The organism is Azospirillum sp. HJ39, from assembly GCF_041507355.1.
GTDB lineage: Bacteria > Pseudomonadota > Alphaproteobacteria > Azospirillales > Azospirillaceae > Azospirillum > Azospirillum thiophilum.
Window position 1 is genome coordinate 2,600,731 of record NZ_CP167911.1, and the last position, 112,250, is coordinate 2,712,980.

Annotated in this window: 100 protein-coding genes (2 of these 100 only partly in view); 44 read left to right on the forward strand and 56 right to left on the reverse strand. The window is 69.8% G+C overall.

Annotated elements, in window-relative coordinates:
• Window positions 1-775, reverse strand: partial view of a bifunctional [glutamine synthetase] adenylyltransferase/[glutamine synthetase]-adenylyl-L-tyrosine phosphorylase gene (locus tag ABMY26_RS25730; RefSeq protein WP_372397413.1) — the start only. It extends 2,270 nt beyond the left edge of the window; 775 of the gene's 3,045 nt are visible here — the first part of the coding sequence; its start codon is at window positions 773-775; the stop codon falls past the left edge of the window.
• 150 nt (window positions 776-925) lie between these two features.
• On the opposite strand from ABMY26_RS25730, the gene ABMY26_RS25735 reads away from it, so the two are divergent.
• Window positions 926-4,660: an AsmA-like C-terminal domain-containing protein gene (locus ABMY26_RS25735; RefSeq protein WP_372397414.1), complete on the forward strand. Its 3,735-nt coding sequence runs from the start codon at window positions 926-928 to the stop codon at window positions 4,658-4,660.
• A 203-nt stretch (window positions 4,661-4,863) separates the two neighbouring features.
• Here ABMY26_RS25735 and tyrS read toward each other — a convergent pair whose 3' ends face one another.
• Window positions 4,864-6,126 carry a tyrosine--tRNA ligase gene (gene tyrS, locus ABMY26_RS25740; RefSeq protein WP_372397415.1) on the reverse strand — a complete coding sequence of 421 codons (1,263 nt, stop codon included), beginning with the start codon at window positions 6,124-6,126 and terminating at the stop codon, window positions 4,864-4,866.
• Between the two features lie 410 nt (window positions 6,127-6,536).
• Between tyrS and bfr (ABMY26_RS25745) the strand changes: the two genes are divergently transcribed.
• Both bfr (ABMY26_RS25745) and bfr (ABMY26_RS25750) read left to right on the forward strand, forming a co-directional pair.
• Complete coding sequence (gene bfr / locus ABMY26_RS25745) at window positions 6,537-7,019, forward strand: bacterioferritin (protein WP_372397416.1); 483 nt, start codon at window positions 6,537-6,539, stop codon at window positions 7,017-7,019.
• A gap of 14 nt (window positions 7,020-7,033) precedes the next feature.
• Window positions 7,034-7,513, forward strand: coding sequence for a bacterioferritin (bfr, locus tag ABMY26_RS25750; protein ID WP_372397417.1), 480 nt, complete (start codon window positions 7,034-7,036; stop codon window positions 7,511-7,513).
• 193 nt (window positions 7,514-7,706) lie between these two features.
• Here bfr (ABMY26_RS25750) and parA read toward each other — a convergent pair whose 3' ends face one another.
• Window positions 7,707-8,351 carry a ParA family partition ATPase gene (parA, locus tag ABMY26_RS25755; protein ID WP_045582425.1) on the reverse strand — a complete coding sequence of 215 codons (645 nt, stop codon included), beginning with the start codon at window positions 8,349-8,351 and terminating at the stop codon, window positions 7,707-7,709.
• A 173-nt stretch (window positions 8,352-8,524) separates the two neighbouring features.
• Here parA and ABMY26_RS25760 point away from each other — a divergent pair, with 173 nt between their 5' ends.
• The 3 genes from ABMY26_RS25760 to leuC all read left to right on the forward strand — a co-directional run bounded on the left by ABMY26_RS25760 (window position 8,525) and on the right by leuC (window position 12,597).
• Window positions 8,525-9,520, forward strand: a complete 996-nt coding sequence (locus tag ABMY26_RS25760) for an L-threonylcarbamoyladenylate synthase (RefSeq protein ID WP_372397418.1) — start codon at window positions 8,525-8,527, stop codon at window positions 9,518-9,520.
• 113 nt (window positions 9,521-9,633) lie between these two features.
• The gene (locus ABMY26_RS25765) at window positions 9,634-11,052 is read left to right on the forward strand and encodes an FAD-binding oxidoreductase (protein ID WP_372397419.1); all 1,419 of its coding nucleotides are present in this window, start codon (window positions 9,634-9,636) and stop codon (window positions 11,050-11,052) included.
• 141 nt (window positions 11,053-11,193) lie between these two features.
• On the forward strand, window positions 11,194-12,597 hold the full coding sequence (leuC, locus tag ABMY26_RS25770) for a 3-isopropylmalate dehydratase large subunit (RefSeq protein ID WP_372397420.1): 1,404 nt from the start codon (window positions 11,194-11,196) through the stop codon (window positions 12,595-12,597).
• Window positions 12,598-12,744: 147 nt separating this feature from the next.
• Here the strand turns inward: leuC and ABMY26_RS25775 are convergent, their stop codons facing one another.
• Together ABMY26_RS25775 and ABMY26_RS25780 are read right to left on the reverse strand one after the other, a co-directional pair.
• A complete protein-coding gene (locus ABMY26_RS25775) occupies window positions 12,745-14,073 on the reverse strand; it encodes a branched-chain amino acid ABC transporter permease (RefSeq protein WP_372397421.1) in 1,329 nt (442 codons plus the stop codon).
• 110 nt (window positions 14,074-14,183) lie between these two features.
• The gene (locus ABMY26_RS25780; protein WP_372397422.1) at window positions 14,184-15,203 is read right to left on the reverse strand and encodes an aspartate-semialdehyde dehydrogenase; all 1,020 of its coding nucleotides are present in this window, start codon (window positions 15,201-15,203) and stop codon (window positions 14,184-14,186) included.
• A 474-nt stretch (window positions 15,204-15,677) separates the two neighbouring features.
• Between ABMY26_RS25780 and ABMY26_RS25785 the strand changes: the two genes are divergently transcribed.
• Window positions 15,678-17,321: an ABC transporter substrate-binding protein gene (locus ABMY26_RS25785; RefSeq protein ID WP_372397423.1), complete on the forward strand. Its 1,644-nt coding sequence runs from the start codon at window positions 15,678-15,680 to the stop codon at window positions 17,319-17,321.
• 9 nt (window positions 17,322-17,330) lie between these two features.
• Here ABMY26_RS25785 and ABMY26_RS25790 read toward each other — a convergent pair whose 3' ends face one another.
• Window positions 17,331-17,927, reverse strand: coding sequence for an isochorismatase family protein (locus tag ABMY26_RS25790; RefSeq protein ID WP_372397424.1), 597 nt, complete (start codon window positions 17,925-17,927; stop codon window positions 17,331-17,333).
• A gap of 82 nt (window positions 17,928-18,009) precedes the next feature.
• On the opposite strand from ABMY26_RS25790, the gene ABMY26_RS25795 reads away from it, so the two are divergent.
• Together ABMY26_RS25795 and ABMY26_RS25800 are read left to right on the forward strand one after the other, a co-directional pair.
• The gene (locus ABMY26_RS25795) at window positions 18,010-18,912 is read left to right on the forward strand and encodes a LysR family transcriptional regulator (RefSeq protein WP_372397425.1); all 903 of its coding nucleotides are present in this window, start codon (window positions 18,010-18,012) and stop codon (window positions 18,910-18,912) included.
• Between the two features lie 59 nt (window positions 18,913-18,971).
• The gene (locus ABMY26_RS25800) at window positions 18,972-19,937 is read left to right on the forward strand and encodes an alpha/beta hydrolase (RefSeq protein WP_372397426.1); all 966 of its coding nucleotides are present in this window, start codon (window positions 18,972-18,974) and stop codon (window positions 19,935-19,937) included.
• Window positions 19,938-19,943: 6 nt separating this feature from the next.
• Here the strand turns inward: ABMY26_RS25800 and truA are convergent, their stop codons facing one another.
• From truA to def, 3 genes are read right to left on the reverse strand one after another with little or no spacing between them, the layout of a single operon-like run.
• Complete coding sequence (gene truA / locus ABMY26_RS25805; protein WP_372397427.1) at window positions 19,944-20,681, reverse strand: tRNA pseudouridine(38-40) synthase TruA; 738 nt, start codon at window positions 20,679-20,681, stop codon at window positions 19,944-19,946.
• A 5-nt stretch (window positions 20,682-20,686) separates the two neighbouring features.
• Window positions 20,687-21,646, reverse strand: coding sequence for a methionyl-tRNA formyltransferase (gene fmt / locus ABMY26_RS25810; protein WP_372397428.1), 960 nt, complete (start codon window positions 21,644-21,646; stop codon window positions 20,687-20,689).
• 4 nt (window positions 21,647-21,650) lie between these two features.
• Window positions 21,651-22,163, reverse strand: a complete 513-nt coding sequence (def, locus tag ABMY26_RS25815) for a peptide deformylase (protein WP_372397429.1) — start codon at window positions 22,161-22,163, stop codon at window positions 21,651-21,653.
• Window positions 22,164-22,541: 378 nt separating this feature from the next.
• On the opposite strand from def, the gene cobS reads away from it, so the two are divergent.
• Genes cobS through ABMY26_RS25830 form a run of 3 tightly spaced genes read left to right on the forward strand, consistent with a single transcriptional unit; the run spans window position 22,542 to window position 24,710 of the window.
• A complete protein-coding gene (gene cobS / locus ABMY26_RS25820; protein ID WP_372397430.1) occupies window positions 22,542-23,399 on the forward strand; it encodes an adenosylcobinamide-GDP ribazoletransferase in 858 nt (285 codons plus the stop codon).
• Window positions 23,396-24,088: a histidine phosphatase family protein gene (locus ABMY26_RS25825; protein WP_372397431.1), complete on the forward strand. Its 693-nt coding sequence runs from the start codon at window positions 23,396-23,398 to the stop codon at window positions 24,086-24,088. The genes cobS and ABMY26_RS25825 overlap by 4 nt, the downstream gene beginning before the upstream one ends.
• Window positions 24,089-24,140: 52 nt before the next feature.
• Complete coding sequence (locus ABMY26_RS25830; protein WP_372397432.1) at window positions 24,141-24,710, forward strand: pyridoxamine 5'-phosphate oxidase family protein; 570 nt, start codon at window positions 24,141-24,143, stop codon at window positions 24,708-24,710.
• A gap of 117 nt (window positions 24,711-24,827) precedes the next feature.
• On the opposite strand, the gene ABMY26_RS25835 is transcribed toward ABMY26_RS25830, so the two are convergent.
• The 3 genes from ABMY26_RS25835 to mtgA form a co-directional block, all read right to left on the reverse strand.
• Complete coding sequence (locus tag ABMY26_RS25835) at window positions 24,828-26,216, reverse strand: DEAD/DEAH box helicase (RefSeq protein WP_372397433.1); 1,389 nt, start codon at window positions 26,214-26,216, stop codon at window positions 24,828-24,830.
• Window positions 26,217-26,495: 279 nt separating this feature from the next.
• Window positions 26,496-27,035 carry a flagellar basal body-associated FliL family protein gene (locus ABMY26_RS25840; RefSeq protein WP_372397434.1) on the reverse strand — a complete coding sequence of 180 codons (540 nt, stop codon included), beginning with the start codon at window positions 27,033-27,035 and terminating at the stop codon, window positions 26,496-26,498.
• Between the two features lie 93 nt (window positions 27,036-27,128).
• Window positions 27,129-27,803, reverse strand: coding sequence for a monofunctional biosynthetic peptidoglycan transglycosylase (gene mtgA, locus ABMY26_RS25845; protein WP_372397435.1), 675 nt, complete (start codon window positions 27,801-27,803; stop codon window positions 27,129-27,131).
• Window positions 27,804-27,916: 113 nt separating this feature from the next.
• Between mtgA and ABMY26_RS25850 the strand changes: the two genes are divergently transcribed.
• Entirely contained in the window at window positions 27,917-30,694 is a 2,778-nt protein-coding gene (locus tag ABMY26_RS25850) for an ATP-dependent DNA helicase (protein ID WP_372397436.1), read from the forward strand.
• Between the two features lie 71 nt (window positions 30,695-30,765).
• Here the strand turns inward: ABMY26_RS25850 and ABMY26_RS25855 are convergent, their stop codons facing one another.
• Complete coding sequence (locus ABMY26_RS25855) at window positions 30,766-32,505, reverse strand: methyl-accepting chemotaxis protein (RefSeq protein ID WP_372399068.1); 1,740 nt, start codon at window positions 32,503-32,505, stop codon at window positions 30,766-30,768.
• A gap of 312 nt (window positions 32,506-32,817) precedes the next feature.
• Between ABMY26_RS25855 and ABMY26_RS25860 the strand changes: the two genes are divergently transcribed.
• Together ABMY26_RS25860 and ABMY26_RS25865 are read left to right on the forward strand one after the other, a co-directional pair.
• Window positions 32,818-33,048 (forward strand): hypothetical protein, encoded by a 231-nt coding sequence (locus tag ABMY26_RS25860; RefSeq protein WP_372397437.1) that lies wholly within the window; start codon window positions 32,818-32,820, stop codon window positions 33,046-33,048.
• 303 nt (window positions 33,049-33,351) lie between these two features.
• Window positions 33,352-33,816, forward strand: coding sequence for a helix-turn-helix transcriptional regulator (locus tag ABMY26_RS25865; RefSeq protein ID WP_372397438.1), 465 nt, complete (start codon window positions 33,352-33,354; stop codon window positions 33,814-33,816).
• A gap of 92 nt (window positions 33,817-33,908) precedes the next feature.
• On the opposite strand, the gene ABMY26_RS25870 is transcribed toward ABMY26_RS25865, so the two are convergent.
• A complete protein-coding gene (locus ABMY26_RS25870) occupies window positions 33,909-34,856 on the reverse strand; it encodes an AEC family transporter (RefSeq protein WP_372397439.1) in 948 nt (315 codons plus the stop codon).
• Window positions 34,857-34,996: 140 nt separating this feature from the next.
• Between ABMY26_RS25870 and ABMY26_RS25875 the strand changes: the two genes are divergently transcribed.
• The 4 genes from ABMY26_RS25875 to ABMY26_RS25890 all read left to right on the forward strand — a co-directional run bounded on the left by ABMY26_RS25875 (window position 34,997) and on the right by ABMY26_RS25890 (window position 38,797).
• Window positions 34,997-35,422, forward strand: coding sequence for a tellurite resistance TerB family protein (locus tag ABMY26_RS25875; RefSeq protein WP_372397440.1), 426 nt, complete (start codon window positions 34,997-34,999; stop codon window positions 35,420-35,422).
• Window positions 35,423-35,478: 56 nt separating this feature from the next.
• On the forward strand, window positions 35,479-36,366 hold the full coding sequence (locus ABMY26_RS25880) for an NAD(P)-dependent oxidoreductase (RefSeq protein WP_372397441.1): 888 nt from the start codon (window positions 35,479-35,481) through the stop codon (window positions 36,364-36,366).
• 220 nt (window positions 36,367-36,586) lie between these two features.
• Window positions 36,587-38,188, forward strand: a complete 1,602-nt coding sequence (cimA, locus tag ABMY26_RS25885; RefSeq protein ID WP_372397442.1) for a citramalate synthase — start codon at window positions 36,587-36,589, stop codon at window positions 38,186-38,188.
• A gap of 141 nt (window positions 38,189-38,329) precedes the next feature.
• A complete protein-coding gene (locus ABMY26_RS25890; protein WP_045580958.1) occupies window positions 38,330-38,797 on the forward strand; it encodes a preQ0 transporter in 468 nt (155 codons plus the stop codon).
• A 73-nt stretch (window positions 38,798-38,870) separates the two neighbouring features.
• Here the strand turns inward: ABMY26_RS25890 and ABMY26_RS25895 are convergent, their stop codons facing one another.
• The 6 genes from ABMY26_RS25895 to ABMY26_RS25920 all read right to left on the reverse strand — a co-directional run bounded on the left by ABMY26_RS25895 (window position 38,871) and on the right by ABMY26_RS25920 (window position 48,431).
• Window positions 38,871-39,560: a ChrR family anti-sigma-E factor gene (locus ABMY26_RS25895; RefSeq protein ID WP_372397443.1), complete on the reverse strand. Its 690-nt coding sequence runs from the start codon at window positions 39,558-39,560 to the stop codon at window positions 38,871-38,873.
• Between the two features lie 25 nt (window positions 39,561-39,585).
• Complete coding sequence (locus ABMY26_RS25900; protein ID WP_372397444.1) at window positions 39,586-40,161, reverse strand: sigma-70 family RNA polymerase sigma factor; 576 nt, start codon at window positions 40,159-40,161, stop codon at window positions 39,586-39,588.
• A gap of 246 nt (window positions 40,162-40,407) precedes the next feature.
• Window positions 40,408-42,384 (reverse strand): molybdopterin biosynthesis protein, encoded by a 1,977-nt coding sequence (locus ABMY26_RS25905; protein WP_372397445.1) that lies wholly within the window; start codon window positions 42,382-42,384, stop codon window positions 40,408-40,410.
• Window positions 42,385-42,454: 70 nt separating this feature from the next.
• Window positions 42,455-43,630, reverse strand: a complete 1,176-nt coding sequence (locus ABMY26_RS25910) for a molybdopterin-binding protein (RefSeq protein WP_372397446.1) — start codon at window positions 43,628-43,630, stop codon at window positions 42,455-42,457.
• Window positions 43,627-44,544 carry a diguanylate cyclase domain-containing protein gene (locus ABMY26_RS25915; RefSeq protein WP_372397447.1) on the reverse strand — a complete coding sequence of 306 codons (918 nt, stop codon included), beginning with the start codon at window positions 44,542-44,544 and terminating at the stop codon, window positions 43,627-43,629. The genes ABMY26_RS25910 and ABMY26_RS25915 overlap by 4 nt, the downstream gene beginning before the upstream one ends.
• A gap of 8 nt (window positions 44,545-44,552) precedes the next feature.
• A complete protein-coding gene (locus ABMY26_RS25920) occupies window positions 44,553-48,431 on the reverse strand; it encodes a response regulator (protein WP_372397448.1) in 3,879 nt (1,292 codons plus the stop codon).
• 273 nt (window positions 48,432-48,704) lie between these two features.
• Between ABMY26_RS25920 and ABMY26_RS25925 the strand changes: the two genes are divergently transcribed.
• Window positions 48,705-50,117: a sorbosone dehydrogenase family protein gene (locus tag ABMY26_RS25925; protein WP_372397449.1), complete on the forward strand. Its 1,413-nt coding sequence runs from the start codon at window positions 48,705-48,707 to the stop codon at window positions 50,115-50,117.
• A 43-nt stretch (window positions 50,118-50,160) separates the two neighbouring features.
• On the opposite strand, the gene cowN is transcribed toward ABMY26_RS25925, so the two are convergent.
• Window positions 50,161-50,457 carry a N(2)-fixation sustaining protein CowN gene (gene cowN / locus ABMY26_RS25930; protein WP_372397450.1) on the reverse strand — a complete coding sequence of 99 codons (297 nt, stop codon included), beginning with the start codon at window positions 50,455-50,457 and terminating at the stop codon, window positions 50,161-50,163.
• Window positions 50,458-50,737: 280 nt separating this feature from the next.
• On the opposite strand from cowN, the gene ABMY26_RS25935 reads away from it, so the two are divergent.
• Window positions 50,738-52,141, forward strand: a complete 1,404-nt coding sequence (locus ABMY26_RS25935; RefSeq protein ID WP_372397451.1) for a tetratricopeptide repeat protein — start codon at window positions 50,738-50,740, stop codon at window positions 52,139-52,141.
• Window positions 52,142-52,150: 9 nt separating this feature from the next.
• Here the strand turns inward: ABMY26_RS25935 and ABMY26_RS25940 are convergent, their stop codons facing one another.
• From ABMY26_RS25940 to ABMY26_RS25960, 5 genes are all read right to left on the reverse strand, one after another.
• Window positions 52,151-52,900 carry a LytTR family transcriptional regulator DNA-binding domain-containing protein gene (locus ABMY26_RS25940; RefSeq protein WP_372397452.1) on the reverse strand — a complete coding sequence of 250 codons (750 nt, stop codon included), beginning with the start codon at window positions 52,898-52,900 and terminating at the stop codon, window positions 52,151-52,153.
• 28 nt (window positions 52,901-52,928) lie between these two features.
• Window positions 52,929-53,702, reverse strand: coding sequence for an RNA methyltransferase (locus ABMY26_RS25945; protein WP_372397453.1), 774 nt, complete (start codon window positions 53,700-53,702; stop codon window positions 52,929-52,931).
• A gap of 174 nt (window positions 53,703-53,876) precedes the next feature.
• Window positions 53,877-55,022: a UDP-3-O-(3-hydroxymyristoyl)glucosamine N-acyltransferase gene (gene lpxD / locus ABMY26_RS25950; RefSeq protein ID WP_372397454.1), complete on the reverse strand. Its 1,146-nt coding sequence runs from the start codon at window positions 55,020-55,022 to the stop codon at window positions 53,877-53,879.
• 113 nt (window positions 55,023-55,135) lie between these two features.
• A complete protein-coding gene (locus ABMY26_RS25955) occupies window positions 55,136-55,600 on the reverse strand; it encodes a cupin domain-containing protein (RefSeq protein WP_372397455.1) in 465 nt (154 codons plus the stop codon).
• Window positions 55,601-55,752: 152 nt separating this feature from the next.
• Window positions 55,753-56,337, reverse strand: a complete 585-nt coding sequence (locus ABMY26_RS25960; protein ID WP_372397456.1) for an OmpA family protein — start codon at window positions 56,335-56,337, stop codon at window positions 55,753-55,755.
• Window positions 56,338-56,501: 164 nt separating this feature from the next.
• On the opposite strand from ABMY26_RS25960, the gene ABMY26_RS25965 reads away from it, so the two are divergent.
• The 3 genes from ABMY26_RS25965 (at window position 56,502) to ABMY26_RS25975 (ending at window position 58,797) form a co-directional block, all read left to right on the forward strand.
• Window positions 56,502-57,539, forward strand: a complete 1,038-nt coding sequence (locus tag ABMY26_RS25965) for a DctP family TRAP transporter solute-binding subunit (RefSeq protein WP_372397457.1) — start codon at window positions 56,502-56,504, stop codon at window positions 57,537-57,539.
• A gap of 215 nt (window positions 57,540-57,754) precedes the next feature.
• Entirely contained in the window at window positions 57,755-58,306 is a 552-nt protein-coding gene (locus tag ABMY26_RS25970; RefSeq protein WP_372397458.1) for a hypothetical protein, read from the forward strand.
• Window positions 58,303-58,797, forward strand: a complete 495-nt coding sequence (locus ABMY26_RS25975; RefSeq protein ID WP_372397459.1) for a hypothetical protein — start codon at window positions 58,303-58,305, stop codon at window positions 58,795-58,797. The genes ABMY26_RS25970 and ABMY26_RS25975 overlap by 4 nt, the downstream gene beginning before the upstream one ends.
• A gap of 104 nt (window positions 58,798-58,901) precedes the next feature.
• Here the strand turns inward: ABMY26_RS25975 and ABMY26_RS25980 are convergent, their stop codons facing one another.
• Window positions 58,902-59,339, reverse strand: coding sequence for a GNAT family N-acetyltransferase (locus tag ABMY26_RS25980; RefSeq protein WP_372397460.1), 438 nt, complete (start codon window positions 59,337-59,339; stop codon window positions 58,902-58,904).
• A 203-nt stretch (window positions 59,340-59,542) separates the two neighbouring features.
• The gene (acs, locus tag ABMY26_RS25985; protein WP_372397461.1) at window positions 59,543-61,483 is read right to left on the reverse strand and encodes an acetate--CoA ligase; all 1,941 of its coding nucleotides are present in this window, start codon (window positions 61,481-61,483) and stop codon (window positions 59,543-59,545) included.
• A 377-nt stretch (window positions 61,484-61,860) separates the two neighbouring features.
• Here acs and ABMY26_RS25990 point away from each other — a divergent pair, with 377 nt between their 5' ends.
• Window positions 61,861-62,112, forward strand: a complete 252-nt coding sequence (locus tag ABMY26_RS25990) for a hypothetical protein (protein WP_372397462.1) — start codon at window positions 61,861-61,863, stop codon at window positions 62,110-62,112.
• A gap of 37 nt (window positions 62,113-62,149) precedes the next feature.
• Here the strand turns inward: ABMY26_RS25990 and acnA are convergent, their stop codons facing one another.
• Entirely contained in the window at window positions 62,150-64,840 is a 2,691-nt protein-coding gene (gene acnA / locus ABMY26_RS25995; RefSeq protein WP_372397463.1) for an aconitate hydratase AcnA, read from the reverse strand.
• Window positions 64,841-65,186: 346 nt separating this feature from the next.
• Entirely contained in the window at window positions 65,187-66,110 is a 924-nt protein-coding gene (locus tag ABMY26_RS26000) for a cyclopropane-fatty-acyl-phospholipid synthase family protein (protein ID WP_372397464.1), read from the reverse strand.
• Window positions 66,111-66,524: 414 nt separating this feature from the next.
• On the opposite strand from ABMY26_RS26000, the gene ABMY26_RS26005 reads away from it, so the two are divergent.
• The 4 genes from ABMY26_RS26005 (at window position 66,525) to ABMY26_RS26020 (ending at window position 68,723) form a co-directional block, all read left to right on the forward strand.
• The gene (locus ABMY26_RS26005; RefSeq protein ID WP_372397465.1) at window positions 66,525-67,127 is read left to right on the forward strand and encodes an NUDIX domain-containing protein; all 603 of its coding nucleotides are present in this window, start codon (window positions 66,525-66,527) and stop codon (window positions 67,125-67,127) included.
• 41 nt (window positions 67,128-67,168) lie between these two features.
• The gene (locus ABMY26_RS26010) at window positions 67,169-67,843 is read left to right on the forward strand and encodes a 3'-5' exonuclease (protein WP_372397466.1); all 675 of its coding nucleotides are present in this window, start codon (window positions 67,169-67,171) and stop codon (window positions 67,841-67,843) included.
• A 158-nt stretch (window positions 67,844-68,001) separates the two neighbouring features.
• Window positions 68,002-68,286 (forward strand): YciI family protein, encoded by a 285-nt coding sequence (locus tag ABMY26_RS26015; protein WP_372397467.1) that lies wholly within the window; start codon window positions 68,002-68,004, stop codon window positions 68,284-68,286.
• Between the two features lie 17 nt (window positions 68,287-68,303).
• Window positions 68,304-68,723 carry an EVE domain-containing protein gene (locus tag ABMY26_RS26020; protein ID WP_372397468.1) on the forward strand — a complete coding sequence of 140 codons (420 nt, stop codon included), beginning with the start codon at window positions 68,304-68,306 and terminating at the stop codon, window positions 68,721-68,723.
• 9 nt (window positions 68,724-68,732) lie between these two features.
• Here the strand turns inward: ABMY26_RS26020 and ABMY26_RS26025 are convergent, their stop codons facing one another.
• Window positions 68,733-71,831, reverse strand: coding sequence for a PAS domain-containing protein (locus ABMY26_RS26025; protein ID WP_372397469.1), 3,099 nt, complete (start codon window positions 71,829-71,831; stop codon window positions 68,733-68,735).
• A gap of 367 nt (window positions 71,832-72,198) precedes the next feature.
• Between ABMY26_RS26025 and ABMY26_RS26030 the strand changes: the two genes are divergently transcribed.
• Window positions 72,199-73,230: an amidoligase family protein gene (locus ABMY26_RS26030; RefSeq protein ID WP_372397470.1), complete on the forward strand. Its 1,032-nt coding sequence runs from the start codon at window positions 72,199-72,201 to the stop codon at window positions 73,228-73,230.
• An 11-nt stretch (window positions 73,231-73,241) separates the two neighbouring features.
• Entirely contained in the window at window positions 73,242-73,979 is a 738-nt protein-coding gene (locus ABMY26_RS26035) for a gamma-glutamyl-gamma-aminobutyrate hydrolase family protein (protein WP_372397471.1), read from the forward strand.
• Between the two features lie 142 nt (window positions 73,980-74,121).
• Here ABMY26_RS26035 and ABMY26_RS26040 read toward each other — a convergent pair whose 3' ends face one another.
• Window positions 74,122-74,511, reverse strand: a complete 390-nt coding sequence (locus tag ABMY26_RS26040) for a hypothetical protein (RefSeq protein ID WP_372397472.1) — start codon at window positions 74,509-74,511, stop codon at window positions 74,122-74,124.
• Window positions 74,512-74,935: 424 nt separating this feature from the next.
• Here ABMY26_RS26040 and ABMY26_RS26045 point away from each other — a divergent pair, with 424 nt between their 5' ends.
• The gene (locus ABMY26_RS26045; protein WP_372397473.1) at window positions 74,936-76,486 is read left to right on the forward strand and encodes a phospholipase D-like domain-containing protein; all 1,551 of its coding nucleotides are present in this window, start codon (window positions 74,936-74,938) and stop codon (window positions 76,484-76,486) included.
• 46 nt (window positions 76,487-76,532) lie between these two features.
• Here ABMY26_RS26045 and ABMY26_RS26050 read toward each other — a convergent pair whose 3' ends face one another.
• The 3 genes from ABMY26_RS26050 to ABMY26_RS26060 all read right to left on the reverse strand — a co-directional run bounded on the left by ABMY26_RS26050 (window position 76,533) and on the right by ABMY26_RS26060 (window position 78,659).
• Complete coding sequence (locus tag ABMY26_RS26050; protein WP_372397474.1) at window positions 76,533-77,303, reverse strand: OmpA family protein; 771 nt, start codon at window positions 77,301-77,303, stop codon at window positions 76,533-76,535.
• Window positions 77,300-77,905, reverse strand: a complete 606-nt coding sequence (locus ABMY26_RS26055) for a DUF4398 domain-containing protein (protein WP_372397475.1) — start codon at window positions 77,903-77,905, stop codon at window positions 77,300-77,302. Before ABMY26_RS26055 ends, ABMY26_RS26050 begins: the two co-directional genes overlap by 4 nt.
• 118 nt (window positions 77,906-78,023) lie before the next feature.
• Window positions 78,024-78,659, reverse strand: coding sequence for a DedA family protein (locus ABMY26_RS26060; RefSeq protein ID WP_372397476.1), 636 nt, complete (start codon window positions 78,657-78,659; stop codon window positions 78,024-78,026).
• A gap of 174 nt (window positions 78,660-78,833) precedes the next feature.
• On the opposite strand from ABMY26_RS26060, the gene ABMY26_RS26065 reads away from it, so the two are divergent.
• From ABMY26_RS26065 to ABMY26_RS26075, 3 genes are all read left to right on the forward strand, one after another.
• Window positions 78,834-79,505 (forward strand): NnrU family protein, encoded by a 672-nt coding sequence (locus ABMY26_RS26065; RefSeq protein WP_372397477.1) that lies wholly within the window; start codon window positions 78,834-78,836, stop codon window positions 79,503-79,505.
• A gap of 110 nt (window positions 79,506-79,615) precedes the next feature.
• A complete protein-coding gene (locus ABMY26_RS26070; protein ID WP_045580988.1) occupies window positions 79,616-80,062 on the forward strand; it encodes a CBS domain-containing protein in 447 nt (148 codons plus the stop codon).
• Between the two features lie 24 nt (window positions 80,063-80,086).
• Entirely contained in the window at window positions 80,087-80,353 is a 267-nt protein-coding gene (locus ABMY26_RS26075) for a DUF2934 domain-containing protein (protein ID WP_372397478.1), read from the forward strand.
• Between the two features lie 30 nt (window positions 80,354-80,383).
• Here the strand turns inward: ABMY26_RS26075 and ABMY26_RS26080 are convergent, their stop codons facing one another.
• From ABMY26_RS26080 to ABMY26_RS26090, 3 genes are all read right to left on the reverse strand, one after another.
• Window positions 80,384-81,136: a cold shock domain-containing protein gene (locus ABMY26_RS26080; RefSeq protein WP_372397479.1), complete on the reverse strand. Its 753-nt coding sequence runs from the start codon at window positions 81,134-81,136 to the stop codon at window positions 80,384-80,386.
• 158 nt (window positions 81,137-81,294) lie between these two features.
• Window positions 81,295-81,501 carry a hypothetical protein gene (locus ABMY26_RS26085; protein ID WP_045580990.1) on the reverse strand — a complete coding sequence of 69 codons (207 nt, stop codon included), beginning with the start codon at window positions 81,499-81,501 and terminating at the stop codon, window positions 81,295-81,297.
• Window positions 81,502-81,571: 70 nt separating this feature from the next.
• Entirely contained in the window at window positions 81,572-82,165 is a 594-nt protein-coding gene (locus tag ABMY26_RS26090) for a hypothetical protein (RefSeq protein ID WP_372397480.1), read from the reverse strand.
• A 249-nt stretch (window positions 82,166-82,414) separates the two neighbouring features.
• On the opposite strand from ABMY26_RS26090, the gene ABMY26_RS26095 reads away from it, so the two are divergent.
• The gene (locus ABMY26_RS26095; RefSeq protein WP_372397481.1) at window positions 82,415-83,323 is read left to right on the forward strand and encodes an EamA family transporter; all 909 of its coding nucleotides are present in this window, start codon (window positions 82,415-82,417) and stop codon (window positions 83,321-83,323) included.
• 43 nt (window positions 83,324-83,366) lie between these two features.
• Here the strand turns inward: ABMY26_RS26095 and ABMY26_RS26100 are convergent, their stop codons facing one another.
• The 7 genes from ABMY26_RS26100 to ABMY26_RS26130 form a co-directional block, all read right to left on the reverse strand.
• Window positions 83,367-85,982: a response regulator gene (locus ABMY26_RS26100; RefSeq protein WP_372397482.1), complete on the reverse strand. Its 2,616-nt coding sequence runs from the start codon at window positions 85,980-85,982 to the stop codon at window positions 83,367-83,369.
• A gap of 135 nt (window positions 85,983-86,117) precedes the next feature.
• Entirely contained in the window at window positions 86,118-86,768 is a 651-nt protein-coding gene (maiA, locus tag ABMY26_RS26105) for a maleylacetoacetate isomerase (RefSeq protein WP_372397483.1), read from the reverse strand.
• A gap of 220 nt (window positions 86,769-86,988) precedes the next feature.
• Complete coding sequence (locus tag ABMY26_RS26110; protein ID WP_372397484.1) at window positions 86,989-87,693, reverse strand: ABC transporter ATP-binding protein; 705 nt, start codon at window positions 87,691-87,693, stop codon at window positions 86,989-86,991.
• Window positions 87,694-87,706: 13 nt separating this feature from the next.
• The gene (locus tag ABMY26_RS26115) at window positions 87,707-88,531 is read right to left on the reverse strand and encodes an ABC transporter ATP-binding protein (protein ID WP_372397485.1); all 825 of its coding nucleotides are present in this window, start codon (window positions 88,529-88,531) and stop codon (window positions 87,707-87,709) included.
• A complete protein-coding gene (locus tag ABMY26_RS26120; protein WP_372397486.1) occupies window positions 88,528-89,475 on the reverse strand; it encodes a branched-chain amino acid ABC transporter permease in 948 nt (315 codons plus the stop codon). The genes ABMY26_RS26115 and ABMY26_RS26120 overlap by 4 nt, the downstream gene beginning before the upstream one ends.
• A 13-nt stretch (window positions 89,476-89,488) precedes the next feature.
• A complete protein-coding gene (locus ABMY26_RS26125) occupies window positions 89,489-90,364 on the reverse strand; it encodes a branched-chain amino acid ABC transporter permease (protein ID WP_372397487.1) in 876 nt (291 codons plus the stop codon).
• Window positions 90,365-90,524: 160 nt separating this feature from the next.
• Window positions 90,525-91,688, reverse strand: coding sequence for an ABC transporter substrate-binding protein (locus tag ABMY26_RS26130; protein WP_372397488.1), 1,164 nt, complete (start codon window positions 91,686-91,688; stop codon window positions 90,525-90,527).
• Window positions 91,689-92,138: 450 nt separating this feature from the next.
• On the opposite strand from ABMY26_RS26130, the gene paaX reads away from it, so the two are divergent.
• From paaX to ABMY26_RS26145, 3 genes are all read left to right on the forward strand, one after another.
• Window positions 92,139-93,083 (forward strand): phenylacetic acid degradation operon negative regulatory protein PaaX, encoded by a 945-nt coding sequence (gene paaX, locus ABMY26_RS26135; RefSeq protein ID WP_372397489.1) that lies wholly within the window; start codon window positions 92,139-92,141, stop codon window positions 93,081-93,083.
• A 259-nt stretch (window positions 93,084-93,342) separates the two neighbouring features.
• The gene (locus tag ABMY26_RS26140) at window positions 93,343-94,371 is read left to right on the forward strand and encodes a hypothetical protein (protein ID WP_372397490.1); all 1,029 of its coding nucleotides are present in this window, start codon (window positions 93,343-93,345) and stop codon (window positions 94,369-94,371) included.
• Window positions 94,372-94,558: 187 nt separating this feature from the next.
• Window positions 94,559-95,611, forward strand: coding sequence for a 2Fe-2S iron-sulfur cluster-binding protein (locus tag ABMY26_RS26145; RefSeq protein WP_372397491.1), 1,053 nt, complete (start codon window positions 94,559-94,561; stop codon window positions 95,609-95,611).
• A gap of 10 nt (window positions 95,612-95,621) precedes the next feature.
• Here the strand turns inward: ABMY26_RS26145 and ABMY26_RS26150 are convergent, their stop codons facing one another.
• The 3 genes from ABMY26_RS26150 to ABMY26_RS26160 all read right to left on the reverse strand — a co-directional run bounded on the left by ABMY26_RS26150 (window position 95,622) and on the right by ABMY26_RS26160 (window position 100,192).
• Window positions 95,622-97,703 (reverse strand): methyl-accepting chemotaxis protein, encoded by a 2,082-nt coding sequence (locus ABMY26_RS26150; protein WP_372397492.1) that lies wholly within the window; start codon window positions 97,701-97,703, stop codon window positions 95,622-95,624.
• Window positions 97,704-97,975: 272 nt separating this feature from the next.
• Entirely contained in the window at window positions 97,976-98,992 is a 1,017-nt protein-coding gene (locus ABMY26_RS26155) for a fumarylacetoacetate hydrolase family protein (RefSeq protein WP_372397493.1), read from the reverse strand.
• Window positions 98,993-99,055: 63 nt separating this feature from the next.
• On the reverse strand, window positions 99,056-100,192 hold the full coding sequence (locus ABMY26_RS26160; protein ID WP_372397494.1) for a homogentisate 1,2-dioxygenase: 1,137 nt from the start codon (window positions 100,190-100,192) through the stop codon (window positions 99,056-99,058).
• A gap of 157 nt (window positions 100,193-100,349) precedes the next feature.
• On the opposite strand from ABMY26_RS26160, the gene ABMY26_RS26165 reads away from it, so the two are divergent.
• A complete protein-coding gene (locus ABMY26_RS26165; RefSeq protein WP_372397495.1) occupies window positions 100,350-100,886 on the forward strand; it encodes a MarR family winged helix-turn-helix transcriptional regulator in 537 nt (178 codons plus the stop codon).
• 27 nt (window positions 100,887-100,913) lie between these two features.
• Here ABMY26_RS26165 and ABMY26_RS26170 read toward each other — a convergent pair whose 3' ends face one another.
• Entirely contained in the window at window positions 100,914-101,555 is a 642-nt protein-coding gene (locus ABMY26_RS26170) for a transferase hexapeptide repeat family protein (protein WP_372397496.1), read from the reverse strand.
• A gap of 248 nt (window positions 101,556-101,803) precedes the next feature.
• On the opposite strand from ABMY26_RS26170, the gene ABMY26_RS26175 reads away from it, so the two are divergent.
• The 3 genes from ABMY26_RS26175 to ABMY26_RS26185 all read left to right on the forward strand — a co-directional run bounded on the left by ABMY26_RS26175 (window position 101,804) and on the right by ABMY26_RS26185 (window position 105,166).
• Window positions 101,804-103,471, forward strand: a complete 1,668-nt coding sequence (locus ABMY26_RS26175) for an FAD-dependent oxidoreductase (protein ID WP_372397497.1) — start codon at window positions 101,804-101,806, stop codon at window positions 103,469-103,471.
• A 39-nt stretch (window positions 103,472-103,510) separates the two neighbouring features.
• Window positions 103,511-103,708 (forward strand): DUF2783 domain-containing protein, encoded by a 198-nt coding sequence (locus ABMY26_RS26180; protein ID WP_372397498.1) that lies wholly within the window; start codon window positions 103,511-103,513, stop codon window positions 103,706-103,708.
• Between the two features lie 90 nt (window positions 103,709-103,798).
• A complete protein-coding gene (locus ABMY26_RS26185) occupies window positions 103,799-105,166 on the forward strand; it encodes a CocE/NonD family hydrolase (protein ID WP_372397499.1) in 1,368 nt (455 codons plus the stop codon).
• A gap of 81 nt (window positions 105,167-105,247) precedes the next feature.
• Here ABMY26_RS26185 and infC read toward each other — a convergent pair whose 3' ends face one another.
• From infC to ABMY26_RS26210, 5 genes are all read right to left on the reverse strand, one after another.
• Window positions 105,248-105,811 (reverse strand): translation initiation factor IF-3, encoded by a 564-nt coding sequence (gene infC / locus ABMY26_RS26190; RefSeq protein WP_372397500.1) that lies wholly within the window; start codon window positions 105,809-105,811, stop codon window positions 105,248-105,250.
• Window positions 105,812-105,858: 47 nt separating this feature from the next.
• The gene (gene thrS / locus ABMY26_RS26195; RefSeq protein WP_372397501.1) at window positions 105,859-107,823 is read right to left on the reverse strand and encodes a threonine--tRNA ligase; all 1,965 of its coding nucleotides are present in this window, start codon (window positions 107,821-107,823) and stop codon (window positions 105,859-105,861) included.
• A gap of 281 nt (window positions 107,824-108,104) precedes the next feature.
• Window positions 108,105-109,409, reverse strand: coding sequence for an EAL domain-containing protein (locus ABMY26_RS26200; protein WP_372397502.1), 1,305 nt, complete (start codon window positions 109,407-109,409; stop codon window positions 108,105-108,107).
• Window positions 109,410-109,526: 117 nt separating this feature from the next.
• Window positions 109,527-110,600: a quinone-dependent dihydroorotate dehydrogenase gene (locus tag ABMY26_RS26205; protein WP_372397503.1), complete on the reverse strand. Its 1,074-nt coding sequence runs from the start codon at window positions 110,598-110,600 to the stop codon at window positions 109,527-109,529.
• Window positions 110,597-110,971, reverse strand: a complete 375-nt coding sequence (locus tag ABMY26_RS26210; protein ID WP_372397504.1) for a DUF952 domain-containing protein — start codon at window positions 110,969-110,971, stop codon at window positions 110,597-110,599. Before ABMY26_RS26210 ends, ABMY26_RS26205 begins: the two co-directional genes overlap by 4 nt.
• A 345-nt stretch (window positions 110,972-111,316) precedes the next feature.
• Between ABMY26_RS26210 and ABMY26_RS26215 the strand changes: the two genes are divergently transcribed.
• Window positions 111,317-111,535, forward strand: coding sequence for a hypothetical protein (locus ABMY26_RS26215; RefSeq protein ID WP_372397505.1), 219 nt, complete (start codon window positions 111,317-111,319; stop codon window positions 111,533-111,535).
• A gap of 29 nt (window positions 111,536-111,564) precedes the next feature.
• On the opposite strand, the gene ABMY26_RS26220 is transcribed toward ABMY26_RS26215, so the two are convergent.
• Both ABMY26_RS26220 and terL read right to left on the reverse strand, forming a co-directional pair.
• Window positions 111,565-111,885 (reverse strand): hypothetical protein, encoded by a 321-nt coding sequence (locus tag ABMY26_RS26220; RefSeq protein ID WP_372397506.1) that lies wholly within the window; start codon window positions 111,883-111,885, stop codon window positions 111,565-111,567.
• 31 nt (window positions 111,886-111,916) lie between these two features.
• Window positions 111,917-112,250 carry the final stretch of a phage terminase large subunit gene (terL, locus tag ABMY26_RS26225; RefSeq protein ID WP_372397507.1) on the reverse strand. 1,190 nt of this gene lie beyond the right edge of the window, so only the last 334 of its 1,524 coding nucleotides appear in the window; its start codon lies beyond the right edge, outside the window — the gene reads right to left on this strand; it ends in the stop codon at window positions 111,917-111,919.

A 112,250-nucleotide genomic window follows, 5' to 3' on the forward strand; every position in this document is an offset into this window, starting at 1 on the left:
CCAGCGGCGTGGCGCCCGGATCGGGCCTAAGACGAAGGTCGGTGCGGAAGACGTAGCCGTCCTTGGTGCGTTCATCCATAATGCGGACAAGATCGCGTGCGAGCCTGATGAAGGTCCGTGCGAGGTTGTCCGGCTGGGGCGTCTGCACAACGGCGTCGTCGTACAGGACGATCAGGTCGATGTCGCTGGAATAGTTGAGTTCGCGCCCGCCAAGCTTACCCATGCCCAACACGATCAGGCCCGAACCGACCCACGGTCGCTGCGGATCAGGCAGCGTCAGCGTGCCCGCCTCCCCGGCGCGGCGCAGCAGGAAATTCGCGGCCAGCCGGACCCCCGTCTCCGCCAGCTCCGACAGGGCGCCGGTGACGCGGAACAGCGGCCACACCCCGGCGATGTCGGCCAGCGCGATCAGCAGCGCCGCCCGCCGCTTGGCCACGCGCAGGCCGGCCATCAGCCGGTCCATCGACCGTTCCTCGTCATGCTCGGCATGGAGCGCCGCGATCAGCGCGGCGAAAGTCGCGTCGCACCCGTCCTCCATCGTCTTGCGGACGAAGGGCAACTCCCGCGTCAGCCCGTGGCCGAGATACGGGCTGTTGCCGCACACCGCCTCGACCAGCGCACGGCCGGGTTCGGACTCCGCGAAGGCCTCCGCCCAGGCCCGCGTCTCCGGCTCCGCCGCGGCGGCCTGCTGGCGCCAGCGCTCCAGGCCCAGCGCCGCCTGCGCGGCGTCGAAGGGCTTCGGCAAGGGTGCTGGGAAGGGCATGGGACTGGACATGACGGCATTCTTTCCTGCTCAAAACATGTGCAGAAAGCTGCACGCGTCGGGAGAGAAGGTCAATCGGGCCGATTCGCCCGCTTCCCCGCATCCCCCGTCCCTCCCCCGGCGGGAGAGGGGGCCGGGCGCGGCTTCCGAGGTCGGTGCCCCGTGATCAGGCGCACCGCGAGGATCCTCGTCCTGACCTTGAGCGGCGTGGCGGCGGTGGCGCTGGCGGCGGCCGGGCTGTTCGCCTGGCGGCTGTCGCAGGGGCCGATCGCGCTCGACCCGCTGATCCCCTATGTCGAACGGGCGCTGAGCGACCGCGACGGCCGGTTCCGCAGCGAGGTGGGCGAGCTGGTGCTGTCGCTGGAAACCGACGAGAGCCTCCAGGACGGCGGCGGCCGACGCCTCGACCTGCGTGCCCGCCGGGTGCGGGCGTTGAACGCCGACGGGGCGGAGCTGGCCGCGGTGCCGGAGATGGGCATCGGATTTTCCATCCCGGCGCTGCTGCGCGGCACGCTGGCGCCGACGCGCATCGATCTGGTCCGCCCGCGCCTGAGCGTGCTGCGCCGGGCCGACGGCAGCCTCGCCTTCGACGTGCGGGCCGACGCCGAATCGGCACGGAAGCCCGAGAGCGACGGTCCCGACCTGCTGGACGAGGCTCTGGACAGCCTGCGCCGCCCGCCCGACATCGACCGGCCGATGGGGCTGCTCCGCCGCCTGTCGGTGGCGGGCGCCGACCTGCGGGTCGAGAACCGCATGCTCGACCTGTCCTGGCACGCCACCCGCGCCGACATCGTGCTGACCCGCGATGCCGAGGGCGCGCAGGGCCGGGCGCGGGTGACGCTGGATCTCGGCGGCAGCGGTCCGGAGCAGGAACGGCGCGCGGTGACCGTCGCCGCCACCGGCCATTACAACATCGCCGACGCTTCCACCGACCTGAGCCTGTCCGTCGACGGGTTGGAGCCGGCGTCGCTGGCCGAGATCGGCCCCGCGCTGGCGCCGCTGGCGGCGGCGAAGCTGCCGCTGTCGGGCACGGTCACGGCACGGCTGGACCAGCGGTTCGAACCGGCCAGGGTCGACCTGACCCTGCGCGGCGGCGCCGGCTCCATCGAGCTGCCCGCCCTGCGGCCGGAACCGGTCGCGGTGCGCAGCCTGGACCTGCGCGGCAGCCTGGACGTGCCCGGCCGGCGGCTGCGGATCGACGGGCTGTCGCTGGCGGCCGACGCCACCGATGGCGGCCCGCCCCTGTCGCTGACCGCCCAGGGAGACCTGACGGAGGACGGCCAGGGCCGCAACGCCCGGGCCGTCCTGTCGCTGACCGCCGGCGGCCGTTCCGCCGGGCTGGAGCTGTCGGGGCGGCAGGCGCCCGACAAGAGCGGCCAGGCGACCGCGCGGCTGAGCGGCTTCACCCCGGCCGCGGTCGCCGGCCTCGCCCCGGCGCTGGCACCGCTGGCGGCGGCGGAGCTGCCGCTGTCGGGCACGCTGGAAGTCGCCTTCGACCCTTCGCTGCACCCCACCGCCGGCAAGGCCGACCTCAGCGCCGGCCACGGCCATCTGCACAGCCCGACGCTGTTCGCCGGTCCGGTGCCCGTCCAGTCGCTCCGCCTGCGCCTGCAGGGCGACCGCGAGCGCATCGACCTCGACGGGCTGAGCGCGGTGCTGGGCGAGGCCGGCGGGCCGCAGCCGCATCTGGAGGCGAGCGCCACGGCCCGGCGCCTGGGCGACCGCATGGCGGTGGAGGCGCAGGCGGGCGCGACCGGCATGGCGCTGGACGAGTTGCACCGCTATTGGCCGAAGATCGCCAGCCCCAACGCACGGGACTGGGTGACGAAGAACCTGTCCCACGGCACGGTGACGCAGGCGCGGGCCGAGGCGGCCCTGTCGCTGCCGCTTTCCTTGCTCAATTCCAAGTCGCCGGGCGGGACGGCGGAGCCGGAACTGACCCGCTTCCTCGCCACCATGGCCGGCGAGGACATCAACGTCCGCTATTTCCACGACCTGACGCCGGTGACCGGCGCCGGGATGGAGGCGACGACCGACGGCAAGACCTTTACAATCCAGACCAGGGGCGGCCGCATCGCCGACCCGAAGTCGGGCGACATCGAGATCGGCGAAGGCAAGGTGGTGATCGGCGGGCTGGACATCGGCAAGGAGACCATGGACATCCGCCTGCCGATCCAGGGGCCGGTGCGCTCCATCCTGACCCTGATCGACATGCCGCCGCTGGGCTACCCGACCAAGCTGGAGATGGACCCGAAGCGCACCCAGGGCACTGCCGAGGCCGAGCTGCATTTCGCCTTCCCGCTGCTGGCCGACCTGAAGGTCGAGCAGCTGAACCTCGACGTGACCGGCAAGCTGCACAAGGTCGGGGTGGAGAAGGTCGCGGCCGGGATGACCGCCACCGACGGCGAGCTGTCGCTGGCCCTCGACCTCAAGGCGATGCAGATCAAGGGCGCGACCAAGCTGGACGGCATCCCCGTCACCGTCGACTGGAACGAATCCTTCGACAGCGCCGCCAAGGGGCCGCGCACCCGCATCGCGGTGAAGGGCGACGCGACCGCCGACGACCTGCGCGCCCACGGCATCGACCTGGAGGACCGGGTGCAGGGCCCCTTCGGCGCCGACATCCTGTTCACGGTGGACCGCAAGCACAAGCTGGCGCTGACCGCCGCCCTGAACCTGGAAAAGACCCGGCTGTCGATCGAGGAGCTGGCCTGGGCCAAGCCGCCCGGCAAGCCCGGCACCGGCAAGCTGACCCTGGAATTCGACAAGGACCGCCCGACCCGCATCAGCAACCTGACCGTCGATGCCGGCGGGCTGAAGAGCGTCACCAACCTGGAGCTGGCCGATGGCGGCAAGCGGGTGGCGCGGGTGCAGACCCCCAGCTTCAAGCTCGGACTGACCGACCTGCGCGCCGACCTGACCGTGCTGCCGCCGGCCCGGCCCGGCGGCCCGGCCGGCGGCTATGCCGGAACCGTCACCGGCGCCAGCCTGGATGCCCGCGGCCTGACCGGCAAGACGCCGGCGGGCGAAGGGGCGACGGCGCCCGCGCCGAAGGGCCCGGCGGGCGACGGGCGCAAGACCCCGCTGGACGTCGCCATCAAGTTCGATTCGGTGGTGTTCGGCGACGGGCGCCGGCTGCGGCAGGTCGCCGGAACCATGCGGCGCGACGCCACCGCCTGGACCCTGCTGGACGTCGCCGGCCGCAGCGAGGGCGGCGGCGTCTCGCTGAAATGGCGGCCGGGACCGCAGGGCGTCTACGACCTTGCCATCTCCGCCGACGATCTGGGATCCACCCTCCAGGCGATGGACCTGAACGACCGCATGCGCGGCGGGCACCTGACCCTGACCGGCCGCTCGGTGGAGCCGCGGGCCGACGCCGCCATCGCCGGCAAGGCGGAAATCCGCGACTACACGCTGGTCGACGTGCCGGTGCTGGCCCGCATCCTCAACGCCATCTCGCCGTCCGGCTTCGCCGAATTGTTGGGTGGCGGCAAGGGCGTGAATTTCGGCCGCATGTCGGCGGAGTTCCGCAAGGAGGGCCGGCTGCTGACCCTGAAGGATCTCCGCACCTCCGGTTCGGCGCTGGGCATGACGCTGGAGGGACAGGTCGATCTGGAGACGGAGACCGCCAACCTGCGGGGCACCATCGTCCCGGTCTATGGGCTCAACCGGCTGATCGGCCAGATCCCGCTGCTGGGCGACATGCTGAGCGGCGGCGAGGGCCAGGGCATCTTCTCCGCCACCTGGCATGTCCAGGGGCCGCTGTCCGACCCCGACGTCTCGGTCAACCCGCTGGCGGTGCTGGCGCCGGGCTTCCTGCGCAACCTGTTCTTCCTGGGCGGCGACGGCTCGCCGACGCCCGACGCCAAGCCACCGCCGGAGTCGCATATGCGGTGAGACGTTATCCCCACCATAACCCTCCCCCGCTCTCGGCAGGCCTACGGTTCGCCTGCCGCGTCAGCACAAAGCGGAGCTTTGTGCGAGAGCCGGGCGCGGGAGGAGACAAGTGCTTGTGCGGGAGAGTGGCGGCACTCCCTCCCCCGCTGGGCGGGGGAGGTTAGGTGGGGGTCTAACGCCGCAAAACGCCTGCCCCCAGATACTCACCCCACCTTCACCAGCGCATGGCGCTTCTTGCCGGCGCTGAGCTTCACCACGCCGTCGGCATTCAGGTCGGCAGCGGTCGCCTTCACCGTCTCGTCGGCGATCGGCCCGTCGTTCAGCTTGGCGCCGCCACCCTTGATCAGGCGGCGTGCCTCGCCCTTCGACGCGGCGAGGCCGGCGGACACCAGCAGGTCGACCACCGGCACTCCGGCCTCCAGGTCGGCGCGGGCGACCTCGATGCTCGGCAGCCCCTCCGCGGCGGCACCCTCCTCGAAGGCGCGGCGCGCGGTCTCGGCGGCCTCCAGCGCGGCCTCCTCGCCATGGGCGAGCTTGGTCACCTCATTGGCGAGGATCTTCTTGGCCTCGTTGATCCCGGCGCCCTCAAGGCTTTCCAGCCGGGCGATCTCGTCCAGCGGCAGCTCGGTGTAGAGGCGCAGGAAGCGGCCGACGTCGGCATCCTCGGTGTTGCGCCAGTATTGCCAGAAATCGTAGCTGCTCAGCTTGTCGGCGGTCAGCCACACCGCGCCGGCCGCCGTCTTGCCCATCTTGGCGCCGGACGAGGTGGTCAGCAGCGGCGTGGTCAGGCCGAACAGCTCGGCGCCGTCGGTGCGGCGGCCCAGCTCGACGCCGTTGACGATGTTGCCCCACTGGTCCGACCCACCCATCTGCAGCGAGCAGCCGTGGCGGCGTTTCAGCTCCACGAAGTCATAGGCCTGGAGAATCATGTAGTTGAATTCGAGGAAGGTCAGCGGCTGTTCGCGGTCCAGCCGCAGCTTGACCGACTCGAAGCTCATCATGCGGTTGATGGTGAAATGGCGGCCGATGTCGCGCAGCAGCGGGATGTATTTCAGCTCGTCCAGCCAGTCGGCGTTGTTCGCCATCACCGCATCGGTCGGCCCGTCCCCGAAGGTCAGGTAGCGGCCGAAGATGCGCTTGATGCCCGCCATGTTGCCGGCGATGACCTCGTCGGTCAGCAGCTGGCGCGCCTCGTCCTTGCCCGACGGGTCGCCGATCTTGGTGGTGCCGCCGCCCATCAGCACGATGGGCTTGTGACCGGTCTTCTGCAGCCAGCGCAGCATCATGATCGGCAGCAGGCTGCCGACATGCAGGCTGTCGGCGGTGCAGTCGAAGCCGATATAGGCGACGATCGGCCCCTTCTGCGCACGCTCGTCCAGCGTGGCGAGATCGGTGCACTGGTGGATGAATCCGCGCTCCTGGAGGGTGCGCAGGAACTCCGAGGCGGGGGCGGAGGTCGTCGTCATGGCCGCAATCCGGCAGTCGTTGGAAAGAAGGGCGAGGCCCACTGGGTGGTGAGGGCGGAGAAATCCCGCGGTCTGTTAGCACGGAACGGCCCCTGCCTCAATGCGGCCCCGGAAGCCGTTGCCACAAGCAGACACGCGGTCGGGCGGGGTCCCGCGCCCAAGCATCGCCGCCGTGCAGCAAGTCGAGCCACACAACTTCACCCTGCGGAGTCCGGGGAAACCCTACTCCACCGCAATTGACTTTGATTCGCAACACAGGGGCCGCACGCAGCCTGTATTCCAGGCAGGCCGCACGCCTCCAAATTGATAGTGACTATCAAATACAGTTCGGTTTTTAGGCGAGTTTTTTATTGTGCGAGTCCTTTCTCTGTGCCAAGGTGCGACCAATTGTCTATTTAGGAGCATCCACCATGCAAGGTGATCAAGGGGTCCTCGACCGTCTGAACAAGCTGCTGACCGGCGAGCTGAGCGCGGCCGACCAGTATCTGGCCCATGCGCGGACGATGGAGGACATGGGCCTCAAGGCGCTGGCCGAACGCATCTCGCATGAGCGGACCGAAGAGCTGGAGCATGCCGACAAGCTGATCCGCCGCATCCTGTTCCTGGAAGGCACGCCGGACGTCGCCAGCCGCGACCCGCTGCGCATCGGCAAGACCGTGCCGGACATGCTGCGCAACGACCTGACCCTGGAATACGAGGTGGTGGCCGCCCTGAAGGACGTCATCGCCTATTGCGAACAGGTGAAGGATTACGACACCCGCCGCATCCTGCTGGAGCTGCTGGTCGACACCGAGGAAGACCATGCCCACTGGCTGGAGCAGCAGCTCCGCCTGATCGACATGCTCGGCCTGCAGAATTACCTGCAGTCGGGCATGGGCGGCATTTCGGGCTGAGGGGGGCGCGGACCATGAAGGGCAACAGCGACGTCATCGCCCAGCTTCAGATCGTCCTGAAGGACCAGCTGACGCAGATCAACCAGTATTTCCTGCACGCCCGCATGCTGAAGAACTGGGGCGTCAAGTCCCTGGGCAAGTGGGAATACCATGCCTCCATCGAGGTGATGAAGAGCGCGGACGAGATCATCGAACGCATCCTGTTCATCGAGGCGATCCCCAACCTCCAGGATCTCGGCAAGCTGCACATCGGCGAGGACGTGCCGGAAATCCTGTCGAGCGACCTCGCCGCCGAGCGTGAGGCCCGCGACCGCATCGCCGCCGCCATCGCCGTGTGCGAGGAGAAGGCCGACTACGTGTCGCGCGACGAGCTCTCCGAGCTGCTGGAAGAGTCGGAGGAGCGCATCGACTATCTGGAAACCCAGCTGAGCCTGATCGACGACATCGGCCTGCCCAACTACATCCAGTCGGCGATGGGCGAGATCAAGGACTGAGGACGTTCGGGGGGGGGAGCACCTCTGGCCCCCTCCCCATCCCTCCCCCGCGTTCCGCGGGAGAGGGGGTAGGACGTTTGTCGGCGTGATGTGACTGCCAAAGCGGCGGCAGTCCCCTCTCCCCCTCGGCGGACCGAAGGTCCGTCCGATAGAGGGGGAGGGTTAGGGAGGGGGCATCAGCAGCCCCTGCCCCTCAAACCCGCCCCAGAATCTCCTCGGCCAGCGCCTGCATCTCCAACGCGGCCTGCGTCTTTCGCGCCGCTTCCGTCACCGAGAAGCCGGTCATCAGCGTGCCGGCATAGGCGGTGCGGTTGCCGACCTGCGCCTCGGCGAGCTCGACCGCGGGCGGATCGGCCAGTTCCTGCACCCGGGCGATCAACTCGTCGGCGATGCGGGCGCGCGGCGGCACGCGGTTGAGCACCAGCAGCAGCCGGCGCTTCTCCTGCGCGGCGAGGTCGATGGTCGGGTGGACCGCCCACAAATCCATCGGGCTCGGCTGCACCGGGGCGATCACCAGCGAGGCGGCGCGGACGGCGATGCGCGCCTCGGTCTGGGCATGGGGCGGACTGTCGATCACCACGATGTCGTGGCTGCGCGCCAGCTTCTCGACCTCCGCCTGGGTGCGCCAGCCGTTGATCTGCACATGGCTGAAGCCGGGATTCCCCTGCGTCGCCTCATGGCGGACGGCGTGCCAGCGGGTCAGGCTGCCCTGCGGGTCGATGTCGACGGTGGCGACGCGGTATCCCGCTTGAGCCCAGGCGATGGCGAGATGGGCGGCCAGCGTGGTCTTGCCGGCGCCGCCCTTCTGCTGCGCCACGGTGAAGACCTTGCCCGTCATGCCCGCACCCATCATGTTGTCGTTGGCGATTTGCGCATCCCCCTCATAACCTTCGGCATGGCACCGGTGCAACCGCGCGAATTGACACTTGTTCCCCAGGCACTAGGGTTTGGCGGTCGGATTCACGCTTCAAATCGATTCCGATTTTCCGCGATCCGATCTGGAAAGACGCCGTGACCGACCATTCCGCACCCGATAGCGGCGAGAAGCGCCCGGCGCTGCTCCCGACCACCCCCACCGGCATCGCGCGTGCGGGCGAGCTGCTGCGCGCCGGCCGCCTGGTCGCCTTCCCGACCGAGACGGTCTATGGCCTGGGCGCCGACGCCACCGACGACCGCGCCGTGGCCGCCATCTTCGCCGCCAAGGGCCGGCCGCAGTTCAATCCGCTGATCGCCCATGTCCCGGACCTCGCCGCCGCCCGGTCCTGGGGCCTGTTCGACGAGCGCGCGACCGAACTGGCCCAGCAGTTCTGGCCCGGCCCGCTGACCATGGTGCTGCCGCGCCCGGCCAACTCCGCCCTGTCGCTGCTGGTCAGCGCCGGGCTGGACAGCATCGCCATCCGCGTGCCCGGCCACCCCGTCGCGCAAGCCATCCTGCGCGCCGCCGGCCGGCCGATCGCCGCCCCCAGCGCCAACCGCTCCGGCGCGGTCAGCCCGACGACGCCGCAGCATGTGCTGGAAAGCCTGGGCGACCGGGTCGACGCCATCGTCACCGGCGGCAAATGCATGGTCGGCGTCGAATCGACCGTCATCGACCTCACCGGTCCCGAGGCGGTGCTGCTACGCCCCGGCGCGGTGCTGGCCGACGAGATGGAGCGGCTGATCGGCCCGGTCCGCCTCTCCGCCGGCGACCCGACCGCGCCGAAATCGCCCGGCCAGCTGGAAAGCCACTACGCCCCCAACGCCGCCGTCCGCCTGAACGCGTCCTCGGCCGAAGCGGACGAGGCGTTCCTGACCTTCGGTCCCGACCGCTTCGTCTTCGGCGGCGCCGCCCGGCTGAACCTCAGCCTGGAAGGCGACCTGAACGAGGCGGCCGCCAACCTGTTCTCCCACCTGCGCAGCCTCGACCAGGGCGGGGCGGCGCGCATCGCGGTGATGCCGATCCCCGAGGTGGGCTTGGGCCTGGCGATCAACGACCGCCTGCGCCGGGCGGCGGCACCGCGGGGCTGAAACCCTCGCGTGGCGGCAGGTCTGCGCAACAGGCGCATGGAAATGGGGGCCGCGAGATTGTAGAAGTGTCGCGCTTCCAAGCGCCAACTTCCCTTCTGCCGGACCCAAGCGCCATGACCAGCATCGCCGCCGCCCTCGACCGGATCCGCGCCATCGTCGGCCCGTCGGGCATCTTCACCGACGCCGCCGACATGGCCCCCTACCTTTCGGAATGGCGCGGGCGCTTCAAGGGCAACAGCCCGGCGGTGGTCCGCCCGGCCAACACCGCAGAGGTGGCGGCCGTCGTCACGATCTGCGCCGAAGCCGGCATCCCCATCGTGCCCCAGGGCGGCAACACCAGCCTGGTCGGCGGCTCGATCCCCTACGAGGAGGGGCGCGAGATCGTGCTGAGCCTGTCGCGCATGAACCGCATCCGCGACATCGACACGCTGAACTACACCATGACGGTCGAGGCCGGCGTGGTGCTGACCAGCATCCAGGCCGCCGCGGCCGACGCCGACCGGCTGTTCCCGCTCAGCCTGGGGGCCGAGGGCACCGCGCAGATCGGCGGCCTGATCTCCACCAATGCCGGCGGCATCAACGTGCTGCGCTACGGCAACACCCGCGACCTCGTGCTCGGGCTCGAGGTGGTGCTGGCCGACGGCCGGGTCTGGGACGGCATGCGCCGGCTGCGCAAGAACAACACCGGCTACGACCTGAAGAACCTGTTCATCGGCGCGGAAGGCACGCTGGGCATCGTCACCGCGGCGGTGCTGAAGCTGTTCCCGCGCCCGCGCCAGTCGGTCACCGCCTTCATCGCCGTGCCCAGCCCGGCCGCCGCCATCGAGCTGCTGGCCCGGCTGCGCGCCGCCTCGGGCGACGCCGTGTCGGCCTTCGAGCTGATGTCGCGCCGCTGCCTGGACTTCGCCCTCCGCCATGTCGCCGGCACCATCGACCCCCTGTCGGAACCGTCGCCCTGGTATGTCCTGACCGAGCTGACCGCCGGCACCAAGTCCGACGCCTTCCAGGAGAGCGTGGAGACGGCGCTGGGCGAGGCGTTCGAGGCAGAGTTGGCGACCGACGCCACGCTGGCCCAGTCCGACGCCCAGGCCAAGCAGCTGTGGTTCATCCGCGAGGCCATCGTCGAGGCGCAGAAGTTCGAGGGCGGGTCGATCAAGAACGACGTCTCCATCCCGGTCTCCCGCGTCGCCGAGTTCATCGACCTGGCCGAGGCGGCGGTGGAGCGGGCCTGCCCCGGCATCCGCCCGACCCCCTTCGGCCATGTCGGCGACGGCAACATCCACTTCAACCTCAGCCAGCCCGAGGGCGCCGACACCAAGGCCTATCTCGACCGCTGGGACGAGATCTGCCACGTCGTCAACGAGGTGATCTTCAAGCTCGACGGCTCGATCTCCGCCGAGCATGGCGTCGGCCGCTTCAAGAAGGACGAGATGCCGGTCATCAAGGGGCCGGTCGAGTTCGATCTGTTGCGCGCCGTCAAGGCGACGCTCGATCCCAAGGGCCTGCTGAATCCGGGAAAGATGCTGCCGTAAGGGTTTGGCGGGTCATAAAGTTGCGGGGGACAGGCTTGCGGCGACAGACGTAGCGCGATGCTTGTCCCCGGCACGACACAAGGCTATGGTGCGGCCTCCGATTGTTCTGCGCCTTTCGTACCGCGAGAGAGAGTTTTTCCGATGTCCAAGCCGCGCACTCTGTTCGACAAGATCTGGGACAGCCACGTCGTGCACCGCCAGGATGACGGCACCTGCATCCTCTATATCGACCGCCATCTGGTCCATGAAGTGACCAGCCCGCAGGCGTTCGAAGGGTTGCGCGTCGCCGGCCGCAAGGTGCGCCGTCCGGAAGCCACTCTCGCCGTCCCCGATCACAACGTCCCCACCACCGACCGCTCCAAGGGCATCGCCGAGGAGGAGAGCCGGATCCAGGTGGAGACGCTGGACAAGAACGCCCGCGACTTCGGCGTCCGCTATTTCCCGATGGACGACATCCGCCAGGGCATCGTCCACATCGTCGGCCCGGAACAGGGCTTCACCCTGCCCGGCGCCACCATCGTCTGCGGCGACAGCCACACCGCCACCCATGGCGCCTTCGGCGCGCTGGCCTTCGGCATCGGCACGTCGGAGGTGGAGCATGTGCTGGCCACCCAGACCCTGCTGCAGAAGCCGGCCAAGAACATGCTGGTCCGCGTCGACGGCACGCTGAACCCGGGCGTCACCGCCAAGGACATCGTGCTGGCGATCATCGGCAAGATCGGCACCGCCGGCGGCACCGGCTACGTCATCGAGTTCGCGGGCGACGCCATCCGCGATCTCTCGATGGAAGGCCGCATGACCGTCTGCAACATGGCGATCGAAGGCGGCGCCCGCGCCGGCCTGATCGCCCCGGACGAGAAGACCTTCGCCTATGTCCAGGGCCGCGCGCTGGCGCCGAAGGCCGGCGCCTTCGAGCAGGCCGTCGCCTATTGGAAGACGCTGCCGTCGGACGAGGGCGCGGTCTATGACACCACCGTCGTGCTGAACGCCGCCGACATCGCGCCGCAGGTCACCTGGGGCACCAGCCCGGAAGACGTGCTGCCGATCACCGCGACCGTGCCGAACCCGGCCGAGATCGCCGATGCCGGCAAGCGCGCCGCCGTCGAGCGCTCGCTGGCCTACATGGGCCTGACCCCCGGCCAGCCGCTGACCGAGGTGAAGGTGGACACCGTGTTCATCGGCTCCTGCACCAACGGCCGCATCGAGGATCTGCGCGCCGCCGCCGATCTCGCCAAGGGCCGCAAGGTCGCCGAGGGCGTCCGCGCCCTGGTGGTCCCCGGTTCGGGGCTGGTCAAGGAGCAGGCCGAGGAAGAGGGTCTGGACAAGATCTTCGTCGAGGCCGGCTTCGAGTGGCGCGAGCCGGGCTGCTCCATGTGCCTGGCGATGAATGCCGACCGTCTGGCTCCCGGCGAGCGCAGCGCCTCGACCTCGAACCGCAACTTCGAGGGCCGTCAGGGCCGCGGCGGCCGCACCCACCTCGTCAGCCCGGCGATGGCCGTGGCGGCGGCGGTGACCGGCCATCTGGCCGACGTGCGGACGCTGTAAGCGCCGACTGCCCCCTCCCCAACCCTCCCCCGCCCTCGGCGGGAGAGGGAGCCAGTGTCGCCCCTGCGGATCAACCCTCTCCCGCCAGGGGCGGGGGAGGGAGGGGCCCGCGAAGCGGGAGGGAGGGGGCACCCGCGGTGAAGCACCCTAATCTCCTCGCCCCCGCGCCTGCCCCATCAGACCCTGCGGCCGGTAGATCAAGAACAGCGTCAGCAGCCCGAACGCCACGATGTCCTTGTAGGCGATGGCGAAATAGGCCGACCAGAGGGTCTCCACCAGCCCCAGCAGCGCGCCGCCCAGCATCGCGCCGGGCACCGAGCCGATGCCGCCGACCACCGCCGCGGCCAGCGCCTTGAAGCCGATCAGGTAGCCGGTGAAGAAGTTCACCCCGCCATAATAGAGCGCGATCACCGACCCCGCCGCCGCGGCCAGCCCGCCGCCGATGGCGAAGGTCACCGCTACCGTCCGGTTGACGTCCACCCCCACCAGTTCCGCCGCCGCCACGTCGTCGGTGCAGGCGCGGTGCGCCCGGCCGAAGGCGGTCCGCTGCATGATCCCCCACAGCAGGGCATAGAGTCCGCCGGTCAGCCCAAGGATCGCCAGCTGCGCGGTCAGCGCGGTGACGGTGAAGGCGCCGTCGCTCAGCAGATCGTGCCGGCCGGTCAGCACCGGGGCCGGCCACCAGTCGCGGGCGCCGTGCAGCAGCCGCACCCCCTCCTGATAGGCGATCGACAGACCGACCGCGACGATCAGCGGCGTGTGGCTCCGAACGCCGCGCAGGCGGCGGAAGACCAGCCGGTCCATCGTCCAGCCCTGCACCGCGGTGAAGCCCATCACCAGCACCAGCGCGCCCAGCAGCGCCGGCGGCCATGTCGCCCAGCCGGCCATGCCCAGCCCGGCCGCCGCGATGGCCGTCAGCATGGCGCCGAGCATCGTCAGCTCGCCCATCGCCAGATTGATCTGGCCGAGAATCGCATAGACCAGCGTGTAGCCCAGCGCCAGCAGCCCATAGACGCAGGCGACCGTCGCGGCGTTGATCACCTGTTGCGCCAGGAACAGCGCCGGCGTCCAGCGCGTCGGCGGCTGCCGTTCCCCCGGCTGCCGTGCCCCCGCCACCGCCACCGGACCGGCGGCATCGCGCGGCGGGCGGATGCGCAGCCATTGCTGCAGCATGGCGAAGCGCATCTCCGACAGCCATCCGGTGCGGTCGGTCGCCACCGCCACCAGGGTGCGCCGCCCCTCCTCCATGCCGGTGCCGGCGAAGCGGCAGGCGATCCAGTGCGGTTTTCCCGCAACGCTGTAGTCGATGCGCAGCACCCGCTTCTCCTCGGCATAGCCGCGGGTGGACAGGTCGGCGGCGGAGCCGCCATCGAAGGCGGGGATCAGCTTCCGGCACAGCGCATCCTGGTCGGCATCGACGCCGCACCCGGTGAGCATCAGCAGGAGGAGGCACAGCAGCGGCAGGATGCGGAGCACGGAACCGCCCGGTCAGGTGGGACGGTCCAGCCTACCGGCAATCGGGACGGGCTGGAAGCCGGTCGCGGGTGGCGAGCGCTTGAAGAGATCGGTTCAAGCGCTCGCGGTCCTCACTCGACCAGATAATCCCGCACCAGCAGTTCAGCGATCTGCACGGCGTTGAGCGCGGAGCCCTTGCGCAGATTGTCGGCGACGCACCACAGGGACAGGCCGTTCTCGACCGAGATGTCCTCGCGGATGCGGCTGATATAGACGGAGTCGTCGCCGGCGACCTCGACCGGGGTGATGTAGCCCTCGCCGCTCTGCTGGTCGATCACCGACAGGCCGGGGGAAGCGCGCAGGATGTTGCGGGCCTCCTCCGCCGTGACCGGCTCCTCGGTCTCGATGTTGATCGACAGGGCATGGCCGATGAAGGTCGGCACGCGGACGCAGGTGGCGGCGACCTTCATCTTGGGATCGAGGATCTTCTTGGTCTCCACCATCATCTTCCACTCTTCGCGGGTGGAGCCGTCCTCCATGAAGGTGTCGATGTGGGGGATGACGTTGAAGGCGATCTGCTTGGGAAAGACGCTCTTGGCGATGGGATCGTTGACGAAGATGGCGCGGGTCTGGGTGAACAGCTCGTCCATCGCCTCCTTGCCCGCCCCCGACACCGACTGGTAGGTCGACACCACGACGCGGCGGATCGTGAAGCGCTCGTGCAGCGGCTTCAGCGCCATCACCATCTGGATGGTGGCGCCGTTGGGGTTGGCGACGATGTTGCGCTTGCGGAAGCCGGCGAGCGCCTGCGGGTTCACCTCCGGCACCACCAGCGGCACGTCGGGGTCCATGCGGAAATGGGAGGTGTTGTCGATCACCACGCAGCCGGCGGCGACGGCACGCGGGACATGGACCGCCGAAACCTTGGCGCCGGGCGACGACAGCACGATGTCCACGCCGTTGAAGTCGAACTTGTTGAGATCCAGGACCTTGAGGATGTCGTCCTCGCCATAGGAAACCTCCTGGCCGATGGATTTGTCGGAGGCCAGGGCGATGACCTTGTCGGCCGGGAACTTCCGCTCGGCCAGCGTTTGCAGGATCTCGCGTCCGACATTGCCGGTGGCGCCGATGACCGCGACGGTATAGCCCATGACGAGGGGTGTCCTTCTGCCGAATCTGTACGAATGACTCTGTACGAATACAAGGATGGTGCCGGGGGGCGTTAGGAGCTAGGCACTTTCCCGGCGAATTGCAACCCGTCCGGCGACGATCCCGGCGGCCCCGGGCGGCATGCGCCATCCCCATCGCCGCAGGGCGGCGCTTTTCAACCTGCGCTTAAACGCCGCCCGTTGCCATGTTAGGAATATACACCGACATCGGACCACAGAAGGACGGGTTTGCGTGCAGAGGCTTTCCCGGGAAACGGCAGCGCCCGCTTTGTCCTCTCCCTCGCGGATGGAACATGGAACAGGCATGGATTCCTGTTTCATCCGGTTTCAAATGTTCCATTCGTCGCATTCCGCCGCCCCGGAGCTGCCGACCGGCCGGCTTGACAGGTCGCGGAACGCGGCGGGAAGATTCCCGTCTCAACAGTGCCCGAACGGGGCCCCAGGGAGATTTCACGGATGACCAGCTTCAAGCGCGGCCTGACCGGGCGGACGGTAATGGGACGGGCGGCGATCGGACGGGCGATCTTCGGAGCCGCCGCCCTGGCTTTCGCCGGCCTAGCCGCCGTCCCGGCATCGGCCGACACGCCGAAGGACGCGCTGGTGATGGCGTGGCAGTTCGACGACATCGTCAGCCTCGACCCGGCCGAGATCTTCGAACTGTCGGGGGCGGAGTACAGCGCCCAGGTCTATGACCGGCTGATCCATTTCGACGTCAACGACGTCAGCAGGATCGAGGGGGAGATCGCCGAAAGCTGGACCGTGTCGCCCGACGGCAAGACCTTCACCTTCAGGATCCGCGACGGCATCGCCTTCCATTCCGGCAACCCGCTGACCGCCGAAGATGTCGCCTGGTCCTTCTCCCGCGCGGTGAAGATGAACAAGGGGCCGGCCTTCATCCTGACCCAGTTCGGCCTGACCCCGGACAATGTCGACCGGATGGTCCGGGCGACCGATCCGCGCACGCTGGTCTTCACCACCGACAAGACCTATGCACCGACCTTCGTGCTCTATTGCCTGACCGCCGACGTGGCGTCGGTCGTCGATTCCAAGCTGGTGAAGGGCAAGGAGAAGGACGGCGATTTCGGTGCGGGCTGGCTGAAGACCAACTCAGCCGGCTCCGGCCCCTTCATCCTGAAGCAATGGAAGGCGAGCGAGCTTCTGGCCTTCGACGCCAACCCGAAATACTGGCGCGGCGCACCGAAGATGAAGCGCGTGCTGATCCGCCACATCCCGGAACCGGCGACCCAGCGCCTGCTGCTGGAGAAGGGCGACGTCGACGTCGCGCGCAACCTGAAGCCGGAGCAGTTCGAGCCGCTGAAGTCGAGCGATACCATCCGGCTGGTCCAGGCGCCGAAGGGCACCCTGTGGTATCTCAGCCTGAACCAGAAGAACGCCACCCTGGCCAAGCCCGAGGTGCGCGAGGCGTTCAAGTATCTGGTCGATTACGACGCCATGGCCGGCACGATCATGAACGGCATCGGCGCCGTCCATCAGGCCTTCCTGCCCAAGGGCTTCCTGGGCGCGGTGAACGACAACCCCTACAAGTACGATCCCGCCAAGGCGAAGGAACTGCTGGCCAAGGCCGGCTACCCCGACGGCTTCACCGTCAGCATGGACGTGCGCAACACCAACCCGACCCAGGACATGGCCCAGGCGATCCAGGCCAGCGCCGCCAAGGCCGGCGTGAAGATCGAGATCATCCCCGGCGACGGCAAGCAGGTGCTGACCAAGTACCGCGCCCGCAACCATGAGCTGATGATCCAGCAATGGGGTGCCGACTACCAGGATCCGAACTCCAACGCCGACACCTTCGCCTCCAACCCCGACAACGGTGACAACGCCAAGTCAAAGCCGCTGGCCTGGCGCAACGCCTGGGACATACCGGAACTGACGAAGAAGACCGCCGCCGCCGTCGAGGAGCGCGACAGCGCCAAGCGCGCCGCCCTGTACCAGGAGCTGCAGCGGACGGTCCTGGCCGAATCGCCCTTCGTCATCATGTTCCAGCAGACCGAGATGGTTGCCGAGCGCAAGACCGTCAGCGGCCTCGTCTGGGGACCGAGCTTCGACACCAACTATTACTGGAAGGCCGAAAAGAAGTAAGGATGTGGCTCACCGCCAAGCCCGCGCATCCTCCACCACCACCGCGAGGCTGTCGGACAGGCCGGTCAGTACCCCACGCTGGATGTCGGCCGCGGACACCACGCCGCCGCGGCCGTCAGGCAGGTCGCGGGTGGCGGTGGCCGCTGCCACGACCGTCACCCGCCAGCCATGGTCGACGGCCGAGCGCGCGGTGCTGCTGACGCAATTGTGGGTCATGAAGCCGGCGACGATCATCTCGCTGCGCCCGGTGCCGCGGGCGACCGCCTCCAGGTCGGTGCCGGCGAAGGCGTTGGCGAGGCGCTTGACCACCACCGGCTCGCCATCGCGCGGGGCGACCGCCGGGATGATTTCCGCCAGCGGCCCGGCCGGGTCGAACAGCGGGGCGCCCGGCGCGGTGTGATGGACGATGTGGATCACCGGCACGCCGTTGGCGCGGGCAAGCTCCAGCAGGGCGGCAGCCTGCCCGACCGCCGCGTCGACACCGGACAGGCGCAGGGCTCCATCCGTGTATTCGCGCTGGAGGTCGATCAGCACCAGCACCGCCCTGTCGAGCGGGGCGGGATGGCTGGGGGCGCCGACGATCTGGCGCAGGGTCTTCGATGTCATCGGTCGGTCACTCCGGTCGGCAGGTCGATGGCGGCGATGCTGCCCTGTTCATCGGCGGACGGCCATCCGCTATCCTCGCACCATGACTGTTCGGAATTTCACAGGCCCTCCCCCGCTCGACTGGGACGATCTGCGCGTTTTCCTGGAGTTGGCCCGCACCGGCAGCCTGTCGGCGGCGGCGCGCAGCCTGCGGCTGAGCCATGCCACGGTCGGCCGGCGGCTGGCGGCGTTGGAGGAGGCGCTGGGCCAGACGCTGGTGGAGCGGCGGCCCGACGGCTATGTCCTGACCGGAGAGGGCGAGAGCGTCCGTGCGCTGGCCGAGGCGATGGACGAGCGGGCACAGGCGATCCGACGCCGCGAGGGCAACGGCGAGGGGGGCGGCGAGGATGCCGGCGCCGGCCTGACCGGCACGGTGCGGCTGACCATGACCCAGGCGCTGGCCGACCGCTTCGTCATTCCGCGGCTGGGACCGTTGCGCGCCGCCCATCCGGGGCTGGATCTGGAGGTGATCGCCGACAACCGCACCCTCAGCCTCGCCCGGCGGGAGGCCGATCTGGCGATCCGGCTGGCCCGGCCGCAGCGCGGCGATCTGGTCGGCCGGCGGCTGGCGACGCTGGGCTATGGGCTCTACGCCGCGCCGGATGCGCCCGACGCCCTGATCGCCTACGACGAGTCGATGGCGGAGCTGCCGGAAGCGCTGTGGCTCGACCGCCATGGCGGCGGCCGTCGGGTGGCCTTCCGGTCGAACAGCGTCCAGGGGCAGCTGGCGGCGGCGGTCGCCGGCTTCGGCATCGCCTTCCTGCCCTGCCTTCTGGCGGACGGCGTGCCGGGGCTGGAGCGCCGTCCCCTGCCCGGCCCGCCGCTGACCCGCGAGGCATGGCTGCTGGTTCACCGCGACCGCCGCGACGTGCCGCGGGTGCGGGCGGTGATCGGGCATCTGGTGGCCGTCTTCAGCGCCGAGCACGCCCGGCTGGAAGGCCGTTGACGACGCCTTGCCGCCTCCACCACCCTCCGCCAGCCGTCACCGCAAAGGGCTTGTTCCCCATGTCGCTCCGCTCCCTGTGTCTGGCCGGCATCGCCGTCGCGGCAGCGCTCCCCGTCCACGCGCAATCCCGCCCCAATGACGAATCCTTCTCCAACGCGGTGGTTGCCGCCGGGAAAGCCATCACGCGCAGGCAATGTGCCGACCTGGAGGCGCGGGAAACCGCCAACTGGGTGGAGGTGGACGGCCACGGCGAATGCCTGCGCTATTACGCCGCCGGACTGAAGCCGGGCTCCAATCCGATCGTCGCGGCCTGGATGCACGGGGACATCATGGGCTCCAAGCCGCGGCAGATCGGGCATCAGGAGGGGCTGAGCGTCGCCGGCATGATCGAACAGGAACGGACATTGTCGGAGCGCTTCGGCGTGCCCTTCCTCTTCCTGGCCCGTCCGGGGGCCTACGGCAGTTCCGGCAAGTTCTGGACCCTGCGCCATACCCCACGCGAGGCGGCCTTGATGAACGCCCATCTCGATCTGCTCAAGGCACGCTACGGCATCGGGCAATGGTCGCTCGGCGGACACAGTGCGGGGGGCACGCTGACGGCCGAATTCCTGGCCCGCCGCACCGACCTGACATGCGCCGTCATCTCGTCGGGAGCGCCGGCTTACGAGGCTTATCTCAAGGCGCAAGACGCCAAGGCCCGGCTGGCAAAGCCCGAGACATGGTTCGATCCCTACCGCTCGCTCGGCTCGATCCCGAAGGATCCGGCCCGCCGCATCTTCGTCATCGGCGACCCGAGGGAAACGAACGTGCTGTTCCGGACCCAGCGCCTTTACTTCGACGGTCTGGCCGCACGCGGGCACAAGGCTTGGCTGGTCCCGCTCGAACGTGCCCGGCCGCCCCGCTTCCACGGTCTGGTGGATTTCGGCGAAACCGCGACCGGCCTCTGTGCCCAAGGCATTGACACGGAGAGGCTTCTGGAAAAGCTCCAAGCCATGCCCGAGCAGCCGGAGCGGATCAGCAACTGATCCGGTTCAGTAGCGCGCCGCCACGAAATACAGCCCGTCCGGCGGACAGGTCGGCCCGGCCTTGGCGCGGTCGCGGGCCTTCAGCGCGCGGCGGACATCGTCGGGGCTCCATTTGCCGGCACCGACCAGTTCCAGCGTGCCGACCATGTTGCGAACCTGATGGTGCAGGAAGGAGCGCGCGGCGGCATGGACGCGGATTTCCTCGCCCTGCCGCTCGACGTCGAGCCGGTCGAGCGTCTTCACCGGCGATTTGGCCTGGCACAGCGAGGCGCGGAAGCTGGAGAAATCATGCTGGCCGACCAGGACCTGCGCCGCCGCGTGCATCGCCCCGGCATCGAGCGGGCGGGTGACGTGCCAGGCCCGGCCGGAGTCGAGCGCCAGCGGCGCCCGGCGGTTGACGATGCGGTAGACATAGGCGCGGCCGGTCGAGGTCAGCCGGGCATGGAAGTCGTCCGCCGCCGCCTCCACCTCCAGCACCGCGATGGGGGCGGGCTTCAGGTGGAAGTTCAGGGCGTCGCGCAGCTTCAGCCCGGTGAAGGGCTTCTCCAGGTCGAAATGGCAGACCTGCCCCAGCGCATGCACGCCAGCATCCGTCCGGCCCGAGCCGTGGACGCGCACGGTCTCGCCCGACAGGCGCTGCACCGCCTCCTCCAGGCTCTGCTGCACCGAGGGGCCGTTGTCCTGCCGCTGCCAGCCGACGAAGGGACGGCCGTCATACTCGACGGTCAGTTTCCAGCGCTGCACGGCGGTCAGTCCGCTACGGCTTCGGCGGAAACCGGCTGCCCAACGGCGAGAGCGAAGCCACGCAGGAAGGCGGCGCCGTCCACCGGCGCCTTGCCCGGCCGCTGCACCCTGGTCAGCCGCACCGCCCAGTCGGCGCAAGCCACCGTGAGCCGGTCGTCCAGCAGCGTGCCGGCGGCACCGGCCATGTCCGGCGCCGGCTCTGCCGCCAGCACCTTGATGCGCTCGCCATTCGCCGCCCCATTGGCCGCATCGAACCAGCAGCCGGGCCAGGGGGTCAGGGCGCGGACCTGCCGCTCGACGTAAGCGGCGGGTCGGCTCCAGTCGAGCCGGCCGTCCTCGCGGGTCAGCTTGGCGGCGTAGGTGACGCCCTCTTCCGGCTGCGGCACAGCCGTGAGCGTGCCGGATGCCAGCCCCTCCAGCGCCGGGACGATCATGCGGGCGCCCAGCGCCGCCAGCTCGTCATGCAGGCTGCTGGCGGTGGTGGCGGGGGTGATGGCGACCGCCTCGCGGGACAGCATGGCGCCGGTGTCGAGCCCGACATCCATCTGCATGATGGTGATCCCGGTCTCGGCATCGCCAGCCAGGATGGAGCGCTGGATCGGCGCCGCCCCGCGCCAGCGCGGCAGCAGCGAGCCATGCACGTTGACGCAGCCGAGCCTCGGCGCATCGAGGACCGGCTGCGGCAGGATCAGGCCATAGGCGGCGACCACCGCGGCATCGGCGTCGAGGCCGGCGAACTCCGCCTGGGCCTCGGCGTTGCGCAGGCTCCTGGGCGTGCGCACGGGGATGCCATGCTCCTCGGCGAAGCGGTGGACGGGGGATTTCTGCACCTGCTGGCCGCGGCCGGCCGGGCGCGGCGGCTGGCTGTAGACGCAGACGACCCGATGCCCCGCATCGATCAGCGCGGCAAGGCTGGGCACGGCGAAATCCGGCGTGCCCATGAAGACGAGACGGAGCGGGGACATCGGGTCAGGCCGTCGCCTTCTGGAGCTTCTGCACCTTCTTCAGCAGGATGCCGCGCTTCAGCGTCGACAGGTAGTCGACGAACAGCACGCCGTTCAGATGGTCGATCTCGTGCTGCAGGCAGGTGGCGAGCATGCCGTCGGCCTCCAGCTCCTGCGGCTGGTTCCGTTCGTCCAGATAGCGGACGCGGATTCGTTGCGGACGCGTCACCTCGGCATACTGCTCGGGCACCGACAGGCATCCCTCCTCGCACACCGCCTTCTCGTCCGACGACCAGACGATCTCCGGGTTGGCGAGGCGGATCGGGTTGGGCTGCTCGCCCTTGTCGTGGACGTCGACCACGATGACGCGGTCGAGCACCCCGACCTGCGGCGCGGCCAGACCGATGCCGTTGGCGTCGTACATGGTCTCGACCATGTCGTCCATCAGCTTGGCGACGCGCGCATCCACTTCGGCGACGGGTTGCGCCTTGCGCTTCAGGACCGGATGCGGGGCGACGAGGATCGGAAGACGGGCCATGGGTGCTCGACGATGCTGATGGGGACAGTTCAAACGGACAAATTAGGTGGACCAAGTGTTTTGGTCAAGGAATCGGCCGCCCCGGCGGACGGCGAATGGAACATTTGAAACCGGATGGAACAGGAATCCATGCCTGTTCCATGTTCCATCCGCCGGGCCGGGCGGCAGGGTACCGGCGGAAGCGGGGGAGCGGAAGCGGCCGGGCGGCGGTGGAAAGACACGCGGAACCTCCAGTGTCGGCAACGGGCCGCTCCATCCTGCCACGGATGCCGGGCACGGATAAGGACGGGCTGAAAATCCCCATATTGGCCGGAGTGGCAGCGCTTCGCCAAGCAGGGTTGCGCCGGGCGCCGCTTGGGCGTAGGTCGATGCCCAATCATGCCCGATGCCATGCCCGACACCGCCCCGCCGCCACCGCCCCCATCGCCGGCCAAGCCCCGCTGGACCCAGGACGCAGCCCTTGCCCTGGTGTTCCTGACGCGCCTGCCGCTTCCTGCCATCGCCCCCCTGAACGGGCCCCTGGCGGAGGGTGCCGCGGCGCGGGCGATGGGGTGGTTCCCGCTGGTCGGCGCGCTGGTCGGGCTGGCCGGCGGCGCCGTTCTCGCGCTTGCCGCCGCGCTGAACCTGCCGCCGCTGGCCGGGGCGCTGCTGGCGCTGGCGGCGACGGTGCGGCTGACCGGCGGGCTGCACGAGGATGGGGCGGCAGACGTCGCCGACGGTTTCGGCGGCGGGCGCGACACCGCGCGCAAGCTTGAGATCATGCGCGACAGCCGGGTCGGCAGCTATGGCGTGCTGGCCCTGGTCTTTTCGGTGGCGATCCGCGCCGCGGCCCTGGCGGCGCTGCCGGTGCCGGCGGCGGTCGCGGCCCTGGCGGCGGCCGGGGCGCTGTCGCGCTGCGGGCTGGCGGGGCTGGCCCTGGCATTGCCGCCGGCGCGGCGCGACGGGCTGGGGGCGGCCCAGGGACGGCCGGCAGCGTCGACGGTCCTGCTGTCGCTCGCCCTCGGCCTCGCGGTGGCGGCGGCGGCGCTGTGGGGGATCGCCCGGCCGGGCGCGGATGCGGTCGCGCTTCCCCTCGCCGCGGTTTTCCTGGCATCCCTGGCGGCAGTCTGGGCGATGGCGGCCCTGGCCCGGCGGCAGATCGGCGGGCAGACCGGCGACGTGTTCGGCGCCGCCCAGCAAATGGCCGAGGCGGCGGTCCTGCTGACGCTCGCCGCCCTGGCCGGAGACATCCGATGAACGCGCTCAGCGTCACCCCCCTGACCGTCACCCGCTGGTGGCTGATCCGCCATGCGCCGGTCCACAATCCCGGCAACGTCATCTGCGGGGCGAGCGACCGGGAGGCCGATACCGCCGACCGCGCGGCGGCGGCTGCGCTGGCCGCCGCCCTGCCCGCCGATGCGCTGTGGCTGACCAGCCCGCTCCGCCGCAGCCGGCAGACCGCACAGGCGCTGTGGCAGCGGTCGCCGCGCCTCGCCGGCACCGCGGTGGTGGAGCCGGCATTGGCCGAGCAGGATTTCGGCGACTGGGAAGGCATCAGCCACGACACCGCGGCGACGCGCGATGCGGAGGCCGCCGCCCGCTTCTGGCGCAACCCGGCCCGCCACGCCCCGCCGGGCGGCGAGAGCTTCGCCACGGTGATGGAGCGGACGGCGGACGCGCTGCGGCGGCTGACCGCGCTGCATGCCGGACGCGACGTGGTCGCGGTCATCCATGCCGGCACCATCCGCGGCGCGCTGGCCGCGGCGCTGGAACTGACGCCGGAAGCGGCGCTGCGGCTGCGGATCGATCCGTGGTCGCTGACCCGGCTGGATCACTATGGCGCCGGTGCGGGCACCGGTGCGGGCGACGATGTGGAAACCGGGGCGGAAGCCGGGGCCGGTTCCTGGTCGGTCGGGGGAGTGAATGCGAGGCCCGGAACCTTTTGACCCCGGCCGGCGTTCTCCAATCTCACTTGGGTTACCGAGCGAGAGGCAGACCATGGTCCGCAGCACCACCGCCGACACCACCGGTTCTACCACCGGCTCCCCCAGCAGCACCCAGGGCCCCCACGGCCACAGCCGGGAGGATGTCGAGAAACTCTGGAGCCTGATCAAGGGGGTCCACGTCGCGATGATGACGACGCTGGACGACAATGGCCGGCTGAACTCCCGTCCGATGGCGACCCTGTCGCATGCGGGGTTCGAGGACGGCACCCTATGGTTCTTCACCCGCGCCGATTCGGGGAAGGTCTCGGAGATCGACCGCCACTGGCGCGTCAATCTCGCCTATGCCGCCCCGGACAAGCAGGATTACGTGTCGGTTTCCGGCATCGCAGAGGCGGTGCGCGACCGCGACAAGATCCGCTTCCTGTGGCGGGACATCATGTCGACCTGGTTCCCCAACGGCCCGGACGATCCCGAGGTCGCCCTGCTGAAGGTGTCGGTCGATCAGGCCGAATATTGGGACAGCCCGTCGAGCGCCATGGTCTACGCCTTTGGCTATGTGAAGGCGAAGCTGACCGGCGAGTCGCCCGATCCCGGCGACCATGCGAAGATCGCGTTCCAGTAAGGATAAGCCCGCTGACCGGAGCGGCTTAAACGGAAACGCCCTCCCCCGCCGGCCGCAAGGCCGACGAGGGAGGGCGTTTCCATTCGCGTGACAGGGCCGGCGGTTGCCCGCCTCTCCTTACCAGCTCTTGGCGCGGGCCTGGGCCGGCTTGCCGCTGCCATGGGCATCGCGGCGGGCATGGTCCGGACGGGCGTCGCCACGATGGTTGTCGTTGCGGGCATACTCCGGACGCGGGCCGCGCGGGCCGCCCGGGGCCTTGGCCTCGCCGTTGCGATGCCAGGGCTTGCCGCTGCCGTTGGCGCCGGCGCCATAGCCGCCGGAACGGCCGTTGCGGCCGGCCGGACGGCCGCTGCCGCCGCCGCTGGTGAAGGGACGCGTCGGCTCCAGGCCGGGCACGACGTGGATCGCCAGCGTCGCCTTCGTGTAGCGCTCGATCCGGACCAGCGTCTCGCGGTCGGCACGGGCGGCGAAGGAGATGGCGATGCCCGAGGCGCCGGCACGGCCGGTGCGGCCGATGCGGTGGACATAATCCTCCGCCGAACGCGGCAGGTCGAAGTTGATGACGTGGGTGATGTCGCGCACGTCGATGCCGCGCGCGGCGACGTCGGTCGCCACCAGCAGGCGGACCTGGCCGGAACGCAGACGCTGGAGCGTGCGGTTGCGCTTGGTCTGGTCCATGTCGCCGTGCAGGGCAGCGGCGGCATGGCCGGCGGCGCTCAGCTCCTCGGCCAGCGTGTCGGCATCACGCTTGGTGGCGGCGAAGATGATGGCCTTGCCGACTTCCGGCTGGGCGGCGAAATGCTGCAGCAGGCGGCGCTTGTGGTCGAGGTCGTCGGCATGGTGCAGACGCTGTTCCACGTTGATCGCGGTCGCCTGGCTCTCGACGGCCACGCGCTCCGGGTTGCGCAGCAGGTTGCCGGCCAGCTGCGCCATGCGGCGGTCAAGCGTGGCGGTGAACAGCAGGGTCTGGCGCGTCGGCGGGCAGCATTTGGCGATGGTCTCGACATCGTCGAGGAAGCCCATGTCCAGCATGCGGTCGGCCTCGTCGAGGATCAGCACCTCGATCTCGTCCAGCGAAATGCGGCGGCGGGACACATGGTCCAGCAGGCGGCCGGGGGTGGCGACCAGCACGTCGACCGGACGCGACAGCAGGCGCAGCTGCTCGCGGTAGGGCATGCCGCCGACCACGTCCACGATGTTCAGCTTCATGAACTTCGCGTATTTGCGGGCGGCGTCGGTGACCTGCTTGGCCAGTTCGCGCGTGGGGGCCAGCACCAGCACGCGGGGCGTGGCGGCGCCGTTCAGCGGCATCTCGGCGGTGCGGGTCAGGGCCGGCAGCATGAAGGCCGCGGTCTTGCCGGTGCCGGTCTCGGCGGTGGCGAGGATGTCGCGGCCCTGGAGGGCCGGCGGAATGGCGGCGAGCTGGACCGGGGTCGGGGTGGTGTATTCGAACGCCTCGAGGGCCTTCAGGACGAGCGGGTGCAGACCGAGTTCGGAAAACGTCAAGGCGTAAAAACCTTCTCAAAGCAGGACGGCACGGCCCCGCGCGCCCCGATGGCGGGCGTGGGACATACCGGCGGACTCGCCGGGAGGAGGTCGATAGAGGGAGAGGCGTCTATCCGATGCAGCGGCCAACGCGCCCCCTAACACTCGAGGGCGTCCACCGTTGCGCAATCACAGCGCGTCTCGCTCAAGAGACGCGCGAGCCTCCAGCGATCAAGACGCCCTAGATAAGCTATTGCGCCGCACAAGACAAGGCCCATCGCGGACCGAGCCCCGCGTGGATCACTTGACGACCATGCGTTCGATGTAGATGTCGCGGATCAGCCCGGTCCCGGCCTCGCGGTTGACCGCCTCCCTGATGCGCGCCTTCAGGAAGTCGGCGGAGCCGGTCCCGGTCAGATTGTCCGTTCCCGCCTGGCTGACGGTCTGGAACAGCCGGTCGGCGATGCGGTCCTGGTAGCGCAGGACGCGGTCGGCCTCGACCCCCGGCGCCAGCACCAGCGACGCCTGCATCTCCACCGCGCGCTGGCCGCCCAGCGGCACTTCCAGCGCCGGCAGCGTCGCCAGCCGGACCTTCGGCCCCATCTGCGCCTCGATCCGCCGCTGTTCCAGGATGCCGTCGAGCGCGGCGAGGCCGCCATAGGCGAGCCCGGCCAGGGTCATCAGCGCCAGGAGGACGATGACCACGATGCGGGTCGGATGGGCGGCCTTCGGATCGGCGGCAGGATGCGGCGCCGGTTCGTCCACCAGCGGGCCGGCCCCGTAGGTGCCGGGCGGCGGGGTCGGATAGGGCCGGCCGTGCAGGGAGCGGTCCGTGGCCATCTTGCGGTCTCCTCCGGGCGGCGCGCGGGCATGTCGGAGTATGGCGCTTCGGCGGTTAAGATAAGGTGGAGGCGGACGGCGCCCTCTCCCCGTCTACCGCACGCAATCGTCCAGCCCGTCGCGCCGCACCACCGCCATCCGGCGTTCGATCACCCCGGCGCGGCGGGCGACATAGGCGCCGGGGCGCGACGGCGACCAGTTGCGCGGGCTGGGCAGCACCACGGCCAGCAGGGCCGCCTCGCGCCGTGTCAGGGAGGCCGCGGATTTCTGGAAATGATGCCGCGCCGCCGCCTCGGCGCCATAGACGCCGTCGTCCCATTCGACGATGTTCAGATAGACCTCCAGGATGCGGCGCTTGGTCCACAGCGTTTCGATCAGCAGGGTGAACCAGGCCTCCGCCCCCTTGCGGGTCCAGCTGCGGTCGGGCCAGAGGAAGGCGTTCTTGGCGGTCTGCTGGCTGATGGTGCTGCCGCCGCGCAGGCGCCGGCCAGCCTCGTTCTCCTCGAATGCGCCCTCGATGGCGGCCCAGTCGAAGCCGCCATGGCCGCAGAATCCGGTGTCCTCCGACGCGATCACCGCCTCGGCCAGGGCGGGGGAGATGCGCTCCAGCGGCTCCCAGTCGCGCGTCAGGCCGGACCCGCCCAGCGCGCGGATCAGCATCAGCGGCGTGGCCGGCGGCGGCACGATCCGGTAGAGCGCGGCCCACAGGATGCTGGCGGCCACCAGCCCAGCCGCCCCGATCAGCGCCCAGCGCAGCAGTTTCCGCATCAAGTCCCGTCCCCGCCTGTTCCCCGCGCGACACCCCTCAATGGGGGTGAAGCGGCGGCACGTCAACAAGCGGCACTCGCTTTGCGGCGGCCGGCCGCCATATAGTGCCGGCGATGGACATGACCGCCGATCCCACGCCGATCCACCGCCTCGACGACGCGCCCGCCATGGTGGCCGGCGCGCGCCGCGTCGTGTCGCTGACGCTGGACGGCGAGGTCGAGGAGCTGTCGCTTGCCGCCGCCGCCGCGCAGGTGCGCCGCCGGCCGGCGCTGGTCTGCCATGCCCGCGCCTTCGCCCGCCGGCTGGGAATCGACGGCTTCGCCGCCTTCGACGTGCTGGAGCTGTTCGCCTTCGTCCACCCCGCCCGCTTCTGCGTCCCCACCCCGCGCGGCATGGCCGAGGCGCTCGACCTGCCCATCCCCGACGGGCACGAGGCCGAGGCGCTGGCCCTGCAACGCGCGGTGCGCCGGCTGCTGGGCGATCTCGGCGCGCCCGCCATCCCCGGCGGGCGGGAGGAGGCGTCCGACCCCGTCGCCTTCGCCTGGGAGATGGGACGGGCCGGCTGGCTGTGGGCGCCGGCGGTGCTGGCCGCGCTCGGCAAGCCCGACGGGCCGGAGAAGGGCGCCGCCCGCTCGGGCCTGCGGGTCTGGACACGCATCAAGGAGTGGGAGGAGGGCGCGCCGCCGCCGCCGCCCGCCCAGAATCCGGTCGATCCCGACGAGGCCCGCCGCCGTCTCGCCGTCATGCTGTCGGCCAGCGTGCCGGGCAAGGTGGCGGAGCCGCGGCCGCAGCAGGCCGACTATTCCAGCGCGGTGTCAGCCGCCTTCGCCCCGCGCCAGCTGCCCGACACCCCGAACGTCGTGCTGGCGGAGGCGGGGACCGGCGTCGGCAAGACGCTGGGCTATCTGGCGCCGGCCACGGTGTGGGCGGAAAAGAATGGCGGGACGGTGTGGATTTCCACCTACACCCGCAACCTCCAGCACCAGATCGACGCCGAGCTGGACCGGCTCTATCCCGACCCGGCGACCAAGACCCGCAAGGTGGTGCTGCGCAAGGGCCGCGAGAATTACCTGTGCCTGCTGAACCTGGAGGAGGCGGTGCGCGCCATGCCCTTCCAGCCGCACAACGCCGTCGGCGTCGGGCTGATGGCGCGCTGGGCGGCGGCGACGCGCGACGGCGACATGACCGGCGGTGACTTCCCCGGCTGGCTGGTCGACATCGCCGGGCGCGGCCCGACGCTGGGGCTGGCCGACCGCCGCGGCGAGTGCATCTACTCCGCCTGCGACCATTATGCCCGCTGCTATATAGAAAAGAGTGTGAGGCGGGCGCGGCGCGCCGACATCGTCATCGCCAACCACGCCCTGGTGATGGTGCAGGCGGCGCTCGGCGGCGGCGAGGAGCCGACGCTGCCCAGCCGCTATGTGTTCGACGAGGGACACCATGTCTTCGACGCCGCGGACAGCGCCTTCGCCGGCCATTTGACCTGCCGCGAGACGCAGGAGCTGCGGCGCTGGCTGCTGGGCGCCGAGGAGACGGGCCGAAGCCGCGCCCGCGGCCTGAAGCGCCGGCTGGAGGACATCGTCGCCGGCGACGAGGAGGCGCTGCGCCATCTCGACGACATCCTGATCGGCGCCCGCGTGCTGCCGGCCGACGGCTGGTCGGCCCGGCTGGCCGCCGACAACCCGCAGGGGCCGACCGAGCGCTTCCTGCTGCTGGCCCGCCGGCAGGTCTATGCCCGCACCGCCGGACAGGGCGGCCCCTACAGCCTGGAGGCCGACAAGGCCTATCCGGTCGACGGGCTGCTCGACGCGGCGGCGGAGCTGGAGCAGGCGCTGGTCCGCCTGTCGGAACCGGTGGAGGCGCTGTCCCGCCGGCTGGCCCGGCGGCTGGAGGACGACTCGGCCGAACTCGATTCGGACCAGCGCCGCCGCATCGACGCGCTGTCGCGCAGCCTGCACCGCCGCGGCACCCTGACGGTGGAGGCGTGGCGCGCCATGCTGCGCACCCTGCCGACCGAGACCCCCTCGCAGTTCGTCGACTGGTTCGCGGTGGAGCGGATCGACGGGCGCGACGTCGATGTCGGGCTGTACCGCCATTGGGTCGACCCGACGGTTCCCTTCGCCGAGGCGCTGGCCGGGCCGGCGCACGGCATGGTGGTGACCAGCGCGACGCTGACCGACGGCACCGGCGATGTCGGCCAGGACTGGCGGGCGGCGGAGGACCGCTGCGGCGCCAGCCACCTGCCCGCCCCGGCGATCCGGGCGCAGGTGCCCTCCCCCTTCGATTATCCCAACCGCACCCGCGTCTTCGTGGTCAACGACGTGCGCAAGGACGATCTCGGCCAGGTGGCGGCGGCCTACAAGTCGCTGTTCCTGGCGGCGGGCGGCGGCGGGCTCGGGCTGTTCACCGCGATCAGCCGGCTGCGCGCGGTGCGCGACCGCATCGCCGAGCCGCTCGACGGCATGGGCATCCCGCTCTACGCCCAGCATGTCGACCCGCTCGACGTCTCGACGCTGATCGACATCTTCCGCGGCGAGGAGCATGCCTGCCTGCTCGGCACCGACGCGGTGCGCGACGGGGTGGATGTGCCGGGCCGGAGCTTGCGGCTGATCGTGTTCGACCGCGTGCCCTGGCCGCGCCCCGACATTCTGCACCGGGCACGGCGCGATGCCTTCGGCCGCCGCCGCTACGAGGACATGATCACCCGGCTGCGCCTGAAGCAGGCCTTCGGCCGGCTGGTCCGCCGCGCCGACGACACCGGCGTCTTCGTGCTGCTCGACCCGATGATGCCGAGCCGGCTGGCCGGCGCCTTCCCCGAGGGCGTGGAGATGCGGCGCGTCGGCCTGAAGCAGGCGGTCGAGGAGACGGCGGAGTTCCTGCGGGGGTGTTGAGGGCGGCGGCCCGTCCGTGAACCCGGCCCGCCACCGTCCCAATCCCGGAAGGACGCCTTACGCCGTTCCTCTCACGCCGCCTTGATGGCGCTGAGGAAATGTTCGACGTCGCGACGCATGCTTTCCGCCTGTTCCGCCAGGCTGCCGGCTGCGCCGAGAACCTGGTTGGCCGCGGCACCGGTCTCGCCGGTGGCGAGGGTGACGCCGGACACGGTGGACGACACCTGCCGGGTGCCGACGGCGGCCTGCTGGACGTTCCGCGAGATCTCGGCGGTCGCGGCCCCCTGCTCCTCGATGGCGGCGGCGATCGAGGTCGAGATGTCGTTGATCGAGGAGATGGTGCCGCTGATTCCCTCGATGGCCTTCACGGCGCCGCCGGTGGCCTCCTGGATCTCGGCGATCTGGGCGGCGATCTCGTCGGTGGCCTTGGCCGTCTGGTTGGCCAGGCTCTTCACCTCGCTGGCGACGACGGCGAAGCCCTTGCCGGCCTCTCCGGCACGGGCCGCCTCGATGGTAGCGTTCAGGGCCAGAAGGTTGGTCTGTCCGGCGATGTTGGTGATGAGCTGCACCACGGCGCCGATCCGCTGGGCGGCATCGGCAAGGCCGCGAACCGTCGTGTTGGTCCGGCCGGCTTCGGCCACCGCCTGCCCGGCGATCCCCGTCGAGCGCGTCACCAGGGTGCCGATCTCGCGGATGGAGGTCGACATCTCCTCCGCCGCGCTGGCGACGGTCTGCACATTGGCGTTGGTCTGTTCCGCCGCCGCCGATGCCGTGGTCGCCTGTTCCCGGGTTTCCATGGCCGTCCGCGACAGGGTCTGGGCGGTGCTGTCCAGTTCGGTGGCCGCCGCCGCGACGGTCCGCAGGGCATCGGCCGCCTGGGCCTCGAACCCGCGGATGAGACCGTCGATCGCCTCGGCCCGGCGCAGCTTCACCTCCTGCTCCGCCGCCTGGACGGCGGCAAGGCGATCGGCCTCGATCAGGCCGTCCTTGAAGACCTGGACGGTGCGGGCCATCTCGCCGATCTCATCCCCCCGCTCGTCACCGGTCACGGCCACATTGTAATCCCGGCGGGACAGCCGCAGCATGACGCCGGTAAGGCCGATGATCGGTTGGGAAATCGACTTCACGGCGAGAAGACCGCCCAGGATGCCGATCACGAGCGCGACCACGATGGCGGCGATCACCCCGCCGAACGCCGTCCGGTAGACCGCTTCGCCTTGCTCGCCAGCCGCTTGCGCCTGCTCCATGTTGTAGGTGGTAAGCTTCACCAGGGCGGCCTCCATTCTGGCTGCACCCTCGCGCGAGTCGGTCTGATACAGGAGACGCACCGTATCCGCCTGGTTCTTGCGGGAGAGATCGAGCAGTCTCTCATTGCTGAGCTTCAAATATTCCTTCAGGTGGTTGGAAAACTCGCCATACAGCGCCGCTTCCCGGCCGGGAGTGATGAGCTTTTCATAATTCGATTGCGCCTCCGTCAGCTTTTTCAGCGTATCGGACAGGCGGCGGTCGTCATTTTGCTTATCGGCCTGGGCCGTGCTCAGAATATGGCTGGCCTCGCGGGCCCGATAGTCCATGACGAGCGACCTAATCTCTCCAAGCGCGGAAACGGACGGCAACCAGTTCTCACGGATATCCTGCGCGCGGTCGTTGAGAAGGGACACCTGCTTCAGCGAAAAGCCGCCCAACCCCATGATCAGAACGAGAATCGTGCCCACAAGGCACAAGATTTTCATCTTTATCGACATGTTTTTAACTGCATTCATAGCGAACCCTCCTGCATCTCGGGTGGCTGGGCGGCCCATGGCCGGCATGACCTGCAGGATTGCTATATATCTTATGGGTGTAGATATACACACTAAAACATGCTTAGCATATATATGTCTGTTTTTGTTGCACGGACAGGCCGCAAGCAACAATAAGTGACAGAGAGATTAAAAATGCAACAGAGATAGATATAATCATGACGAAAAATAAATAATTCAGCGCCTATGATGAAACGGCAAAATAACGAATTGAACACACGCTTTTCGGATATATGGATCTCTTCCACCAAGTTTTGATTGAAAAAATTTTCGCGCGGAGATCAAAAGGCGAGTCAGGCGACGGAACGGGCGTCAGGAGCAATGGAACAGCGTTCCATTGGCTCGCGCGAATGGACTTTCTCGTCAGGGCAGTGTCGCTTGATGGGCAGGATCGCGCTTCCCCGAATGGGCTTTGCCGACCCGACTCAAAGAATTTTCGATGACGCTGAGGCGTGCAACGCCTTCGACCGCATTACCAGCCATGCTGCCAAGCCAACCTGGCATATCCCTACCCTGTCATTGGCTAAAGACAGTTCGAAGAAAATGATATAATGACCACGGCAATAGTGCCGCGGCCCAGCGGAGAAATCTCCGCCCGCGTCCACACATGCCGAGGCCTTCTGCCACAGGTACCATGACATGCTCAATCCAGCGCCGAAAAAGCAATATTCCTTTATGAGTCTATTGCATCTCTCTCTCCGGCACGATCGAGATACTGTACGTAAAATTATGTGCTGTCAAATCGAAAAAATGTGTTGCAGCCGGCCGGCAGACGCACTGCGGCAACGGTTCTGCGGCAAGTTCGCGGTTTGCCGGAATGCTTTGTCAGCTCACTGATAAAGCAGGAGTGCTGCGATGAACCGGCTTTCGGAAAGGTTGAAGCGGATAAGAATCCATCTGAAAGAGACGCAAAAATCGATGTCGAGGCGCTTCAATCTGGGGGAGAATACTTGGCAGACATATGAGCTGTACGGGAAACCGCCAAAAGGAGAGACCTTGGCCGTTCTTGCGGAATTGGGCTTCGACATCAATTGGTTGCTGACCGGTCGCGGCGAAGTGATGATCACAGAGGAAAGGGCGCGGGCGAGTGTCCCGGCGATCGATGACCGCCTGATCTGCGAAGCGGTCGAATTCGTCGAGCAATGGTTGATTGCCAGCGGAAAGGAAGCCCATTTCAAGGCACCGCTGAAGGGAAAGCTGGTGGTGGCCTTGTGCCGGCTGGCGGTGGAGGAGGCTGGAACCGGCCGCCCCGAACTGAATCCCGCGGCAGCGCGGCAACTGATATGGTTCGCATGCCAAACCAGCGCTTTGGACGGTTGAGCACGCACGTTTTTCAATGCAGCCTATCATGCGGCGAAGGCTATGCCCGACGGCGTCCGGCCGCGCCGCACTGCGCCGGCTCTCAGCCCGCCTCAGCCTCCCGGCGCATAGACCGCCAGCAGCGCCGACAGGGTAACGACGCTCAGCACCGTCGACACCAGGATGGCGGACGAGGTGCGCTCGACATAGGTCTGGTACTGGGTCGCCACCACGAAGGTCAGCGCACCCGTCGGCAGCGCCGCCAGGATCACGGCGCTGCCGGTCCAGAAGGGGTCCATCGGGAAGAGGGTCTGGGTCAGCACCCAGGCCAGCGCCGGATGCACCAGCAGCTTCAACGCGCTGATCCACCCCGCCTCCGCCAGCCCGGCGGTCAGCCGCTGCGACGCCAGGAACAGGCCGATGGCGAACAGCGCGCAGGGCCCGGCGGGCGAGCCCATCAATTCGCAGAAGGTGGCGATCGGCTTGGGCACCGCCACGCCCGGCAGCAGCGCCGACCAGGCAAGGCCGGCGGCGGTCGACAGGATCAGCGGGTTCTTCGCCAGCGCCCGGCCGACATCCTTCAATGCCTTGCCCAGGCCATGGCCGTGGCTGTTGGCGAACTCCATCCAGATCACGGCGATGCCGACCATGATGGCGCTCATGATCACGGTCGCCAGGATGGTGGGGGCCAGACGGTCCGGGCCGAAGGCGGCAAGGAACAGCGGTATGCCCATGTAGCCGGTGTTGGAGAAGGCCGAGTTCAGCCCCTGCATGCACTGGATCTGCGTCCGCTCGCGATGCAGCAGCCGGCCGATGACGGCGCCCAGCGCATAGACCAGCAGCATCGATCCCAGGAAGGCGCCGATGAAGGGGCCGTTGAAGATCTCCGGGATCGACCGCCGCGCGGTGCCCAGGAACAGCACCGGCGGCAGCGCCATCCAATAGACGAACTTGTTGAGCGCCTCCGACGAGGCGGCGCCCAGCAGCTTCGACTTCCCGGCCAGGAAGCCGGCCAGGATGATGGCGAATACGGGAAATGCGACATTGAGCACGACGTTCATGGTGCGCGACAATAGGCAAGCCCAACCGTCGCGTCGAGCCGCCGACCCCTCCGCTTCCGGCATGGCACCCTTGACGCTGCCGGAACGGCAGTCGAGATTGCCCGACGAACACGCGACCGCTCCCCAGGGGAGACCGCTCCATGAGAAAGCCGACCGACCCCATGATCGACCACCACAGCGCGCTCATCTACGTCATGGTCCTGGTGTCCGCCTGCGACGGCGACATGACCGACGCCGAGCTGGAAGCCATCGGCGAGAATGTGCGCTACCTGCCGATCTTCAAGGATTACAGCGCCGATCAGGTGATGGCCGCCACCCGCGAATGCACCGCCATGCTGTCGGACAGCGACGGGCTGGACACGGTGCTGACCATCGTCGACCAGGCGCTGCCGTCCAAGCTGCGCGAAACCGCCTATGCGGTGGCCTGCGACATCGCCGCCGCCGACCCCAAGGCCTCGCAGGAGGAACTGCGCATGCTGGAGATGATCCGCCACCGGCTGGGCATCGACCGGCTGTGCGCCGCCGCCATCGAACGCGGCGCCCGCGCCCGCCACATGCGCCTTTGACCTGCCGCTTGCGCTTTTGATCTGCCACTTGCGCTTTTGATCTGAAAGTCCCCGACATGAGCGAAGAGATCGTCCGCCCCGACCTGACCGGCCAGCGCATCGGCTTCATCGGGCTCGGCCTTATGGGCAAGCCGATGGCCCGCGCCCTTGCCCGCGCCGGCGCCGAACCGGTGGTGACCAGCCGCAGCCCCGGCCCGGTCGCCGAACTGGCGGCCGAGGGCATGATCGCCGCCACCGGCCCCGCCGCCGTCGCCGGACAGGCCGGCACCATCGTGCTGATGCTGACCGACACGGTGGCGGTGGAGACGGTGGCCGAGGCGCTGCTGCCGGTCCTGCGCCCCGGCCATCTGGTGATCGACATGGGCACCACCGCCGTCGCAGCCACCCGCGCGCTGGCCGAACGGGCCGCCGCCGCCGGGGCGGAGTGGCTCGACGCCCCGGTGTCCGGCGGGACGGTGGCGGCGGAGGCGGCGACCCTGACCATCATGGCCGGCGGAACCGACGCCGCCTTCGCCCGCGCGCTGCCGCCGCTGCAGGCGATGGGCCGCCGCATCACCCATGTCGGGGCCAGCGGCGCCGGCCAGATCGCCAAATCGGCCAACCAGGTCATCGTCGCCCTGACCATCGGCGCGGTGGCGGAGGCGCTGGCGCTGGCCAGGGCGGCCGGGGCCGACCCGGCCCGGGTGCGCGACGCCATCCGCGGCGGCTTCGCCGAATCCCGCATCCTCGACCTGCATGGCGGCCGCATGGTCAGCGGCGACTTCACGCCGGGCGGCCGGGTCACCACCCAGGTCAAGGACCTGCGGCAGGCTGAGGAGCTGGCCCAGCAGTCGGGCATCGAGCTGCCGACGCTCGGCCTGTCGCTGGAGCTGTTCGAGATGCTGGTCGACCAGGGCGACGGGTCACTCGACCATTCGGCGCTGTACCGCCTGTTCGCGCGCTGAAGTCCGCGCCCGGGAATCCACACCCGGAAGGCCGGCAACGAAAGACGGGGTGGACATGTCCCGTCTTTCGCCCAGCATTCCCTCCATTGCGGCAAAGGGCCATTTTTCGCAAGTTTCTTGTCAAAGTGGTTGAGCGCAGACGCCGCATCGTCCATTCTCCCCGCTTTCCACGGGGCGGAAAGCCCCGGTTCATTCAGGTCAGGCGGCAGGTCAGGCGACGATGACGGGCGAACGCATCTATCTCTACGACACCACGCTCCGCGACGGGGCGCAGACCCAGGACGTGGATTTCTCGGTCGCCGACAAGATCGCGATTGCCAAGGACCTCGACCGGCTCGGCATCGACTATGTCGAGGGCGGCTGGCCGGGCGCCAACCCGACCGACGACCAGTTCTTCGCCGAGGCGCCGGAGCTGACCCGCGCCACCTTCACCGCCTTCGGCATGACGCGCCGCCCCGGCCGCAGCGCCGCCAACGACCCGCAGCTGACGGCGCTGGTGCAGTCGCGCTCCAAGGCGGTCTGCATGGTCGGCAAGACCTGGGACTTCCATGTCGACGTCGCGCTGAACATCCCGCGCGAGGAGAATCTCGACCTCATCCGCGACAGCATCGCCGCGCTGCACGCCGCCAAGGGCGAGGCGCTGTTCGACGCCGAGCATTTCTTCGACGGCTACAAGCGCAACCCGGCCTATGCCGTCTCCTGCATCAAGGCGGCGTTCGAGGCCGGCGCGCGCTGGATCGTGCTGTGCGACACCAACGGCGGCACCCTGCCGCACGAGATCGACGCCATCGTCCGCGAGGTGGTGGAGACGCATGGCATCCCCGGCGACAGGCTCGGCATCCACTGCCACAACGACACCGAGAACGCGGTCGCCAACTCGCTGGCCGCGGTGCTGGCCGGGGTGCGCATGGTCCAGGGCACGATCAACGGGCTGGGCGAGCGCTGCGGCAACGCCAACCTCGTCTCGCTGATCCCGACGCTGATGCTGAAGCTGGGCTTCGAGACCGGCATCCGGCGCGAGGACCTGCATCTCCTGACCCAGCTGAGCCGGGCCTTCGACGACCGGCTGAACCGCGCGCCCAACCGCCACGCGCCCTATGTCGGCGCCAGCGCCTTCGCCCACAAGGGCGGGCTGCATGTCTCAGCGGTGGAGAAGGATCCCTCCTCCTACGAGCATGTCGCCCCCGACGCCGTCGGCAACCGCCGGCAGATCGTCATGTCGGACCAGGCCGGCCGCTCCAACCTGATCGTCCGGCTGCGCGACATCGGCATGGCGGTCGAGGCGAAGGACGAAAGGCTGGCCAGCCTGCTCGACCTGGTGAAGCAGCGCGACAGCGACGGCTACGCCTACGACACCGCGGAGGCCAGCTTCGAGCTGCTGGTGCGGCGCGAGCTGGGCGAGGTGCCGCGCTTCTTCGAGCTGCTGCGCTTCCACGTCACGGACGAGCGCCGCTACAACGCGGTCGGCAAGCTGGTGGTGGAATCGGAGGCGGTGGTGCGGGTGCGGGTCGGCGACGCCGTGCGGCTGGAGGTGGCGGACGGCAACGGTCCGGTCCACGCGCTGGACGTCGCCATGCGCAAGGCGCTGGAGCCGGTCTATCCCGCACTCGCCAAGGTCAGCCTATCCGACTACCGCGTCCGCATCCTGGCCGCCAAGGAAGGCACCGGCGCCATGCCCCGCGTCCTGATCCGCAGCGCCCACACCGACGGCACCGAATGGTCGACGCTGGGCGTCTCCACCAACATCATCGAGGCGTCGATGGAAGCGCTGGTGGACAGCTACACCTACGCCCTGCTGAAGAGCGACGCGAAGCCGGTGTGAGCGAGGGGGGCACGCGGCACCTTCACGGCACGGCGGCGATCTGTTAGCAAGGGCGGCTTCGGGGCGCCCGCATTTCCGCGGGGACTGCTCCGGTCATCAGCGCCCGTATTGCCGCGGGTCCGCTCTCGGAGGATCACCGCCATGCTCTGGCTCGCCGCCTATATCGGCAGCATTCTTGCCATCAACTATGCCTTCAGCCTGTTCCCGCACCTGGATCTGGTCTGGTCCTGCTGGGCCGGCCTGATCTTCATCCTGCGCGACATGGTGCAGGTCCGCTTCGGCCATTGGGCGCTCGCCGCCATGCTGGGCGGCACCGTGCTGTCCTACCTGCTGACCGATCCCTTCGTCGCCACCGCCAGCGTCGCAGCCTTCGCGGTGTCGGAGATGATCGACTGGGCGGTCTTCACCATCACCCGCCGCCCGCTGCGCGACCGGCTGTGGATCAGCGCAGCCCTGTCGGTGCCGGTCGACACCGCGATCTTCTTCGGCATGCTCGACATCTGGGAGCCGGCCGTGTGGGCCGCCAGCCTCGCGTCGAAGCTGCTGGGCGTGTCGGCGGTCTGGCTGCTGATGCGCGCGCGGGACGGGCGCATGGCTGTGGCGGCCTGAACAGGCCCCTGCCCGCTTTTCCATCCATTCTCCCCCGCAGGACGGGAGAGGATGGATGGAACGCATCCGCCGTTCAGAAATTGATGAAGCGGTTGAGGAAGCGCCCGACCGGCCCGGTGAGCTTCAGCCCGCCGACGGTGGTGGCGAGGCACAGGCAGCCTTCCGGGTCGGACACCGGGCGATGCTCCAGCGACGGGTCGCCGACGGCGATGTCGCCGGGCTGGAAGGCGCCGAACTCGTCCGAGAAGCCGCCTTCCAGCACCACGGTCAGCTCGATGTCGCCATGGGTATGCCGGGGCACGGCAACTCCGCCCTTCATCCGGATCAACCGGGTCGTCGTGCCGTTGGCACCGGCCGGCAGGTCGATGCAGCGCATGCCGGGCTGGAGAAAGCGCCAGCCCTCCTCCGTCAGCCTGCCGTCACGGTCGAGGCGGCCGCGCAGATAGCCGCGCAGCGGTTCGGGATAGCGCAGGCAATCGGTCTTCGCTGCGGGCTTGGATGCGACCGCGCCGGCACGGCATGGCGCAGGCCGCTCATGGTCCAGCCGCGCCATCATCATCTCCAGGCAGCCGGGCGACAGCGGCGCCGGCTCCAACTCGTCGAGCAGGGCGCCGCCGACCGCCTCCATCTCCGCCACGGCATGGCGGCAGGCGGGACAGAAGGCCATGTGGGTCGCCACGGCCAGCGCCGCCCCTTCGCACAGGCCGCCGCCGGCATAGTCGATCAGCAGCATGTCGCCCGGATGGTGGGTGGGCCGGTTCATCCGGAATGCCTCATACCCGAAACGCTCATTCCACATCCTTCATCGACCGGCGCAGGCGCTCCATCGCCAGGCGCAGACGAGACTTCACGGTGCCGAGCGGGATGCCATGCTCGGCGGAGATGACGCTGTGCGGCTTGTCCTCGAAATAGGCCATGCGCAGCAGGTCGGCCTGTTCGGGCGGCAGATCCTTCAGCGCAGCGCGCAGCCGGATGTTGCTTTCCTTGACCTCGATCCGGCGGTCGGCGGCCTCTTCGGGTGCGGGGACCAGGACCGGATCGTCGGGGTCGATCTCCGGCCGCTGTTCGCGGCGCAACGCATCGATCCGCTTGTTGCGGGCGATGGTGAACACCCAGGTGCCGGCCGAGGCGTGGATCGGATCGTAGGTTTCGGCACGACGCCAGACCAACAGCATGACCTCCTGAACAAGCTCTTCCGCGCTGGCGGACTCGCATCCCAACCGGCGAAGATAGGTCTTCAGCCGCGGCGCGAAATGGTCGAACAGGACCCCGAACGCCTGCCGGTCCCGCCCGCGCCCGACGGCGACGAGGAGACTTTCCAGACTGGGGGTCGTGTCGGCCGCAGGGGGATGATGGTCTTGCATAGGCCCATTCAAGGGGAACAACCATCGCCGCACAAGCCGGGGATGGTCCCACCCCCGGATTTCGCGACAGCCACCCCCTTGCGGACTCCATGACGGCCCCGCATGCCCCCGGCCTTCCCGCCGGGCCCTTATGTCGTATCCTGACCGTAGCTACGCAACGGAACAGTTGTCGGATCACAAAAAAACCCTGCCACCGACGATTTATTCGAACTTGCAGGCGAATGTGCAGGACGGATCGATCGGACCCTAACGCGAAAACCCCATCTCCCGTAGCGCTACCGCCACCTCCGGCGTTTCCAGCGCCTCGACGAAGCGGCGCACGGCCGGACGGTCGCGGCGGGCCGCGGGAATGACGAAGTCGTAATGCTCCTCCCGCAGCGGCAGGAAGCCCAGGCCGTAGAGGTCCGCGGCCGGTGCGATGGCCATCCCCCAGTCGGCCCGGTTCTGCGCCACCGCCACGGCGACGGCGTTGTGCGACTTGGCCTGCGTCCAATAGCCGGTCGGCCGCGCCGCGCCGAGCAGCCGGTCGGTCAGGATGCGGGTGCCGCTGCCGGCATTGCGGTTGATCAGGATGCAGTCGGGCAGCCCGGCGACGGCGGCCACCGCCTCCTCCGCCGTCCTCCCCTCGAATCGCGGGTCGCCGCGGCGGAAGACGATGCCTTGCATGCGGCGGTAACCGGTGACGAGTTCCAGCCCCGGCGCCAGGAAGGGGGTGTTGTAGCTGCCGGTCGCCGGGTCCATCAGATGGATGGGCGCGATGTCGCACTCGCCGCGCCGCGCCGCCGCCAGCCCGCCCATCGAGCCGACATTCAGCGCCTTGACCGTCAGTCCGCCGTCGATCAGGCGGCCGATCACGGCGTTCAGGCCGATGCACTGGCTGCCCACCAGGATCAGGTCGGCGGGCGCCAGCGCCCGGCCCAGCAGCTGGACCGAGACGGGGGTGCCGGCCTCCAGCGCCTCGGCATGGGCCTCGATGGCGAGGAAGCCGTCGGCATGGCTGAAGGCGGTGACCGATCCCGATCCCTTCGACAGCGGGTAGGCGGCCAGCTCGTCCCCCTGCGCGCCATGGACCAGCGAAACCATGACATATTCGGTGCGCCCGCGTTCCGACCCAAGCCGCACCGGCAGGGTGGCGGGCACCTCCTCCACCGCGGCGGGGGGCAAGCCGGCCATGGCGCGGAGCACCGGCGCGACGAAGCTGTGGAAGGTGAACATCGCCGAGGTCGGGAAGCCGGGCAGGATCACCACCGGCTTGCCGGCGGTCACGGCGAGGCACAGCGGCTTGCCCGGCTTCAGCGCCACGCCATGGGCGACGATGCCGGGGTCGGGCAGCCGCGCCACGATCCGGTGCGACCGGTCGCCCGCCCCCTTGGAGGTGCCGCCCGACAGCAGCAGCGCATCGCAGCGCAGGCCTTCGGCGACCAGCCGGTCCAGCGCCTCGTCCTCGTCCGGCGCGATGCCCAGCGGCACCGGCTCGCCCCCCAGCTCGGCGACGGCGGCGGCAAGGATGGCGCCGTTGCTGTCATAGACGGCGCCCAGGCGGATCGGCATGCCCGGCGCGACGATCTCGTCACCGGTGGACAGGATGGCGACGCGTGGCCGGCGCACCACCGCCACCTCGGCGAGGCCGATGGCAGCCAGCACGCCGATCTCGCGCGAGGTCAGCACCTGCCCGCGGCGCAGCACCACCTCGCCGCGGCCGATGTCGGACCCGGCGGCAGCGACGAAGGCGCCGGGCGTCGCCGGGCGGGTGAGCGTGACGAACAGGCCATCGGGCCGCTCGACCGCCTCCGTCGTCTCCACCATCACCACGGCGTCGGCACCGCGCGGCAGCATGCCGCCGGTGGCGATCACGGTGGCGGTGCCGGGCTCCACCGTCAGCATGGGCGCATGGCCGGCGGCCAGCACCTCCTCGTTCAGGCGCAGGGCGACCGGCCCATCCTCCGCCGCGCCGAGCGTGTCGGCAGCGCGCACCGCGAACCCATCGACCACCGAGCGGTCGAAGCCGGGAACATCGACCTCCGCCACCACGTCGGCCGACAGCACGCGGCCCAGCGAAGCAGACAGCGGCACGCTCTCCTCCCCGCGCGGGGACAGGTCGAGATGGCGGTGGAAACGCGCCCGCGCCTCCTCCCCGCTCACCACCTCAAGGAACTGGTCCTGGCGGGCGGCCTGGGCGACGAAACGGCGGATGTCCTCGCGGCTCTGGTCGGAACTGTGCACGCGGAAAGCCTCTGTGGAAAAGATCGGGGTGGAAAAGATCGGGGCGGAACGGGATCGAACGGAGCGATGCTCAGTCGAAACGATACATGGTGACCGCGGCGCCATCCGGCACGCCTTCGCTCTCCGCCGGGACCAGCACGAAGCCGTCGGCCCTCGCCGCCGCCGCAAGGCCCGGCCAGCCGGGCGAGCCCACCGGTTCGATCCGGCCGTCACCGTCCAGCCGAACCCGGTGGAGGTCGAGGCAGCCGATCTCCGACACCAGCTTGCGCGCCGTCACCGCGTCGGCCGTCGCATGCGGCAGACCGGCAGGCCTGCCGGCGCAAAGCCGCACCGCGCGGCCGGCCAGCAGCTCGTAGGCGGCCAGCGCCGCCATCGGCTCGCCCGGCAGCAGCAGCACCGGCACGCTGCCCTCCTCCCCGGCGGCGAGCCCCAGCCCGGCACTGCCGCCCGGCCGCATGGCGATGCCGTGCAGGTCGAGGCTGCCGGCATCCGCCAGCGCCGGCGGCGCCACGTCGTCCGGCCCGCAGCCGGTGCGCCCGGCCGACAGGATCAGGTCGGCACCCGGCCGCGCATAGGCCAGCGCCAGGGCGGCACGGTCGGCAGGCAGCGCCTCGAGGCTTTCGACCCGGCCGCCGTCGCGCACCGCCAGCGCCGCCAGCATGGCCCCCAACTGCTCCGGCGCCCCGTCCCTGGGGCCGCCCGCCAGCAGGATGCGCACCCGCGGCGCCGGCAGGACCGGCAGCGTACGATGGCCGGCGGCGGCGAGCAGTCCGAGATCAGCCGGCCGCAGGCGTCGCCCGGCCGGCAGCAGCGGGCCGCCTGCCCGCATCCAGGCGCCCCGCCGTTCCACCCCGCAGCCCGGCGCCACCGCATCGACCGCCTCCGGCAGCAGGCCGTCGGCCTGTACCGCCTCGAAGGGGATCACCGCGTCGCAGCCCGGCGGCATCGGCTCGCCGGCCGACACCGGAACCGCCGCCATCAGCGGCACCGGGTTGTAGGAACCGGCACCCAGCGTGTCCGCCGCCGCCACGGCATAGCCGTCTGCCGCGGCCCGGTCGGCGGGCGGCCAGTCGCCGTCCGCCGCGACCGCACCGGCCAGCCGCAGCCCGGCGCAATCCGCCAGCGCCAGCCTGCACGCGGCAGGCTGCAGGATCCTGCCGTCGATCCAGTCCCAGGCGAGGGACAGCGGCGCGCGGCGGGCGAAGCCGCGGCCGCGGACGTCGAAGGCGGCAGACGCGGCGCTCACGGCACCGGCACCATCGCATCCTGCACGCGGTTCCGGCCGGCCCGCTTGGCGCGGTAGAGAAGCTGGTCTGCCATCTCGGCCAGCTGTTCGGGACTGCTGTCGGCGGTCGGAGTCACGGTGGCGACGCCCAGGCTGATGGTGAGGTAGGGGGCAACCGACGACTGGCCGTGCGGGATGCGGCGTTCGGCGACGCCGACGCGGAAATCCTCGGCAACGCGGCTGGCGCCGGGACCGTCGGTCTCCGGCAGCAGGCAGACGAACTCCTCCCCGCCATAGCGGGCGACGAGGTCGCTCGGCCGACGCGCCCGCTCCGACAGCACCTCGGCCACCACGCGCAGGCATTCGTCCCCGGCCTGGTGGCCGTACTGGTCGTTGTAGGCCTTGAAATGGTCGACATCGAGGATGATCAGCGACAGCGGCAGGTGCGACCGGGCGCAGCGCCGCCACTCGCGCGCCATCGCCTCGTCGAAGCGGCGGCGGTTGGCGATGCCGGTGAGACCGTCCAGGAAGGACAGGCTGCGCAGCAGGTCGGCCTGCCGTTTCAGCAGCAGGTGGTTGCGCACCCGGGCCTTGACGATGGGCGGGCTGATCGGCTTGGTGATGAAGTCGATGGCCCCGACCTCCAGCCCGCGGGTCTCGTCCTCCACCTCGCTCTTGGCCGAAATGAAGATGACCGGGATGTCGTGGGTGGCAGGATCGGCCTTGATCCGGCGGCACACCTCGTAGCCGTCCATTCCCGGCATCATGATGTCCAGCAGGATGAGGTCGGGCATCCGCGCAGGCACGAGGTCCAGCGCCTTTTCGCCGTCCGTGGCGAAATAGATGTCGTAATCGTCCCGCAGGATGCGGCTGAGCACATGGATGTTGGACGGGATGTCGTCCACCACCAGGATTTTCGGGCGAAGTTCGGTCATGCGCAAGTTCAGACCGTCGATAAGGAAAGGCCGAGATCCCGTGCGATCCGCTGCACGATGCCAAGCGCCTTGGTGAAATCCAGTCCGTCGATGGCGGCGGACAGCCCCTTCACCGTCGAGGGCTCGACCCAGTCCGTCAGCAACGGTGCCAGCATACCGAACTCCTCCGCCGCTGCGAAGTTACTGTCTTGCAACAATTTGGCGAATCGGGGGAGCCTGGCGGCGAGCGCCTGCCGTTTCTCGGGCGACCGGTCCGGGCCGCCGCCGTCCGGCCTCCCCGCGGGCCTCGCCCCCGCATCCTTCGCCAGCCGGCGCGCACTGTCCATAACCAGGGCCAGTTCGGACCGCAGCACCGGCACCTGCACCTCCGCCGCCGCGGGGTCGTCCTGCTGGATCGCGACCTGCACCGCATCCGCCGCGGCGGACAGGCGGCGGGCGCCGAGGTTGCCGGCGACGCTCTTCAGCTCATGCGCGACCGATTTGGCGGCGGGAAGGTCACCGGTCTCCAGCGCGGCGGCGATCCGTTCGGCCACATCGGCATAGGAGGAGGCGAACTGGCCGATGAAGCGGCGGAACAGACCGGCATCGCCGTCCAGCCGGTTGAGCGCGTCCGCGAGATCGATGCCCGGCAGCATGTCGGGCATCGCGCCGGGTATGGCGCCGGATATCCTGCCGGGCTGCCGGGCGGACCGGCTTGCCAGGACCGCCGCCGCGGTCCGGCCGGGACCGCCCCTGGGATCGCCCCTGGGATCGCCCTGCTCCGGCTGCCGGTCCGGCGCGCAAGGCGCGGCAGGCGCCGCCGCATCCGTCGGCGGTCCGATCCAGCGGGCCAGCGTGGCGAAGAGCTGGGGCAGGTCGAGCGGCTTGGGCACATGGTCGTCCATGCCGTTGTCGAGGCACTGCTGCCGGTCCGCCGGCAAGGCGCTGGCGGTCATCGCCAGGATCGGCAGGCGCCGCCCCTCCGGCAGCGCGCGGATCGCCGCCGTCGCCTCGAAGCCGTCCATGTCCGGCATCTGCACGTCCAGCAGCACGGCGTCGAAAGGACGGTCGGCAGCCTGCACGCACGCCACCGCCTGCCGGCCGGTGGCGGCGACGGTGACGGCAGCCCCGGCCCGCTCCAGGATCTCGCGCGCCACCTGCTGGCTGATGGCGTTGTCGTCGGCCAGCAGCAGCCGCCGGCCTTCCAGCGGCCGGTCGCCCGGTCCCTTCGCGGCTCCCGCCGGGACCGCGGCCGGCAGGAGGGCTGCAGCCTTTCCGTGGGCATGGGCGTAGGCGACGGTGACCGCGTCGAGCAGGGTGGAGGCGGTCACCGGCTTGACCAGGAATCCGGCGACCCCGGCCTCCTCGAAACGCGCCCCCAGCCGCTCACGGCCATAGCCGCTGATGACGATGATCATCGGAGTGCCGGACCGCGCGTCGGCGCGGATGCGGCGTGCCGTCTCGATGCCGTCCATCCCCGGCATCTTCCAGTCCATCAGCACCACGTCATAGGCTCTGCCGGAGGCCGCCGCGCGCTCCAGCTCGTCGATGGCGGTCCGGCCGTCGCGGCAGGCGGTGACCGTCCAGCCGAAGGCGCCGGCGATCTCGCTCAGCACCTCGCGCGCGGTGACGTTGTCGTCGACCACCAGGACCGTCAGGTCACGCGGCACCTGGCGCGGCGGCACCGGCCCACCGGCTGCCGGGCCGACGGCCCCCACACCCATGGCCCCACCCATGGCCCCGGTATGACGGCCGAATTCGGCATGGAAGCGGAAGACGCTGCCTTTGCCGACCTCGCTCTCCACATCCATCGCACCGTTCATCAGCCGGACCAGCCGGGAACAGATGGCCAGGCCCAGACCGGTACCGCCGAAGCGCCGCGTGGTGGAGCTGTCGCCCTGGCTGAAGGCCTGGAACAGCCGCTCGCGCTGCTCCGGCGGGATGCCGACGCCGGTGTCGCGCACGGTGAAATCCAGCTCGACGCCGGCGTCGGCGAGCGACCGGACCCTGACCGACACCACCACCTCGCCGGCATCGGTGAACTTGATGGCGTTGCCGGCGAGGTTGATCAGGACCTGCTGCAGCCGCAGCGGGTCGCCGACCAGCACCAGCGGCACGTCCGGCGCGACCGAGAACAGGACGTCGATGTCCTTTTCCTGCGCGGCGGACCCGACGATGACGGCAAGCGTCTGCAACAGGTCGTCCAGGCGGAACTCGACCCGCTCCAGCTCCAGCTTCCCCGCCTCGACCTTCGAGAAGTCGAGGATGTCGTTCAGGATGCCCAGCAGCGACTGCGCCGACACCCGCACCTTCTGCACATAGTCGGCCTGCCGGCCGGTCAGCTCGGTCTGCTGCAACAGATGGATCAGCCCGAGGATCGCATTCATCGGCGTGCGGATCTCGTGGCTCATGTTGGCCAGGAATTCGCTCTTGGCCCGGCTGGCGGCCTCGGCGGCGAGACGGGCGCGCTGCATCGCCGCCTCCGCCCTCTTGCGCTCGGCGATCTCGTGGAAAACCACCACCGCACCTTCGACCTTGCCATCGGCCAGCATGGGCGAGGCGTTGTATTCGACCAGGAAAGGCTGCCCGGCCCTGGTCCAATAGGTGTCCTCCAGTCCGCGGCGGCTTTCCCCGCTGAGCAGCACCTCGGTCACCGGGCATTCCAGCGACGGGAAGTGCGACCCGTCGGCCCGGCGGGAATGGATCAGCGCATGCAGGTTGCCGCCCAGCAACTCCTCGTTGGCGTAGCCGGTCAGGACGGAGGTCGCCGGGTTGGCGAAGGTGATCAGCCCCTCGCGGTCGACGCCGCAGATGCTGTCGGAGGCGGAATGCAGGATCAGGTTCAGCCGGCGGTTGGCGGTGGCGAAGGCCTCGTTCGCGCTCTCCAGCTCGCGCTTCTTGGTGTCGAGCTCGGCATTGGTATCGGCCAGCCGGCGGCGGCCGACCACCTCGCGTTCCAGGCTGCGCAGGGCGGCATAGGCCAGGCCGGCGCAGGCCAGCACTGCCAGCCCGACCAGGATGCTGCCGCGGATCGTGCGCTCCCGCCACGACGCCAGCTCCGTCTCTTCCGACAGGGCGACGAAGGCGACCAGCGGCAGGGTCGGCACCCGCTGGTAGGACAGGATGCGCCTGTCGCCCGGAACCGGTGCCGGCACATCGAAGGTTTCGTTCGAGGACTCCGCCGCGTGCCGCATCACCGCCTTCCCGTCGGGACCGTCCAGCGGTTCGGTCGCGGGAAAACGCAGCACCGGCTGGCCGTCGGCGCGATAGAGCGCGATGGAGGAGCCGCGCCCGAGATCCAGGCTGTCGTAGAGCTGCTGAAAATAGTCGAGATCGACATTGGCGTGGACGACGCCCCGGAGGCGGCCATCCTGCAGGATCGGGCGGCTGACCGTGAAGCTGTGCGCACCGGACAACCGGCCGGTGATGCGTTCGCCGACATGGAAATCGGCACCGTCGCGGTGAGCCCGGAAATAGGCACGGTCGGCGACGTTCCCCGGCGGCACCGGGAACTGGCGGCTGGACAGCACATTGTCGCCGGCAGCGTCATGCACCCACAGGGCCGCGATCTCCGGCAGGGTTTCCACCATGTCGCGGATGGTGATCCACACATCGCGGTTCATCTCCAGCCCCGGCATGCCGTGGTAGCGGATGAGGTCCAGGCTGCGGCCGATGGCGAGGTCGGCGGTCGCGACGGTTCGCCGCACATTCTCCTGCAGCAGGCGGGCGGTGGCCTGCGCCTGCTCATGGGAATGGCGGAGCGTCTCGACCCGGTCGGCCCATGCCACGAACCCCCAGAACCCGGCACCGAGCAGCGCGATCAGGGAGAAGGCGGCGGCCAACAGCAACCGGGGCCGCGTGGGCGAAGGGGCGGGGGCCGCAACGTCGATCGCGTGTCTGTCCATCATTGCCGAATCATTGCCGCACCGCGGCCGCCGGTGGCCGGTACGTCTACCTGCCGTTCCGCTCCCGTCCGCGCCGAAGTATGGTCTTGCGCAGGCGGCAACCGCAAGCAACTTGATATGTGCAACGTCGGCGGTTGGGACGCCCGGCACTTGCGGGGGATCCCACCGGTACAGCCTCCCTTGCACCCCCTGCCTTCCGGCACGGACGGCGGCATCCTGCCCCAGATTTGTCACGTCCGCCCGATCCCAGTTCCCGCCCGTGAAAGCGCCCGACCGATGGCCGACCGTTCCACCGCGCGTTCCGCTCTCCCGCAGGTCCGGAGCCTGCAGATCCGGAGCCGCCCGGCGGCTCCGCTGCTGCCCGGCCTGGCGCTTGTCCTCGCCCTGCCGGTCCTTGCCGCCGGCACGGCCATGAGCAGGTCGGCGATGGCCCAGTCCGCCATGAGCGGCCCGGTGCGCGCCGACCCGATGCAGACGGTCGGCGCAGAAGTCCATGTCCGGATGGAGGCTCTGCCGAAGCCCTACGCCACCCCGGCCGTCGCCAACGAGGCGGTCCCGGTGCCCCGCCCCGCCGGCCTGCCGCTGAAGGCACCGCGCGGCTTCACCGTCACCCTGTTCCGCGACAGGCTGGAGAATGCGCGCAACCTGCTGGTCCTGCCCAACGGCGACGTGCTGGTGGCCCGGCAGCGGCCGGGCGTCCTGACCCTGCTGCGCGATGCCGACGGCGACGGCCGGGCGGAGCTGGCGCAGAGCTGGGCGGAGGGGTTCGACCAGCCCTTCGGTCTCGCCTTCCACGACGGCGCGGTGCTGGTCGGCGACCTGCACGGGGTGTGGCGGCTGCCCTGGACGCCCGGGGCGGAGCGGGCGGGGGAACGGCGGCGGCTGACGCCGGACGGCGCCTTCGGCAGGCGCGGCGGCCATGCCACGCGCTCCGTCGCCGTGGCGCCGGACGGGCGGCACTTCTATGTCGGCATCGGTTCGGAGGGGAACATCGGGGTGGAGCCGGAGCCGCGGGCAACCATCCAGGAATTCCGCATCGACGGCAGCGGCCAGCGCACCTATGCCGCCGGCCTGCGCAACCCGGTCGGCCTCGCCTTCAAGCCCGGCACCGGCGACCTCTATACCGTGGTGAACGAGCGGGACGGGCTGGGCGACCAGCTGGTCCCCGACTATCTGACCGCGGTGGCGCCGGGCGGCTTCTATGGCTGGCCCTATTCCTACATCGGCGCCAACCCGCAGCCCGATCTCGCCGGGCGGCGCCCGGACCTGGTCAAGGCGGCGCTGGTGCCGGGCCTGCTGTTCCAGGCGCATTCCGCCCCGCTCGGCCTCGTCTTCGGCGATGCCACGCACTTTCCCGAGCGTTACCGCATGGGCGCCTTCGTGGCGCTGCACGGGTCGTGGAACCGGGCGCGCCCGACCGGCTATGCCGTCGCCTTCGTGCCCTTCGACAAGGCCCCCTTCGACAAGAGCCGCCCGACCGGCACCTACGAGACCTTCGTCACCGGCTTCCGCGTCGCCCCTGCCGCGGGCGCAGACTCCGGCGACGAGACGCCGCAGGCCTGGGGTCGGCCGAGCGGGCTGGCGGTGACCGCCGACGGCGCGCTGCTGATCGCGGAGGATTTCTCCGGGTCGGTCTGGCGCGTCGCCTATGCGGCGGCGGAGAGGGAACCGGAAGCGGGCAAGCCCTGACCGGTCAGCCGATCCGCTCAGCCGATCCGGCGGGGAGCCCCGTTCAGCAGCATTCGTCCTCCAGCTGGCGGAGCATCGCCAGGCCTTCCTCGTCGTCATGCTCCTCGAACAGGTCGGCAAGGTAATAGATGTTGGAGCAGAGCAGGCACAGCCCGTCGGCCTGCCGTTTCAGCGGGTCGTCGGCGACCGCCAGCTTGGTGCGGAACCGCTCCCAGAAGGCGTTGGTCTTGGCGGGATCGTCGATGTGCATGTACAGCCGTTCGATGATGCGGCGGCTGTTGCCCTCGCAGTCGATGCCCTTGAACGAGACGTAACGGTCGGGTGCCTCGATGCTGTCCACGGAAGCGGCCTCCTTTGCCGGTTGCCAGGGGTGGGGAACTCTGCACCGATGCTTCCCCGGCGGTGGCCGCGTCTTCAAGCCGCACTGCACCAACCGCATCCCGCCCGCGCGAACGGCCGGACCGCTGCATGAACGGACAGGCCCGGCGCTTGACCCGCCCGGGAGCGCAGGCCACTCTCCCCACGGACGACACGGGAAAATGGTGGGACCGGTGTTGCAACCGCATCAGGACATGCAGGCAGCGGCCGGACTCTTCCGTGAAGGGCGCAGGCGGGAAGCCTTGGAAATCTGCGCCGCGATCCTCGCCGCAAAGCCGGAGGCCGGCGATGCCTGGCAGTTGTCGGCGATCATCCGCTTCCAGGAGGGAGCGGGCGGCATATCCGAAGCGATCGCGCGCCAGCGCCGCGCCTGCGCCTGCGATCCCGCCCGCGCCGAATTCTCCGCCAACCTCGCAGCGATGCTGAAGAGGCAGGGCGACAGGACCGCCATGGCTGCCGTTCTGCAACGCGTGGCGCTGCTGACGCCGGCCGACCCGGCACCCTGGCGGCGGCTGGCGGCGGCACGGCTGGAGGCCGGAAACGGCGCCGGCGCACGCGACGCCTTCAGGCAGGCGGCGCGAAGGCACCCGCTGTGCCCCGATTTGCATGCCGATCTCGGCGCACTGGCCCTGCAGCAGGACGACCACGCCGCGGCATGGAGGGCCTTCCGCAACGGCCTTGCGCTGGTGCCCGGCGATACGGCGGCCCTGCGCAATTTCGGCGTGGCCGCCATCCGGCACGGATCGGCGGGGGAGGCGGTCGGCTGGCTGTCCCGGCTGCTCCGCGTCGCACCCGACCATGAGGATGGCTTCTGCGATCTGGCATTGGCACTGCATCGTCAGCGGGTCGAAGACGGTACGGCGCGCTGGAGGCAGCACGCAACCCGGCGCTTTGCGCCCCCGCCCGCCCGGCTGCGGGTATATTACCGGCTGAGCGACCGGGGAAACCCCAAGGAGAAATTCGCCGGCCCCTTCGCCTGCCTCGCCAATTTCCTCAAAACCTTCCGGCCGGCTGCCGGCGAGCTGTGCCTGATCGCCGACAATTGCCGCGACGATACCCTGACGCAGGTCGAGGCGATGCTGAGTCAAGCCGGCTGCCTTGCGTCCGGCACGATCCGGCGAACTGAACTCGGCCACCATGGCTCCTTCCTCCACGCCAAGGCGCTGGCCCTGGAGGAGACGGGCGGCGGCGACGTCATCGTCTATTTCCTGGAAGACGACTACCTGCATCTGCCCGGCGCCCGTGCCTTGCTGGCCGAAGGGCTGGAGATCGCCGACTACGTCACGCTGTATGACCACGCCGACAAATACGCCGACCCGCGCGTCACCCAATTGCACGGGATCCTGGAGGCCGGCGGCGAGGAGACCTGCGTGCTGCGCCGCCCGCTCAGCCATTGGAAATTTACCGCCAGCACCACCATGACCTGGGCCTGCCGGCTGTCGACGCTGCGCGAGGACAGTGCGGTCTGGGACCGTTTCCGCATCGAACGGCGTTCGATCGACTATTGCCTGCATTACACGCTGGGAGCGGCCGGCCGCTTCCTGGCCTGCCCGTTGCCGGGCCACGCCACCCATGGCGAACCGAACTGGGCGTCGCCGGGACGCGACTGGCCGGCGCTGGCCCGGCAGTGGGAAGAGCGCCGGTAAGGAGGGCTGCTACAGGGCCAGCCGCTTCTTCAGCGCGTCGGCGCGGTTGCGGCTGACCGGGATGCGGGGCGCGCCGGGGGCAGCCATGACGAAGGCGGCGCGGCCGTCCTGCCGCTCGACCGCCCGGGCATGGCGCAGGTTGACGATGTAGCCGCGATGGGTGCGCACGAAGGAGCGCGGGTCGAGCCGGGCTTCCAGCTCCGACAGCGGCAGGCCGCAGAAGAAGGCGCCGTCGGCGGTGTGGACCGTGGTGTAATGGCCGTCGGCCTGGAGATAGACGGCATCCGCCGGGTCGAGCAGCACGATCCCCTGCCCCTTCTCCACCGGCAGCTTCACCAGCGGCTCGGCAGCCGGACGCACCGCGGCAGGCGGCGAAGCGGGCGGGAGTGCGGGCGGTGCGGCGGCGGGCTTGACCGCCTCCATCAGGATGAGCGCGGTGACGGCGTTTCCGGAAGGCGATCCGGAGGGCGCCGCCGCGGCCGGCGCCAGCGCGCTGGCCTTGACCACCAGCACCCGGCCGGGCAGCGCCACCATCATCGAACGGGCCGAGGCCGGGGCGGCGGGGTCGCCGGCCGCCGCCAGCAGCAGCTCCACCTTGGCCCGGTGCGAGGGCGGGTGGAGGTCGTGAAGATAGGCGCCGACCAGCCCGGCCGCCCGTTCGCCCAGCAGCCGCACCGCCGCCGGATTGAGCGCCAGCACCCGCCGCGCCCCGTCCAGCAGCACCAACCCGACATCCATGTTCTGCAGCGCGTATTCCATGGATGCCCACTATAGCCGCGGTTTCGGCTCAGCTCCCGTCTTTCCGCCGGGTCGAGGTCAGCGCGGCGACGACGCCATGGAGGGTCCGCACCTCCTGCTCGGTCATCTCCATCCGCTCGAAGGCGTTGCGCAGGGTGCGGACCATGGAGGGGCGCTTCGCCTCGCTGGTGAAGAAGCCGGTGCGGTCCAGCGCCGCCTCCAGCCGCTCGAAGAAATTCACCCGCTCCGCCATGGTCGCCGGCCGGGTCTGGCCGGTGTGCAGGAAGCGGTCGGGCGTGCGGTCGCCGGCCTGGAACCACTCGTAGCCGATCAGCAGCACCGCCTGCGCCAGGTTGAGCGACGAGAAGGCCGGGTTCAGCGGCACCGTCACCAGCGTCTGGGCCAGGGTCAGGTCGTCGTTGAACAGCCCGGTGCGCTCCGGCCCGAACATCACGCCGACCTTCTGGCCGGCGGCGTAGCGCTCGCGCATCTCCCCCGCGGCGACGCGCGGGGTGACGAAGCGCTGGATCATGTCGCGGGTGCGCACCGTGGTGGCGTAGACAGCCTCCAGGTCGGCCACCGCGTCGGCCGTGGTCTCGAAGATCCTGGCGTTGTCGATGACGATGTCGGCGCCGGATGCCGCCGCGGTCGCCTTCGGGTTGGGCCAGCCGTCGCGTGGGCTGACCAGCCGCAGGTCGGTCAGCCCGCAATTCAGCATCGCCCGCGCACAGGCGCCGATGTTCTCGCCGAGCTGCGGCTGCACCAGGATGACGGCGGGGCCGCCGAGGATGGACTCGCGGGTGGGGTTCTGGCCGGAGGTCATGGGGACGTTGAGTTCATCAGTGGTGAAGTGCCGAGGCCCCCTCCCTAACCCTCCCCCGCCTTTGGCGGTGGAGGGAACTGCCGCCGCTTGGCGGAAGGCCCCCTCTCCCGCGATCGGACCGACCTTCGGTCGGCCGAGAGCGGGGGAGGGTCGGGGAGGGGTAAGAGACGCGTGCTATTCCTGCTGTTCCGTCGGCTCCGTCTCGACCTTCACCGGGCCGCCGTCCAGGGCGGTCAGGCGCTTCTTCAGGTCGGAGACGTCGGCGTACAGGCGCTTCAGGCGGGCGAGGCCCTTGTATTGTTCGAAGGCGCGGGCGCGCGGCACGGCGGGATAGCCCATCCACACCGACTTGGGCGGGATGTCCATGCCGACGCCGGAATTGGCGGCGACCACCGCATCGCTGCCGATCTTGACATGGTCGGCGACGCCGACCTTGCCGGCCAGAACCACCCGGTCGCCGATGATCGTGCTGCCGGCGATGCCGACATGACCGCACAGCATGCAGTTGGTGCCGACCTGGACGTTGTGGCCGATCTGGACGAGGTTGTCGATCTTGGTGCCGTTGCCGATGCGGGTGGCGGTGACGGTGCCGCGGTCGATGGTGGCGCCGGCCCCGATCTCCACGTCGTCGCCCAGGATCACCGTGCCGATGGAGTTCACCCGGCGGATCAGCACGTTGGTGCCGACGACGCGCCCGGTGGTCTTGGCCGATTCGACGCTGCCCGGCTCGGGCGTGACGAAGCTGAAGCCGTCGTTGCCGACCGCGGCGTTGGGATGGATGATGCAGCGGGCGCCCATCTCGACCCGCTCGCCGATGCGGGCACCGGGATGCAGCAGGCAGCCCTCGCCGATCACCGCGTCGGCACCGATGGTGACGTGCGGCAGGACGACGGCGCCGGCGCCGATGCGGGCGCGCGGACCGACATAGGCGAAGGGGGCGATGGAGGCATCGGGCGCGACCACCGCGTCGGGCGCCACATAGGCCTGCGGCGACACCCCCGGTTCGGCATGGACCGGCCGTTCGAAGAGGTCGAGCATTCCGGCCATCGCATAGCGCGGACGCTGCACCACGACCCGGCCCAGGATTCCGTCGGGCACCTCGACGCCTTCGGCAACCACGGCGGCGACCGCCTTGCTGCCGGGCAGCAGCGCCATCAGATCCTTGTCCATGGCGAGCGCCAGATCCTCCGGCCCCTCGGCCTCCGACGGGTGGACGGCGCGGCGAATGAGGATGGAGCCGTCGCCCTCGATCCGGGCGCCCAGCGCGTCGGCGATCGCGGCCAGGGTCAGGGGGGGCTGGGTCGGGAGGGGCTGGGTCATGGGTGCGGCACACCGGTTTCAGGGGCTTGGAACGCATCGCCGCCTCGACGCCCCTTTGGCGGCGCGGACGGCGCGGCGGACCCTAGCACGGGCGTCCGGCGGATGGCGAGGAGTCAGAAGGCGGCACCGGCCTGCGCGTCGGCCGCCTGCCCGTTCCGCGCCCCCGGCCGCAGCCAGCCCTTGACCCGCTGCTTCACCCGCCGCAGCAGCGGCTGGCGCGCCTGGACCGCGTAGTATTTGCGCACCGTCTCCAGGATCTCCCAGGTGCCGGTGAAGCCCATCGGCAGCACCAGCGCGTCGCCGGCCCGGTACTCGCGAGGGCTTCCGCCCTCGGGCGTGATGACGACGCGGCCGGCCAGCAGGACGCAGAACTCGTGATAGGGCCAGTCCGTCATCGCCACGACGCCCGGCGTGCACTGCCACACCCCCGAGCGGAAGCGGCCGTAATCGCCCTCGAACAGGTTGCGGTGGATCTCCAGCGGCTGGCCGGACAGGATGGCGCCGAAGACCGCGGGCTTGCCCACCTCGTCGTCGGCGATGCGGCGGCTGTCGATTGGGACGGGGGTGAAGTCGGGCATCGGCTCTCCGGAGCTGGGGGTTGGAGGGTCGGCGCGCGCAGGACGAGCCTGCCGGCGCTTGGCGCAACACCCCCGCCCGGCCGATGGTTCCCGGGATCACACAAAAATCCCGACCCAAAAGCCCCGGCCCCGAAAGCCCCGGCGGGAAAGTCTCAGCCGCCCAGATTGACGATCTCCACCCGCCGGTTGGCCGCGGCCTTGGGCTGGTCGGGCAGCAGAAGTTCGCGGGCGCCCATGCCGGATGCCTCCAGCCGGTCGCGGCCGATGCGGTGGTGGGTCGCCAGATACTCGACCACCGCCGCGGCGCGCCGCCCCGACAGGACGAGGTTCGCCGCGTCGCCGCCGACCGCATCGGTGTGGCCGACGATCCGGAACCGGGCGCGGCCAGCCGCCGGGTTCGCCATCACCGCCGCCACCTTGTCGAGGATTGCCCGCGATTCCGGCCGGATGCGGGCGGAATTGAAGTCGAACTCGACCCGGAAGGCGGCGCGCAGTTCGGGTGACGGCATCGCCGCCGGACCGGGCAGCGGCGGCACGGTCACCGGCCCCGGCCGTGCCGGCCCGGTTGCTGCTGCTGCGGCGGCGGCGGCGGGCGGCGGGACGGCCGGGCGCCGCATGGCCAGCGGCGGACAGTTTGGATCGGTGGTCCCCAGCAGGGCCGCCTGGATTTCGCATTCGCTCGGGTTCGGTCCCATCGGCATCGCGGGATTCGGCAGTGCCTGGGCAAGCGCTGCCACCGGCAGGAGCATCCAGGCGCAAGCACCGAACAGGCACCCCCATCGCATGGCCGCATTGTTCGGACCGCGGACGGTCGTGGCACATTGCCCGTGGAACAGTCCTGCGTGCATCTGTAGCATCCCGGTCCGTATCTTTCGTATAGGGCGCTTGGGAGGAAACAAGCATGAAATCGCTGAAGGCTCTGCTCGCCGGCATCGCGCTGGCCGCGCTGACGGTCCCTGCCCTGGTGGCGGGCGCGGCGAACGCTGCCGACTACAAGGCGGAGTACAGGCTTTCCACCGTTCTGGGCAAGCCCTTCCCCTGGGGCATCGGCGGCGACCGCTGGGCCGAGCTGGTCAAGGAGAAGACCGCCGGCCGCATCGTCATCAAGATGTATCCCGGCACCTCGCTGGTGAACGGCGACCAGACCAAGGAATTCACCGCGCTGCGCCAGGGCACCATCGATCTGGCGGTGGGATCGACCATCAACTGGTCGCCGCAGGTGAAGGAACTGAACCTGTTCTCCCTGCCCTTCCTGATGCCCGACCACAAGGCATTGGACGCCCTGACCCAGGGCGAGGTCGGCAAGAAGCTGTTCGACCTGCTGGCGACCAAGGACGTGGTGCCGCTGGCCTGGGGCGAGAACGGCTTCCGCGAGATCTCGAACTCCAAGCACGCGATCAAGGCGCCGGCCGACCTGAAGGGGCTGAAGATCCGCGTCGTCGGCTCGCCGCTCTATCTCGACACCTTCACCGCGCTGGGCGCCAACCCGACGCAGATGAGCTGGGCCGACGCGCAGCCCGCGCTCTCCACCGGTGCCGTCGACGGGCAGGAGAACCCGCTGACCATCTTCGTCGCCGCCAAGCTGGCGACGCTGGGCCAGAAGCACCTGACGCTGTGGGGCTATGTCGCCGATCCGCTGATCTTCGTGGTCAACAAGGAGGTCTGGAACAGCTGGTCGAAGGAGGACCAGGAGGCGGTCCGCGCCGCCGCCGTCCAGGCCGCGGCGGAGGAGGTGGCGATCTCCCGCAAGGGCATCACAGCCGCCGACGACAGCCTGCTGAAGGACATCGCCGCCCAGGGCGTCGAGGTGGTGCGGCTGACGCCGGAGCAGCAGAAGGCGTTCCAGACCGCCACCCAGCCGGTCTTCGACAAATGGACCAAGCAGATCGGCCCCGATCTGGTGAAGGCGGCGCAGACCGCCATCGCCGCAGGCAAGTGACCGCGTTCAAGTGACCGCGCTCTTGCGGTAACGGCCGGCTGCAATTTTCAGCCGCACCGATACGGCGCCCGGCCCGTCCGCCGGGCGCCGTTTTTTCATGCTGCAACCGCGCCGGGGCATGATGCGCGTTGCACCGGAATGGAGTACAAACGGCCGGTGACGCCGGCCCGTCCGGGCGCGGCGCGACTGGAGGCCGGGTTGCGGGGCGGGCGCGCATGACGTCGGAGATGCTGCTGGCGCTGTTCTGCATCGGCGCCCCCCTGCTGTTCCTGGCGATCCGCCGCGGGCTGCTTCATCGGACGGAGCGCGAGGTCCGCCGCGCCGGCGCCAGGCTGGTGGCCGAACGCGACGCGCTGGAGCGCCAGGCCAACGAGCTGGAGGCGATGCAGGCCGACATCGAGGCGACGAAGGCCCGGCTGGCCGAACTGTCGACCCACAAGCTGATCCTGACCCGGCGCAACGGCAAGCGCACCGCGTCGTCGCGCCGCTTCATCCATGAGATCGGCCGGCCCGAACCGACCCGCAACCGCTTCGTCTTCCGGCTGGCGATGGCGCCCGGCTTCGTCGGGAAGCCGGACGCCAAGGCGGTGGTGCATCCCGACATCTGGCGTTTCGAGAACGAGGCGCAGGTCTGGGCCGCCGACTTCGCCGCCGCCCGGATGCTGACCGGCAGCATCTTCCACGACCGGGTGGGCGTCACCGTCTCCGGCGAGGACACCACCGAAGACGCAAAGGAAGATGCCATGGCGGAGGCCGCGGCGCCATGACGGCCCTGTGGATGCTGGGGGCGATGACCGGCCTGGGCATCGGCCTGCTGGGCGAACGGATCCTGGGGCGCCGGGCCGTGCGCCAGTCGGCGCGGCTGGCGGCGCTGAACGAGCGGCTGGACGTCTATGCCAACTTCGCCAAGCTCGCCGCCGTCCGCCGGGCCGAGACCGAGGAGACGCTCTCATCCCTGCGCCGCGAGGCGGCGGAGGCGGAAGGGGAGATCGGGGCGCTCCAGACCGCGGCCACCGACGATGCGGCGCTGACCGCGACCGAGTTCCATTGCGTCGACCGCGTCGCCCGGGCCGGCGGCCCGCTGTGGCATGTCGCGGTCGAGGCGCTGGATGCGACCGCCCCCTGGACGGGCGTGCGCCATTATGCCGTTGCAGCGGAAACCGCCGACGAGGCCCGCAAGCGCATCGGCGAACGCCATTCCTCCGCCACCGCCTTCGCTATCGCTCCGGCCGCCCCGCTGGTGCTGCCGGAACGCTGACTGACGCCCGCTTCGTTTTGTTGGAACGATGGCGGCTGACGACGACTACGCCGATCTTCACTCCGCGAGAGCGGGGGGGGGAGGCGCAGTGCGGTTCTCGGCGTTCAAAGACGGCGTTTTTCGAGGCGTATATCGCCGTCGCCAATGTCTCGCTCGCTTCCCCATCCGAGATGGCGATAGAAGCCGGCCGCGCGACTCGTCTTGGCGGTTTCGAGCCATGCCAGAGCGTGCTTCGAGAACAAGGCATCCTCGGCCGCCTGAACAAGCTCTTTGCCGATCCCTTTGCCTTCGTGCGATGGCAGCACAAAGGCTGCGAACAGCGATCCCTCGTCAGGATCAATCATCGAAAATCCGACAATCTGCGCATCGTCGCAAGCAACCCAGGCACAGGGAGCATTGTGGATCATCTCCGCAACCGAAGCCTCGGTGATCCCCATCCCAGCCATTTCGGCAACGGTCAAAAGGTTTTCGTTGACCGAGGTTCGGACACGAAAAATTCCCCCGACATCGGATGGTCGAGCCAATCTGATTTGAATGTACACGGCAGCCTCAGGGATCCCTTATCGGGATCATCATAGCTGCGCAATCTGCACGAGAACAGCTGCCATCAACAGCGGCCACCATTGCCCGTGCTTGCCGTCGATCGCTGCACGTCACCGGCATTTCATCGTGCCATCGGACGTATCTTCGCAGAGAGGGAGCCAAGCGAAGGAGGAGGCTCCGGCATCCGGAGCCCCCGCTTTCGTCAGGCGTTGTTCATGCGGTTGTCGATCAGGTCGGTGACGACGCCCGGATCGGCCAGCGTCGAGGTGTCGCCGAGCGCGTCATGCTCGTTGGCGGCGATCTTGCGCAGGATGCGGCGCATGATCTTGCCGGAGCGGGTCTTCGGCAGGCCGGGAGCCCACTGGATCAGGTCGGGCGAGGCGATCGGGCCGATCTCCTTGCGGACCCAGGCGACCAGCTCCTTGCGCAGTTCCTCCGTCGGGGTCTCGCCGGCGTTCAGCGTGACGTAGGCGTAGATGCCCTGGCCCTTCAGGTCGTGCGGATAGCCGACGACCGCGGCCTCGGCGACCTTCGGATGGGCGACCAGCGCGCTTTCGACCTCGGCGGTGCCCATGCGGTGGCCGGACACGTTGATGACGTCGTCGACGCGGCCGGTGATCCAGTAATAGCCGTCGGCGTCGCGGCGGCAGCCGTCACCGGTGAAGTACTTGCCGGCAAAGGTCGAGAAGTAGGTCTGGACGAAGCGCTCGTGGTCGCCGTAGACCGTGCGCATCATGCCCGGCCACGCGTCGGCGATGCAGAGGTTGCCCTCGGTTTCGCCCTCCAGGATCTGGCCTTCGTTGTCGACGACGACCGGCTGGACGCCGAAGAAGGGCTTGGTCGCCGAACCCGGCTTCTGGCCGATGGCGCCGATCAGCGGGGTGATCAGGATGCCGCCGGTCTCGGTCTGCCACCAGGTGTCGACGATCGGGCAGCGGGCCTCGCCGACCACATTGTAGTACCACAGCCACGCTTCCGGGTTGATCGGCTCGCCGACCGAACCCAGGACGCGCAAGCTGGCGCGCGAGGTCGTCTTCACCGGCCCCTCGCCTTCGCGCATCAGCGACCGGATGGCGGTGGGGGCGGTGTAGAAGATGTTGACCTTGTGCTTGTCGATGACCTGCCAGAAACGCGAGACGTCCGGATATGTCGGGATGCCCTCGAACATGACGGTCGTGGCGCCGTTGGCGAGCGGGCCGTAGACGATGTAGCTGTGGCCGGTGACCCAGCCCACGTCGGCCGTGCACCAGTAGACCTCGCCCTGCTTGTAGTCGAAGACATACTCGTGCGTCATCGACGCATAGACCAGATAGCCGCCGGTGGTGTGCAGCACGCCCTTCGGCTTGCCGGTCGAGCCGGAGGTGTAGAGGATGAACAGCGGATCCTCGGCGCTCATCTCCTCCGGCGGGCAGTCGGCGGAGACGCTCTCCATCTCCTCGTGGTACCAGAGGTCGCGGCCCTCGGTCCAGGCGACGTTGCCGCCGGTGTGCTTGACGACCAGGACGTGGCGGACCATCGGCGCGCCGGCCACCGCCTTGTCGGCGTTGGCCTTCAGCGGCACCTTGCGGCCGCCGCGCAGGCCCTCGTCGGAGGTGATGACGAAATGGCTGTCGCAGTCGACGATGCGGTCCTTCAGGCTGTCGGGCGAGAAGCCGCCGAAGACGATCGAATGGATGGCGCCGATGCGGGTGCAGGCCAGCATCGCATAGGCGGCCTCCGGGATCATCGGCAGGTAGATGGTGACGCGGTCGCCCTTCCGGACGCCGTTCTTCTTCAGGACGTTGGCGAGGCGGCTGACCTTCTCGTGCAGTTCCTTGTAGGTGATCGCCTTGGAAACGCCGGGGTCGTCGCCTTCGAACAGGATGGCGGTCTGGTCGCCGCGGGTCGCCAGATGGCGGTCGATGCAGTTGGCCGAGACGTTCAGCGTGCCGTCCTGGAACCAGCGGATATGGACGTCGCCGCTGAAATCGACGTCCTTCACCTTGCTGTAGGGCTTGATCCAGTCGATCCGCTTGCCATGCTCGCCCCAGAAGGCCTCGGGGTCGTTGACCGACTGCTCGTACATGCGGGCATAGGCTTCCGCATTCACATGGGCGGTGGCCGCGATTTCCGGCTTGACCGGAAAGAAGCTGTTGTCGGTCATGAGTGCGTTTCCCCGTGGTGCTTCCGATTGGCCGGAAGATGTTGGAGGGCGGTGGGCCGCCGCCCGGAATTGAGCGGCATTATCCACACAAGTTGCGGGACGAACAAGCGAATCGGCCCGCGCCGGCCCCCCGACCAAAGGAGGATTGTGCCGCTGATTTTGCAGCGCGAGACTGTTTCTTCCCCAAGCATACCAGGGCACGCAGCCCCTGGGCCGCCATTCCCCCGGCGCTTCCGGCGCGACCATCCGCCGCGCCGCGCCGCAGCATGCTCCATGACCGTCCCGTAACGACCGGTCGCTTGCTTAACCCGACCTTAACCGGGCGGCCGCTATAGAATTGCTGCATCACGGTAACGATCATCGGCGCAAGGATCGCAATGCCCAGCACCACCAACGCGGACGATCTGGCTGATACCGGCGGCGGCACCGGCCGCCTCGCCGCCCTGGCCGACCGCACCAGCCTGATGGCCATCGACGCCGCGCTGCGCCTCCTGCCGCGCGACGGCATCCCTGGCGGCATCCCCACCTTGTCCGACGCGACCTCGGCCGCCGGCATGGCCGACCTCGCCCGGCGCATGCTCCAGGCCACCGGCGATTTCCGCGCCGTCATGCAGGAAGCGGCGGAGTAAACACCTCCGCCGCCGGCCTTTCCCTACCCTGCCACGCTTATCCGGCCAGATTCCGCAGCACGAAGTTCAGCACGCCGCCGTTCCGGTAATACTCGACCTCGTCCAGCGTATCGATGCGCAGCAGCAGCGTGTGATGCTCGACCGTGCCGTCGACGCGGGTCAGGGTCAGGGCGACGTCCTTGCGCGGGCGCAGGTCCTGCTCGATCCCGGCGATGTCGAAGGTCTCCGATCCGTCCAGCTTCAGGTCGGCACGGGTCAGCCCGTCCTTGAACTGCAAGGGCAGGATGCCCATCCCGACGAGGTTGGAGCGGTGGATGCGCTCGAAGCTCTCGGCGATCACGGCCTTGACGCCCAGCAGCCGGGTGCCCTTGGCCGCCCAGTCGCGGCTCGACCCGGTGCCGTATTCCTTGCCGGCGACCACCACCAGCGGCACGCCCTCGTCGGCGTAGCGCATGGCCGCCGTGTAGATCGGCAGCCGTTCGCCCGACGGGTAATGTTTGGTGTCGCCTCCCTCCACGCCGGGGAGCAGCTCGTTGCGGATGCGGATGTTGGCGAAGGTGCCGCGCATCATGACTTCATGGTTGCCGCGGCGGGCGCCGTAGCTGTTGAAGTCCTGCAGACGCACCTGATGGCTCAGCAGATACTCGCCGGCCGGGCTGGTCCGCTTGATCGAGCCGGCGGGCGAGATGTGGTCGGTGGTGATGGAATCGCCCAACACCGCCAGCGCGCGGGCACCGCGCACGTCCGACACCGGGTCGAGAGTCCTGCTCAGGCCGCTGAAGAAGGGCGGCAGCTTCACATAGGTCGAGGCGTCCTGCCACTGGTAGGTCTGGCCCTCCGCCGTGGCGATGGCCTGCCACTGCTCCGGCCCCTTGAAGACATCCGAATAGCGGCTGCGGAACATGTCGGCGGTCAGCGAGGCGTCGATGGCGTCCTGCACCTCGCGGTTGGTCGGCCAGATGTCCTTCAGATAGACCGGCTGCCCATCGGTGCCGGTGCCGAGCGGCTCCGTCGTCAGGTCGACGGTCAGGTTGCCGGCCAGCGCATAGGCGACGCACAGCGGCGGCGAGGCGAGGTAGTTGGCGCGGGTGTGCGGGTTGACGCGGCCCTCGAAGTTGCGGTTGCCCGACAGCACCGCGCCGACCACGAGGTTGCCCTCCTCCACCGCCGCGGCGATCGGCTCCGGCAGCGGGCCGGAATTGCCGATGCAGGTGGTGCAGCCATAGCCGACGATGTTGAAGCCGAGCCGGTCGAGATAGGGTTGCAGCCCGGCCTTGGCGAGATAGTCGGTGACAACCTGGCTGCCCGGCGCCAGCGAGGTCTTGACCCACGGCTTCTGCGCCAGCCCCTTCTCGACCGCCTTCTTCGCCAGCAGGCCGGCGGCGACCAGAACCGCCGGGTTGGAGGTGTTGGTGCAGGACGTGATGGCGGCGATGACGACCGCGCCCTGTTCCAGGCTGTAGCCGGCATCCTTCACCGGAACCGCCTTCTTGGGATCGTCGGCCTTGTAGGCCTCGGTCATGTCCCTGGCGAAGCCCTGGGCGAGGCCCGACAGCGCGACGCGGTCCTGCGGCCGCTTCGGCCCGGCCAGCGACGGCTCCACCGTGCCCATGTCCAGTTCCAGCACGTCGCTGAAGACCGGGTCGGGGCTGTCCGGCTCGCGCCACATGCCCTGGGCCTTGGCATAGGCCTCGACCAGCGCGACGCGGGCGGGATCGCGGCCGGTGAAGGTCAGGTAGCGGATGGTCTCGGCATCGATGGGGAAGATGCCGCAGGTCGCGCCGTATTCCGGCGCCATGTTGCCGATGGTGGCGCGGTCGGGCAGCGTCATGCTGTCCAGCCCCGGCCCGAAGAACTCGACGAACTTGCCGACCACGCCCTTCCTGCGCAGCATCTGGGTGACGGTCAGCACCAGGTCGGTGGCGGTCATGCCCTCCTTCATCCGGCCGGTCAGCTTGAAGCCGACGACCTCGGGGATCAGCATGGAGATCGGCTGCCCCAGCATCGCGGCCTCGGCCTCGATGCCGCCGACGCCCCAGCCCAGCACCGACAGGCCGTTGACCATGGTGGTGTGGCTGTCTGTGCCGACCAGGGTGTCGGGATAGGCAACCGGCTTGCCCGACGGGTCGGCGTCGGTCCACACGACCTGCGAGAGATATTCGGTGTTGACCTGATGGCAGATGCCGGTGCCCGGCGGCACCACGCGGAAATTGTCGAAGGCCTTCTGCCCCCAGCGCAGGAACTCGTAGCGTTCCAGGTTGCGCTCGAACTCCAGGTCGACGTTGCGCTGGAAGGAATCGGCACCGCCGAAATAATCCACCATCACCGAATGGTCGATGACGAGATCCACCGGCACCAGCGGGTTGATCCTGGCCGGGTCGCCGCCCAGCGCCGCCATCGCCTCGCGCATCGCCGCCAGATCGCAGACCGCCGGCACGCCGGTGAAGTCCTGCATCAGCACGCGCGCCGGGCGATAGGCGATCTCACGGTCGGACCGCTTGTCGACCAGCCATTGGGCCACCGCCTTCACGTCGTCGACGGACACGGTGCGCCCGTCCTCGAACCGCAGCAGGTTTTCCAGCAGCACCTTCATCGAGAAGGGCAGCCGCGACAGATCGCCCAGCCCCGCCTGTTCGGCGGCCGTCAGGCTGAAATAGTCGTAGCTCTTGCCGCCCGCACTCAGCGAGCGGCGGGTCTTGAGCGAATCCTGACCGGTGAAGGTGGTCACGGGGAAGCCTCCTTGGCTTTGGGTCGGGCCTCGACACGGGCTCGGCGCCTGGCTGGCGCTTGGGAGAGCGCTTCGCGGTTACGGTCCGGCGGATGGCGGTCCTGCGGACAGGGCCACCGGCGGAACCTGGATTTCATGCTGCCAAGATGTAGGGCGCGCCCCCGGCAGATCAAACGCAGGGTTCAAAGAAAGCGCAGGCATGGGCATGGAATGGGCAGGGAATGGGTATTGACATGAGGGAGCTGTGGACATGGGGATGGGCGGGCAACCGCTGCCGATCATCCTATGCCGTCTCGGCGGCTTCTTTCTTTACTCATATGAACATCAGAGAAAGCTGTTCCGGCACTCACGCCGGCTTCATCGCCACATAGCGGACGAAGCGCAGGCCGTTGCCCAACACGCGCAACCGGGCCCACCACAGCGCCAGTTCCCGCTTCAGCGCCGCCAGCACCGGCGCGGGCGGGACGGCCGCGGTCAGCGTGTCGGCCAGCTTGCGCACACGGTCGATGATGTGCCGGCGGTGCAGCTGGGTCAGATCCTCGGAAATGCGCAGGTCGAGGTTGCGCTGGGTCAGTTCGTCGGCCATGCGGGTGGCGGTCCAGGGATAGACCTCCATCGGCTCCTCCTCCCGCCAGCCGTTCCAGGCATCCCAGGAACCGGGGGCGCCGTCGATCACGTAATCGAACAGCACCATGCCGCCCTTGGGCTTCACGCAGTCGCCGGCACGGTCGAGGAACAGTTCCTTGTCGCGCAGGCGGTGGACCATGCGGTCGGCCATGACGAGGTCGAAGCTGCCGGCCTGGTTGAAATGCTCCGGGTCGTAATGGGCGACCGGCGCCTTCCTGGACAGGCCGAGCGCCTTGGAGCGGTCCATCGCCAGCTTCGCCAGCAGCGGCGACGGCTCCAGCCCGGTCACCCAGGTGTCGCAGGTCTCCGCCAGCGCGCGGGCGGTGCCGCCCAGCCCGGCCGACAGGTCCAGCACGCTCTTGGCCGGGTTGAGCCCGAAGGACCGGAGCGACTCCACCATCCACGCCGCTTCCTCCGGCCCGATCATGTCGCGGCCCCACAGAAGCTGGGCGCCCTCGCTACGCGACGGCGACCACACCGGTTCGCCACGGCGGTCGAGCTGCATCAGGGACAGCCGGTCGAGCTCCGGATCGATCGTGCCGGCCGCCGCATCCGACGGCGCCGCCACTGAAGGGGCGGCCGGGGGAGAGGAGGCCGGGGACATGGCCGGAGACGCGGGGCCGATCGCATCGAGCGGACGCAACGGGCGCCGATCCACCGAATTACGCAGGGCCGCCCTGTCAGAAACGCGGGGCAGGCGCGACAGGTCATACCCTTCCCACCAGGCTGCCAGACGGATGCGCCAGTCGGGATTTCGCCACCGCTCCAAATCACGCGGACTGATCTGCGGAACCACGGCCTGCCCTTTCCAGGTCAAGGGGCGAAACGCGAATCTAGACTTTCGGAGTATGACATTGCCGTCCCACCCCGCAATTTAGAAGTAAGAGCCGGCGGTTTATCTGTCAAGAAACCATTATTTAACGAATTCGACTTTGTTCTCAGCAATTGTCTGCAAATTTTAGGCAGTTTTGTCTCTACAGTGTTATGGGGCGGCCATTGCGGCAACCGGACGGCCTCCCTATACTCCGGGCACAACCGACTTGAGGGGGAGCCCCGCGTGCCGATCGAAACCGGTGAGTCCGCCGGCAATCCCTGGACCGTGCTGACCAGCACGACCAAGTACGAGAATGCCTGGATGGAGGTGGTCGAACACAAGGTCCTGACCCCGAAGGGCGTGCCCGGAATCTACGGCGTCGTCCATCCCCGCAGCATCGCCACCGGCGTGGTCCCCATCCACGAGGATGGGTCGGTGACGCTGGTCGGCCAGTACCGCTTCCCGCTGCAGCAGTACAGCTGGGAAATTCCGGAAGGCGGCGGGCGCAAGGGCGTGGAGCCGCAGGAATCCGCCGCACGCGAACTGCGCGAGGAAACCGGCCTGACGGCGCGGCGCTGGATGCCGCTGATGACCCTGCACCTGTCCAACTGCCTCACCGACGAGGTCGCCCACATTTTCGTCGCCTGGGACCTCGAACAGGGCGAGTCCGCCCCCGACGAGACCGAGGTGCTGGCGGTCCGCCGCGTGCCGTTCGCGGAAGTCATCGACATGGTGATGGCCGGCGCGATCACCGACGCCATGGCGGTCGCCAGCCTGCTGAAGCTGCGGGTTCTGGCGGCGGAAGAGGCGCTGCCCGACGACCTCGCCCGCCGGCTCCGCATCTGATAGGCTTGCCTTCCGGCCCCGCCCACCGTTCCCGGACCTCCATGACCGCTCCTTCCGGCCGTGCCGCCCGTTCCGGCGCCCTTTCCGGCGCTCCCTTCGGCCATGCAGTCGCCATCGATTTCGAAACCGCGAACGAAACCCGCACCAGCGCCTGCTCCATCGGCGTCGCCTGGATCGAAGACGGCCGCGTGACTGCGACGGAAGAGCATCTGATCCGACCGCGGGAGCTGCGCTTCAATTCCTTCAACAGTGTCATCCACGGCATCCGCGAGGGCGACGTCCTCGACGCCCCGGAATTCCCGGAGGTGTGGGCGGCCTTGCGCGACCGGGTGCAGGGACGGCTGATCCTGGCCCACAACGCCGCCTTCGACATCAGCGTGCTGCGCCATACCCTGACCGACTACGGGCTGGACTGGCCGGACTGCGACTATCTCTGCACCGTCATGCTGGCCCGGCGCGCATGGCCGGCGCTGGTCGCGCACAAGCTGAACCATCTCGCCGATTTCCTGGGCATCGCGCTCGACCACCACCATGCCGGCAGCGATGCCGAGGCCTGCGGCCGCATCGCGCTGGCCGCCACGCGCGAGCTGGGGCTGGGCGGATTGGCGGAGATCCCCGGCACCGGCATCAGCTTCGGCCGCATCGCCCCCGGCGGCTACACCCCCTGCAAGGGCAGCAAGGCGCCGCGCCGGCCGCGGGTGGCGGGAGCGGTCTGACCGGCGGGACTGCGGTGCCGGTTCGGCTGGCGGTCCGGCCGCCAAGTTCGGCTGTGAAGTTCGGCCGCCCAAGTTCGGCCGCCCAAGGTCAGGCCGCGCTTCCCCCTCCCGCCGGCCTGCGCTAGGCTCCCGCTCCACCGAACGGAGGAGGGGACCGCATGCTGTTCATGTTCCATTGCGTCGACAAGGCGGGTGCCGCCGACATCCGCGCCGCCAACCGCACCGAGCATCTGGCCTATCTGGAGGCCAACGCCGGCCGCATCTTCGCCGCCGGCCCGCTGCTGTCCGACGACCAGAGCGGGATGGTCGGCAGCCTGCTGATCGTCGACTGCGCCGATGCCGCCGCAGCCCAGGAGTTCGCCGGCAACGATCCCTATGCCAAGGCCGGCCTGTTCGACAGCGTGACGATCCGGCCCTGGCGCCGCGTCTATCCCAAGGCCTGAGCGGGAGAGCGCAGGCGATGGCCTACTGGCTGCTGAAGTCCGAGCCGTTCAAATATTCCTGGGACCGCATGGTCGCCGACGGCCGGACCCATTGGGACGGGGTGCGCAACCACCAGGCGTCCAACAATCTGAAGGCGATGGCGGTGGGCGACCGCGCCTTCTTCTACCACTCCAACGAGGGGCTGGAGATCGTCGGCATCGTCGAGATCGTCCGCACCTACTATCCCGATCCCAGCGACGAGTCCGGCCGCTTCGGCATGGTCGACGTGGCGCCGGTGACGGCGGTGAAGACGCCGGTCACGCTGAAGCAGATCAAGGCCGATCCGCTGCTGCAGACCATGGCCCTGGTCCGCCAGTCGCGCCTGTCCGTCTGTCCGGTCGCCGAGGCGGAATGGGCGCGGGTGTGCGATCTGGCGGGAGTGGCCGTCCCGGCGTGAGGATTTCCCTCATGCCGCCCCGGCGCTGGTCATCATGCGGCGCAGGTCGTTGGGGAAGACCGGCTTGTGCAGGAGGCGGAAGCCGCGGCGTTCCGCCTCTTCCTGGCGTTCGGGGTTGGTGTCGCCGGTCAGGATGATGCCGGGAACGGTCTCGCCCATCAGGGTCCGGACGGCGGCCACCGCGTCGGGGCCGGTGCGCCCCTGCTGGAGCTGGTAGTCGGCAAGCACGATCCGCGGACAGCGTCCGTCGGCGCGCAGCCGCTCCAATGCCTGGTCGCCCGATTTGGCGGTCAGCACGTCGTAGCCCCAGCCTTCCAGGATCGCCTTCAGGCCGAGCAGGATGATCGCCTCGTCGTCGATCACCAGCACCATGCCCTTGTCGGTTTCAACGCCGGAGCCGGACGCCCCGTTGCTTCCCGACACGGTGGCGCCCGCCTTGCCGCCCATCGCCTTGCCGCCCATCGCCTTGCCGAAAGCGCTGGCGAAGGTGTCGATGGCTCGGCCGCGGTCATTGGCGGCGGCACCGTTGGCGGCGGAGCGGCGGGCCAGCGTCGCCGCGGCGGCGGCCGTGCCGCTGCCGGAACCGGCGCGGGGGATACCCAGGATCACCCGCGGCATCTCCACCGCGAAGACCGAGCCCTTGCCTTCCCAAGACCGCACCGTCACCGGATGCCCGAGCAGCCGCGACAGGCGCTGGACGATCGCCAGCCCGAGGCCGAGGCCGCGCTCGCTGCGTTCGCCCAGCTGGGTGAACTCCTCGAAGATGTCCTCCAGCCGGTCGGCGGGGATGCCGGCGCCGGTGTCCCACACCTCCACCCGCATGCCGGACGGCGTGCGGCGGCAGCCCAGCAGCACCTTGCCGCGGGCGGTGTAGCGCAGCGCGTTTTCCATCAGGTTGCGCAGGATGCGTTCCAGATGGGCCGGGTCGGTGCGCACCCAGGCACGGGTCGGCACCGCGCGCAGCTCCAGCCCCTTCTGCGCGGCGCGCGGGCCGTATTCGGCGACCAGCCGGCCGAGCATCTGGTTCAGCCTGACCTCGACGGGAGCCGCTGCGATCTTGCCGGATTCCAGCCGCGACATGTCGAGCAGGCTGTCCAGCAGTCCCTTCAGCGTGTCCAGCCCCTGGCGGATGTTGTCCAGCATCGGCAGGGCGGCATGGCCCTGCATGCGGTCGCCCAGCGCCGCGGTGAAGAGGTAGAGCGACTGGACCGGCTGGCGCAGGTCGTGGCTGGCGGCGGCCAGGAACTTCGACTTGCCCTCGTTGGCGCGGTCGGCCTCCTCCCGCGCGCGGTGCAGCTCGGCCTCGGACCGCTTGCGGTCGGTGACCTCGACGGCGGCGCAGGTCACGCCCTCCACCCGGCCCGCGGGGTCGCGCAGCGGGTCGACCGTCAGGTCGAAGAAGCGGTCCTCGCCCTTGCAGCGGATCCGCACCTCCTCCCGCGCGCCGACACCGCTGTCGAGCACCCGGCGCTTCAGCGCCATCAGGCTTTCGGCGTCCTCGCGCCGGTCGGACAGGTCGGCGTCGGTCCGGCCGATCAACGCCGCCGGCGCCACGCCCAGCCATTCGGAATGGGCCCAGCTGTAGCGCAGGTCGCGGTCCTGGTTGAACACCACGACACCGGAGTTGCCCAGCCCGGTGCGCACACGCTCCTCGGCGATGCGCAGCGCCTCTTCGGTGCGCTTGCGTTCGGTGATGTCGATGCCGGTCGCGATCAGGTGGGTGACATGGCCGTCGGCATCGACCATCGGCGTCAGGTTGACGTCCACCGTCATCTCGCGCCCGTCCGCCATGCGCAGGCCGGAGTCGAACCGCGAGGACCGTCCGCCCGCCCCGAGTGCCAGCGCGTTGCGCAGCCGTTCGCGCCCGGCCTCGTCGAAGGACAGCCAGCAGATCTCGTCGAAGGGACGGCCGACGATACGGGCGGCCGGCAGGCCGGCGGCGTCGGCAGCGGCGCGGTTGACCTGGGCCACCGCCCCGTCCGGCGTCAGCACGCCGACATAGGCCGGCAACGCGTCCAGCACGGCGCGGATGTGGCATTCGGAGCGGCGCAGCGCCGCCTCGCGCGCCTCCAGCCGGTCGGCCATCGCATCGAAGGCGTGGCCGAGCTGGCCGATCTCCGAGGAGCGGTCGGACAGCTTGACCCGGCTGGCGATCTTGCCGTCGCTCCAGTCGCGGGCGGCGCGGACCAGCGCGTCGACCGGGCGGCGGATGAACAGGGTGCCGCCGATCCAGGCCGCGGCGGCGGCGACCAGGAATCCCGACAGCGTCATCAGCAGCCCGTCGCGGGTGGCGCGGTCGACCGCGCCCATGGCGGCGACGCGGTCGACGCCGACGCTGATGAACAGGTCGCGGATGCCGGCCGCCGGCGGCGAATAGGCCAGGATGCGCGACACGCCGTCCAGGCCGGGCATCGTCGTCGCCCCTGCCTCCATCGTCGACAGCAGGGAGAGATAATTGTCCGGCAGCCGTTCGCCGGCCCGGCCCGGCCCGCCCGGCAGCTTGACCAGGATGGTGCCGGAGCGGTCGGCGACGGTCAGGGTCGCATTCTCCGGCATCGGGCGGGATGCGAAGGTGGCGGTGAGCCAGGACACGTCCAGCGACAGCGCGACGACGCCGGTCCGCTTGCCCTCCATGTTGGTGTAGGGGATGGCGACCGGCAGTTCGCCGCCACCGCCGGAATGGGTGATCGTCCATTCGCCGACGGCGAAGCGGTTCTGCGCCATCGCCCGGCGGAAATGAGGCTGGGCCGACAGCGAGGCGCCGACGCGCGACGGGTCGGCGCTGCACAGGATCCGCCCTTCGGTATCGGTGACCGACATGCTGCGGTAGTCGCTGGAGCGGGCGGACAGCCGTTCGAGATAGGTCTGGCAATGCTCGACCTCGCCGCGGCGCAGGAAATGCGCCTCGGTCACCGCGGTGACCATCAGCCGGGCGCTGTCGATGATGCGGACATGCTCGCTTTCCACCTGGTGCAGCAGCCGCTCCGCCTGGCTGGTGACGTCCGCCTCACGCTCCGACCGCTGCTCCAGCACGCTGTAGACCTGGATGCCGATCGCCGGCAGCACCGCGAGCAGGACCAGGATGAAGAGGCGTGCCAGTAGGGTCATGACGCAGACAAGGCTCCCACCGCAAAGCCGACCGGATGGATCACCAGATGCGCCCACCGTGCCGCTGCGGCCATCGTTAGCGCACTTATGGTTAAGAGGCAGTTAATTCAGGAAACAATCGGATGAGGAAGCCATGCCGAAACGATCAAAAGGCAAACAACGGCCCCAACAATGAAGCGGATCTCTTCGGTATTTTCATCAAATTTTGAAGCATACTCCCAACGAAGCCGTGCCAATCGAAAGGAGTATGTCATTGCGGGGCCTCGATCCCCCCGCGACTGCCGGAGAGGGCCCGCCCTTGATTTCCAGAGCGCGGGAACAGCGTTCCTCATGGCCTGTTGGAAGCTTGCCCCGTCGAAAGCTTGCCATGACCCAACCCTTCCTGCTCCCTCCGCTCCTCACCACGCCCCGGAACACGCCGCGCCGCGTGGGGGTGGAGCTCGAATTCGCCGACCTGGACGCGCCATCGGCCGCGGCCTGCGTGCGCGAACTGTTCGGAGGGACGGTCACAGTCGAGAACCCGCACCGCTGCCTCGTGGCGGGCACCCGGCTCGGCGACTTCACGGTGGAGCTGGACATGCGCTCCGCCCATCCCGGAAAGGGGGGATCGAAGGTCCTCGATCCGCTGCGTCCGCTCTGGGGGAACATCGGCAGCCTCGTGATGCCGTTCGAGATCGCCACCCCGCCGGTGACGATCGACCGGCTGCCGGACCTGGAGGCCCTCGCCTCCTGCCTGCGCGGCCGCGGCGCGGCGGGGACGGAGGCCAGCCCGCTGTTCGCCTTCGGCCTGCACCTCAACCCCGAGGTGGCGCGGGCCGACGGCGACTACGTGCTCGACCACCTGAAGGCCTTCCTGCTGCTGGCGCCCTGGCTGCGGCGGGAGATCCGCGTCGACCCGACCCGGCGCCTGTCCGGCTTCATCGCGTCCTTTCCGCTGCCCTACGCCGCCAAGGTCACCGATCCCGGCTACCGCCCCGGCCTGGGAACGCTGATCGACGATTACCTGGCCGACAACCCCACCCGGAACCGCGAGCTGGACCTGTTCCCGCTGTTCGCCCATCTCGACCGCGACCGGCTGGCCGCGGCGCTGGCGGATCCGCATGTGCGGCCACGCCCGACCTTCCATTACCGGCTGCCCAACGCCCGGCTGAGCGATCCCGGCTGGTCGCTCGCCGCCGACTGGAACCGCTGGGTGGCGGTGGAGCGGCTGGCGGCCGACCGGCCGCTGCTGGACCGGCTCGGCGCCGCCTATCGCGGGGCGGCGGACGGGCAGGCACTGGCGGCGTGGCCGGAGCGGATCGACGCCTTCCTGGCGGAGAGGCCGGATATCGGGGGCGGCATCCACGGCGATGCGCCGGCATCCGGCGCCGCGGACGGCCCGGCACGGCAGGCGGTCTGAGGGGGCGTCCCATGGCCGCGACAATCGGCAGAGCCGCATCCCGGTCCCGGCCGCTGGTCGGCATCACCGCCTCGGTCCATGGCAGCCGCATCGCCGCCATGGCCAACCGGCTGGCCCTGTGGCGGGCCGGCGCGGCGTCGGTCCGCATCACGGTCGACGCGCCTTTCCCCATCGAGCGGCTGGACGCGCTGGTGGTGGGCGGCGGCGACGACATCGACGCCTCGCTCTACGGCGAGTCCGCCCGGCCGCACATCCGCATCGATCCCGACCGCGACCGGCTGGAGCTGCTGGCGCTCGACCGTGCGGCCCGGCTTGGGCTGCCGGTGCTGGGCATCTGCCGCGGCTCGCAGATGATCAACGTCCACCGCGGCGGCTCTCTCCACGTCGACATCCACGAGGTGTACGAAGAGGCGCCGCACATGCGGACCGTCCTGCCGCGCAAGCGCATCCGGATCGAGCCGGACAGCCGGCTCTACCGCATCCTCGGCATTGCCGAATGCCGGGTGAACGCCCTGCACCACCAGTCGGTGGACCGCGTCGGCGATGGGCTGCGGGTCGTCGCCCGCGAGCGTGCCGGCATTGTCCAGGGCATCGAGGCTCCGGCCGCCCCCTTCCTGATCGGCGTGCAGTGGCACCCGGAATATCTGATCGCCGACAGCCGGCAGCAGGCCCTGTTCCGCCGGCTGGTCGCCACGGCGATGGGCGAGGCGCCGCTGGACGAGATCGCCGGGGTCGCGCCCGCGCAATAGGAAGGCGGGTGGCACTGGCCGCCGGATACGGCCGCCGGATGCCCGAAGCGAAGCGGGCGCCGCCGGAGGGATGGTTCCGGCGGCGCCCGCATGGTCGGTCCCCCGGGGGACCGACCCCCGGAGGATGGCAGTCAAACCGCCATCAATTGCCACCGGCCGGGCCGCAGTTCGGGGTGCCCGGCGGGCAATGGGTGCCGGTCGCGCTCTGGTTGTCACGCGGGATGTTGCTGCCGGTGTTGTTGCCCATGCCCGACGGCGCGGTGGTCAGGCCCGGTGTCGAGGAGCCCGACATGCTGCCGCCAGCGGTGCCGCCAGCGGTGCCGCTTGAGCCGGAGGTGCCCGGAGCGTTCAGCGGACCGCCGGACGTCGAACCGGCCGACGGCGAGGTGGTGGCGCCCGGCGCGGTGCGGACGATGCCGTCCGGCCCGGTGTAGCTGGTGCCGTCGGCAGCACCCTGCGGAGCCGTCTGGGCCATGGCCGAGCCGGCCATCAGGAACACCGCCGAAACCGCGCCGATCATCAGGTTACGCATCCTCGAACTCCTTCATGGTGGTGACGCCTCGCAAACGGACGCCGTTGGGACCGGGGCGGATGCCGGACCGGGGATGGCCGATCTGGCAACCGCCTCTTTCACCGGGTTCAACAGCGCGAACCGGCCATGGTTTCGGGCCGCGCGGTCGCTTTTTTCAGGATTCGGCGGCAAAGCCGTTCCATCGCCGGATCCTTCGGCGTGACCCAGACGCCCCGGCCGCGCCACGGGAACAACCGGTTCCGGCAGGGGTTCAAGCCGCGAGACGGACGGACTTCCCCGACCTTCCCGCCCGCCAGACATCACGCCCGGCCCCCACATGAAGCCAGATCCTTCCGCCCTCCCCTTCCGCTTCCCGCCCCGCTTGTCCGCAGCCTCTCCGGAACGGGCCTCTCCGGAACGGACGGCGCCATCCCGGGGCGGGCCGGTGCTGCGGCCCGGCGACACCTGCTGGCGGAGCGAGCGGGCCGGACGGGTCGCGGTCCTAGTCGACGGGGCCGACTATTTCGTCGCGGCCCGCGCCGCGATGGAACAGGCGCGGCAGTCGATCCTGCTGGTCGGCTGGGACATCGACCCGCGCATGCGGCTCGACCCCGAGGGACCGGAGACGCTCGGCCCCTTCCTGACCCGGCTGATGCGCTCGCGGCCCGGCCTGCATGTGCGGGCGCTGAAGTGGGAGATGCCCTTTCCCATCGCGCTCGACCACCCGCATGAACCGCTGGAGCGTTTGGACCGCAGCACCGGGCACCGGCTGAACGCCCGGCTGGACGACGAGCTGCCGGTCGGCGCCGCCCAGCACCAGAAGCTGCTGGTGATCGACGACGCGCTGGCCTTCTGCGGCGGCATCGACTTCTCCTTCGACCGCTGGGACACTTCGGAACACCGCGACGACGATCCGCGCCGGGTCTGCCCCGACGGACAGCCCTACGGCCCCCGCCACGACGTCATGATGATGGTCGACGGCGATGCCGCCGCCGCGCTCGCCGAACTGGCGCGGGAGCGCTGGCACCGCGCCACCGGCGAGGCTCTGGCCCCCTGCCCGCCTTCCGGCCGCGACCCGTGGCCCGACTGCCGGTTGCCGGACTGCGCCCATCCGGTGCTGACCGATGCACGGGTCGGGGTGTCGCGCACCGTGCCGCCGGCCGAAGGCCGCCCCGCGATCCGCGAGAGCGAGGCGCTGACCTTCGCCGCCATCGCGGCGGCGGAGCGCACCATCTATCTGGAAAACCAGTATTTCGCCTCCGCCCGCATCGCCGACGCCCTGGCACGCCGGCTGGCCGAGCCGGACGGGCCGGAGGTGGTGCTGGTGGTGTCGAAGGAAAGCCCGAACTGGTTCGACCGCATGGCGATGGACACGCCGCGCTCGGTGGCGCTGCGCTGCCTGCGCGAGGCCGACAGCTTCGGCCGTCTGCGCGCCATGACCCCGGTCACCGACTCCGGCGCGCCGATCATCGTCCATTCCAAGGTGATCGCGGTCGACGGCCGGCTGCTGCGCATCGGCTCGTCCAACCTGAACAACCGCTCGATGGGCTACGACAGCGAATGCGACCTGACCATCGAGGCGCCGGAGGAGGACGGGCCGGCCCGCCGGGACGTGGCGGATGCCGCAAGGGATGCCATCGTCGGCGTGCGCAACCGCCTGCTGGCCGAGCATATGGGCATCGACCAGGCTCTGCTGGATGCGGCGGTGCGGGAAACCGGCAGCCTGATCGCCGCGATCGACCGCCTGCGCAAGACCGCCGGCCGCCGGCTGGTCGATCTGCCGTCCGACGACCCAAGCCTGACCGAACAGGCCTTCGCCGCCCTGCGCATCGCCGATCCCGGCGATCCTGGCGAGGCCTGGGCTCCCTGGAAGCGGCTGCCGGCGGCGCCGCGGTCCGGCCTGCGCGCTGCCGCCGCGGCGCTGCTGGTGGTTGGCGTGGCGGCGGGGATCTGGGGCATGGCCAGGGCGGCACGCAACGGGGCGCGCCGGCGATAGGGCCGGCGCGCCTGTTTTGACGACTCTGTATTCAGCGGGTCCCTATTCAGCGGGTCTGGGCCACCGTGCCGTCGTCGGAAATGACGATCTCCACCCGGCGGTTCTGCTGGCGGCCGGCATCGTTGCCGTTGGACGCGACGGGCTGCGCCTCGCCCATGCCCTGGGTGACGATGCGCGACGGCGGGACGCCGCGGGCGGACAGGGCGTCGCGGACGGCCTGGGCCCTCGCCTCCGACAGGCGCAGGTTGGCCGCGTCGTTGCCGGTGTCGTCGGTGTGGCCCTCGATCCGCACCGTGCGGGCGGGATGGGCCTGCAGGAACCGGGCGAGACGGTCGATGCGCTCATAGGCGCCGGGGGTCAGCTCCGCCCGGCCGGTGGAGAACAGGATGTCGCCCAGCGTCATCACCAGGCCGCGCTCGGTCCGCTGGGCCTGGAGGTCGCGCAGTTGCTGCTCGAGCGCGGTGTTGCGGGCCTGGAGGCGGTAGCTGTCGGCATTGGCGACCACGGTCTGGGCGCCCTTCACCCCGGCCGTCTCCTGCGCGATCTCGACGCGGCGGCTGGCGACGTAGGCCTGATGGTCGATCTCGGCGGCGTCGGCCCCCTGGTCGCGCATCGCCTCGGCCCGGCGCAGCGCCTGTTCGGCATCGCGCAGCTGCAGCGGGGCGTTGCCGGCGACCTGCGGGTTGGCGGCGGCGAGGCTGTAGTCCTGGCGCGCCTGGGTCAGGGCGGCGCTGTCGGTCGGCTGGGTGGCGCAGCCGGCGAGCCCGAGGCCGAGGCCGGCGAGAACCAGCAGGTTGCGGGTGGCGAGCGGCGTCATTGGCGCACCTCCGGATAGCTGTAGCCCCAGGCGTTGCCGGTGCTGGTGCCGGCACCGAGGGAGCCGGCCGGAGCCGGCGGGACGGCTGCCGGAGCGCCATAGCTGGAACCGCTGTAGCTGGAGCCGCTGTAGCTGGAACCGCTCAGGGCCGGGTCCGACGCCGGCAGCGTGCCCAGCGTGGACCCGCTGGCAGACGACCCGCTGGGGACGGGCGCGCTGCCGGGCGCCATGGCCGATTGCGGGACGGCCGGGGTGGCCGACCGGCGCACCGCCGTCGCGGCCTGCTGGGTCACCGCGCGCTGCGACGTCACCGTCGCCAGCTCGGCATCGACGCGGGCTTCGTCGGCCAGCCGGCGGGCACGGGTGCGCTCGTCGGCGCGCATGGCCTTGTCGGCGGCGGCCAGCTTGTCGCGGGCGCTCTGCAGCGCCACCGGGGCGTATCGCAGGGCGTTGGCGCGCTCGGCCTCCTGCACCGCCTGGGAGGCGGCGCCGAGCTGGGCGGTGGGGGGCGGCACGCTGCCGGCGCAGGCGGTCATGCCGAGCGCGGCGGACAGCACGGCGGCGGCTCGCCATCGGGTCGTCGTTGCGGGAATGCGGGTCATCGCGTTGGATCCTTATCGGAAACGGCGGCACGCCGGATGAGTCCAGGCCGTAAGGCCATGCCCGTTCGGGTGGTTCGTGGCTCCAACGCTCGGGGGCGGGCCAAGGTTCCAGGCCGGCTCACTCCCCGCCGCGCAAAGCTGCGTCCTTCGCCAGGCGGCTGGCGCGGCGGTGGCGGACCAGCCGCAGCACATAGGCGGCCAACAGCAGGATGAACAGCGCCAGCGCCCCCGGCACCATCCAGTCGGCGATCCAGGGAAAGCCCACCCGCACCAGATATCCCGTGGTGGCGAGCACCAGCGACCACAGCGCCGCCCCCGCCGTGGCATAGACCAGGAACACCGCCACCGGCAGCCCGCAGGCCCCGGCCGGAACCGAGATCAGGGTGCGCAGCCCCGGCAGCGGCTGGCACAGCAGGACGGCGACGCCGCCGCAGCGCGCGAACCATTCGGTGGCGCGGTGGACCTGCTCCGGCTTCACGGTCAGCCAATGGCCATGGCAGCGCAGGAAGGCCTCGAAGCGCTCGCGCCCCATCCAGTGGGCCGGCAGGTACCACACCAGTTCCCCCACCGCGGAGCCGAGCCCGGCGGCCAGCGCCACCAGCAGCAGGTTGAACTCGCCCGTCGCGGCTCCCATGCCGGCCAGCGGGATCACCGTCTCCGCCGGCACCGGCGGCAGCACGCGGGCCAGCACCAGCATCAGGAAGATGCCGGGATAGCCGAACTGCTGGACGATCTGGACGATCCATTCGGTCATGGGGGCATGGCCATCGGGTTGACGGAGCGGAAGGGCGAGATACCGTGAACCGCGCCACCCGCACGGGCGTTCCGTCCCCTTGCTTGACTGTCGTCGCCCTTACTTGACTGTCGTCGCCCTTGCTTGACTGTCGTCAAGGCGGCGATCCTTCGCCTACGGTTGAATGGGGCCATCATGACCGCATCCCTCGCCCTCGCCGCCGCCCTGCTGTTCCTCAGCCACGCCCTGCCGTCCTGGCCGGGCTTGCGGCCCGCCCTGATCGCGCGGCTGGGCCGGGGCGGCTTCGCCGCCCTCCATTCCGCCGGTTCGCTGGCGACGCTGGCCCTGTTCGTGCTGGCCTACCGCGCGGCGGACGGCGGCGAGGTCCTGTTCACCCCCGCCGGCTGGGCGGCGCCGCTGGTGGTGCTGGCGATGCCGCTGGTCTTCCTGCTGCTGGTCGCCCGCATCACCACCCGCTTCGGCAGCCAGGATGCACCCAACCCGCCGCGGGGGATCTACCGCCTCACCCGCGCGCCGGGCAGCCTGGCGCTGCTGCTGTGGGCGCTGGTCCATCTGAACGCCACCGGCGACGGCCGGCGGGTGCTGCTGTTCGGCACCATGGCCGCCATCGCCCTGTTCGCGCTGGTCAAGAACGAGGTCGTGCTGCGCCGCAGCCCGGCGGGCCGGGCCTTCCGGGACGGGACGTCGCTGCTGCCGCTCGCCGGGCCGCAGTGGCTGCGGGGCGCGGCGGCGGGACTGGCGGAGATGGGGCCGGCGCGGCTGGCCGGCGGGCTGGCGGCCTATGGCGCCATGCTCGCGGCGCATCCCTGGCTGTTCGGCGTGGATCCCCTCTATTGGGTAGGTTGAGCGTGACGGTCGAACGGCGCATGTGTTGAAGCGGGACGGGAATACCGCGCCCGTCCCGACCACGCGCCCTGCAGAACCGCCCCCCGCAAAACCGCGTCAGGAATCCCCGCATGAAAATCCGCGAGATCATGACCCGCGACGTGCAGACGGTACGGCCCGACGACAGCATCCGCCGCGCCGCGCAATTGATGGACCAGTTGAACGTCGGCATCCTGCCGGTCTGCGACGGACGGGATCTGGTCGGGGTGGTGACCGACCGCGACATCACCGTCCGCGCCATCTCGGCCGGAAAGCAGCCAGACCGCTGCAAGGTGGCCGAGGTGATGACCGCCAACCCGCGCTATTGCTACGAGGACGACCCGGTCGGCAGCGTGACCCAGCTGATGGCCGGCCAGCAGATCCGGCGGGTGCCGGTGGTGGACCGCAACGACCGGCTGACCGGCATCGTCTCGCTCGGCGACCTCGCCACCGAGGCGAAGAACGACCGCGCGGTCCACGACACGCTGGAGCGGATCTCCTCCCCCTCCCAGCCGGACCGGATCCTGCCGGGCCGGTGACCTCAAGCAAGGGAACCAACCATCATGGAACACACACCGGGTCCGGATGACCCGCGGGTCCGTGAACGGGCCTACCGGCTGTGGGAGCAGGAGGGGCGGCCCGACGACCGCCATCTCGACCATTGGGCGCAGGCCGTCCGCGACATCGAGGAGGAGGACCGGCGCAACGGCGGCGGCCCGCGCGTCACAAGTCCCGACGCCGGGCTCGCCGTCCCCGACGATGCCGCCGCCCGCAACCAGCGGGAGGCGGCGCAGCATCTGGGCCAGTCGGCACTGCCGTCTGACAGTTGAACGAGACCGGAAGCGGTCACCGGGACGCGGTCACTCGACGGTGACGCTGACCGCTTCCGTGCCCTTTTCGGTCTGGCGGACGGTCATGCGCACGCGCTGGCCGTCGTCCAGGCCGCGCAGGCCGGCGCTTTCCAGCGCCCGGGCCGGGACGAACACGTCACGTCCGCCGCCGTCGGGCTGGACGAAGCCGAAGCCCTTGCCGCCGTTGAACCATTTCACCGTGCCGGCCAGCTGGCTGGTCGGGCCGCCGGCATCCTGACGCCGCGGGCCCCGGTCCTGGCCCCGGTCCTGGCCCCGATCCTGGCCACGGTCCTGGAATCCACGATTGCCCGGACCGCGGTCGCCGCCACGATCGTTGCCGCGATCACCGAAGCCGCGGTCGCGGGGACCGCCGGCATCCCGTCGCGGGCCGTAGTTGCGGTCGCCGCCACGATCGTTGCCGCGATCGCCAAAACCGCGGTCCCCGCCACGGTCGCCGAAACCGCCACGGCCGGCCGGACGCGCCGGCACGGCGGTGGACAGGTCGACGGAATGCAGGACGCTGACCTGCTGGCCCTTGCGGTCCTCCACGAGGTCGACGACGACGGTGGCGCCGTCCGGCAGCGTGGCGTGCCCGGCCGGCACGACGATGGAGGCCGGGATCAGGGCGTCCTTGCCGTTCCCCCCGACCGTGACGAAGCCGTAGCCCCGTTCCGGGCTGAACCATTTGACGGTCGCCGTCACCTGGGTGGCGATGACGTTGGGCTGGCGGTAGACGTGGCTGCGGGGCGGCTGATTGTGCATGGGAAACGCGAACTCCGACGAACAGAAGCGGCGCCCGTGCCGGTCCGATCGCGGACCGGCGGACGCCAACCCCTGACACATCGCCCGTCCTGGCGCTCTTGGCAAGTCGGGACCGCTCCGAATGCCCGGGAGGGCCGTGAAATCTTGGATGACCTCCGTCAGCCCATCAGGCGGTCCATCAAGCGGTCGGGCACCGGCGGCGGCTCGCGCGGCGGAACCGGGATGGGGGCCGGCGGCTCGCCCAGCGGCGGACGCGACGGGTCGCCAGGCACCGGCAGCGGCTCGCCGGGCATCGGCGGGATGGAGGGGTCGCGCGGTGGCGACGGCGGATAGGGACCGAGGCGGTGGACGGCACGATCATGCATGCGCAGCATCCTTCCAAGGTGGAACCGATGAGGGGATTTGCCGGGTGGGATCGCCGGCCGGGCCGGACCGTCAGTCGCTGCGGCCGCCGGGACCGGCCCCGGACAGGCGCCGGGCATCGTTCAGGCTGTCCATGCAGCGGGCCTCGTCGCCGTCGCGAGCGGCGGCGCGGGCGGCGGTGACCAGCGAGTCCAGCTGGGCGTTGCGTGCCGCCTGACCCATCGCGCCGTCGGCGGCGCCGGAGCCGCCGGGCGCGCTGTCCGGCGCCGCCCGCGAGGAAGCCTGCGGCCCGACCGACGGAGCGGTCGGCATGTTGCTGCCGATGGCCGGCGGTTCGATCACCGAGCGGTCGCCGACCGCCGGCGGCGCCACCATGCCGCCGGACCGGGCGAGATCCTCGCTGCCGACGCCGCCGGTGCTCCCGGTGCCCCCGGTGCCGGTGCCCTGCTCGTCGCGCGGGGTGGAGCCGGACAGGCCCGGCGGCGCCGTGCCGGGGACGGCGACCGGCGGCGGCTGGGTCGACAGGCCCAGGTCGGCGGCGAACTGGTCCACCATCGCGGCGCAGCCGGCCGGCGTCCCGGTCTGCGCCGCCGCCGGATGGGCGGCGAGAAGCCCGGCGGCCGCGGCGAGCGCGATGGGGGCGAGCCGCTTGAGAGATGTCCGCATCGGTCGCGTCCTTTTCGGTTGTCTTGAGCCACAGGCGGCCGTGCTCCATGGGGGCACTCTTCTTCAAGCCTGCCCCATGGGGGCACTCTTCACCGGAATAAACGGCCCGCATCGGGACGGGTTCCGCCGGATGGCGGAAGGTGGGGGGTGAAGGTCGGCCCGGCCATGCAGCCTGCACATTTCGCAGGCAGTCGGTTGGGGCTGTAGAGTGCGGCTCCCGATCCTCAACCAACGGTCCCCGTTTCCATCATGATCGCCAACATTGCCGCGCTGGGCGCGGCGCTGTGCTGGGCCGCCGGCGGCCTGATCGCCATCGGGCCGGTGCGCGTGCTCGGCTCCATCGCCTTCAACCGCCTGCGCCTGACCATCGTCGCCGCGGCGCTGCTGGTCGCCACCACGCTGCTGGGCGGCTGGGAGACGCTGGATGCCGGCGCCGTGCTGACGCTGGCCCTGTCGGGCGCGGCCGGCATCGTGATGGGCGACATGGCCCTGTTCTGGTCGCTGAGCCGGCTCGGCCCGCGCCGCAACGTGGTGATCTACGCCGCGAACGCGCCGCTGACCGCCCTGCTCGGCTACGGGCTGCTGGGCGAGGCGCTGGGACCGTGGACGGCGCTGGGCATCGCGCTGGTGACGCTGGGGGTGATGCTGGCGGTGGCCCTGCGCTCGGGCTCGACCCACAATTGGGAATCGGTGCAGGGCAGCCTGCTGGCCGGGGTCGGCGTCTGCCTGGTGGCGGCGATGGCCCAGGCGGTGGGGTCGGTGATCGCCAAGCCGGTGATGGCCGCCGGTGCCGATCCGATCGCCTCGGCCACCGTGCGGGTGACGACCGCGGCGCTGATGTTCACCGCCATCGGCATGCTGATGACGATGCGCAACGGAGGGGCGGCGGCCGGCCTGTTCCGCCTGCCGCCCGGCCTGACGCCGAAGCTGGCGCTGCAGGTCGCCGGCAACGGGCTGCTGGGCGTCGGGCTGGGGATGACGCTGCTGCTGGTCGGGCTGGCCCACGGCAATGCAGGCGTGGTCGCCACCCTGTCGGCGCTGAGCCCGGTGCTGATCCTGCCGATGATGTGGCTGTTGACCGGACAGCGCCCGACGCTGGGCGCCTGGGCCGGCGCCGCGGTCGCCGTGGCCGGCGTCGCCCTGATCGTCAACCGCTGACGGTCAGGCGGTGACGGTCAGGCGCTGATCGGCCGGCGCCCTCTCACCGCACCGTCTCGACCGCCACGCCCAGGGTCGGCAGCGCCGCCAGGAGTGCGGCGGCTGCACGGCCGGAGGCCTCGCGCAACTGCGCCTTCAGCGCCGGCGCGTCCGGCCGCTCCTGTTCGCAGGCGTGCTGGACCTTGCGGGCGAGGCCCGACAGTTCCATGAGCCCGACATTGCCGGCCAGCGACACCATGGCATGGGCGTCGGCCGCCGCCGCCTTCGCCGTCTCCGCCGCGTCGACGCGGTCGACGCGCAGAGCCAGCTCCGCAAGCGTGCCGGTGACGAAGCGGGGCAGCGCATCGGCCCCCAGCGTGTCGGCCAGCATGTCCAGCGCGGCGCGGTTCAGCACCGGCACGCCGTCGAAAACCGGGACCGCCGCCGATGCGTCCGCCCGGAGCGGGACGTCCGGATGAGGTCCGGGCTCGGATCCGGAGTGCGCTTCCGCCCCGGCGGCGAGCCAGCGGTCGACCGCCGACAGCAGGGTGTCGCGTTCGATCGGCTTGGTCACATGGTCGTTCATGCCGATATCCAGGCAAAGCTGCAGCTGATCGGTCAGCGCGTTGGCGGTCAGCGCGATGATCGGCACGGCTCCCCGCCGCCCGCCGAGCTGGCGGATCGCCGCGGTCGCCTGCAGCCCATCCATGCGGGGCATCTGCATGTCCATCAGGATCAGGTCGAAATCGCCGCTGCGCACCGCCTCCACCGCCAGCTCGCCGTCCTCCGCCACCTCCACCGTGTGGCCGGCCTTGCAAAGGATGGACGAGGTGACGATCTGGTTCATCGGCACGTCCTCCGCCAGCAGGATGCGGGCGCCGCGCCGCGCGGCGGCTTCCGTCCTGTTGTCGGCGGGGGCGGCCACGGCCGGCGCCACCGGCAGCGGCAGCTCGAACCAGAAGGTGCTGCCGATGCGGAGGCTGCTCTGCACGCCGATCCGCCCGCCCATCAGTTCCGTCAGCTGCTTGGAGATGATCAGCCCCAGCCCGGTGCCGCCATAGCGCCGGGTTGTCGACCGGTCGCCCTGGTTGAAGCGCTGGAACAGGTTGGCCTGATCGGCGGCGGGGATGCCGGGGCCGGTGTCGCTGACGGCGAAGCGGATCAGCGCGACGCTTCCCACCCCCGCGGCATGCTGTCCCGCAGGGCCTTCCGCCGAGGGGGCCTCCTCCGCGGCACGGTCGGCGAACAGCATCCCGACCGATACCAGCACCGATCCGCGCTCGGTGAACTTCAAGGCATTGCTGACCAGGTTCAGCAGGATCTGGCGGATGCGCGCCTCGTCGCCATGGACGAAGCGCGGCACCGTGCCGCCCAGCGACAGTTGCAGCAGCAGCCCCTTCTGCGAGGCGGCGTTGCTCATCAGGTCGCGGCAGTCGCGCAGCAGCCGGTGCAGGTCGAAGGCGCGCTCCTCCAGCTCCAGCTTGCCGGCCTCGATCTTGGAATAGTCCAGGATGTCGCCGATGATGGCCAGCAGCCCGCGGCCGGCCTCGCGCTGGAGCGCCACATACTGGCGCTGCTCCGCCGTCAGCTCGGTCCCCAGCAGCAGGTCGGCGAAGCCGATGACGCCGTTCAGCGGGGTGCGGATCTCGTGGCTCATCGAGGCCAGGAATTCCGACTTCACGCGGTTGGCCGCCTCCGCCTCGGCGCGGGCGTCGGACAGCTCGCCCTCGTAGCGCTTGCGTTCGGTCACGTCGCGGACGACGCCGACGACGAGAAACCCGCCATCCGACCCCACCGTCGGGCGCATGCTGGATTCGACCCACAGGTAGCGGCCGTCGCGGTGACGCAGCCGGTGGGTGAAGGTGACGGGAGGCGATCCCGGCCGCATGCTGGCGAAGGCCTGCGACGCCTTTTCCAGATCGTCGGGATGCAGCAGGTCGGCCGGGGCGGTGCCGACGATCTCCGCCGGGTCGCAGCCCAGGATGTCGCGTGCCGACGGCGACAGGTAGCGAACCGTTCCGTCGGCCCTCATCTCCAGGATCATGTCGGTCGCATTGTCGGCCAACAGACGGTAGCGCGCCTCGCTCTCGCCCAGCCGCTGCTCGGCATCGTGCTGACGCTGCTCGCGCAGCAGCAGGCTGCCGAGGACCAGGGTGCCGACCGGCACGATCACCAGCAGCGGCGGCGCCGTCGCGCGCGCCACCCGCCACATCAGCTCAGGGTCCGGCAGCAGCAGCAGGGTGGGCAGCGAAACCAGCGTCAGGAGCACGCCGAACCCCAACAGCGGCACCGCCCCCAGCCGCAGGCCGCGGCGGCGTGCCCAGACGGCGAAGCCGACCCCGGTCGAAAAGGACAGCAGGGCGTTGGCGACCCCCGCCTCCATCCCGACCCCGCCCAGCCAGATGCGGTAGCCGGCGACCGTTCCCGCGGCCATCGCGGCGGAAACCGGACCGCCGAACAGCGCGGCCAGACCGATCAGCGCCGTGCGCGCGTCGATGAAGATGCCCGGCCCGACATGGATCGGGTGAACCATCGAGAACAGCGCGGTCAGCGCCATCACCGTCCCGAAAACCATCTGGCGGGCGAGCGGGCTCCAGCCGTCGGACCGGCGGATCAGGAAGGTGTAGGCAAGGACGACGAAGGCGCTTGCCGCGGTGTTTTCGGCAAGGTCGTACGCCATGGAAGAAAAATTGCCCGCCATCGCCCGGCCGCCTGTCCCCGCTCCGATCCGGCTACCTCTATACCACGGAAGGATGCCACGAAACCGCTAACACCAATGGGGCAATGTGACTTTTGACAGCCGGACTCCGCCCGTTCACGCCTCGGCGTCGGGTTGCCGGTCGGGAGCCGCGGCGGCGAAGGCCGGCAGGGCGCGGCAGGCCCCGTCGATGCGCAGCAGGGTGGGATAGGCGTCCAGCGGGCAGCCGAACCGGCGGGCGTTCGCCATCTGCGGCACCAGCACGACGTCGGCCAGACCGGGCGCGTCGCCGTGGCAGAACCGCCCGCTGCGCGGATCGCCGGCAAGCTGCGCCTCCAGCGCTGTCAGCCCGACGGCGACCCAGTGGCGGTACCAGCCGTCGACCTCCTCCTGGGGATGGCCCATCGCCTTCAGATGGCCAAGCACCCGCAGGTTGTTGAGCGGGTGGAGGTCGCAGGCCACCGCCAGCGCCAGCGCCCGCACCCGGGCGCGGCCGGCCGGATCGGCCGGCAGCAGCGGCGGGGCGGGATGGGTCTCGTCCAGATACTCGATGATGGCGAGCGACTGGGTCAGCACATGGTGGCCGTCCGGCCCGTCGACCTCCAGCGCCGGGACCAGATGCTCCGGGTTGAGGTCGGCGAAGGGCGGCTTCGCCTGCTCCCCCCGGCGCAGATGGACGAAGGCCTGGTCCGGCGCCAATCCCTTGAGGTTCAGGGCGATGCGCACCCGGTAGGCGGCGGAGGAGCGGAAGTAGGTGTGGAGTTTCACGGGGTCGGTGTCCGTTGAAGTGTCGCGTCGGTTGCCCCCTCCCCATCCCTCCCCCGCTCCGCGGGAGAGGGGGTAAGTCACAGAGTGGCGGCAGTCCCTCCCCCGCTCAGCTCTCGCACAAAGCTTCGCTTTGTGCTGATGCGGCAGGCGGACCATAGGTCCGCTGAGAGCGGGGGAGGGTCAGGGAGGGGGCATTCGTCAGCCGACAGCCTGGCAATCCTCACAGCCCGAGATAAGCCTGCCGCACCCGCTCATTGCTCAGCAGGGCGGCACCGCTGTCGCTCAGCACAATCTCGCCGGTTTCGATCACATAGCCGCGGTCGGCGATGGCGAGCGCCGCATGAGCGTTCTGCTCGACCAGCAGGATGGTGGTGCCCTCGCGCTTCAGCCGCTGCACGGCGTCGAAGATCTCCGCGACCAGCAGCGGCGCCAGCCCCATGCTGGGCTCGTCCAGCAGCAGCAGCCGGGGTTTCGCCATCAGCGCGCGGGCCAATGCCACGATCTGCTGCTGGCCGCCCGACAGGGTACCGGCAGGCTGGTCGCGCTTGACCTTCAGCACCGGGAACATCTCGTACAGCCGGCCGATGTCCTCGTCCGGCCTGCCGCTGCCGCGGCGGAAGGCGCCGAGCCTGAGATTGTCCTCGACCGTCTGCGGCCCGAACAGCTGGCGGCCTTCCGGCACCTGCACCACGCCCTCCGCCACCCGGCGCGACGACTTCATCCGGGTGATGTCGCAGCCGTCGAAGGTGATGCGCCCGCTGCTGGCGGGATGGACGCCGGACAGGGTGCGCAGCAGCGTCGTCTTGCCGGCCCCGTTGGCGCCGACCAGCGCCACCAGCTCGCCCTCCCGCACGGTCAGGCTGGCCGATTTCAGCGCGTGGATGCGGCCGTAATGGCTGTTGAGGCCCTCGATCTCCAGAAGCATGGGGGCTCCCTCCTTACGGTGCGGCGCCGAGATAGGCGGCGATGACATCCGGATTGGCTCCCACCTCCTGCGGCGTGCCCTCGGCCAGCATGCGGCCCTGGTTCAGCGCGGTGATCCGGTGCGAGATGCCCATCACCATCTTCATGTCGTGCTCCACCAGGACGATGGTGACGCCGTTGCCCGCCACGGTCTTGATGACCTCGTCGATCTCGCGGCTTTCGGTGGCGTTCAGGCCGGCCGCCGGCTCGTCCAGCAGCAGAAGCTTCGGCTCCGACGCCAGCGCACGGGCGATCTCCAGCCGCTTCAGCGCGCCGTAGGGCATGGAGGCGGCATCGGCGTCGATGTATTTCTCCAGCCCGACATCGGTCATCAGCTGGGCGGCGCGGTCGCGCGCCTCGCGGTCCTTGCGCACCAGCGAGGGGAAGCGGAACAGCGCCGGCAGCAGCCGGGTGTCCAGGTGCAGGTGCCGCCCCACCATGACGTTCTCCAGAGCCGTCATGTTGAAGAAGATCTGCAGGTTCTGGAAGGTGCGCGACATGCCGCGGGCGGCCAGCCGGTAGGGCGCCATGCCCGACACGTCGGCCCCGTCGAACAGCACCCGGCCGCCCGACGGCTTGTAGACGCCGGTCACCAGGTTGAACAGGGTGGTCTTGCCCGCGCCGTTCGGCCCGATGATCGAATGGATGTCGCCGGCCGCGATGGTGAAGCTGAGATCGCCGACGGCGAGCACGCCGCCGAATTCGCGGCTGAGATGCTCCACCTTCAGGATCGGCGGGCCGATGCGGCGGGCCTGGGTCGTCATATCAGGGGAAATCTCTGTGGTCGCCAGCATCTTCATGCCCGCCTCCGCGCCGGGAGCAGCGCCGCCAGGGTGGGAAGCAGGCCCTTGGGCATGAACACCATCGTCGCCATCAGGATGCCGCCCAGGACGATCTGCTGGTAGTCCTGGAACATGGTCAGCGCCTGCGGCAGCAGCGTCAGCACCACCGCGCCGACCACCGCGCCGAAGGTCGAGGCCATGCCGCCGAACACCACCATGGTCACCAGCTCGATCGACTTGAAGAAGTCGGCCTTGGCCGGGGTGATCAGGCCGGCGTAATGGGCGAACAGGCTGCCGGCCACGCTGGCGAACACCGCCGACAGCACGAAGACCAGCACCTTGAAGCGCGCGGTGTCGACGCCGACCACCTCGGCCGCCACCTCCGACCCGTGGACGGCGCGCAGCGCCCGGCCCATCGGGCTGTCGATCAGGTTCAGGGACAGCCAGACCACCCCGACCAGCAGGACGCCGACCACCCAGTACCAGACCTTCTCGCCATACAGCTCGATCCCGAAGATGCGGAAGGGCTCGACCATCATGCCGTCGGGGCCGCCGGTCAGGCCGCTTTCGGTGCGCAGCACGATCGACACGATGATGCCGATGCCGAGCGTCGCCATGGCGAGGTAATGGCCCTTCAGCCGCAGGATCGGCTTGGCGACCGCGAAGGCGAGCAGCCCGACGGCGGCGGCGCCGGCCAGCAGCGCCAGCACCGGCGGCCAGCCATAGGTCCCGACCAGCACGCCCGACGCATAGGCGCCGATGCCGAAGAAACCGGCATGGCCGAGGCTGATCTGCCCGGCATAGCCGATCAGCAGGTTCAGCCCGACACAGACCACGGCGTTGAAGCCGGCCAGGATGGCGATGTCGAGATAGAAGTTGTTGGGCAGGAAGGCCGGCAGGACCGCGATCGCGGCAGCCAGTACCAGCAGGCCTGTCAGCCGCCCGTGAAGGAGTGCGTTCATCGTCTTGAAGTCCTTACACCCGTTCGGTGCCGCGTTTGCCGAACAGCCCGTTCGGCATGAAGAGGAGGACGCCCAGGATGATGACGAAGGCGATGGCGTCCTTGTAGGCCGACGAGACGTAGCCGGCGCCCAGCGCCTCGGCGACGCCGACGATCAGCCCGCCGGCCACCGCGCCCGGCCCGTGGCCCAGCCCCCCCAGCACCGCGGCGGTGAAGCCCTTCAGCCCCAGCATGATGCCCATCTCGGTGTAGGAGAAGGTGATCGGGGCCACCACCGCCCCGCCGACGGCACCCAGCGCCGCCGACAGCGCGAAGGAGGCGAGCACCACCCGCTTGACGTCGATGCCGACCAGCTGGGCGGCCAGCCGGTTGTGCGAGGTGGCGAGCATCGCCTTGCCGGTCAGCGTCCTGGCGAAGAACAGGCCGATGGCGACGATCAGCACGGCGGCCGTGCCCACAACCCACAGCGACTGCGGCTGCATCGAGGCGCCCAGGATCTGGATCGGCGTCTCGCCCGAGAAGGCATCGAGCCGCTTGAAATCCTTGCCCCAGATGAGTTCGGCGATGCCGCGCAGGAAGATCGACGCGCCGATGGTGATGATGATCAGGGTGACGGTCGAGGCATTGCGCGCCCGCTCCACCGCGAATTTCGCCACCAGGACGCCGACCAGCATGGCGCCGCCGCAGCCGATCATGATCGCCAGCGGCAGCGGCACGCCCGACGCCGTCAGGGTCGCCGACGCCATGCCGCCGATCATGATGAACTCGCCCTGGGCGAAGTTGATGACGTGGCTGGCATTGTAGATGATCGAGAAGCCGAGCCCCGCCAGCGCATAGATCGCGCCGATGGTCAGCCCCGACAGCATGTATTGCAGCAGTTCCGCGAACATCGTTTGGGTTTCCGCTTCGCAGGCCCCCTCCCCGCCCCTCCCCCTCTACGAGGGAGAGGGTGCCTCACGGGAAAGCGGCGGCAGTCCCCTCTCCCACCACAGGTCGGGGAGGGTTAGGGAGGGGGCATCGTGGCTTGAGTGCGAGAGAGGGCCGCTACCCTTACTTCACCAGCGCCCAGTCACCCTGTTTCACCTCCACCATGTGGAAGGCGTCCAGCGTCAGGCCCATGTGGTCCTTGGCGCTCATCGTCACGATGCCGCCGGTGCCGACATAGCCCTTGGTCTGCTCGATGGCGTCGCGCAGCTTGGCCTTGTCGGTGCCGCCGGCGCGCTTCACCGCGTCCAGCGCGATCATCAGCCCGTCATAGGCATGGCCGGCGAAGGTCGAGACCTCCGAGCTGAAGCTGTCCTCGTAGATTTTGGTGAACTCGGTCGCCACCTTCTTCTGCGGGTCGCTGTCCGGCAGCTGCGCCGCGACGACCAGGCCGGCGGCCGGCAGGCGGACGCCCTCGGCTGCCCCGCCGGCCAGCCGGATATATTCCTTCGACGCCACGCCGTGCGACTGGTAGAGCGGCAGCGAGATGCCGAGCTGGCGGTAGTTCTTGGTCACCACCGCCGGCCCCTGGCCCAGGCCGAACACCAGCACCGCCTGCGCCGCGGCGTTGTTCTTCACCTTGGTCAGCTGGGCGGTGACGTCGGTGTCCTTGGCGCCATAGGTCTCGTCGGCGACCAGCTCGATCCCGCGCTCCTTGGCGACGGCCAGCGTCTGCTCGCGGCCCGACTTGCCGAAGCCGGAATCCTCCGACAGCAGCGCCAGCCTGGTCAGCCCGCGCTTCTTCATGTCCTCCATCACCTTCTCGGCGGCCATGCGGTCGGTGTGCGGGGTCTTGAACACCCACTTCTTCACCGGCTCCACGATCACCACCGCGCCGGCCAGCGAGATGAAGGGCACGCCGGCCCGCTCCACCAGCGGCACCGCCGCCATGGTCGCCGCGGTCGTGGTGCCGCCGACGATCACGTCGACGCCGTCGCTCTCGATCAGGCGCTTGGTGAAGGAGGCCGCCTTGTCCGCCGCGCCGCCGTCGTCATAGACGGTCAGCTGGACCGGCCGGCCAGCGATGCCCCCCGCCTGGTTGATGCGGTCGGCATACAGCTCCAGCACCTTCTTCTCGGGATCGCCGAGGAAGGAGGCCGGGCCGGTGGCGGAGACGATGGCGCCGACCTTGATCGGATCGGCGGCGACCGCCGCACCGGACAGCATGCCGGACACCGCAAACATGGCGGTGATGGAAAGGGCGATGGTGGAAAGCAGGCGTCTGCGCAAGATGACCTCCCTTGGCTGCCCCCTTATCACCGGCCCGGGCGACGGCCCGGTCCCGGTGCGGCGGGACGATTTGACTCACATAATGTTTCAAACGAAATGATTTCGAAAGAAAAATTTCCGCCACCAAGACCATAATCGCAATCCGGACACTCCCGGTACCAGCCCTGTCCTTCCCCACTCCCGCGAAGGGCGGGGAGGGAAACCGATGCTTCGTTTTATGACACATTTTTACTTCAATGAACCAACCGTAGTGTATCACATTAATGATTGTCAAACGGAAAGTCCGGCCACCATCCTATCCGGAGACGCCGGCGCGTCCCGCCCCGTCGCGGCGCTGGCCCTCGGGGGGGCGGGTTGCGTATACAACTCCCGACGCCGCCCCATCGCCGTGCCGTCCGCATCGCATCGCGCCCGCAACAGTTCCGCCCGCAACAAGGACGCCCCCGCCGCATGGCCCGCCCACGCCGCCCCGAAGACCTCGCCGCCCAGCTGACAGAAGCCATCGCGCCGCGGGCCAAGTCGCTGATCATCACCACCTATGGCGACGCGGTTCTGCCGCATGGCGGGTCGCTGTGGCTGGGCAGCCTGATCGAGCTGATGGGGCTGTTCGGGATGAGCGAGCGGATCGTCCGCACCTCGGTCTTCCGGCTGTGCAAGGACGATTGGCTGACCAACACCCAGATCGGCCGGCGCAGCTTCTACCGGGTGACCGACAGCGGCAAGGAGCGCTTCGCGGCGGCGGAACGGCGGATCTACGCGCCGCTGGCCCGCGAGTGGGACCGCGGCTGGGACCTGCTGCTGGTGCCGCCCAACGCGCTCGACGCCGAGACCCGCGACGCCCTGCGGCGGGAATTGACCTGGCAGGGCTTCGGCGCCGCATCGGCCACCGTCTACGCCCATCCCAACTGCGACGAGGCGGCGATGCACCGGTCGCTGGCGGAGCTGGGGGTCGCCGACCGGATCGTCCACATGAAGGCCAGCCTGGACCGGGCCGAAGGCTTCGGGGCGCTGCGCGATCTGGTGCGCGGCTGCTGGGACATCGATCAGCTCGAACATGATTATGCGGCGTTCCTGGATCATTTCCGTCCGGTCTGGGCGGCGGTCGACGCGGCGGAGGCCCTGGACCCCGCCGCCTGCTTCGTCCTGCGCACGCTGATGATCCATGATTTCCGCCGCATCCTGCTGCGCGACCCGATGCTGCCGCCCGACCTGCTGCCGGCCGACTGGCCGGGCCAGGAATCGCGGATGCTGACGCGCAACCTCTACCGCCGGCTGGCAGGCCCGTCGGAAGCCTTCCTGTTGCAGGCGGCGACCACCGCCAACGGCCCGCTGCCCGATGCCCAGCCTTCCTTCCACGGGCGCTTCGGCGGGCTGGAAACCATCGCCGCCGGCTGAGCGCTTCCGCCTGCCATTCGGGTGGCGGTTTCCGATACCGATCCGGCCTCTAAACTCCGTTGAGCGAACGAATTGATCTGGATCAATTCGCCGATTTCGTACGTATTTCTTTTCCTGACAATGGGTTAACGGGACTTTTCCGCCCCGTCATTATGATACAGATACCGTTGATGATCTGATTTTTCTGTGTCATATAAAGACCACAGGGCGCCGATGGAAAAGTGAGCGCCCGCCGAATTCCCGCGGAGGAAACGCCCACATGTCCAAGGACTACACCCCCATCGCCAACACGATGGAGTTCCCCCCCGCCACGCCGCAGCCGAATGTCTACCCGCTGTCCTGGGTGTCGCAGACCAAGAAGCTGGAAGAGGTCTATGCCGCCGCCCAGCGCGAAAACTGGGACCCGGCCAAGCTGCCCTGGGACAGCTTCGACGTGTCGCGCTATTCCTGGGAGGAGCGGGAGGCCATCGCCTATTGGTGGACCATCCTGTCGGTGTTCGACGCCTCGGCCCCGCCGGTCTTCGCCCATGCGCTGATCAAGACCTACGAGGTGCATGAAGAGGATCCCGTCCGCCGCTGCTTCTTCTCCGTCACCCGCGACGAGCAGAACCACGAGCAGATGTGCGGGCTCGCCATCACCAGGCTGCTGGAGGCCACCAGCCCGCTGACCTACGAGCCGAAGACGGATCTCGGCCGCCGGCTGCAGCGGAACGCCCACTGGCTGTACTACAATGGCGGGCGCTATTGGGACGGCTACAAGAAGGCGGTGCCGAAATACTCGCTGGCGGTGCTGTTCAGTTCCTTCCTGATGGGCGAGATCGCGGCGGCGACCATCTTCCACCAGATGGCGGCAGGCTGCAGCGAACCGGTGTTCAAGGAGGCCTTCCGCAACATCGGCCGCGACGAGGGCCGCCACATGGCGATCTGCATGTCGGTGATGGAGCGCGACTATCCCCATCTGGCGGTGGAGGACAAGTCGGTCATCACCAAGCAGATCCGCGCCGGCTATTTGTTCCTGTCGGCCGTGCTGTTCGAGCCGCCGCCGCAGTTCTGGGACCTGCCCGACGACTTCATCGCCACCCAGCGCGAGGCCGAGGCCATCGCCCGCAACGCCGGTTTCCACATCCCCGACTACGAGGCGAAGAAGGAGAACTGGCGCAACGCGATGCTGAACCTGAAGGGCGTGCTGGACCGCTACGGCATCCCCTTCCCCGCCATCCCGGAGGTCGGCATCACCGGCGAGGAAGTCCGGGACGTCGACATGGACGAAATCATCCCGGTGTTCTGAGGCCCGGTGTTCTGAGCGCCGGCCGTTGAGCCCCCTCCCTCCCACGGCTCCGCCGCGGGCCCCTCCCTCCCCCGCCTTTGGCGGTGGAGGGACAGGAAGCGGCAGTCCCCTCTCCCTCGAAGAGGGGGAGGGTTAGGGAGGGGGCAAACGCCGACCAAACCTTACTCTCCACCCAAGGATCCCCCCGGTGAGCCGCATCCGCCTCCACCCCTCGGGCCGCACGGTCGAGTGCCGTGACGGCGAAACCGTCCTGTCGGCGCTGGAACAGGCCGGCTACGCCCTGCCCAACAACTGCCGCGCAGGGGCCTGCGGCGAATGCAAGGTCAAGGTGATCGGCGGCCAGTTCGACCAGGGCATGGTGCTGGACATGGCGCTGTCCCGCGACGAGCGGAAGGACGGCTACGGCCTGATGTGCATGGCCAAGCCGATCTCCGACGAGCTGGTGATCGAGTACGGCACCGCCGACGCCCAGCCCAAGCTGTTCCCGCCGCGCGAGAACGTGCTGTTCATCGTCACCGACCGCATCCCGCGCACGCCGCGCATCGTGGAACTCCGGCTGCGCCCGCTGGGCCAGCCGCTGCGCTACTGGCCGGGGCAGTATGTGATGCTGGGCGACGCCGCGGCCGGCGCACCGCCGCGCTGCTATTCCATCGCCAACGCCCCACGGCCCGACGGCGAGATCGTGCTGCAGGTCACCCGGGTCGACGGCGGCCCGACCAGCGGCTGGATCCACGACCGGCTCGCGGTCGGCGAGATGGTGAAGCTGTCCGGCCCCTACGGCACCTTCATCGGCGACCCGTCGGTCGACAGCCCGGTGCTGTGCATGGCCGCCGGCTCCGGCCTCGCCCCCATCCTGGCGCTGACCGACGCGGCGCTGCGCCGCGGCTACCGCCAGCCGGTGACGCTGCTGGTTTCGGCCTGCACGCGGGCGGACGTCTACGAGCAGGGGCTGCTCGGCTACTGGCAGGCCAAATACCGCAATTTCAGGGTCAGGGTGACGCTGACGCGCGAGGAGGCCCCCGGCCACCTGGGCGGACGCATCCCCGCCATCCTGCCCGGCCTGTTCCCCGACCTGTCCGGCCACGCGGTCTTCACCGCGGGCAGCCCCGCCTTCGTCGAGGCCTGCGTCGCCGCCGCCCGCGCGCTGGGCGCGCAGGACAAGCGGATCCACAGCGAGGGCTATGTGTCCCAGCACATCCCGGAGGTGCTGCCGGCCGACCGGCTCATGGCCGTGGGCTGAAGAAGGGCTCCTACGCCCTGCGGACGCCCTCGATGAAGCCGTCGATCTCGCGGGTCAGATCCTTGGACTGACCGGCCAGCGCTGCGGCGGCGGCGAGAAGCTGGTCGGCAGCCGCCCCGGTTTCCCCGGCGCCGGACTGGATCTGGCCCATGCCGCCGCTGACCTCCTGCGCCCCGTCGGCCGCCTGGATCACGCTGCGGGCGATCTCCTGGGTCGCAGCCGCCTGCTGGTCGACCGCCGCGGCGATGCCCGATGCGATGCGGCTGACCTGGGCGATGGTCTCGCTGATGCCATGCACGGCGGTCACCGCCACCTGGGTGGCGTCGCGGATGCCCTTGACCTGGCCGACGATGTCCTCGGTGGCGCGGGCTGTCTGGTTGGCGAGGTTCTTCACCTCGCCCGCCACGACGGCGAAGCCCTTGCCGGCCTCCCCGGCGCGGGCGGCCTCGATGGTGGCGTTCAACGCCAGGAGGTTGGTCTGGCCGGCGATGTCGTTGATCAGCCCGACCACCGTGCCGATCCGCTCGGCGCTCTCGGCCAGCACGGCGACGGCATCGTCGGCCCGCTTGACGTCGGCGACGGCGGCATCGGCGATGCGGGCGGACTCCCCGACCTGCCGGCCGATGTCCTGGACCGAGGCCGACAGCTCCTCCGTCGCGGCGGCGGCGGTCTGCACATTCTCGGCGGCGGCACGGGCGGAGGAGGCGACCTGCTCCGACCGGTCGAGGCTGTGGTCGGCGATGCCGGTCAAGGCGCGGGCCGTTGATTCGAGCTGCTGGGCGGCCGACGCCAGCGCCCCGGTCAGCCCGCCGACCCGGTTCTCGAACCCGGCCTGCAACTGGGACAGCGCCGCGGCGCGGGCCTCCTTGGCGTGCCATTCGGCCTGTTGCCGGCGGTCCAGCTCGCGGGCGCGGACCAGACCGTCCTTGAACACCTCGACCGCGCGGGCCATGCCGCCGGCCTCGTCGTCGCGGTCGGCGCCCGGCACCGCGGTTTCGAGATCGCCGGCCGCCAGACGGTCCATGGCGACGGTCAACGCCGTGACCGGACGGGCGATGCCGTCGCCGACCTTCCACGCCACCAGACAGCCGATCGCCACGCAGCCCAGGCTGACCAGCACGGTCAGCAGGGTCAGACGGTTGGCATCGGCCATCACGCTGGATTGCGGCGCCGCCACCATGAAGGACCAGGCACCGTCCGCCCCGGAGAAGCGGACCGGCGCCAGCCGCAGGTAATGCGGCGCCCCGGCCAGTTCGACGATCCCGTCGAACGCCCGCCCCTCGGCGACGGCGCGGCGGGCGGCTTCCGGCAGGTCGTCGGCGGTCTTCGCCAGCCGGCCGCCGTCGGGATGGGCGACATAAAGGCCGGAACCGGTCAGCACCGCGGCGAAGCCGTCGCCATAGGGCTTCACCGAGCGGACCAGTTCGGTCAGCCCGGTCAGCGCCATGTCGACACCAGCGACCCCGATGACGCGGCCGGCCTTGCCGCCGTCCATCACCGGCGCGGCGGCGCTGGTCATCAGCCGCTTGGTGAAATCGTCCAGATAGGGTTCGGTCAGCACCGCCTTCCGCGCGGTGGCCGCCGCCTTGTAATAGTCCTTCTCCTGCACGTCGGAGAAGGTATAGCCGTCGCTGTCGTCGGCCTGTACCCCCTTGTCCCCCGGCAGCCACAGCAGGCTCATCCGGCCGGTCTTCGGCAGGCCGAGAATCTCGGTGGAACGGTCATGCGCGGCGAATTCCCTGTCGCGGCCGTCGAAGCCGTCGTCGGCCATGTCGACCCAGACCCCGGCATAGAGCGGGTTGGCCTCGGCGGCCCGGCGCAAATAGCGGTTCACCGTCTCGCGCCGCGGGGTTCCGGTGGAGCGCTCCACCTCGACCAGCGCGGCGGTTGCACGGGCGGCGTCCAGCGCGGCGGAGAGATCGGCGGCGACCAGTGCGCCATGGCGGTCGGCGGTTTCGGCGGCCAGGGCAAGCGCCGCCTTGTGCCCGGCATCGCGCGACAATGTCAGCGACACCGCCGTCACCGCGGCGGCCCCAGCCGCCAGCACCGCCGCGACACCGATGATGATCTTCGTCCTGAACCTGGCCTTCATGCCGCGCACCTCGTCAGGTCCGCCAAAGGTTCGGAAATGAACGGAGGGGCGGCACCAAATAGGGATAGGGGGCGGCACCTTATATTCGATAACGATCGGATGGCACGTCAAATCTCCGGACCGCCGGGCCAGCGCAACAATTCTTCGGACCGACCTGCCATGCCATACTGGCCGGCGACAGGTTATTGCTGCAAATGCGAAAAGGCGCCGGAAGGACATGCGGGTCCCGCCGACGCCAATTCCACAACCTCGAATTCAGCGGAACGCCGGGCTCACGGTCCCTCGTACCGGACCACCTCCTGCTCGATGGCGCCGAACACGCTGGCGCCGGCCGCGTCGAACAGCTCGATCCGCACCCGGTCGCCGAAGCGCAGGAAGGGCGTCTTCGGCGCGCCATGCTCGATGGTCTCGATCGTCCGCAACTCGGCGAGGCAGGAATAGCCGACGCCGCCGGCACCGACCGGCTTGCCGGGGCCGCCGTCCAGCTTGTTCGACACCGTGCCGGATCCGACGATGCTGCCGGCCGCCAGATGGCGGGTCTTCGCGGCATGGGCGATCAGGGTCGGGAAGTCGAAGGTCATGTCGATGCCGGCATCCGGACGGCCGAAGGGCTCGCCGTTCAGCGTCGTCACCAGCGGGCGATGCAGCTTGGCACCGTCCCAGGCCCCGCCCAGCTCGTCCGGCGTCACCGCGACGGGCGAGAAGCTGGAGGCCGGCTTGGACTGGAAGAAGCCGAAGCCCTTGCCCAGTTCCGCCGGGATCAGGTTGCGCAAGGACACGTCATTGACCAGCATCAGCAGCCGGACATGGCCGCGCGCCGCCTCGGCCGAGACGCCCATCGGCACGTCGCCGGTGACGACCGCGATCTCCGCCTCGAAATCGACTCCCCACTCCTCGGTCGCCGCCGGGATCGGGTCCATCGGTGCCAGGAAGCTGTCGGAACAGCCCTGATACATCAGCGGGTCGGTCCAGAAGCTGGGCGGCATCTCCGCCCCGCGGGCCTTGCGCACCAGTTCCACATGGTTGACGTAGGCCGATCCGTCCGCCCACTGGTAGGCGCGCGGCAGCGGCGAGGCCGCCTCGTCCGGGTCGAAGGGCCGGCCGGACGCCGGATCGGCGTTCAGCGCGCGGTAGGCCTCCTCCAGCTTCGGCGCCAGCTCCTCCCACTCGTCCAGCGCCGCCTGCAGCGTCCTCGCTACGGCGGGCACCGGGATGGCGCGGGTCAGGTCGCGCGACACCACGACCAGGGTGCCGTCGCGCCCGCCCGCCTTCAGACTTGCCAGTTTCATCCGTCTCTTCCCTTCCTCAGAATTCGGCGTCCGGCGGCCTTGTCCCCGCTTCCGGGTGGCCGCTCATTTCGCCTTCCAGCTGTCGGCGTAGCCGCCCCACTCGACGCCTTCCATCGCCGGATAGACGTCCAGCGGGTCGCGGGTGTCGATCATCACGGCGACCTCGTCGGTCTCCTTGCGCTCGAACTTCTGCGCCACCTCGTAGGCCTTCGGGTGCGGCCCGTGCGGGAAGCCCGAGGGGTGGTAGGTCACCATGCCGGGATGGATGTTGTCGCGCGAGAAGAACTGGCCGCGGTGATAGAACAGCACCTCGTCGTAATCCTCGTTGGAGTGGTAGTAGGGCAGCTTCAGCGCCTCCGGATCCGATTCGATGGGGCGCGGCACGAAGGTGCAGACGATGAAGCGCCCGGCGGCCCAGGTGGTGTGCGCCGAGGGCGGCAAATGGTAGCGGTGGCTCATCAGCGGCCGGATGTCGCGCCAGTTCAGCCGCACCGGGGCGAGGTCGCCGTGCCAGCCCACCGCGTCGAGCGGGTTGAACGGATAGGTCATGGCGCAGAGCTGCCCGCGCTTCCTGACCCGGACCAGCGTCTCGCGCTCGTGCTTCTGCGCCTGGAAGGCGTCGTCCAGCGACGGGACGTCCAGCACCGCCGGATCGAAGATGGCGTGGGTGCCGACCAACCCCTTGTGCGGCAGCTTGTAGGCGTCGCCGGTGGCCTCGACCATCAGCACCATCACCGCCTCGTCGGTCTCCAGCCGCCAGCAGGTGTTGCGCGGCAGCACGACATAATCGCCCTCGCGCACCTCCAGATGGCCGTAGTCGCAGTAGAGGTGGCCGCCGCCCTGGTGGAAGAACAGCAGGTCGTCGCCGTCGGCGTTGCGGACCAGATGGTCCATCTTGCCCTTGAAGCGCCACAGCCGCACCTGGGTCGCGCCGTTGCCCATCAGGGCCGGCGCCTCCAGCGGGCACCCTGGAATCTGGCCGGGAATGTGGTCGATGTTGTTCAGGTCGAAGGCGCGCGGGCGCAACGGCCCGTCGAAGCTGGTCCAGCCGGTCGGCGGATGGGCGTGGTGCATCTGGGTCGCCGGACCGAAGAAGCCCTCGCGCCCCATCTCGCGCTCGTAGGTGCCGGCGGGCAGCCGGACATGGGCCTGACGCGACGCGGTGCCTTCGACCTTCGGAAACGAAATCCAGCTCTTCATGGCGCTTCCCCCTTCATGCCGCCGGCAGCCGCGACTGGGCGCACCGGCAGGCTTGTTCCGTTGGCGCTCATAATAGTTTCGTTTGAAACTGTTGCAAGCGCGAAATTCCGGCGCAGGATGGTGCCCACGCCTTCACGATCCAGACGAAATCCCGCCGATGCCGCCCGCCCGCCGTTCCCGCCCTTCGGTTCCGAAATCCGCATCCGTCCCGGCCGATCTGCCGGTGCTGCACCTGACGCGCTTCCTGCCCTACCGGCTGTCGGTGCTGGCCAACACGGTCAGCCACACGCTGGCAAAGCTGTACGAGAAGCGGTTCGGCATCACCATCCCGGAATGGCGGATCATCGCCGTGCTGGGCGGCGGCGAGACGATGAGCGCAGGCGAGATCGCCCAGCGCACGGCGATGGACAAGGTGCAGGTCAGCCGCGCCATCAGCCGCATGCTCGATTCGGCGCTGATCCTGCGCGAATCGGGCGACACCGACCGGCGCAAGGCCCTGCTGACCCTGACGCCCAAGGCGCTGGACATCTATGCGGAGATCGTGCCGATGGCGCTGACCTATCAGGCCGAGGTGACGGACGCCCTGTCGGCCGACGAGCAGGCGCAGCTCGACACGCTGCTGACCCGCCTCCAGGCCCGCGCCGACCAGCTTGCGACCCGCCCGGCGCCGGCCGCCGCGGAGGCTGATGGCTGAGGGCTGAAGCTGCCGGCGGACTGACGCTCAGCCCCCCTTCACCTTGTGCAGCGGCTGGCTAGTGCCGGCATCGACCCGGCCGCGGCCCGGCTCCTCCGCTTCCAGCGGAGCGCAGGCGACCATGGTGGCGAGCGAGCGGCGGGCGAGGCGCTGGTACTCCTCCGTCCCCTCGCCCTTCCAGGCGATCTCGTCGGGGTGCAGCTCGCGCACGACCTTCGCCGGCAGGCCGGCGGCCAGCGTGCGCGGCGGCACGACGAAGCCGGCCTTGACGAAGGCCATGGCGGCGACGATCGACTCCTCGCCGATCTCCGCCCCGTCCATCACCACCACATTCATGCCGACCAGCGCGTTGCGGCGGACGACGCAGCCGTGCAGCACGGCGCCATGGCCGACATGCCCGTCCTCCTCGACGATGGCGTCATGGCCGGGGAAGGCATGGAGCGTGCAATTGTCCTGCACGTTGCTGCCCCGTTGCAGCACGATCCGGCCGAAATCGCCGCGCAGGCTGGCGCAGGGCCCGACATAGCAGCCCGGCCCCACCACCACGTCGCCGATCAGCACGGCGGAGGGATGGACGAAGGCGGTCGGGTCGATGACGGGAACGACCCCGTCGATGGCATAGACGGTGGGGCGCGGCAAGCGGGGGGCGGTCCTGTCGGATGCGGTCATGATCGGGCGGTCCTCGGCTGTCTCTGTCCGGACTTTTGCCGCAAGGCTACACTGCGGCATCCTGTACGCGATACTGATTTTCCGTCATAGTAAGCATGTCTGTATCGCTTCATCGCCGGACCCGCCGGAATTCCAGCGAGGGCTTGATTGGTATCAAATGAAACTGTATCGTTGGCAACAATAACAATTCGCCCCACAGCGACCCGCCAATGCATCCCGACATCGGTTTCCGGGGGAGGAAACGCCCAATGCACGCGACCTACAGCTATCCCAAATACAGCTTCACACCCTCGGAGGAACAGCGCACCGGCACCGTCCGCCGCCATCCGGTGGTGGTCATCGGCGCTGGCCCGGTCGGGCTGACCGCGGCGCTCGACTTCGCGCGCAAGGGGGTGCCGGTGGTGGTGCTCGACGCCGAGGACACCGTCAGCGTCGGCAGCCGCGCCGTCTGCTATGCCAAGCGCGCGCTGGAGGTGTGGGACCGGCTGGGCGTCGGCCAACGCATGATCGACAAGGGCGTGGTGTGGAAGATCGGCAAGGTCTTCAATGGCGACCGCATGGTCTACCAGTTCGACCTGCTGCCGGAGCCGGACCACAAGATCCCGGCCTTCATCAACCTCCAGCAATATCACCTGGAGGAGTTCCTGGTCACCGAGGCGCGGAAGAGCGACCTGATCGACCTGCGCTGGCTCTCCCGCGTCATCTCGGCCAAGCAGGAGGCCGACCATGTCGTGCTCCAGGTGGAAACGCCCGACGGCGTCCATGCGGTGGAGGCCGATTGGGTGGTCGCCTGCGACGGCGCCAAATCGTCGGTGCGCAAGATGCTGGGGCTGGAGTTCCAGGGCGAGGTGTTCAAGGACCGCTTCCTGATCGCCGACGTGGTGATGACGGCCGATTTCCCGGCCGAGCGCTGGTTCTGGTTCGACCCGCCCTTCCACCGCAAGCAGTCGGCGCTGCTGCACATGCAGCCCGACAATGTCTGGCGCCTGGATTTCCAGCTGGGGTGGGACGCCGACCCGGAGGAGGAGAAGAAGCCGGAGCGCGTCATCCCGCGCGTCCAGGCGATGCTGGGAGCCGACACCCCGTTCGAGCTGGAATGGGTCTCGGTCTACACCTTCCAGTGCCGGCGGCTGGAGCGCTTCCGCCATGGCCGCATCCTGTTCGCCGGCGACTCGGCGCATCAGGTCTCGCCCTTCGGCGCCCGCGGCGCCAACAGCGGCGTGCCCGATGCCGACAATCTGGTGTGGAAGCTGGCGCTGGTGCTGGAGGGCAAGGCGCCCGGGACGCTGCTCGACAGCTACAGCGACGAGCGGGTGGCGGCGGCCAAGGAAAACATCCTGAACTCGACCCGCTCCACCGACTTCATCACGCCCAAGAGCGACATCAGCCGCGTCTTCCGCGACGCGGTGCTGGAACTGGCGGCCGAGTTGCCCTTCGCCCGCGCGCTGGTCAATTCCGGCCGGCTGTCCACCCCCACCACCTATGCCGGCAGCCCGCTGAACACGCCCGATACCGACGCCTTCGCCGGCCGCATGGTGCCGGGGGCGCCGGCCACCGACGCGCCGGTCGAGCGCGACGGGCAAGCGGGATGGCTGATGGAGGCGCTCGACGGGCGCTTCACCGTGCTCTACGCGGCCATGGGCAATGACGGGGACGGGCCGGTCCCGGCGGAGGTCGCCACGGCGCTGGACAGCCTCGCCCGCGGTCCGCTGCCGCTCGCCTGGCATGCGGTGACCGAGCGGCGGCGCGGCATCGCCGGGGAACTGGTGGACAGCGCCGGCCGCATCCGCGAGCGCTACGACCTGACGCCCGGCAGCGTCTATCTGATCCGCCCCGACCAGCATGTCGCCGCCCGCTGGCGCCGCTTCGACGCCGCCGCGCTGTCGGCCGCGCTGGAGCGCTGCACCGGACGCTGATCCCCCGATTCCGATCCCCCGATTTTCAAGAGTCCTCCCATGACCGACCTCATCACCGACCAGCGCTTCGCCAGTCCGGACGACGTCTATCAGATGCTGATCGACAGCCACCGCGACCTGACCGCCGACCAGAGCGCCCGCCTGAACGCCAAGCTGATCCTGCTGCTCGCCAACCACATCGGCGACCCGGAGGTTCTGGCCCAGGCCCTGCGCATCGCCCGGCAGGGGGTGGCGTAGGCTTGGGGTCGGGGTCCGTCCCCCGCTGACGGCGGCCCCGCTTTCGCGTAAAAAGGCGCATCGGTTCCCCTTTCGGAGGATGCGCCCGCCATGCGCCTGCGCCACCTGCTCGCCCTGCTGATCCTCCTGCTGTGGAGCGGCCCGGTCCTGGCCGAAGGGTTGACGCAGACGCCGCTGTCGATCCCCGCCCGCTACCCGGACGGCAGCAGCGCCAACCTGGAGGCGCTGCTGCTGCGGCCGGACGGCCCCGGCCCCTACCCGGTCGCCATCATCAGCCACGGCACGCCGCGCGACCCGGCCGAGCGGGCGGAGATGACGCCGCTGCGCTATGTGCCGCAGGCGCGCGAATTCGCCCGGCGCGGCTGGGCGGTGCTGGCGGTGATGCGACGCGGCTATGGCGGGTCGGACGGCCCCTACGTCGAAAGCAACGGCCCCTGCGACAACCCCGACTATCTGCATTCCGCCGAGCAGAGCAGCGAGGATGTCCGGCAGGCCGTGCGCTATATGGCGCGCCAGCCCTTCGCCGATCCGGGCCGCATCGTCGCGGTCGGCGTGTCGGCCGGCGGCTTCGCCAGCCTGGCGCTCGCCGCCAACCCGCCGCCGGGGCTGAAGGCGGTCATCAGCTTCGCCGGCGGTCGCGGCTCGCGCGGCGACGACGACGTCTGCCAGGAGAACCGGCTGGTCGCCGCCTTCGGCACGTTCGGCCGCACATCGCGGGTGCCGAGCCTGTGGATCTATGCGGAGAACGACCTGTTCTTCGGCCCGGCGCTGGCCCGCCGCTTCTGGGAGGCCTTCACCCGCGAAGGGGGACGGGCCGACTTCGTCGCCGCTCCCGCCAACGGCAAGGACGGCCATTTCCTCTTCAGCGCCGCCATCCCGCAATGGACCCCGGCGGTCGACGCCTTCCTGTCCAAAAACGGGCTGGCCCCGCGCGCCACGCCGATGGCGCTGGCCCTGCCGGCGCTGGTGCCGCCGGCCGAGCTGTCCGTCGCCAACCGGGCCAAATTCCCCGCCTATGTCGAGGCTGCCGGCAACAAGGCCTTCGCCGTGGCGCCCGACGGCGCCTTCGGCTGGAAATCCGGCCTGCGCAGCCTGGACGAGGCGCAGCGCCTGGCCTTGGAAACCTGCGCCAGGAACAGCCGGCAGGGCTGCCGCATCGCCTATGTGAACGACCGCCCGGCCGGCAGCGGCGCGGCGGCCGCCGCCGAGCCGACAGGGGCCGCCCGCGTGCGCCTGGAGCCGCCGGCCGAGCTGTCCGCCGCCAACCGCGCCAAGTTCACCGCCTATGTCGAGGCCGCCGGCCGCAAGGCCTTCGCGGTGTCGTCCGACGGCGCCTTCGGCTGGAAGGCCGGCATGGGCAGCGAGGATGCCGCGCGGATCGCCGCGCTGGACAACTGCGCCAAATACACCCGGCACACCTGCTACGTCGTCTTCGTCGACGACCAGCGTCAGCGGTGAGGGGTTGCGCGCCCCGGACATGGAAAAGGCCCGTCCGGCATCCCGGGCGGGCCTTTTCCGTGGATGGAACCGGAGAGCGCGTCAGCGCGGAGCCAGCACCATGACCATCTGGCGGCCTTCGAGCTTCGGCATCTGCTCGACCTTCGCCAGCTCGTCCAGCTCGTCGCGGACACGGACCAGCACGTTCATACCCAGATCCTGATGCGCCATCTCACGGCCGCGGAAGCGCAGGGTCACCTTGACCTTGTCGCCCTCCTCGAGGAAACGGCGTGCCGAGCGCATCTTCACGTCGTAGTCGTTGTCATCGATGTTCGGCCGGAGCTTGATCTCCTTGACCTCGATGATCTTCTGCTTCTTGCGCGCCTCGTTGGCCTTCTTCTGCGCCTCGTACTTGAACTTGCCATAGTCGAGGATCTTGCAGACGGGCGGTTCGGCCTGGGGAGCGACCTCGACCAGATCGAGGCCGGCATCCTCGGCGGCCAGCAGGGCATCGCGCAACGACACGACGCCGATCATCTCGCCGTCGGCGCCAACGAGACGAACGGAACGAGCCGTAATCTCCCGGTTAACCCGCGGTCCATCGCGGGTCGGGGCGGCTTCGGACGGGATCCTGGCTATGGACGCTTCTCCATGGTCTGAAACCATGCGGAAACCGGCCCCCCGGAGGGAGGCCGGCGGCATCGCACGGTCGGTTAAAACTGCGAGTCGGATCCGAAATCCCCGGCGGGAGATTTCGTTTCCTCAACCAGTTTATTCACCGCCGCGTCGAGGGCAAGAATTTCCTGATCCTTGCCGCCCAGCACGCGGAGCGCGACCGTGCGCTCCTCGGCTTCGCGCTTCCCGACCACCAGCATCAGCGGGATCTTCTGCAGGCTGTGTTCGCGGACCTTCAGGTTGATCTTCTCGTTGCGGGTGTCGAGCTCGACGCGCAGGCCGTTGCGCCGCAACAGCCTGGCCACTTCCTCGGCATAGCCGTCGGCCTCGCTGGTGATGGTGGCGACGCTGACCTGGACCGGGGCCAGCCACAGCGGGAACTTGCCGGCGTAATGCTCGATCAGCATGCCGATGAAGCGCTCCATCGACCCCAGGATGGCCCTGTGCAGCATGATCGGCCGGTGGCGGGCGCCATCCTCGCCGATATAGCTGGCGTCGAGACGCTCCGGCAGGTTCGGGTCGTACTGCAAGGTGCCGCACTGCCAGGTCCGGCCGATGGCGTCGGTCAGGTGGAATTCCACCTTGGGGCCGTAGAAGGCGCCCTCGCCCGGCAGTTCCTCATACTCCAGCCCGGCGTCGCGCAACGCCTGGGCCAGCGCCCCTTCGGCCCGGTCCCACAGATCGTCGGAGCCGGTGCGGACGTCCGGACGCAACGCCAGCTTCACCGAGATCTTGTCGAAGCCCAGATCCTTGTAGACGCCGAGCTGGAGCTTGAAATACTCCGCCGCTTCGCCCTGCACCTGATCCTCGGTGCAGAAGATGTGGGCGTCGTCCTGGGTGAAGGCACGCACGCGCATGATGCCGTGCAGCGCGCCCGACGGCTCGTTGCGGTGGCAGGCGCCGAACTCGGCCATGCGGATCGGCAGGTCGCGGTAGGAGCGCAGGCCGTGGCGGAAGATCTGGACATGACCGGGGCAGTTCATCGGCTTGATGCCCAGCAGCTTCTCGCCGCCGTCGGCCTCCACCTTGAACATGTTGTCGCCATACATGTCCCAGTGGCCCGACGCCTTGAACAGCGAGCTGTCGATCAGCTGCGGCGTCTTGACCTCGACATAGCCGGCGGCCTTCAGCTTGGTGCGGATGTAGGTCTCCAGCGTCCGGTAGAGCGTCCAGCCCTTCGGATGCCAGAACACCGAGCCGACCGCCTCCTCCTGGACATGGAACAGGTCGAGTTCCTTGCCAAGCTTGCGGTGGTCGCGCTTCTCCGCCTCCTCGATCTGGTGCAGGTAGGCCTTCAGCTCCTTCTCGTCGCGCCACGCCGTGCCGTAGATGCGCTGGAGCATCGGGTTGCGGCTGTCGCCACGCCAATAGGCGCCGGCCACCTTGGTCAGCTTGAAGCCCTGCCCGACCTTGGCCGTCGTCAGGGCATGGGGACCGCGGCACAGATCCAGCCAGTCGCCCTGGCGGTAGATCGACACCGGCTCGCCCTGCGGGATCGCCTCGATCAGCTCGGCCTTGTAATGCTCGCCGAGCTTCTTGAAGTAGGCGACCGCCTCGTCGCGGTCCCACACCTCGCGCACGATCGGGATGTCGGCGGAGACGATCTCGCGCATCTTCGCCTCGATCTTCTCCAGATCCTCGGGCGTGAACGGCTCGTCGCGCGCGAAGTCATAGTAGAAGCCGGTGGCGATCGACGGGCCGATCGTGACCTGCGTGCCGGGATACAGCTTCTGCACCGCGTCGGCCAGCACATGGGCGGCATCGTGGCGGATGACCTCGAGGGCGTCGGCGTGATTGCGCGTGACGATCTCGATCTTGGCGTTGGTAGTGACGGTGGTGGTGAGGTCCTTCACCGTGCCGTCGATCTTGACGGCAAGCGCATCTTTGGCCAGTCGCGTACCGATGGACTGGGCGATCTCAAGCCCCGTCACCGGCCGGTCGAACTCCCGCACGCTGCCGTCGGGCAGCGTGATGGCGATGTTGGACGTCACCGAAGTCACCATTTCAATAGTGTTGCGTATCACCCGGATCGGGCACCCGGACCAGGGCCGGGAACGCGAAATTTCCATCGCCGCGTGGGGGAATGTCAAGGGCGGCGGCTGAAATCAAGGGGAAAGGACCGGCGCGGTGAGACTTCCCTGCACCGCAAGACGATGCTCCGCCAGCCCCCTCCCCGACCCTCCCCCACCTGGGGTGGGAGAGGGTGCCTTACGCAAAGCGGCGGCAGTCCCCTCCACCGCCGGAGGCGGGGGAGGGTCAGGGAGGGGGCATCATCGCCCGAGCCTCACTCCGGCTTGCGGCTCAGCCGCGGCTCGCCGAACAGGTAGCCCTGGCCGAAGTCGAAGCCGGTGTCGAGTACCTCGACCAGCTGGTTCTCGGTCTCGATCTTCTCGACGATCAGGTCGATGCCTTCGGCGGCGCAACGGCGGCGCAGCTCCCCGATGCGCCCGGCATTGGCCGGGTCGAGCACAAGGGCGCGGTCCAGCTTGATGCAGCGGAACTCGTGGCGCAGCAGCCGGTCCAGGTCGATGGCGAGGTCCGTCACCTGGTCCATCGAGAAGCGGAAGCCGAGCCGAGCCAGTTGCGACAGGATGCCCATGGTCACGGCACCGCCAGCCCCGAGGTCGTGCTGGCTCAGCTCGAACACCAGCTTCGGAACCAGCGCCTGGTTCTGCGTCATCATGTGCAGGAACTGCCGCATGAAGTCGGCGTCGGCCAGCGTCGCGGCGGAGATGTTGGCGAAGAAGCCGATGGCATGCTGCCGCCGCTCGGTCTCGCGGATCAGCTGGACGCAGCGGACCAGCAGCAGATTGTCGATGGTGGCGATCAGCCCCTCGCGCTCGGCGATGTCGAGATAGCGGTCGGGCATGATCTGGGAGCCGTCGGCGGCGCGCACCCGCGAGAACACTTCGTAGAAGCGGTGCTTTCGCTGGGGCAGGCTGACGATGGGCTGGAGATAGATGTCGATGCGGTCGGCCTTCAGCGCCTCGTGCACCGCCTCCAGCACCGCCGCGTCGTCCAGCGGCACGGAGGAGGGGCGAATGGAGGAGGGCACCGGGCGGGTTGCGGCTTCCGGAGGCGCCCCGGCGGTCGCCCCCGGGGGCCGGCGGTCGACGCTGGGGGCCGGCGGGCGCGGGGCGCGGCGCTCGGTCAGGCGGGCGACCAGCGACTGGAGAAGCCTCACCTCCTGCATCACCGCGTCATAGCGGGCGCCGTCATCGGGCTGAATGCCCTGAGCCACGGACTCGGCGGCGATCCGCTGCTCCAACAGGCGGGCCAGCTCCTCCACCCGGCCGTTCAGGCGGGCAATGCGGCGGCCGGCGGCGCGCTCGCGTCCCAGCCGGGTCGCCGTCTCATGGGCCAGCGCCCCGGCCAGCACGACCATTCCGCCGGCCAGCCCCGCAACCAGCGGATCGCCGTCCGGCCGCAGCGCCCACAGCGAGGCCGCGGCCGTCGCGCCGGCGATCAGATAGGCGAGCGCATAGACGGCGTGAGTCAGCAAGGTCATCGCATGGAATGGAAAGCTGTTGGCGGGGCCGGTGGCCGGATGGGAGGTTCCATGGCGAAGCTCGGCGGTCAGGACCTTCACGGGATGCGGTGCCTTTGCGGACGGCGTGGCGCAGACCGGGCGGGCCCACCCACTGTCCGGGCGCCCGCTTGACGATCCGTTAATGCTACGCCGCCGCCCGGCCCGTCCTGCGCGGCCTCAGCGGTGATCGGCCCCCACCGCCTCGGCGACCGACGCATAGCCGTCGCGGCGCAGCAGTTCCGCCAGTTCGCGCCGGATGCGGTGGACCACCGCCGGGCCGGCATAGACCATGGCCGAATAGAGCTGGACCAGCGAGGCGCCGGCCCGGATCTTGGCATAGGCGTCCTCGCCGGTCGCGACGCCGCCGACGCCGACGATCGGCAGCTTGCCGCCGGTCAGCGCGTAGATCTCGCGCAGGACGGTCGTCGAGGGCTCGAACAGCGGAGCGCCAGACAGGCCGCCGGCCTCGCCGCGCAGCGCCGCCGGGATGCTGTCGGGCCGGGCAATGGTGGTGTTGGAGACGATCAGCCCGTCGATGCCGGACTCCAGCGCCACCGCGGCGATGTCGCCCTTGTCCTCGACTGTCAGGTCGGGGGCGATCTTCAGCAGAAGCGGCGGATTGCGCGGCAGGCCGCAGGCCGCCCGCGCCTCCAGCACCCGTTCCAGCAGGGCGCGCAGCGGGTCGCGGCCCTGGAGCGCGCGCAGGCCCGGCGTGTTGGGCGAGGAGACGTTGACGACCAGATAATCGGCCAGCGGCGCCAGCCGGCGCACGCCGATCACATAATCGTCGGCGGCGTCGGCCGTGTCCTTGTTCTTGCCCAGGTTGGCGCCGACGATGCCGGGCGCGCGCTTGGCCGTATCGCGGCGGCGCTCCAGCCGCTGGGCGAACGCCTCCAGCCCTTCGTTGTTGAAGCCCATGCGGTTGATCACCGCCCGCTGCTCCACCAGCCGGAACAGGCGCGGACGCGGGTTGCCGGGCTGGGGCCGCGGGGTGACGCTGCCCGGCTCGACGAAGCCGAAGCCGAGATTGAGCATGGCATCGACCACCTCGGCATTCTTGTCGAAGCCGGCGGCCAGCCCGACCGGGTTGGCGAAATCCAGGCCCCATACGCGGGTGTGAAGCGCCGGTTCGTCCCTGCCGCGCGCCGGCGGGACCAGCCCGGTCTTCAGCGCCTTGATGGTCAGGCCATGCGCGGTTTCGGGGTCGAAGCGGAACAGCAGCGGCCCGGCAAGCGGATAGAGGTCGATCACGGAACGAGGTCCTGAAGGGTGAAGGGGAAGCCGGCGGGGAAGACGTGGCGCCCGTCCGGCCCCAGCGGCAGCGGGTCGGCGCGCAGCACGGCGCCGACCGGCAGCGGTCCATAGAGGTGCGGGAACAGCTGTCCGCCGCGCGACGGTTCCCAGCGCAGGGCGTCGCCCAGCCGGTCGGCGTCAACCGTCAGCAGGAGCAGCCCGTCCTGGCCGGCGCGGTGCCTGGCGGCGCTCTCCACCACCTGTCCGGCGGTCGAGAAATGGATGAACCCGTCCCGGGCATCCTGCGACGAGCCGGGATAGCTGCCCGCCGGGCGGGCGGCGTCCCACTCGTCCTTGCGGCACATATGGTGGATGATTCGGTCGGTCATGATGGCCGGACACTATCCCAATGCACGGCGACCGGCCAGACGCATCGAAGCCGCAGGGCCACGGCGCCGGATGATCGCGGCGGGATGCCCCTTCCCGGACGGGCGTCACCACAACGCAAGATCGACTCCCCGATTGCAACTGCGCACGCGTCGCGCGTTGCATTTTGCAAAGCCCTCGCGAAATTAAACGGCATTTTGCGGGTATTTTTGATTTTTGCGACCTCCCGCACCGGCCGCATCGCCCTGTTTCACCATGAATAGCCAGCGTTTCCGGAGGGCGGAGCCTGCCGCCGGAGACTGGCACCGCTTTTGCTCTGAAAGCTGCAAGACAACGGAGGACCCGCCATGAACGCGATTTCCATGAGCCTGATGAAGAAGACCAAGCCCTGCGATGCGGACCTGGGCGCATCGGTCACCGCCATGGGCGCGCTGTGCGAGCCGGGTCAGACGGCCGTCCCGCTGAAGCCGAGCGCCACGATGCTGGCCGCCGGGGCGCGGGCCGGCGGCGTGTCGGTCGAGGTCGCCTGGAAGATCTACCAGGCGATGATCCACCACGCCGACTGAGCCGGCCCGGCCCAACAGCCGCCAACCGGTCAGCGCCGTCCGCCCTCGCAAGGGCTGAAGCCCGAATCGAGCTTGGTCTCGATCCGCAGCAGATGGTCGGTCAGGCGCTGCTCCACATCCTTGAGCGTCGCGAAGGACACATAGGTCTTCGCAACCTCCAGCTTGTAGGCGGCCAGACTCTCGCGCACCTGCGACTGCGCCTGTTCGGCGCGGGCGCGCAGATCGTCCAGCCCGTTGTCGGCGTCCTTGCGCACGCGGACGATCAGCCAGAACAGCCCGCCCATCGCCGGCAATTCGACGGCGGTGATCCACCAGGCCAGGTCGAGGCCTGCAGTCAGGGTGTCGTGCATCGGGGTCTCCCGTCGTTGAGGTAAGGCAGGGTCACAATTCCCAGTCGGCCGCCGCGACCGTCGGCATGCCGGCGCCACGCCAGTCGGAGCGACGGTCGGGCAACCGGACGGAGCGGTCGAAACGGTGGGGCTCGGCGCCGAGGCAGCCGGCCACCGCGTCCAGCCCGTCGTCGGGACCGCGATAGCGGCCGTCCGGGCGCCAGTCGCGCATTTCCCGGATCAGCGGCGTTTCCCACACCAGCCGGTGGGCCAGCAGGCGGCGGTCGGCCAGCAGGGCGTCGAACGCCTCCAGGATGCGCCGGGCCTTCGGCGTGTGGCTGGACTGCTCGACCACCGCGGCGGCCAGCCGGTCATGGCGCAGCCGC

What these genes read in the sequence shown, in the direction of transcription:
- tyrS (WP_372397415.1), bottom strand. Translation starts at nt 6,126, where the DNA reads ATGACGACGACCTCCGCCCCCGCCTCGGAGTTCCTGCGCACCCTCCAG.
- bfr (WP_372397416.1), top strand. Translation starts at nt 6,537, where the DNA reads ATGCAAGGTGATCAAGGGGTCCTCGACCGTCTGAACAAGCTGCTGACC.
- bfr (WP_372397417.1), top strand. Translation starts at nt 7,034, where the DNA reads ATGAAGGGCAACAGCGACGTCATCGCCCAGCTTCAGATCGTCCTGAAG.
- parA (WP_045582425.1), bottom strand. Translation starts at nt 8,351, where the DNA reads ATGACGGGCAAGGTCTTCACCGTGGCGCAGCAGAAGGGCGGCGCCGGC.
- ABMY26_RS25765 (WP_372397419.1), top strand. Translation starts at nt 9,634, where the DNA reads ATGACCAGCATCGCCGCCGCCCTCGACCGGATCCGCGCCATCGTCGGC.
- leuC (WP_372397420.1), top strand. Translation starts at nt 11,194, where the DNA reads ATGTCCAAGCCGCGCACTCTGTTCGACAAGATCTGGGACAGCCACGTC.
- ABMY26_RS25780 (WP_372397422.1), bottom strand. Translation starts at nt 15,203, where the DNA reads ATGGGCTATACCGTCGCGGTCATCGGCGCCACCGGCAATGTCGGACGC.
- ABMY26_RS25785 (WP_372397423.1), top strand. Translation starts at nt 15,678, where the DNA reads ATGACCAGCTTCAAGCGCGGCCTGACCGGGCGGACGGTAATGGGACGG.
- ABMY26_RS25790 (WP_372397424.1), bottom strand. Translation starts at nt 17,927, where the DNA reads ATGACATCGAAGACCCTGCGCCAGATCGTCGGCGCCCCCAGCCATCCC.
- ABMY26_RS25795 (WP_372397425.1), top strand. Translation starts at nt 18,010, where the DNA reads ATGACTGTTCGGAATTTCACAGGCCCTCCCCCGCTCGACTGGGACGAT.
- ABMY26_RS25800 (WP_372397426.1), top strand. Translation starts at nt 18,972, where the DNA reads ATGTCGCTCCGCTCCCTGTGTCTGGCCGGCATCGCCGTCGCGGCAGCG.
- fmt (WP_372397428.1), bottom strand. Translation starts at nt 21,646, where the DNA reads ATGTCCCCGCTCCGTCTCGTCTTCATGGGCACGCCGGATTTCGCCGTG.
- def (WP_372397429.1), bottom strand. Translation starts at nt 22,163, where the DNA reads ATGGCCCGTCTTCCGATCCTCGTCGCCCCGCATCCGGTCCTGAAGCGC.
- cobS (WP_372397430.1), top strand. Translation starts at nt 22,542, where the DNA reads ATGCCCGATGCCATGCCCGACACCGCCCCGCCGCCACCGCCCCCATCG.
- ABMY26_RS25825 (WP_372397431.1), top strand. Translation starts at nt 23,396, where the DNA reads ATGAACGCGCTCAGCGTCACCCCCCTGACCGTCACCCGCTGGTGGCTG.
- ABMY26_RS25830 (WP_372397432.1), top strand. Translation starts at nt 24,141, where the DNA reads ATGGTCCGCAGCACCACCGCCGACACCACCGGTTCTACCACCGGCTCC.
- ABMY26_RS25840 (WP_372397434.1), bottom strand. Translation starts at nt 27,035, where the DNA reads ATGGCCACGGACCGCTCCCTGCACGGCCGGCCCTATCCGACCCCGCCG.
- mtgA (WP_372397435.1), bottom strand. Translation starts at nt 27,803, where the DNA reads ATGCGGAAACTGCTGCGCTGGGCGCTGATCGGGGCGGCTGGGCTGGTG.
- ABMY26_RS25850 (WP_372397436.1), top strand. Translation starts at nt 27,917, where the DNA reads ATGGACATGACCGCCGATCCCACGCCGATCCACCGCCTCGACGACGCG.
- ABMY26_RS25855 (WP_372399068.1), bottom strand. Translation starts at nt 32,505, where the DNA reads ATGCCGGCCATGGGCCGCCCAGCCACCCGAGATGCAGGAGGGTTCGCT.
- ABMY26_RS25860 (WP_372397437.1), top strand. Translation starts at nt 32,818, where the DNA reads ATGGAACAGCGTTCCATTGGCTCGCGCGAATGGACTTTCTCGTCAGGG.
- ABMY26_RS25865 (WP_372397438.1), top strand. Translation starts at nt 33,352, where the DNA reads ATGAACCGGCTTTCGGAAAGGTTGAAGCGGATAAGAATCCATCTGAAA.
- ABMY26_RS25870 (WP_372397439.1), bottom strand. Translation starts at nt 34,856, where the DNA reads ATGAACGTCGTGCTCAATGTCGCATTTCCCGTATTCGCCATCATCCTG.
- ABMY26_RS25875 (WP_372397440.1), top strand. Translation starts at nt 34,997, where the DNA reads ATGAGAAAGCCGACCGACCCCATGATCGACCACCACAGCGCGCTCATC.
- ABMY26_RS25880 (WP_372397441.1), top strand. Translation starts at nt 35,479, where the DNA reads ATGAGCGAAGAGATCGTCCGCCCCGACCTGACCGGCCAGCGCATCGGC.
- cimA (WP_372397442.1), top strand. Translation starts at nt 36,587, where the DNA reads ATGACGGGCGAACGCATCTATCTCTACGACACCACGCTCCGCGACGGG.
- ABMY26_RS25890 (WP_045580958.1), top strand. Translation starts at nt 38,330, where the DNA reads ATGCTCTGGCTCGCCGCCTATATCGGCAGCATTCTTGCCATCAACTAT.
- ABMY26_RS25895 (WP_372397443.1), bottom strand. Translation starts at nt 39,560, where the DNA reads ATGAACCGGCCCACCCACCATCCGGGCGACATGCTGCTGATCGACTAT.
- ABMY26_RS25900 (WP_372397444.1), bottom strand. Translation starts at nt 40,161, where the DNA reads ATGCAAGACCATCATCCCCCTGCGGCCGACACGACCCCCAGTCTGGAA.
- ABMY26_RS25915 (WP_372397447.1), bottom strand. Translation starts at nt 44,544, where the DNA reads ATGACCGAACTTCGCCCGAAAATCCTGGTGGTGGACGACATCCCGTCC.
- ABMY26_RS25920 (WP_372397448.1), bottom strand. Translation starts at nt 48,431, where the DNA reads ATGATGGACAGACACGCGATCGACGTTGCGGCCCCCGCCCCTTCGCCC.
- ABMY26_RS25925 (WP_372397449.1), top strand. Translation starts at nt 48,705, where the DNA reads ATGGCCGACCGTTCCACCGCGCGTTCCGCTCTCCCGCAGGTCCGGAGC.
- ABMY26_RS25940 (WP_372397452.1), bottom strand. Translation starts at nt 52,900, where the DNA reads ATGGAATACGCGCTGCAGAACATGGATGTCGGGTTGGTGCTGCTGGAC.
- ABMY26_RS25945 (WP_372397453.1), bottom strand. Translation starts at nt 53,702, where the DNA reads ATGACCTCCGGCCAGAACCCCACCCGCGAGTCCATCCTCGGCGGCCCC.
- lpxD (WP_372397454.1), bottom strand. Translation starts at nt 55,022, where the DNA reads ATGACCCAGCCCCTCCCGACCCAGCCCCCCCTGACCCTGGCCGCGATC.
- ABMY26_RS25955 (WP_372397455.1), bottom strand. Translation starts at nt 55,600, where the DNA reads ATGCCCGACTTCACCCCCGTCCCAATCGACAGCCGCCGCATCGCCGAC.
- ABMY26_RS25965 (WP_372397457.1), top strand. Translation starts at nt 56,502, where the DNA reads ATGAAATCGCTGAAGGCTCTGCTCGCCGGCATCGCGCTGGCCGCGCTG.
- ABMY26_RS25970 (WP_372397458.1), top strand. Translation starts at nt 57,755, where the DNA reads ATGACGTCGGAGATGCTGCTGGCGCTGTTCTGCATCGGCGCCCCCCTG.
- ABMY26_RS25975 (WP_372397459.1), top strand. Translation starts at nt 58,303, where the DNA reads ATGACGGCCCTGTGGATGCTGGGGGCGATGACCGGCCTGGGCATCGGC.
- acs (WP_372397461.1), bottom strand. Translation starts at nt 61,483, where the DNA reads ATGACCGACAACAGCTTCTTTCCGGTCAAGCCGGAAATCGCGGCCACC.
- ABMY26_RS25990 (WP_372397462.1), top strand. Translation starts at nt 61,861, where the DNA reads ATGCCCAGCACCACCAACGCGGACGATCTGGCTGATACCGGCGGCGGC.
- ABMY26_RS26010 (WP_372397466.1), top strand. Translation starts at nt 67,169, where the DNA reads ATGACCGCTCCTTCCGGCCGTGCCGCCCGTTCCGGCGCCCTTTCCGGC.
- ABMY26_RS26015 (WP_372397467.1), top strand. Translation starts at nt 68,002, where the DNA reads ATGCTGTTCATGTTCCATTGCGTCGACAAGGCGGGTGCCGCCGACATC.
- ABMY26_RS26020 (WP_372397468.1), top strand. Translation starts at nt 68,304, where the DNA reads ATGGCCTACTGGCTGCTGAAGTCCGAGCCGTTCAAATATTCCTGGGAC.
- ABMY26_RS26025 (WP_372397469.1), bottom strand. Translation starts at nt 71,831, where the DNA reads ATGACCCTACTGGCACGCCTCTTCATCCTGGTCCTGCTCGCGGTGCTG.
- ABMY26_RS26030 (WP_372397470.1), top strand. Translation starts at nt 72,199, where the DNA reads ATGACCCAACCCTTCCTGCTCCCTCCGCTCCTCACCACGCCCCGGAAC.
- ABMY26_RS26035 (WP_372397471.1), top strand. Translation starts at nt 73,242, where the DNA reads ATGGCCGCGACAATCGGCAGAGCCGCATCCCGGTCCCGGCCGCTGGTC.
- ABMY26_RS26040 (WP_372397472.1), bottom strand. Translation starts at nt 74,511, where the DNA reads ATGCGTAACCTGATGATCGGCGCGGTTTCGGCGGTGTTCCTGATGGCC.
- ABMY26_RS26050 (WP_372397474.1), bottom strand. Translation starts at nt 77,303, where the DNA reads ATGACGCCGCTCGCCACCCGCAACCTGCTGGTTCTCGCCGGCCTCGGC.
- ABMY26_RS26055 (WP_372397475.1), bottom strand. Translation starts at nt 77,905, where the DNA reads ATGACCCGCATTCCCGCAACGACGACCCGATGGCGAGCCGCCGCCGTG.
- ABMY26_RS26060 (WP_372397476.1), bottom strand. Translation starts at nt 78,659, where the DNA reads ATGACCGAATGGATCGTCCAGATCGTCCAGCAGTTCGGCTATCCCGGC.
- ABMY26_RS26065 (WP_372397477.1), top strand. Translation starts at nt 78,834, where the DNA reads ATGACCGCATCCCTCGCCCTCGCCGCCGCCCTGCTGTTCCTCAGCCAC.
- ABMY26_RS26070 (WP_045580988.1), top strand. Translation starts at nt 79,616, where the DNA reads ATGAAAATCCGCGAGATCATGACCCGCGACGTGCAGACGGTACGGCCC.
- ABMY26_RS26075 (WP_372397478.1), top strand. Translation starts at nt 80,087, where the DNA reads ATGGAACACACACCGGGTCCGGATGACCCGCGGGTCCGTGAACGGGCC.
- ABMY26_RS26080 (WP_372397479.1), bottom strand. Translation starts at nt 81,136, where the DNA reads ATGCACAATCAGCCGCCCCGCAGCCACGTCTACCGCCAGCCCAACGTC.
- ABMY26_RS26085 (WP_045580990.1), bottom strand. Translation starts at nt 81,501, where the DNA reads ATGCATGATCGTGCCGTCCACCGCCTCGGTCCCTATCCGCCGTCGCCA.
- ABMY26_RS26090 (WP_372397480.1), bottom strand. Translation starts at nt 82,165, where the DNA reads ATGCGGACATCTCTCAAGCGGCTCGCCCCCATCGCGCTCGCCGCGGCC.
- ABMY26_RS26095 (WP_372397481.1), top strand. Translation starts at nt 82,415, where the DNA reads ATGATCGCCAACATTGCCGCGCTGGGCGCGGCGCTGTGCTGGGCCGCC.
- ABMY26_RS26100 (WP_372397482.1), bottom strand. Translation starts at nt 85,982, where the DNA reads ATGGCGTACGACCTTGCCGAAAACACCGCGGCAAGCGCCTTCGTCGTC.
- ABMY26_RS26110 (WP_372397484.1), bottom strand. Translation starts at nt 87,693, where the DNA reads ATGCTTCTGGAGATCGAGGGCCTCAACAGCCATTACGGCCGCATCCAC.
- ABMY26_RS26115 (WP_372397485.1), bottom strand. Translation starts at nt 88,531, where the DNA reads ATGAAGATGCTGGCGACCACAGAGATTTCCCCTGATATGACGACCCAG.
- ABMY26_RS26120 (WP_372397486.1), bottom strand. Translation starts at nt 89,475, where the DNA reads ATGAACGCACTCCTTCACGGGCGGCTGACAGGCCTGCTGGTACTGGCT.
- ABMY26_RS26125 (WP_372397487.1), bottom strand. Translation starts at nt 90,364, where the DNA reads ATGTTCGCGGAACTGCTGCAATACATGCTGTCGGGGCTGACCATCGGC.
- paaX (WP_372397489.1), top strand. Translation starts at nt 92,139, where the DNA reads ATGGCCCGCCCACGCCGCCCCGAAGACCTCGCCGCCCAGCTGACAGAA.
- ABMY26_RS26140 (WP_372397490.1), top strand. Translation starts at nt 93,343, where the DNA reads ATGTCCAAGGACTACACCCCCATCGCCAACACGATGGAGTTCCCCCCC.
- ABMY26_RS26150 (WP_372397492.1), bottom strand. Translation starts at nt 97,703, where the DNA reads ATGAAGGCCAGGTTCAGGACGAAGATCATCATCGGTGTCGCGGCGGTG.
- ABMY26_RS26155 (WP_372397493.1), bottom strand. Translation starts at nt 98,992, where the DNA reads ATGAAACTGGCAAGTCTGAAGGCGGGCGGGCGCGACGGCACCCTGGTC.
- ABMY26_RS26160 (WP_372397494.1), bottom strand. Translation starts at nt 100,192, where the DNA reads ATGAAGAGCTGGATTTCGTTTCCGAAGGTCGAAGGCACCGCGTCGCGT.
- ABMY26_RS26165 (WP_372397495.1), top strand. Translation starts at nt 100,350, where the DNA reads ATGCCGCCCGCCCGCCGTTCCCGCCCTTCGGTTCCGAAATCCGCATCC.
- ABMY26_RS26170 (WP_372397496.1), bottom strand. Translation starts at nt 101,555, where the DNA reads ATGACCGCATCCGACAGGACCGCCCCCCGCTTGCCGCGCCCCACCGTC.
- ABMY26_RS26175 (WP_372397497.1), top strand. Translation starts at nt 101,804, where the DNA reads ATGCACGCGACCTACAGCTATCCCAAATACAGCTTCACACCCTCGGAG.
- ABMY26_RS26180 (WP_372397498.1), top strand. Translation starts at nt 103,511, where the DNA reads ATGACCGACCTCATCACCGACCAGCGCTTCGCCAGTCCGGACGACGTC.
- ABMY26_RS26185 (WP_372397499.1), top strand. Translation starts at nt 103,799, where the DNA reads ATGCGCCTGCGCCACCTGCTCGCCCTGCTGATCCTCCTGCTGTGGAGC.
- infC (WP_372397500.1), bottom strand. Translation starts at nt 105,811, where the DNA reads ATGGTTTCAGACCATGGAGAAGCGTCCATAGCCAGGATCCCGTCCGAA.
- thrS (WP_372397501.1), bottom strand. Translation starts at nt 107,823, where the DNA reads ATGGTGACTTCGGTGACGTCCAACATCGCCATCACGCTGCCCGACGGC.
- ABMY26_RS26210 (WP_372397504.1), bottom strand. Translation starts at nt 110,971, where the DNA reads ATGACCGACCGAATCATCCACCATATGTGCCGCAAGGACGAGTGGGAC.
- ABMY26_RS26215 (WP_372397505.1), top strand. Translation starts at nt 111,317, where the DNA reads ATGAACGCGATTTCCATGAGCCTGATGAAGAAGACCAAGCCCTGCGAT.
- ABMY26_RS26220 (WP_372397506.1), bottom strand. Translation starts at nt 111,885, where the DNA reads ATGCACGACACCCTGACTGCAGGCCTCGACCTGGCCTGGTGGATCACC.